The following is a 96,912-nucleotide window of genomic DNA, read 5'->3' on the forward strand; positions in this document are numbered from 1 at the left end:
TATCACGCCGTGATGGTTTCGTGGTGGGGTGGGCGCGGTGAAGAAGGTCCTGGTCCTAGCAATCCGGTGCCACCGCGCCCACGACGGAAACGGGGCGCTTGCAACTTCGTGGCCGTCCGCGCCGCGAGCGACAGACGGCCTGAAATTCGTGGTGGCCGCTACCGGGGGGACCACCACGAATCCCTGGGCATTGGCTGGGGCGTGGTGCTCCGAACCGGTGACGGCACGAGGCTAATAGAACCCGGGGCCTGACGACGAATCCATTGGGCTGCGCAACCCCGACACGCCAGCCTCCTGCAAGGATCGCTTTCTTTTGGTTACTTTTCTTTACGAGTAAAGAAAAGTGACACCTCCGTGTGCGTAAACGGCCAACCCCGTACAGCCGCGCCAGCAGCTAGAAGCGCCAAAACTCAGCCCCCCGCCGCCCGACCAGCAGCCCACCTCCCCCAAATCCCCCTCAATCCTTATTCGGATGCGTCATTTCAATCGGCACAATCCACCGCGCATATTCCTCCTCCGTCAGATAACCAAGCGCCAGCGCCGCCCCCTTGAGCGTCAGCCCTTCCTTATGCGCCTTCTTGGCAATCGCCGCCGCCTTGTCATACCCGATATGGCGATTCAGCGCCGTCACCAGCATCAGGTTCTTGTCGAGGTTCTCCGCGATCTTCGGCAGGTTCGGCTCGATGCCGATCGCGCAGTGATCGTTGAACGCGAGGCAGGAGTCGGCGATCAGCTCGATGCTTTCCAGCACGTTGTGGACCATCACCGGCTTGTACACGTTGAGCTGGAAATTGCCCTGGCTGCCGGCGAAGGCCACCGTCGCATCGTTGCCGAACACTTGCGCGCACACCATGGTCATCGCTTCGCACTGGGTCGGATTGACCTTGCCCGGCATGATCGAGGAGCCCGGTTCGTTTTCCGGGATGTTGAGTTCACCAATGCCGCAGCGCGGGCCGGAGGCCAGCCAGCGTACGTCGTTCGCCATCTTCATCAGGCCGCCGGAGAGCGTGCGCAGCGCGGCGGAGGTTTGCACCAGCGCATCGTGCGCGGAGAGGGCGAAGAATTTGTTCGGCGCGTCGACAAACGGATGGCCGGTGAGCGTGGCAATGTGGGCCGCGGCGCGCGCGCCGAATTGCGGATGCGCGTTCAGCCCGGTGCCGACCGCCGTGCCGCCGATGGCCAGTTCCAGCAGGCCCGGCTGCGCTGTCTTGACGGCGTTCAGGCCAAAATCGATCTGCGCGACCCAGGCGCTGATTTCCTGCCCCAGCGTAATCGGCGTGGCGTCCTGCAAATGCGTGCGGCCCGTCTTGACGATGTCCTGGTAGGCCTGCGCCTTGGCGGCCAGCGTATCGCGCAGGGCGCTCACCGCCGGGAACAGCTTGGTGTGGATCTGCTCGACCACGGCGATGTGCATGGCGGTCGGGAACGTGTCGTTGGAGCTCTGGCCGCGGTTCACGTGGTCGTTCGAATGCACCGGCTTCTTGCTGCCGAGTTCGCCGCCGGCAAGCTCGATGGCCCGGTTGGAAATCACCTCGTTGGCGTTCATGTTCGATTGCGTGCCGGACCCCGTCTGGAACACCACCAGCGGGAAATGATCGTCCAGCTTGCCGGCGATGACCTCGTCGGCCGCCTGCACGATCAGGCGGGCCAGGTCGTCAGGCAGCTCGCCCAGCTCGGCGTTCGCCTCGGCCGCCGCGCGCTTGAGGATGCCCAGCGCGCGAATGACCGGCCGCTGCCAGCGGAAGCGGCTGACGCCGATCGGGAAATTGATGGTGGAGCGCTGCGTCTGCGCGCCCCAGTAGCGATCCGCGGGTACGTCGATGGCGCCCATCGAGTCGGTTTCGGAACGGAATGCGGGCATGGGGATCACTCTCCAAACAAGACTACGTCAATGATGGCCCCGGCGCGGTGCCTGCGGCAGGCACCTTGCATCGGGTCGCGATAAACGCCAGCGCTGTCCTGCCGAGGGATCGTCCGCTCTTGGGTGTCCATGGCGAACTCCGGCCCGGCGTGCGGTGGCTGAAGTACGGGAGGCCGTGAGCCGTAATGGTCTCCCCTTTTGTGGAGGCGGCCCCGGCGCATACGTTGCCGCACCCGCCGCGAGCCAGGCTGAACGATATCCCAGCCGCCGGCCGCGGGCAATGAATCCCGACTAACCGGAGGGGTTCGTGCCGGGGGCCGCCCGGCAGGCCGGCGCGCTCATGCCGGCGCCGGCGCGGTATCGTGCACGGCAATCCCCTCGATGGGATCCATGACCCCGCGCCAGGGCGCGAGCCCGATGGCCCGCCTGGCATCCGCATGGCCTACGCTCCAGCGCGCTTCGATACCGCTCGCGGTGAAATCGATGTCCTTGGAAAGATCCTGGCCCCCGAACGGCGGCGCATTCAGTTCCACCACGTGCATGGTGGTATGGCAGCCCCAGCCCAGCAACTCCTTGACCGCGGCCGATTGCCGTTCGGGCTCCGGAATGTACTTGGCCAGCTCGCGAATCACATGGCGCAGCCGGTGCAGTTGCCTCTGCCGCGCCAGTTGGGTCTCCGCCCGGCTCGCATACTGGATGTCCCGTTGCCGGCCCATGGCGTCCCACAGCGTCTGCGGTTCCGGCCCTCGCACCGGCCATAGCTGCACGGTAAAGATGACTGAACTGCGGCGCGGATAATCATCGAGCACGGCTTCAAGCGGCGTGTTCGAGCAGATACCGCCGTCCCAATAGGCCTCGCCTTCGATACACACGGCCGGGAACCCTGGCGGGAATGCCGCGGATGCCATCACGTGCTCAAGGCTGACGGCGATATCGCGGTTGGTGAAGTAATGCATCTGCCCGCTGCACACATTGACCGTGCCCACGGTCAGCCGCGTGTGCTTCTGGTTCAGGTAAGGAAAATCCACGAGCGAAAGGAGCGTCTCGCGCAACGGGTCGGTCGAATAGAATCCGGCCCGTTCGACGCCAAGCTGCGCATGCAGGCCGAACCACGCGCCGGGATTGGGCACGAAAAAGTTGGGGATGCCCTGCATGACCGTGGCGAGGTCCGCGAGCTTGTTGTCGGCTCCGGGTAAGAGACTGGTCATCTCGAACGGACCACGCCGGGCAACCTGCTCCCAGAACTGCCGCAGCCGGGAAAGCCGGTCCGCGGCCTTGTTGCCGGCGATGATCGAGCCATTGATCGCCCCGATCGACGTGCCAATGACCCAGTCCGGTTCGATGCCCGCCTCGTGCAGCGCCTGGTAGACGCCGCCCTGGTAGGCACCAAGCGCTCCACCGCCTTGCAGCACAAGCACTACCTGTCCCGGCAATGCCGGGCCGGATGGCTCCGGGATGCCTTGCCCGCCTTCATCGGCCCGCGCCTCGGTATCCATGGCTTTCCCCTTTTGACAGGCCACTTCGTGATGGCATCGGACAGGGTACTGGCGATCTCGCACGGCCCGTTGCCGTGCCTGGCTGACTATGAAGCCTAGCACTTTGCCTCGATCTTTCCAGCGACAACTTCCCGGGCCGTCCGGGTGTTCACGGGTGCTCCCCGGGCCAGGTTCACCGGCCCGGGACATTGCACGTGATTGGACCGGTACAATCGGCACGCCCGCCGAGCGCAGCGAGAATCCCAGGGAACCACCGGATGGCCCTGGCCGACGCCAGAAAAAGTGAACTTCAAGTCCCCGCGTCTTTCGCGGCCGGCCGCTGCGCGGCGGTATTTTCTTTTCTTGAGTACTGAGTCAGGGGATAGCAATGGAAGAGTCGAAACCGGCAGACCAGGTTGAACAGTCGGCACAACTGCATGACATCTACACGGAACCCTCCGATCTGGATGTCGACACGCTAAGCAATCTCGGGCCGCTGACAGGCATGGCCGGTATCTGGCAAGGCACGCGTGGGCTGGACGTCAAGCCCAAGGTGGATGGACCGCGAAAGCAGGCGTTCGTCGAGCGAATCGAGCTTCAGCCGGTCGACCCCCAGACCAACGGGCCACAACTGTTCTATGGTTTGCGCTATCACACGCATATCACCAAGCCGGATCAGGTGAAGACGTATCACGAACAAGTGGGTTACTGGCTTTGGGAGCCTGCTACCGGGAACATCATCCACACGCTTACGATTCCACGCGGCCAGACCGTCATGGCCATGGGCAAGGCATCCGCCGACGCGAAGGCGTTCGAACTGGTTGCAACGAAGGGATCCAGCACCGCCGGCATCAGCTCCAATCCCTTTCTCGAACTCGCGTTCGACACGGTCGAGTTCCGTATCAAAGTGACCATCAACGAGAACGGAACGTGGTCCTACGACGAGGACACGGTTCTCATGATCCGCGGCAAGACGGAACCGTTCCACCACACCGACCGCAATACGCTGACCAAGATCGGAGAACCCACGCCGAATCCGTTAGCCCGCAAATAGTTTGCTGGCGACAAGCCCGCCCTGACAGGCGCCCAGGCGCGGGACAAGGTTGCCTTGCCGCGCACGCTGGGCGGCGGCGTCATGGCTGCGGCACCGCGCGCATGACCTGGCCGAGCAGTCCGAGCAGTTCCCGCGCTATGCCGGCAACGATGGCTTCCATCGCCTCCCCCGGCCCGAACACGGCGCGCACGCCAATGTCCCGCAGTTGCCTGACGTGGCCGGCGGGGATCACGCCGCCGGCAAACACCGGGGCGCGCAGCCCGCGCTGGCGCAGCGCGTCGACCAGGCGGGGCAGCAGGTCCAGGTGGGCGCCGGCGAGCGTGGAGACGCCCAAGGCGTCGAAGCCGCCCTGCGCGGCCACCGCGGCGGCTTCCTCCGGCGCCTGGAACAGCGGGCCCAGCGTGACGGCAAAACCGGCGTCGGCGAGCGCCGCCGCCACCGCCTTCGCGCCACGGTCGTGGCCGTCCTGTCCCAGCTTGGCAAGCAGCATCCTTGGCGGGCGGCCCAGGCACGCGTGCAGCTTGTGGACCTGCGCGCAGGCGGCTTCCCAGGCCGGCGCCGCGTCGCGCGCGGCGGCGTAGGCCCCCGCCGCGTAGGCCGGGACCATCGTGTAGCGCGGCCACGCCTGCTCCAGCGCGCGCGTGCACTCGCCAACTGTCGCCCGGCAGCGGACGGCGTCCATGGTCAGGGCCAGCAGGTTGCCCTGCCCGCTGCGCGCCGCCTTCGTCAGCGCGTACAGGGCCTGTGCCACGGCCTCGCCGTCACGCCCCGCCCTCAGCGCCGCCAGCCGCTCGCGCTGATGCGCCCGCACCTGCCGTCCGTCAATCTCCAGGCAGGCCGGCGCCTCCCCGGCCGCCGCCTGGTAGCGGTTGACGCCAACGATGACGCGCTTGCCGCCATCGATATCCGCCTGCGTCCGCAGGGCGGCGCGATGGATCAGCCCATGCACCCAGCCGGACTCGATGGCCGCCAGCACGCCGCCACACGCGGCAATCTCCGCCATCAGCGCGCGCACCTGCCCGGCAACCTGCGCGGTCAGCGACTCCATCATGTAGGAACCGGCCCAGGGGTCGGCGATATCGCACAGGCCCATCTCGTGCTGCAGGATCCGTTGCGTGTCCCGCGCCAGCCTGGCCGAATCGGCACTGGGCAGCGCCAGCGCTTCATCGTACGCATTGGTGTGCAGCGACTGCGTGCCGCCGAACACCGCCGCCATCGCCTCCACGGTGGTGCGAACGATGTTGTTCTCGGGCTGCTTCGCCGTCAGCGACCATCCCGAAGTCTGGCAGTGCGTGCGCAGCGTGGTGGCCCGGTCCGTAGTGCCGCCGAGGCCACGGACGATTTCGCACCACAGCAGACGCGCGGCGCGCAGCTTGGCAATCTCGGTGAAGAAGTCCGTGCCCACGCCGAAGAAGAAACTCAGCCGTCCGCAGAAATCATCCACATCCAGCCCGCGCGCGCGGATCTGCCTGACGTACTCCTCGCCGTTGGCCAGCGTCAGCGCCAGTTCCAGCACCGGGTCCGCCCCGGCCTCCTGAAAGTGGTAGCCGGAGATCGACATGCCGTTGAACCTGGGCACATGCCGCACCAGGTAGGCCACCACATCCGCGCAGATCCGCATCGACGGCCCGGGCGCGAAGATCCAGGTGTTGCGGACCATGTACTCCTTGAGGATGTCGTTCTGGATGGTTCCGCTCAGTTGCCCGAGGGGGATGCCAGCCTCTTCCGCCGTCACCAGGAAAGCCGCCAGCACCGGCAGCACGGCCCCGCTCATCGTCATCGACACCGAGACACGGTCCAGCGCGATGCCGTCGAACAGGCGCTTCATGTCCTCCACCGAATCGATCGCCACGCCGGCCATGCCGACGTCCGCCTGTGCCAGCGCATGGTCCGAGTCGTAGCCGCGATGGGTCGGCAGGTCGAAGGCGACCGACAAACCCTGCGCGCCCTGCTCCAGCGCCTGGCGAAACGCCAGGTTGGAGGCGGTGGCATCGGCAAAGCCCGCGTACTGCCGGATGGTCCACGGCTTGCCCGCATACATCGAACGATGGGGCCCGCGCACGAACGGCGCCTCACCCGGCAGGCTGCCGAGGTGCGCCAGCCCCTCCAGGTCGGCGGCGGTATAAACGGTCTTGCGCGGCACCGCGCGTGCCGTGTCCGGCGGCTCTGCGCCAATGCTCATCGCACTCTCCATCGCTTGCGCGTCACCACGTCGGCAATCTTCTCGCCATCGCTGCCGCGCCGGATCTCGCACCAGTGCGCAAGACCGTCCGGCCGGATATCCACCGCGGAGAACGACAACTCCAGCGCTTCGCCGAGGTTGACGTTGCCGTGGAAGAACAGGTCCCGCGCCGCTACCGTCGGCGGCTCCTCGAAACGCTGCCATTGCCACTCGGCACGATCGACAATGGCCTGGAAGTTGGCGAAGTAAAGCAGGTCCGCGCCGTTGAAGTCGCCATAGGGGCAAGGCAGGTACTCGGCCGTGTACCGGCCATGGTGCCGGGCCTGCTCCAGGCCAAGATGCCCGCACCAGTCTCCCGCGCGAAAGCGCTTGGCCAGCGCGGCCATTTCCACCGCCGCTGCCGGCGGCGGCCCATCCACAGGCATGTTGAACGCGGCCCTGACCACCGAGCGGTTGTCCCGCTCGCGCTGGCGCCGGATAAAGGTGGATACCATCGATACCTGCGCGCGCCTGGCGCCAGAGCCATCGCCTTCCAGCATCAGTTCGTGCGAGCTGAAATGCCGTGCGCCGGCCACCCGCATCAACCGCGTGTCCACGGAGAATGCCGCGTTCTCGCCAAGCGCTTCGAGCGAGGCCTCCCGCAACCGGATCGCGGTGAAGGCCGCGTAAGCCTTGTTGCCTTCCGCGTCCCTGAACTCCGGCAGCGCCTGGCCGGACAGCTCCGCCAGGCCCTGCCAGTGCAGGTCGCCGCACGCCTTGAGCAGCCAGTTCTCCGACAGGCCGGTATAGGACAGGTTCGGCATGCCGGCGACATAGCTTGTGCGCGCGTCAAACATGTCAGGCCGCCAGTGCTTGCGCGCCGAGCTTTTCGCTGACTATTGCCGCCAGGTATTCGGCATCGCGGGCGATGCCGGAAAAGCGCCCGGAGCCCCAGGTGTGCAGCCACGGCAAGCCAAGGAAGTACAGGCCATCCTGCGCCGTCACGCCGCGCACGTGGCCAGGATAGCCGCGCCCATTGAAGACAGGTGCCTCCAGCCAGCTGAAATCCGGGCGGAAGCCGATGCACCAGACAATGGCGCCGATGCCGGCCTCGGCCAGGTCCAGTGCCCAGCGTTCCTCGCCCGGCGTCCATACCGGCGCATACGTGCTGGCGGCCGGCGCGGCGATGCCGTGCTTGTCGATGAACTTGTCGATGCTGGCGTTGATGCGGTTGTACGTGTCGTCCGCATCGTCGAGGTTGGCTTTCAGGTTCGGCGTGAAGCGCAGCTTGCCGTCATGGAAGTCTTCCAGCGCGCCAAACAGTTCCATGCCTTCGGTGGCGAACTTGCGCAGGTCGATATCGCGCCCGCCATCGCGGCCGGTCACGTAGTGATTGGTGTTGTCGCGCACGCCTTCGCGCAGCGGATGCTCCTGCACCGGCATGTCGTAGTACTGCATGTCGGCCAGCCAGTCCACCACGTCCCGGCCACGGTAGAAGCGCGCGCAGCGCGGGGCCTGGCCGACAGCCAGGAACACCTTGCGGCCCGCCAGGTGCAGGTCCTCCGCGATCTGCGCGCCGGACTGGCCGGAGCCCACCACCAGCACGCCGCCTTCCGGCAAGGCCTGCGGGCTACGGTACTCGGAGGACTGGAGCTGCCGGATGCCGGCGGGCAGGCGCTCCGCCATGCGCGGCACGATCGGCGTGTGATAGCCGCCCGAGGCCACCACCACCTGCCCGGCGGTGAAGTCGCCCTGCGAAGTGGAGACAAGGTAGCCACCCCGCTCCAGCGGCTTCACGCGACGGACCTCGGTATGCTCCAGCACCGGTGCGTTCACCATGCCGATAAAGCCATCGAGATAGGCGGTGATCTCGTCCTTCTTCATGAAGCCGTGCGGGTCATCGCCCTGGTAGGGATAGCCCGGCAAGGCGCACTGCCAGTTCGGCGTGACCAGGCAAAAGGCATCCCAGCGCTGGCTGCGCCAGGTGTGGGTGACGGTGTGCTTCTCCAGCACGAGATGGTCGATGCCGGCCTGCTTGAGGTAGTAGCTCATGGACAGGCCGGCCTGGCCGCCGCCCACCACGATGACGCTGTAGTGTTTGGGGGAGGTAGCCATGGATTCGCTGTGGGTGTCAGACATGATGCGTCCTTCGTTGATTGCTGTGAGATGCGTTAAGGCTTTCGGATGCGTGCTAACGGCCGAAGCCAAGCACGCGCACGGTGGCGTCCATCTGCGCGCTGAAACGCGTTGCCGTGTTCTCGATCTGTTCAAGCTGATCCATCGCGGACGAGCAGGCATAGCCATACTTCGCCCTGACGCGCTCCGAAGCGCTCGTCAGCGCCAGCCTGGCAAGCCGCATGAATTCCTCCAGCGCGTAGTCCTGCCCCGCGACAAAGAATTCGCTGACCACCGACGACGGTGAATAACAGGTGACCTCGCTCTGATCGGGCCAACGTACCCGGAAATGTGTCACTGGCATGGCCTCTCCTCAGGCATCGATCGGGTGGCGTCCCGCGCCGGGCAACCGGCCCGCGGGACGATAAATGCATCGCGCGCGAAGTCCCACAACAGCGCGGTTTCGCCGGCGCCGCTGACCGAGACCTGCCGCGAATCGTCGATGACGCCGATCTCCGCGCAGGCAATATCCCGCGCCCGGAATCGCTCGCTCACGCGCTCCGCGTCCTGCTCGCGCACGGCCAGCAGGAAGCCATAGCTCGGGAACGCCGTCAGCCAGCGCTGCAGCGGCACGCCCGCCGGCGCCGGAATGCGGTGCAGGTCGATCCGGGCGCCAACGCCGGAGCACTCCAGCAGCATCAGCGCCGTGCCCAGCGTGCCGGCCATGCTGATGTCTTTCGCCGCGGCGCACAGGCCGTCCTCGGCCAGCACGGGCAGCAGTTCAAGATCGGCCCGCAACCGCCCGGCGGGCGCCCCGGTGGAGGCATTCCAGTAGGGATACGGCTCGGCAAAGGCGCCGCGCAGGTCGACCGCCATCAGCAGCCGGTCGCCCGGACGCGCCGCGAAGCTGGAGAGCAGGCTGCGCGCCCGGCCGACGATGGCCACCGCAAGCTGGCCGTGATCGCTGCGGGCGTTGCTGTGGCCACCCACGATGGGCACGCCATACGCGGCCGAAGCCGCCGCCATGCCCTTGAGCACTTCGGCGGCTTCGGCCACGCCCGCGCTCCAGATGGCGTCCACCACCGCCAGCGGGCGGCCGCCCATCGCATAGATATCGCTGACATTGACCATCACCGCGCTGTAGCCCGCGAACCACGGCTTGGCATGGATAAAGTCGCTGACCATGCCCTCGATGGCGAACAGGAGGTAGCCGTCATGGTCCGCAATGGCGGCGCAGTCGTCACCCACGGCAACGGCCTGGCCGAGATCGCGCACCCCGCCCGGCAGCGCGCTGCCGAGCGACGCCAGCACCCCGGCGATATCGGTCTTGTGGCCGAAGCCGCGGCTGGCGCGCAGGCTTTCCACGATCTGCGCGACGTTCATGCTCCGCTCCTTCCCATTGCCGGCATGCCGATGCGCGGCGTCAGGCAAGCCGGGTAGTAGTCCAGGTCGGCCTGCATCAGGTGGTGCGGGCGGCCAAGCAACGTTTCCTCCGCCAGCACGTTCCAATGCAGACGGCGGAACAGCGGCACGTTCTGGCTCTGCACATGCGCGAGGAACTTCGTGCAGCCAAGCCCGTGCGCGCTGCTCACCGCCAGCCTGATCAGCGTGGCGCCGATCTTGCCGTGGCTGCGATATGCGGCGTGCACCGCGAGGCGGGAGCCAAACCAGACACCAGGTTCATCCTCGTGAATACGCACGGTGCCGACCACCATCTCCGGCGCATCCGCCTCGCACTTCACCGCCACCAGCAGTTGCGCACGCGCGTCGGTCTCGTCGCGGTCGTCGCCAGTGAAGATGCCCTGCTCGTGGCAGAACACCGCCCGGCGCAGCGTCATGGCCTGCTCCGCCTCCCACTGCGCCCCGGCCCAGCGGATGCGGAACGTGGTCGCGGCAGGCACCTCCACGCAAAGGTCGTCGCTCATGCCGCCACCTCTTCATAGGAAGACAGGGAGGAACACGCGCCGCACTTGCCGCAGCCCGCCTTGATATCCGCCGAGCGCATGCCCGCCGCGCCGATCATGGCGCCGAGCGGCTTGAGGATGGACTTCATGAATTCCGGCGGCGGCGCCGGATGGTCTTCCAGCGGCGTGCCCGTGATCGGCACGAAGGGCACCACGAAGGGATAGACGCCAAGCGCAACCAGTTCCCGCGAGATCGACAGGATGGTCTCCGCGCTGTCGCCAAGCCCCGCGAGGATATAAGTGCTCACCTGCCCCCGGCCGAACACGGCCACCGCGGCCTTGAACGCCTCCATATAGCGGCTGACGGGCACCGCGGCCTTGCCGGGCATGATGCGTTCGCGCAGGGCCGGCGTCACCACTTCCAGGTGCATGCCGAGCGTATCGATGCCGGACGCCTTCATGCGGTCGAACCAGCGGTCGTCGTCGGGCGGCTCGCATTGCGCCTGGATGGGCAGGTCGACGGCCGCCTTGATCGCAAACGCGCTTTCACAAAGAATGGCGGCGCCCCGGTCCGGCGTGGGCGGCGTGCCGGTGGTCAGCACCATATGCCTGACGCCATCCAGCAGCACCGCGGCACGCGCCACTTCGGCCAGTTGTTCCGGCGTCTTGCGCGCGATGGTGCGCCCCGCCGCGAGCGATTGCCCGATCGCGCAGAACTTGCAGGTCTTGCGGCGGCTCTCGTAGCGGATGCAGGTCTGCAGCACCGTGGTGGCCAGTACATCCGCGCTGTGCAGCGTGGCGATATGGGAGTAAGGCACGCCATCCAGCGTCTGCAGGCCGTAGAAGCGCGGCGCCTTCGGAAAGCTGATATTGGCAATCGGAATCGTGCCGCGCATCAGCGCGCTGGTGCCCTTGCCATCGGGCGACGACGCCACGAAGGGCGAGTGCCACGCGGTATTGGTATGCACAGGCACCATGATGGTCACGCCGTCGATGGTCACGGCCTTGTGGTCCGACGGCCCCGCGCCGCCGCGCCGGCTGGCGGCACCGGCCGCCGGGTCCAGCAGGCGCAGCCCTACCGATTGCAGCTCGGTCCGAAGTTCAGTTACCGACAGCCGGCTCGAGGCCGTCGTCATCTCGCTGGAGTTCATGTTGGGTGCTCCCGTGGAAGTTGGAGAAGGCGGCGGCCATGGGCGAGGCAGTCGCCGCCGGCCGGTCGTTGATCGCGAGGCTGAGCAGTTCCGGCCGGGCGTAGTGCCCCACCGAATCCATCATTCGCTTGCGCTTGGTGATGAGCGACATATCCAGGTCGGCGATCACCATGCCCTCGCCCTCGCGCAGCGGCGGCGCCAGGTGCTGGCCCTCCGGGGACACGATGGCGGTGTTGCAGCCGCCCCGCAGTGCCTTTTGCAGGCCGGGGTCGGTGGTCACGGAGGCGATCTGCTCGTCGGTCAGCCAGCCGGTGGCATTTACCACGAAGCAGCCGGATTCCAGCGCGTGATGGCGGATCGTGACTTCGATCTGCTCGGCAAAAATGGGACCCACCAGCGAGCCGGGGAACTGGCTGCAGTGGATTTCCTCGTGCTGGGTCATCAGCGCGTAGCGGGCCAGCGGGTTGTAGTGCTCCCAGCAGGCCAGCGCGCCCACGCGGCCGATCGCGGTATCTGCCACTTTCAGGCCGGCCGCGTCGCCCTGGCCCCAGATCATCCGTTCATGGAAGGTCGGCGTGATCTTGCGGCGCTTGAGCGCCAGGCGGCCATCGGTATCGAAGATGAGTTGCGTGTTGTAAAGACTGCCGTGGTCGCGCTCGTTGACGCCGAGCACCACCACCATGCCGTGCCGGCGCGCGCGCTCGGACACGGCATGGGTGACGGGGCCGGGCACCACCACCGCCTGCTCGTACAGGCGCATATGGTCGCTGCCGGATTGCACGGGCGGCCGCACGAAGGAGAAGTACGGGTAGTACGGCAGGAAGGTTTCCGGAAAGACGATCAGCTGCACGCCTTCCCGCGCGGCCTTGTCGATGGCCTCGCAGACTTTGCCGAGGGTGCCTTCGCCGTGCTCGAGGTCCGGGGAAATCTGGACCGCGGCCGCGCGCACAATGCGTTTCTGTGACATGGTGGTGCCCGCCTTTTCTATCTCTATCTGTCTCTATCTGTCTCTCAAACCGTCCAGGTATCCAGGATCAGCGCGTTCTCTTTGCGGTGGATAAGCTTCAGGTCCAGCACGTCGAGCGGGCTGATCGGGCGGATGCCTTCGATCAGCGAGGCTTCGCCGTGGCCGTAGAGCGCTTGCAGCGCGAAGCGGCAGGCGTAGACCTTGCCGCCCTCTTCCATGAACTTGGTGATCTGCTTGTTGAAGTTGAGATGGCCGGCGAAGGCCTCGTCGCCCAGCGTGGGAAAGCCGCGTTGCAGGCCCAGCGTGACGCCCGGGCCGTACAGCAGGATGGAAGTCTCGAAGCCCTTGCGTTGCAGGCGCGTGGCCTGCAACAGGTTGACGAAGCCGATCGAGCCCTCGAAGGCGACGGTGTGGAAGGTGACCAGCGCCTTCTCGCCCGGCTCCGCCTTCACGTCCTCGAAGACCTTCTCTTCGTAGTCGACCAGGAAATCGCCTTTCTTGTGGGCCGGTTTGTTGACTGCGGGCATGCTGTGCTCCATAGGGTGGGTGGGTCTGTCGATCGCCCGCGCATTTCGTTCGCGTATTCGTTCGATCGATCGGCCGGGGGGCCGACACCACTCCATGAGCACGGGCTATGCCATCTACCCCGCCGATCAATGCAATCAATTAGCGATCAAGCAGGGAATCGTTCATTGATCGCATGGATGATTTTCCGGATGGTGGAAGCGGCGGAAATCGACTGTGCACAGACCGGTACAGGCCAATATGGGGCATGCACTGGGGCGGAACGCGCCGGCCCCGCGCGGACGCCCGGAAGCGGTGCAAGCCTGCGATCACGCACCATCATCGAGCACTAAAAAATGCAATCACTTAAGGCATATAAAGCGATCAATGTGATAGCCTGATGCCTCGGTACCTTGTACGCATGAATCGCCTGGAGCCCACCTTGTCCGGTCTTGCCAGCCACTGGCTGAAACGCCTCTCCGAGAGCGCCAAACCCGCCTACCTGACGATCCCCGACCTGATCGAGGAAGACCTGGCGAGCGGCCGCCTGCAGGCCCGCGACCGGCTGCCGGCGCTGCGCGACCTGGCCGAGGCGCTGCGGCTCAACTACACCACCGTGGCGCGCGCCTACGCGGAAGCGCGCAAGCGCGGGCTGATCGATGCCAAGGCCGGCAGCGGCACGTTTGTGCGGGGGCGCGCCCCGGCGTTGCCGCTGCGCGCGGGCACCGGTGCCGAGATGACCATGAACATGCCGCCCGAGCCGCCGGTGCTGACGGCGCGGCTGCGCGAGTCGGCCGGGCGCCTGATGGGTGCCAACGATCCGTACAGCCTGCTGCGCTACCAGGATTTCGGCGGCACGCCGGCCGACCGCGCCGTGGCCACGGAATGGCTCAAGCGCTACGTGCCCGCCTGCCGCGCGGATACCGTGCTGATCTGCCCCGGCATCCACAGCGCCCTGGTGGCGCTGGTATCGCTGCTGGCCCGCCCGGGACAGACCATCTGCCTGGATACGCTGGCCTACCCCGGCATCAAGGCCATCGCCACGCAACTCGGCGTGCAGTTGCAGGCCCTGCCCAGCGACGAGGAAGGGCCGCTTGGCCCGGCGTTCGAAACCCTGTGCAAGACGCAGAAGCCCAGCGCGCTGTACTGCAACCCGACGCTGCAGAACCCCAGCACCCGAACCATGCCGCAAGGACGGCGCGAGATCCTCGCGGATATCGCCCTGCGCTACAGCGTGCCGATCATCGAGGACGACGCCTACGGCATGCTGCCGCAGCGCACGCCCGACGCCATGGCCACGCTCGCGCCCGAACTCACCTACTACGTAACCGGCCTGTCGAAGTGCTTTGGCGCGGGATTGCGCATTGCCTTTATCAACAGCCCCACCGCGCGCCAGACCCAGCGCCTGGCCGGCACCCTGCGCGCCACCACCGTCATGGCGAGCCCGTTTAACACCTTGCTGGCCACGTCATGGATCAAGGATGGCACGGCGGAAGACATGCTCAAGGCCATTCGCGCCGAGAGCGTGGCCCGGCAACTGGTGGCCCGCGAGGTCTTCGCCGGGCGGCCCTATGATGCCGACCCCGAAGGCTTCCATCTCTGGCTGCCGGTACCGCAGGACAGCGGCTGGCGTCCGTCCGAGCTGGCGCTGCACCTGCGCTCGCGCGGCATTGGCGCGGTCTCGAGCGCGGCCTTCTCTACGGACGGCAACCCGCCGGACGCGATCCGCCTCTGCCTGGGCGGACCGGGCGACCGCGACGAGATGGAAGAGTCGCTGCAGATCGTGGCGGATACGCTGGACGATCCGCATCACCTGCATACGGCGATGCTGTAGCACCCGGCTATGGCTGGCGCCCGCAGGTAATCACCTGCCCCGCCCGCGCCCCGGTGTGGCCGCCCTGCTCCCATGTGACGGTGCCGTTGACGATCACGCAGCCGATGCCTTCCGCCGGCAGCCTACTTCACCGGCATGTAGATCCGCGTCTGCAATTGCGCGGGCGGCGTGATGCGAGGATCGTTCACATACTGCTCGAACATGGGAAAGTCCGCCGGCACCGCCCCGCTGTTCGGCAGCCACTCCGAGAACATCCAGTTATAGGCCTTGTTCATCTCGTTGTAGGGGCCCGTATAGGTCAGTATCGCGCAACGGCACGCCGGGATTTCGAAGCGCACCAGTTCCTCTCCCAGGTCCGCATCCGGCGCAACCGACATGCCGGCCAGCGAACGCAACTGGTCAACCGGCACCTGCTCGGGATCGTCGAAGTACACACCGAAACCGGCGGTTTCCTGGCTGGCAACGCCGCGGCTGGCCGCCAGCATGAAGACGCGGGCGAACACCGGGCCGATTTCCTGATAGCTGCCGTGATGGCGCAGCGCGGCCAGCATGGTGCCAGGAAAGGTTTCGATCGTGATGGGATACATGGATAGCTCCTGAGGGTCGAAGGGACGGGAGCGGGCTGCGCGATACCGTCCCGGCGGCATGCCGAAGGTCGCGCCAAAGGCCCGGATGAACGCTGCGTCCGACTCATATCCGGCACGCAGCGCCACATCACGCAATGAAGCTTCCGGACCCGCCAGCGCAACGGCCGCACGGTGCATGCGGATGCGTTGCACCGTGGCCTTCACCGTTTCTCCCATCATCGCGCGATAGACGCGATGGAAGTGATACGGGGACAGGCAGGCCAGGTCCGCCAGCCGGTACAGGTCCGGGTCAGCGTCGGGATGGCTTGCCAGCCAGCGCAGGACGGGGTCCAGGCGCTGGGCGTACTGGTTTCGGGTTTCGGGCTTCATGTGGTCTCCATGGCGCGCAATGTACCGGAGGGAGCCTTGCAGATTTTGCGGTTTTTTGAGTTCATCCGACTTTCGTGTGGGTCGATTCGCCGCCGGGCTGGTTCCAGCACTGCCGTAGCTCCCCTGTCCCCCGGTTGTTCTCCCATTTCATGGGAGAGGGGAGCAAACCAGCGTTTTGCCTGCGGCCACCCGCACCCGCATGTAGTACCCGCACGAAAGCATCCCCGTGGGCGCGTGCCTGCCTAATGCCAGCCGATCACCGTCTCGGTGCCGTGGCAGCCGGCGTAATTGTCGCAGCCGGCGCAAGCCGGTTCAGGACAGGGATGCAGGTCCAGCCGCAGACATAGCTCGCGGTAGAAGAATTTCTTCCACTTCATGTCCGTGGTGTTGGCTGCATGGAGCGAGGGAAAGTAGTCCCGCAGCAAGCGCGAAACGTCGTGCCTGCCGGCCAGGCCCATGTCGTGCCAGAGATGGGACCCGCCAAAGCAGCCGCTGGCCAGCGCATGGGCGGCCCAGCGCGTTTCCGGGCGGGCCGGATCGCCCGAGGAGACCAGCATCTCCACCAGGTCGGCAAACTCGCAAGGCAGCGCGGCGGCATCGACAGGCGCCGACTCGGGCGCCCACCCCGCCGCCCTGGCGCCGGGGAAGCAATGATCGAGCATTTGCCAGAACTCGGGCTCAGCCAGGCCGAGCCACTGCGCGAACCGAGGCAGCCTGCCGGCGTTGGCGCTTTCCAGCACGCCGGCCAGCGCGCGGCATGCCGGCTCGCCAGGCGACAGCGAAAACGCATCAAGGATCAGCAACGACTGGTTCACGGCAATGCCTTGTGGAGTTGGACACGCCAGCCATGCCGGCTCTGGCGGTGGCCGTGCGGTAGCCGGCCATTGCCCAATTTCCGAAATATAGCGATGTATATAACGGTAGTCAACGCGAGGCCATGGAAGGCTCTACAGGGCGCAGGGGTGCCCCGTGGCCCGGCGGCTCGCTCAAAGCACCAGCCTCTCGAACGGCACCGGCGGCGAAATGGCATATCCCTGCAGCAAGTCCGCGCCAAGCGATCTTGCCAGGACCATATCGTCCGGACTCTCCACGCCTTCGGCCACGGTCTGCAGTTCCAGCGAGCGTGCCAGGTCCATCGACGAAGAGAACAGCCGCCTGGCGCGTTCGGCATGCCGCGCCCGGTGCAACAAGGTCTTGTCGACCTTGACCTGCGTGAAAGGCAGCAGGCCAAGGGCTTGCAGCGATGCGTAGCCGGAACCGAAATCGTCCTGCGAGATCACCATGCCGCGCGCCGAGAGCGCGTTGAGGTTCTCCAGCAGGCGAGCCTCGCCCTCGCGGGAGATCCGGGTCTGTTCGGTCAGCTCGAGCACCACCCGCGAAACATCCAGTCCATGCGAGATGCTGGCATGCACAAAGCCCTGGACAAACCCCGCGGCGGCGGCGGTCCTCGGGTTGACGTTAAGGGCGAACCGGCCCGCATAGCGGGGAAAACGAGTCTGCACGCGCCCGCAAGCACCCAGGAAATGATCCAGCAGCAGGGTTTCCACCCCATGGCTAGTGATACTGCCGATGAACGTCTCCGGCGCATGATGCCGGCCTTTGTCGGACCAGCGCGCCAGCACTTCCAGCCCGACGATGCCGCCATGCTGCGCACTGATCTGCGGCTGGAACACCGGGTAGATATGTCCGAGCTCGATGGCGCCGATCAGGTCGTCCCTGGTGAGCACAAGCAGTTCCTCGCTATCCAGGCTGCGATCCATGGCGCCCGATGGCCGCGACATCAACCGCCGCAGCCGCGCCATGCGCGCTGCCGCGGCATGGCCCTCGCCCTCCGGCCCGGCGCTGGCCACGTCCGGATGCGAGGCCGCCTGGCGGGCAGACACCTTGCCCCTGATAAACGCGTAATGCAATCTAAGCTCCTGGAAGGCCCTTTCACGGTCGGGCACGACTGCACATTCATCACCTGGGAACCGCAAGCGAACACGCCACATCGCGACAACGTCATGCCGCCCGGCAACACTACTGGCTCCGCTAACGGCGATTTCAAACTACGGCAAACCTGAAAACCGTCCCTTATGCACGCCCGGCCCCATTCTTTCAGCGCCCAGCCATCCACGGCAGACCCCGGTTCCCCTCCTAAGTAGGACCACCTACCAAGGCAGGGTACTGACGCAATACAACCCATAAGACAATCCGTCCCAGCAAGACTGACCCCTTGCTGAACCACTCAAGGGGTGTAGGGGCGCCCTGCACCTACACCCTTCTTTTTCCGGGTCAGGCCGTCCCCTCCAGTCCCGTTGCCATTCACCTCGCCGGCCGCGCATGGCGCGCACGCCGGTCATCTCGCACCTTCAATCCCGGCCGCGCCCCGAAACCCGAATTCCGCGAGCCTTGCCCTAAAAACCCGAGAAGCGGATACCAATCGAGCCATAGCCGTAATAGCGGTCCATCTTGCCCGCGGTGGCGGCATTGTAGAGAAACGGAATGGTGCCCACGAAGTTGTGCAGCGAGCCCTGCCCCCGCAGGAACACTTCGACGTTCTTCACCACCGCATACGACAACTCCAGCCCCAGCGTGTGATTCGACTTGATCGGGGAATTGCCGTACGCGCTGGCACGGCTATCGACGTTACTGCGCAGCAAGTACTGGAACTGGTAGCCCAGCCTGGCAGTGAAATTCTCGTACTTCCAGCGCCACGAGCCGCCTAGGTTCAGGTAGCCGGCGGTGTAGTTGAAATCGTCATTGATATTGAGCCCGTACTGCCCGGCGTCGGTCGAGAAACTCGCGGACTGCAGGTTGACGTTGCCAACGCGGCAAGGCGCGGCCAGGCTGCCGTTGGCGACATTGTCGGAGTTGATGCCGACGTTGAAATTGCACCCACCCTGCTGCAACCGCGTATTGAGCCCGCCGATGGTCACACGGCTGACGCCCAGGCCGATAAACCCCGTCAGTTTGTTGCGCTCGGTCAGGTCACCGGAGAAGATCACATCGGCCTGGCCCTGAATGTCATTGGCATTGTTGACCGTGACGCTGTTGAACGTGGCATTCCTGACCTTCAGGGCGGAAGAGCGGCTCAAGCTACCCGAGTGGTCGCCCCATAGCGAGAAACGCACCAGCAGGCGGTCGCGCGCGCCGGGCTCGGCCAGCGGGTCGTAGTGCAAGGCCAGCATCCAGGTATCGATCTGGTTGTTGTCCGGCCCGTAGTCGATGCCGCGGCGCCAGTACGTGGCGGAGCCCGACCATTTCGGCGAGAACTTGTAGCCCAGCATCAGCTTGCCGCCGCGGTAATTGCCGGCATTGTCCGGCGCGCCGCCATGGCTGTTGAAGATGTCCATGGCGTTGTTGACCATGTCATAGCTGGCCTCCGCGCGAAATGCAGTGAACTCGCCCGTGGTGGGTTCGGCCTGCAAGAACACATCGTCGGGCGCCGCATTGGCAACGCCAGCGCATGACAAGCCCAGCATCAATGCGCCGGCATTGCCGAGCCGGCGCGTGCGATACAACAGCATAGGGAAACTCCGAGGCCAGGAGGCGGACCTCATCCACGGCGTTGGCCGGGTCGTGGTCCGGCAAACTGCACACAAAAAAGAAGCCGGTCACCCGCCATCGCGCCTGCGGGCGCGCGTGACGAATGACCGGGCAGCCCTCCCCGGACCACGGGAAGGGCCGGACTGCGGACCAATCAGGGATTCAGCGTGACAGCGACCTTGATGCCGTTGCCGCTAACCGTCGACGAGTTGGTCTGCACCGTCTGCGTCTGCACCTTCTCCGCGCCGCCGGTGACCACCTTGCCAACGCTGACCGCCTTGCCGCCCTGGCCCGCCACCGCAAACGTCACCGGGAAGGAGCTGGTCGCCTTGGGCGTGAGCGCGTCGATCTGTGCCGCGCTCAACGCACCGGCGCTCTTCAGCTTGCCGAGGAAGACCGTGAAAGGCAGGTTCAGCGAGCCGCTGCTAGCGGAGTCAAACAGGTTGTCGGCCACGCCGCTGCTCAGGCTCGCGCCGGCCGTGATGCTACCACCGACCCGGAACGAATACGTGGTGTTGGCCGGCACGGTGGCAGCCGTCAACTGCGAGCCGTTGAACGTCAGCACGACCTTCTCGATAATGACGTCGACGTTATTGCCGTTGTAGGAATAGCTCAGGCCCGCGCGCACTTCCGGAGCCGCACTGCCGAAGGCGTTGCCGTTCTGCGAGACCGCGACCTTGATGGCGTTCAGCGTGCCACCCCGTACCGTCACGGCATCGGAGACCGGGAACACATCGCCGTTGATGGTCAGGCTGGCCAACTGGATGAAGTTGGTCGGCTTGACGCTGTTTGCCACATCATTGATGGCTCCGGAGTTGACGTTGCCGCCCAGAGCGGTGGCAGCGTCCTGGATTTTGCCTGCGTTGCCAGTTGCCACGGCAGCGCCGAGGCTGGCCAGGTTGCCAGTCAGCGCCGCGTCAGCCAGCGCGGTGGGCGTCACTGCCGCGACCAGCGCATTGCTCGCCGCCGACTTGGCGCTGTCCACCACCGCATTGACCGAACCGCTTTGCTGCAAGGCAGCCAGCGTGGCGGCCGGGTCGGCGCCCAGCACAATGGTGCCCAGGGCCGCGTTCACGTTGGCGACCTGGCTGGTCACGACCGGGCCGGCCAGCGCGGCCACGTTTGCCGCCACTGCGGCGATACTGGACTGCACGCTGGCCGGAAAGCCTGCCTTGGCATTCTGCACGGCCGATGTGATGACCGTGGATACCAGTGCGCCGCTGGTCAGGTCGGCGGTACCGGAACCGGCATTCACCGCGCTGGCCACTGCGCTGGCGGCTGCCGCCGCTGCAGCTTCCGCCGTCAACGTGCCGCCCGTGGTCTTGGACAGGCCAGCAAGCGTCTTGGCGACCTGGTCCACCAGTTGCTGGACCACCACCGAGGCCTTCAGCACGGCGGCGTCATTCATCGGGTCCAGGGTGGAGAGGTCCTTGCCTTGCAGGCCAAGCTTGGTCGCGAGTGCCGCTGCCTGGGCGGAGCCCAGTTGCGCGACCAGGGTCGTCAGCGGCGTGACCACGGGCGTCACACCCGCCTTGTAGGCCACGGCCGGCGCCTGCAGCACGCCGGTGAAAGGCTGATTGGTGCCGATGTCGGTACCGCCCGTCACCTTGAGAGCGCTGGTTGTGCAACCATCCGGGAACGTGAAATCCCCGTTCGCCTTGGTTGTCGCCGTCTTGTTGCTGCAATCGAGAAAAGTCACCGTGGCCTGCGCCAGGTAGAAGTCGACCGCCTTGCCTTGCACAGCGGCCGGCGTGGGCGTAGGCGTGGGCGTGGGCGCCGGTGAATCCGAGCCCCCGCCGCAGGCCACCAGCGTCGCTACCGCGGAAGCCGTAAGGCCGAGGGTAAAGATATTCCTGATATTGGTTTGCACTCTTCTCGCTCCTGAAATCACTACGTCATTACTTCGATACGTCGTCTATGGATCCCGAACCACACCAGGGCAGCGCACCGCCTGTGGTGCCCTTCGCCGCCCCGGCTATTCGCCTCTCATGGATACCCTTGCTGGCTCTTGCAACTGCAATCGGCATGACCACTTCGCCAGTGCCTTTGCCAGCCCAACTAGATAAACAATCGCCACTACCGTGTCACCCCTACTTGGCGGGGGAAAGCGCGGACTTGCGTGTGGGAACGCAAGGCCGGCAACCCCGCACGGCCGTTGACAACGCTGCCGCGCATGTCCCGGTGTTGTTTCGCCGAGTACAGCGAACGCGCCGGATAAGCCCGGAATGCCCGGAATGCCCGATGCGGCTGATGCCGCTAATGGAGAATGGGGAAGTCCTCCCGCACAAGCCAGCGTGCGATATACCGGCCCATTGCCTCCAGCAGGACATCGGAAGTCAGTCCGGTCGCGCCCGCCAGTGCGGGACACACGATCCAGGTGGTACCGTCGTGATCCAGCACACGCAGCGTCTTCGCCAGGTCGGCGGGTTGCAGGACATAACTGCCAGTCCGCGCGCTCTCCAGGCCGAACGCGTGCACGAAATCGCCGAAGTGCCGCTCACCCAGGCATACCACCACCTTGGGCTTCCATTGCCGGCGAATGCCTTCGATAAAGCGGAAACGATTGCCATTGCGGCAAAGATCGACATAGCGCTGCTTGGGCACCAGCGCCGGTTGCCCGCGAAACGCCCTTGACCACGGCGTCTGGCCAATCAGGTGCGCCGGCAGCGGGAAAAGGCTGAGCTTGAATTCGGCGCCGTTCGGTGCATAGAGATGTTGATCGAAGTAATGCTTCCAGTCGCACTCATCCTGGGAACAGGAGAATGTCTGCGCCCGCGCCGCCGCCATGATCCTTGCGATCTTCTGATGGGACTGCCAGCGCTCCATGCTGTCCCTGTGCCGGTCGCGATATGCGTGATCCCAGGCGCCCGGCTGCGTACGCGGCTCCAGTGGCGCCACCAGCGACTCTACCCAGGGATGCGGCGTACTGTCGCAAAACCAGACGGCCCCTGCGGGATTTCCCCCTTCCATTCCAACGTAAGACGCGAAATACGCGTCCAGCTGCTCACGTGAGAATACTGCCTTTTGTTCTATTTCCATGCCCCTACCGCTTGGTGGAATTAAAGATGCCCACGCACCGAGGCAAACTTACCTGTACGACATGACGGGCGTGAGACGCCTCGGATGCATCGGCAACTCTCTAATAGAACGATGGAGACAACCCACTCCACTGAAGGGGGAACGCAATGACCGCTGGCGCTCTCGCGCACCTTCCCCCTTCGTATCGGATGCCGGCCGGCACAATGCCAACGCCAGGCTTCGACGGATTTGACCTGCCCACAACCAGTCTGAATCAGTGCATTGCTTTTGGATATGGCTTTCAGGAACATATATTGTGAAACCCGCGATGTTCCCGATGCCGTCCCAAAGAGCCTGATCTCGTTTGCGCGAAACACTTACTAGGCGGAGCGAGATTTTGCGCGAGATTTGACCGGTCCGCGCCCCCCTTTGGAGGGATTCTCGGTAGTCTTCTTTCCCTTCTTACGAAGGGTACCCATCGCGCAAGACGAAGCGCCATTCGACGCCCCGCCGTCTTCACGACGGCTTTCCATACCCGTGGCATGGAATGTGTATCGCCGATGACAAATGCGGTCTGCAAGCAAATTCATGCGAGACCGCACGCCACCGCGCCTTTGTGGAATACAAATCGCGCACCGGATTAGCGAAAACTCGTTTTAATGCCGGCAATCAGAATTGCGATGTCTTTTCCAAAAGGATCGGTGCGCGCCAGCAATCCGTAGTTCGCTTGCGCGTGGTCGTCGCAACGCAAGGCCACCCCATCCCTCGGTTTCCCTTCTCCCGCAGGGTACCGGTAGCTACCGCTGCGCCGCACTATTCGCACCAATCGCAAGATGAAGGAAGCCTGCCGGGAAGCCAGCCAGCATCGGCTCGTCTCACGTGGCATTCCCTTTTTTTCTCGTCCTGCTGCAGGCCAGGCAGTCATCATTTACCGCACCTGGATCACCGGTGCCGGATTTGCAATGTGGATATGCAAATGACATCCGCGCTTACTCAATGGCTACTCGCTCTACCGCGCCGTGGCAAAGTCGTTCTCATGGTGACGGCAGATATCATGATGCTGCCGCTGTGCTTCTCGCTTGCGCTGCTCCTGCGCAAGGGAGATGCCGACCTGCTCAATCAATACGGCGCGTTCCCACCGCTGGCGATCGCGCTGTTCACCATCCCCGTGTTCTACCTGAGCGGGCTCTACCGCACCGTGCTGCGATTCATCGATCTCAAGGTCTTGTGGATGTCCGGCATCAGCCTGGCCGCGCTGATCGGACTGACTTATCTTTTGTCCCTGCTGATTCAGGACGAATCCCTGCCGCGCACCGGTTTGCTGATCTACTGGTTTATCGCGTTTGCCTATGTCGTCATCTCACGCTTCCTGGCACGCGCGTTGCTGCGCACCTCGCATTACCGCAAGAACCGCAGCAAGGTGGCGCGCCTTGCGATCTTCGGCGCCGGCGAGGCTGGCTTCCAGCTTGCCCTTGCGATGCGTGCCAGCCCCGATCACCAGGTGCTTTGCTTCTTCGATCACGACATCACGCTGAACAACAAGATCGTGGCCGGCCTGCCCGTCTATGACGCCAAGCGGCTGACCGAACAGCTGGGCCGGCTGAATATCGACGAAGTCGTGCTGGCCATTCCGTCGGCTTCGCCCGAGCGCCGCCGTGAAGTGGTGGAAAGCCTGCGCACCCAGGCAGTGGAAGTGCGCACCCTGCCCACGCTGCTGGAACTGGTGGATGGCAAGATCACCACGCAATCCATCCGCGAAATCCGTATCGAGGATCTGCTTGGCCGCGAGCCGGTGCCCCCCAACAAAAGCCTGTTTGCCAAGTGCACGCGCAGCAAGGTTGTGATGGTGACAGGAGCCGGCGGCTCGATCGGCAGCGAACTGTGCAGGCAGATCGCCACGCAGGAACCGCGCAAGCTGGTCCTGTTCGAACACTCCGAGTACGCGCTGTACACGATCGAACAGGAATTGCGGCAGCTCTTTCCGGGGCTGGACATATCGGCGCGCATCGGCTCGGTGTGCGATCCCGAGGCCGTCACGGCCGCGGTACGCCAGAGCCGTGTCGATACCATCTACCATGCCGCCGCGTATAAGCATGTGCCGCTGGTCGAGTCGAACATGCCGGAAGGCATCCGCAACAATGTGCTGGGTTCGCTGACCGTCGCCGATATCGCCCACATGTACGGCGTGGAGACTTGCGTCCTGGTCTCGACCGACAAGGCGGTACGCCCGACCAACGTCATGGGCGCGAGCAAGCGCATGGCCGAACTGGTCTTCCAGGCCGCCGCCGCGCGTCCGCGCACCCGCACCACCTTCTCGATGGTGCGCTTTGGCAACGTGCTGGGTTCATCCGGCTCGGTCGTGCCATTGTTCCGCCGGCAAATCGAATCCGGCGGGCCGATCACGATCACCCACGCCGACGTGGTCCGCTACTTCATGCTGATCCCCGAGGCGGCGCAACTGGTGATCCAGGCAGGCGCAATGGCCAAGGGCGGCGAGGTGTTCGTGCTGGACATGGGAGACCCCGTACGCATCGTGGACCTGGCACGTACCATGATCGATATGTCCGGACTGCAGGAAAAGACCAGGGACAATCCCGGCGGCGATATCGAGATCAAGGTGGTAGGCCTGCGCCCCGGCGAAAAACTCTATGAAGAACTGCTGATTGGCGAGGGCGTCATCCCCAGTTCGCACGAACGCATCATGTGTGCAAAAGAGCACTCCACCGAAGAGGAGACGCTGCACGATCTGCTGGCCGCCCTGTTCGCCGCCTGCGACACGCGCGATCCGCTCAAGATCCAGAGCCTGGTACAAGCGATCGTGCCGGAGTACGCGCCCTACAGCTCCCTGGATGGCAAGAGAAGCAAGGCGCCGCGTCCGCGCGTACTGCTGCCCTTCCCCTTCGGTGCCCGCGTGCGTGGGCCGGAGGAGGTGCTGGCGGATTTCGCGGAACTGAACGCCAAGCAAGCCAAGGCAGGCTGACCTCGCGCAAGCGGGTCTGTACGGAGTCCGGCGGTTTCCTGTACATTGGATCGCGCCGCAGCCTGATTACCGGGCTGCAATTCCAATGCCATGACAGCGTACAGACTTGCCCAGCCGCAACCGCCGCCGGAGCCCGCCTCCGGCATACCGCATACCCGCTTTGAAGTCGGCACCGCAACCGGGACCCGGTCATCCGCCGGCCAGATCCTGGCCTGGCGCGATCGCGTAGGCCATGTCATCGACCTGAACCTGACGAAAGAACAAGTCGCCCGCCCCTTCGCGGCGGCGATCGACAGGTACCTGGTCGAGGACATGGTCTTCACCGACTGCCGCTGCGACGGCGTCAACCTGCACCGCACGGTGGCGCGGATCTCCACCGACGCCATGCGGCACTATGTGTTCCAGGTGTTTATCGGCGGCAATGCGGGCCTGGTCGAAGGCCGGCGGCGCAATCCCACGCCGCGCCACGGCGGCATCCTGCTGACGGATCTGGGCCAGCCCGCGCGCATGGTGCGCGACGCCTCGCACGCCCTCTCGTTCTTTGTGCCGCGCCCGCTGATGGACGCCGTCTTCCCCGATGCCGAGTCGGCGCACGGCCGCATTGTGGAGGCCAACACGCCAATGACGATGCTCGCAGTCGAGCACGTGACCGTGCTGGCCGGCGAACTCCCGCGCATGACACCAGAGCAGGCCACACCGGCCTTGCGCGAAGCCATCCATCTGCTCGTGGCCGCCTTCCGCAAAGCCGCGCGGCTGGAAGGCGACGCCCGTTCCGCCACCCGCAACGCCATGCTCGCGCGAGCCCGCCGCCTGATTGACCACAGCGCCCACCAGCCGGATATATCGCCCACCGGCTTGCTGGCGGCGATGAACATTTCCCGGCCCTCGCTGTATCGGCTGTTCGAGCACGAAGGCGGCGTACACGCGTACATCCGCAAGCGCAAGCTGCGCGCGGCGGCGTCGGAACTGGTGCGGTTTCCCAATCTGCCGGTGATCGAGATTGCTTACGGGCTGGGCTTCTCCAGCGCATCGGATTTCACGCGCGCATTTCGGCGCGCCTACGGCATGTCGCCGAGCGACCTGCGTATCGAGGCCGCCAGCCCGCGCCGCGAAGAGCTGATGCGCGCCGCCCTCAAGGTACAGGGCCAGGACTATGAGCGCTGGCTACGCCGACATCTGACAAGCCATGAGCGGAGCGCCAACGACGGCGTGTACCGCGGACCATGACGCAGGCGCTGGCTTCATGTCGCCGCGCGCGTCCGGCGCGTGCGTATCGACACGCTCCGCAAAATCCTCGTGCGACAGCCAGTGGCTGATGAAGCACCCCAGGGCGTTGAGCAAAACGTCGGAGCTTAGCCCGGCGCTACCGGCAACGGCCGGGCAGACGATAAGCGTGGTGCCCTGCCGCATATAGACCTGCAGAGTCCTGGCCTGGTCAGCCGGCTTGAGCAAGTGCTCGACTGCCGGAATCCCCTGCATGCCGAAGGCCTTCAGAAAATCGTCGGCATGGCGCTCGCCCAGGCACACCACCACCTTGGGACGCATCCGGCGGCACAAGCCACCGATGAACCGGAACCGCCCTCCGTCCCGGCACAGATCGAAATAGCGCTGCTTGGGATTCAATTCCGGCTGGCCCTGATAAAGCTTGGACCAGGGGAGCCTGCCTTCTGGCCGGATCGCCAAGGGGAAGAGGTTCAGCTTGAACTCCCAGCCGCATGGCCGGTAGAGCATCTCCTCCAGGTACTGCCGCCAGTCGCCCCCTCCGGAGCGCCCGTAGAGTATCTTCTCGCGCGCTGCCGCCATGATCCGGGCAATGCGCTGATGCGTCTGCCAGCGCGCCATATCCTGCCGGTGCCGACTGCGAAATGCCTCGTCCCATGCATGAGGCTGCGGTAAAGGCCGCAGCGAATCGCTCAGCGGCGTCTCGACGCCACTGGGTGAAAACTCGCAAAACCATACGGCGGCCGCGGGGTTCCCGCCTTCCATGCCCGCATACGACGCGAAATAGGCGTCGAACTGCTCGCGGGTAAAAGCACTTTGATGAATTTCCATAGGTCCGGCAGGGGCTGGCGTTTGTGGCAATTTCTAAACGGCTTTACTCCTTCGCCCGTTCCCCGCACGGAAGCCCGACACAACTCAACCAGAGGCAGAACCAGTCACGGCCTTCGGCGGCTGCGGCACCAGGCGCGCGAAGCAAAATCCGCACGCAGGATAATCCCCCCGGTCGGAGGGACTTGACCGTGCGTCTCACTTTTTGGCTGCCTGACGCTCTAATCCTGGGTATCGGCCCGGATACATTAAAGACAAATCCGGCACAGGCGTCCGCACGAACAGCGGCATGGCGCGGCCCGATCTCCTTCGCACCGAGGTGGAGCAAGCCAGGTCAAGATGCACCACTCGGACTGGCGATGCTCTGTGGATGCGCAACAAAATGCAGCGTACGGCCTCGAGGCGCTCCGAGAACCCCGCGAGGCCGATTTGCATACGTTATTCACCCAAATGGGTGGCAGCTATCAAACAGAAGTGGATTGATCCGGCACGTCCACAAGCGCCAGTTCACTCAGTGCCGAAATCTGCAATGCAAGATCCGCCGCCAGGGAAAGCAGGCTCTCCTGAATGTTCGCATCCATGCTGACGAATCGCTCAAGGCAGTTGCCATGTGTCATGAGCAACAACGCGTGAAGGTGCGCGGCTTTAGCGGCGGCGAGTTCGGCGGGAGATTCGAGTTTGGCGCAGGTTGTAAGAGAGGTGTTACGCCCCGACCGGCACGCGGTGACACCATATCGTGTGACTTCATGCATGGTCGCGACCTTGTGCTTGCTGTTCAACCTTGCTTGCAAACCACAAATCTGCACCACGTTGCAACTCGCCACGGCTAGACGCGGGCAGGCTGCGCGGCAAATAGGCAACGGCAACCAAAGGACTGACTCGAAGAGGATTGCGGAACATGCACGAACGTGCATCGCAGGCGAGATCCGCCATGAGAGATACCTCCTGTGTACAACGGTTATTGAACCGCTCCCCAACTCCAATCGGGGGGACGGAAGAAAAGCCGCAACTTCGCGGCTGGTCCGCCTGTACTTCGGGACGCCAATCCCGGTCATCGCTGTTTCGACGACGGGGGAGTATAGCCCGAATGGTCATTCCGTTATGTGAGAAATTGAGACCTGCCAGACTCGCGCCAGAACGCTGCCTCGATTGCTCACAAGATACGACTTGGCAGCCCCCAAACCGACTGCCCGCGGCTTCGATACGCTCCGGCCCCAATTGGGGAGCAACATGATTGCGGGCACGTCGATGCAAAGGGACGCCGCCCGCGCGACGTAGCAATGACGCGCCCGGGGTTTAAGAAAGCCTGCGCAGCCGCACAGATACCCGCCGCGTGCCGTTGACCGGATCCGTATAGATCTGCCGCGTATATTGCTCGGTAGCACCGAGCCAGACAGCCGCGCGCTGCCAGAGCGCCGCCTTGGTCGGGTTGACCGTGCCATGCATATCGACCAGCACCACCACGGCAACCGGCAACGCGACAAGCAAGGCCAGATGCGCCGGGCGCAAGACCGGCTGCCAGCGCAGATACGTGCAAACGACCATCGCACCGACTGCCATGCCAGCCAGCGTTTCAGACAGCGTGTGATAGTTGCCGGCCAGCAGCGTTACCGCCATGAACATCGACGCCGCCAACCCCAGCAGGAATCCCCATCGCGCGGCTTGAGGCCCGCCTGCGGAAAAGAGCATCATGAACAGCAGCGGATAGATTGCCGTGGTCTGCATCGCATGGCCGCTGATACTGTAGAAGCCAATCGATGGCAGACACCAGCCGCGCAGATCGAACGCCAGCTTGCCGGCAACAATCAACGCGACGCCGGCGCCAAAACAGGCCAGCCAACGAATGGCCCGCGCCCGATCCCCGCCAAGCAGCAAGGCAACAGCGACAGACGCGGCAAGCGGCAAAGTCCACGTGCTATCGCCGAACGGAATGACATGTGCCCACAGCGTCATGACCGTGCACCCGCATCACCAGGCGCCCGCCCGTCCGGACAAGCCGCGCGCGCCCTTCCCGCCTTCTCGTGCCCCCTGTCAACCACGCGTAGCCCGCTCCACCACCGCGCGAGCCGCCTGTGCGGTCCGCGCAATTTCTGCCTCGGTCAAGGTTGGATGCACCAGGAACAGCAGGCTCGTCTCACCCAGTTCCTTCGCCACAGGCAAACGCTCGGCCGGACGCCATCCGGTACCATCGAACGCCTTTTCCAGATACACCTCGGAGCAGGAACCCGAATAGCACGGAACACCCGCTGCGTTGATCTCCGCCATGATCCGGTCCCGATCCCAGCCATTAGCCAATGCTTCGGGCCGTACGAACGCATAGAACTTGTACCAGCCATGCTCAACGCCTGCCGGCGGCAAGGGAACCCTCAGCGCCTTGCACGGCTTCAGTGCCTCGACCAGCGTCATGGCGTTCGCCGTTCGCCGCGCGGTCCAGTCCGCCATGCGCTTCAGTTGAATACGACCGATAGCCGCCTGGATCTCCAGCATGCGCCAGTTGGTGCCAAACGACTCGTGCAACCAGCGGAAGCCCGGCGGATGCTCTCGCTCATAAACCGCCTCGTAGCTCTTGCCATGATCCTTGTAAGCCCACATGCGCGCCCACAGATCACGGTCGTTCGTCGTCACCATGCCGCCTTCGCCGCCGGTTGTCATGATCTTGTCCTGGCAGAAAGACCAGGCTCCGACATGACCGATTGAGCCTACAGCCCGCCCTTTGTAGAACGCACCATGCGCCTGGGCACAATCTTCGATCACCGCAACACCATGCTCCTTTGCCAACGCCATGATGGGATCCATATCGCACGGCCAGCCCGCAAGATGCACGCAGATGATGGCCTTGGTGCGCGGGCTCAGCACCGCCCGCACGGTCTCGGCGGTAATGTTCTGGTCATCGCGATCCACGTCGGCGAAGACCGGGGTGGCACCGGCCAGTACGATACTGGACACGGACGCCAGGAAGGTACGGGAGGTGACTATCACCTCGTCGCCAGCGCCGATGTCCAGCGCCTTCAGGGCCACGTCCAGAGCCAGGGTGCCGTTGGCCAGTGCGACGGCGTGTTCCACGCCTACCCAGGCGGCGAATTCGCGTTCGAATTCACGGCCTTCGGTGCCGGTCCAGTAGTTGACTTTGTTGGACAACAATACTTCCTGGACTGCAGCGGCCTCTTCAGCGGTGAAGCTGGGCCAGGGCGACAATGATGTATTGAGCATGGGCAATAGAAGTTAGATACGCAGAGATGCTTGAGACCGCATGATGCGGCTGCTAGTCAAGTCGGATTCAGTGGCGCGGCGGGACAACCAACTACAGTGAGTCCATCGGGTACTACGCTGACCACCACAGCACCCGCACCAACCATTACGCCCGCGCCAATGCGGATACCCTGTCGCACACAGGAGCCCACTCCGATCCAGCTACCGGCGCCAACCGACACGTTCCCCGACAGGTTCGCGCCAGGGCCAATGTGTACTCCCGCCGCCAACACGCAATCGTGATCGACGGTAGCGCCGGTGTTAATGATGTTCGCTTCACCCACTACGGAATCGACGTTCACCACGGCGTTGGCCATCACCACGGTGCCAACGCCTAACCGTACAAAAGGACTGACACAAGCGCGAGGATGAACCACCGTAACAAGCTGGGCCCCCGCTGAGTGCAACGTCGTGTGTCTTAGAATGCGTGTAGCCGAGTTGCCGATCGAGACGAGGACACCATCGAAATCGCGTAGCCGATTCAACAAAGCAGCGGTATCCCCGATTACTGACCAGCGGCCATTCAATGACACACCTGGCCAGGCATCGTCAAAAAACACTACAGACTGCCAACCGGCCGCAAGCGCTGCATCCGCAACCACTTTGCCGTGGCCGCCAGCGCCTAACAACGCTAATGCCTTCATTGGCTATTTCCCGTGAACTTTGTCATGGTCGCTTCACCAGCCGCGCTGATGCCCTCACGAACTAGTACCTTGCGCACGGTGAGCCAAAGGATCTTGATGTCTAGCCAGAGCGTGCGGTTTTCTACGTACCAGACATCTAGTTTGAACTTTTCGTCCCAGCTCAGTGCATTACGGCCGTTTACTTGGGCCCAGCCAGTGATACCGGGACGAACGTCGTGGCGGCGGGCTTGTTCAGGTGAGTACAGGGGTAAGTACTCCGTCAGCAAGGGACGCGGGCCAACCAGGCTCATGTCGCCTTTCAGGACATTCCAGAGTTCGGGAAGTTCGTCGAGGCTGGTGGATCGAAGGAAGCGGCCGAAGGGGGTGAGACGGATGGCGTCTGGCAAGAGTTCGCCGTCTGCCCCGCGTGCGTTGCTCATCGTGCGGAACTTGATCATCTGGAACACTCTTCCGTTCAACCCTGGACGAGTTTGACGGAAAAACACGGGACTCCCCAGTTTCTTGCGTACTTGCCAAGTCAATATTAGAAGCGGCAGGCTGAGAAGAAGCAACGCTGCGGCTGCGAGAACAATGTCGAAAATGCGCTTCATCAATCAGATCCCTTCACAGTTCTCATTTGTTAGCCGCGGCCTCAGTATTGCTTGCAAGTGGTAGGACACCCTGTACCCAATCCACCCAACGATCCGCCAAGATCACCCGACTGAACTGCTCTTCCGCAAGTGCACGGCTGCGCTGCCCCATGACTTTCAACTCGGCCCGGTCGCTTGATGCCATCTCCAACGCGTCAGCAAATGCGGCTGGGTCGTCTGGCGGCACAGCAAAGCCACAGCGATACTGTCCAATCAACTCGGCCAGCCAGCCCGGGTAATTGTTCAGTACTGGCAAGCCAGCAGAAATATAGTCAAAAAACTTATTCGGCGACGTACCGTAGTAGAACGCCGGGACATTGGACAATATCTGCAGCCCAACATCGGTAGCGGCCATCAGCCCAGCCAAACGGGCTTTGTTGACAGGATCGTGGAACACCACGTTACTTAGACCCTCCCGCGCGGCTCGCTCCCGCAAGCCAGCCTTCAGCTTTCCCTGACCAATCAGCAGAAGTTTGATATCGTGCCTGCCACGACGCTTGAGTTCGGCCGCAGTATCTAGCACCGCATCCAACCCGTTTGCGATCCCATGGGTTCCTGCAAATACTGCGAGCAAATCACTTGATTTCACGCCAGCCGGCCGCCAAGGCTCGACCGTACCGGCAAAAATACCCAGGTCACAGCCATTCGGCACCAACGCGACACGCTCTGCCGGGACACCACGACGCGAAATGCCCTTTGCAATGCCGGGAGAAAGTCCGACAAGCCGGTGAGCTGAGCGATAGCTGACCCATTCAAGTACCGACATGGCTTGTAACACCAATGGGTTTCGAATCACGCCCATGGCTCGGGGGAGCTCTGGCCAGAGGTCACGCACCTCAAACACAAAAGGCTTCCCCCGCAGCCAGCGTGCAAAAATGCCAGGAATGCCCGCTGTGAGCGGCGTAGTTGTGGCAAACAGCACGTCGTATTTTTCAGTAAGAGCCAAACCAACGCTGCGCGCCGCGAACTTTATGAATGTCAATCCACGCTTGACGAATCCATCGCTATTGGAATACGCCAGGTCGAATTCCACAATATCGATACCGTCTACCATCCCTCGACGGCGCCCTTTGGCGAACGGTACGATAAGGCCGGTCTTTCCCCCACCATAGCTACCACAGACCATGGTGACTTGGTGGCCTCGGCTCACAAGTTGACGCGCCATTTCGTAAGAGCGGATGCCAACCGAGCCTTGAGGTGTAGAAAAATGCTGATGAAAATAGAGAACTCTCATGGCTGAAACTGAAGCTCCGTCGTCAAGGTACCAGGACGATCCAACTCGACCTCCAGCACCGGAATCTGCGTCGTATTCATGTAGTAGCGCGACTCAAGGCCGCTCACAAGTTCGATGCGCTTGATCGGCACGTCCGCACTGATCCGCAATTCATGGCGACCATGGTGACCGCTCACCAGGATGCCATCACGCAGGGACCAGTCACCAGCCTGCAAGCGCCAACGCAATATCGCCTTCTCTCTAAATCCGGCCACCCGATCGATCACCCGCAGACAACCCGCCGACAATGCAACCCCCCGGTGATGCGAACACCCAAGCCAATCCCGATAGCCGGCTGCGCAGGAAGCCCCATGCGGATCGGTCCCCACAGGTTTAACTGCTTTCGCCTTAAGCCAGGCGCCAAACAAGAAGCGGCTGAGCCGTGGCATCTGATCGTGATCATCGAACTGCACCGTGTTATGACTTTCAGTGCCACCAAAGTAACGCAAAAGTTCGGGGGTGGCGCTATAGCTAAAGCTCCCACCGTCACGCAGCACGTTTTCCCCATTCACCCAAAAATCGACATGTAAGGCGTCAGCCTGGCTGGGACGAAAGCGATACCGCGGGATCCTGAAAAGCGCAAAACTTCGATGACCATGCAGTAGACCGTACCCCCCATCTGGCATGAACGATGAATGCCTCGCAGGCATCTGGCGGGACGGAACCGGAACATCAAGCCAACGCAATCCGTCCTCCCAGCTTCCGTTGCTCGCGTACGCCCTCCTTTGCAAGAACAATGCACATGCTAATTGCACAGACGGGCGGAAGTCCCGGTAGTCTGCTGCCGTCAACGGCAACAACCGGGCACCATCGTTGGCTCCAAGGTTTGGCACATCGCCGCTGCCGGGATCAGTCATCTGGTACAGCCAGTTCGCTGCAGCGCCTAACCTCGTTGAGACGTTCTGAGGAAATCCAGGGAGACCGTTTTGCCTGCGCCAAACTTCCACCATGGCGTAGGTGTCAAGCATCACCCTGTGATAGACCGTCGAGTGCTGACTGAAGCTTCCATCGGGAGCGATCAGCCTAAGTGCTCGGTTCCGCAGCCAATGGAAACCCATCCGTTGCCATCGCCGGCCTTCAGCGTGTCCTCGCGCCGCAAGCCAGTTGCCACCAATGTACAACGCGGCAGCCTCCGAAGTGCCGTGGTTGTTATCTTGAGCGATGGCGTAGCCCAGTGTTGGCGCAATGCGGAGCAGATGCACCCGCACAAGTTCCAGCAAGGCCGACTCGGGGGCTCGATGCTGACCAAGCAGCAATGCGGATATAGCAAGATGCATGACGCGAATCGATGCTTCCTGGCCGCATTTCCAGTTTGGGCCGAGATAGGCGGGATTGGAATCAGCCCAGGATGCCAGCCAAGCGTTAAGTTGCTCAAGTGCCGAGGATTGGCCGCCTGCTCCACGTTGGGCTAGCGCCAGCACCCAGTCGAAACGTGACGCCTCCCAGATCGTCTTGATATCACCCAATTCCGGATCAAAATCCGGCAGCCGCCACCAGGGGCGCTCCGGAGCAGTAAAGCCCTTCCCATTGAACGGATTGCAATGCCAATCTGGAATTCCCCCTCGCCCCGAGTGAAACCATCCAAAATAGGGCAGGCTATCAAAGGCGCTCAGCGCAATGCCCGAGTCAACCCCTTCTGGAATCGGCCGCAAAGCATGTGGAGCGAAGAATGGCCCGGGTGGGATCTGCGCTTGAAGCCGGCGTACGGGGTTCAATCCGGTACGAATGCCCACCCGATAACGCAGCGCTCGTGCAAGGCTCGGCATACCCAATGCCAGAGCCGTGCGCGCCTTGATTGCCACATCGCTCATTGCTTGCGCAACTGATCGGCAGCCTGAATGGATACCCGCGCCACCTCGAAAATCTCCTCTACCGGAATTGGTGTCGCTGCGCCGCTCTCGACTGCGCGCAAAAAAGCCGCGGCGCAAGCCTTTTGCCCCTTGTCCTGACGCCATAAGTTCATGCTGCGAAAGCCTGGCCAGCCAAAACCCCTCATCTTGCGGAAATTATCGATCCTCAGAACTCTTCCGGCGCAAAAAACCTCGACCCGTTCCTTCGGAAAGGCACCACTCCCGTTGGCGAAGTAGTGAATTGTTCCGAACGAACCATCGGCAAAGCCAAGCGTGATGCTAGCCTTGTCCTCAGTCACTGGGATCGCGGGGTGCTCGCCCATACGGCGAGCCTGAACAGACACAATTTGGGAGCCGACAAGATAGCGCATTAAGTCGATGAAATGGCACGCTTCGCCAATGATGCGACCGCCGCCGCTGTCGGCATTTTGTGTCCAATGGTCCGGAGGAATCGCCCCGGCATTCATCGTCATGATGAATGCCTTGGGTTCACGGACAGACGTGAGCAGCGCCTTCATCTTGACTACTTGCGGTGCAAACCTACGGTTAAAGCCAACCATCAAATGAGCGCTATGCCCTGAAGCCCGGGCCGCTGTGTAAGCGCTCTCAACATTAGCAACCTCATCGAGCGTAAGTGCCAACGGTTTTTCAACAAAAACGTGCTTGCGCCCCGCCAAGGCCTTCACCGCCAGGCTCGCATGGGAGCCGTGGCGAGTAACAATGGCGGCAACGTTAATTTCGCGGTCGCGAAGCACTTCCTCCGTATCCGTCGATGCGGCAAGGAAGCCTGCCGGTTTGCCGTGAATTACCCCGTTAACCCCGCCGGCAGTCACAATGGTATGCAGTTGTGCGCCAGCCTCCTTGAAAGCAGGAATCAGCACTCGCGACGCATAGTTTCCGGCACCAATGAAAGCGCAAACTGGGCGCGCCGCATCGAAGGCCTGTACGACAGGAGCCAACGCTACACGTCGAGTAAAGACCCCTTCCGTCGTCGACGGGTACTGTAGCAAGATCCCGAGCGCCGACTTGTCGGATGTCAACAAATCATAGGCTTTGGGCGCATCATCGAACGCGAAACGATGCGTGATCAATGGCCTGACATCGATCCGACCATCAGCCATCATATCGAGCACCGCTTCAAAATTGCGTTGTTCGGTCCAGCGCACCAAACCATACGGATAATCCTGACCCTGCTCCTCGTAGCTTGGATCATAACGCCCAGGCCCGTAAGAACAGGAAACTTGGAAATTCAGTTCCTTCTCATAGAAGTCTGCGCGATTAAGCTCAAGACCAGTCACGCCCACTAGCACGACACGTCCCCGCTTCCGACACATACGGGCGGCTTGCGTAACCGGCTCGTTGGATGCAGTAGATGCAGTGATGATCACTCCATCTACACCATTGCCTCGACTAAACGCTAAGCCCGCGGCCACGGGATCCTCGCCCATAGCGGGGTTACAGGTTTCGGCGCCAAAGCGGGCCGCAAGCTCCAGTTTGCGTTCATCGAAGTCGATGGCTAGGACCCGGCAACCGTGAGCCCGCAGCAACTGCACAGTGAGCAGACCGATCAAGCCTGCACCGGTGACGACGAACGCCTCTCCCAGGGTCGGGTGTGCCAACCGGATACCCTGAAGGCCAATCGACGCAACAACCGTGAAAGCCGCAGATTCGTCATCGACTTGATCGGGAATGCGTGCGCAGAGATTCTTTGCAATGCAAACAACATCGGCGTGGGGGCCATTAGAGACAACCCTGTCGCCTACCTTGAATTGCTCTGAGCCTTTCCCCAACGCATGAACAACACCAACATTACAGTAACCCAGCGGGATGGGCTGACTCAGTTTCGAGCGCACAGCGTCGATTGTGGTCGACAACCCGTCTGTGGCGATTTTTTCCAGGACCATCTTGACCTTTTCCGGCTGCATTCTTGCCTTAGTAAGCAAGGAGGACCGTCCGAAATCCACCAGCATCCTCTCCGTTCCAGCAGATATCAGTGTTGTCCGTGTTGCCGCCAACACATGCCCCACCCTGGCAGAGCTACATGGCGAATCCACAATCGATGTTGAACCCGATGCCAAATCTTGAAGAATCTGTCGCATTTCTACTCTCTTACTTTAATTGTTCTGGCTGGCACTCCACCGACCATCGTAAAAGCTGGTACGTCACGAGTCACGACGCTTCCGGCGGCAACGACAGCACCTTCGCCGATCGTCACACCAGGAAGAACGATGCAATTGGCCCCAATCCAGACATCCGCACCAATCACAACCGCCATTCTTTCGTGCCCGGCACCAAATATCCTCCCCCTTCCAGAAGGGATTCGATGATTGCTCGACAGTATCTGCGTGCGATAGCCGATTAAAGTTCTGCTTCCAATCCGTACCCCTCCATCGGTTGTTACAAGTACGTCTAATGCGAAATCAACATCATCACCTACGACGAGATTGCGGCCAGTACAGATCCAGACACCGGGATAGAATACGACCCGGCAACCAATCTTCCCTCCGCAAGCTCTTAGGAATATGGTCTTCAGAAAATTAAAAAACATGAACCTCGGCATTGAAAAAATGATCCTCATAACCATTTCAAACAATACCACGAAGAAATATTTCATCTCTTCCTCATCCATACATTGGGACCTCTGAATACAGAAAGATCCTTTCTTTTTAAAATATCAAAATACTCTTCTGTCTTCTTCTTAGCATCCGGGTAGGTACCAAGAACCTTATCCCCTGACTCAACAACGGATCTATAGACATCATCGTTTCTCGATAACATATCAATGGCATCTACAATCGATCTCGGGTCGCATGGATTAACATAAACCGCACCCTCTCCGCACGAATCCCTTGACCAGTCCGCATCGGTTACGAGAAGCGGCCTTTTAAGCGACCATGCCTCAACGAAGTTGTTGCTAAAACTCTCCAATCTAGCCAAATTGCACATAGCATCACACTGATCGATCAGTTCGCCAACCCGATCAGGAGATATTGGCCCTAAATTCAGAAAATAGTCTGACAAACCAAGATCATTTATTCTAAACAAGATATCCATTACATCCTTAACCCTATCATCCAGAGTTAGAATGAACTTACATCTAATCCTTCCCTCTTCTTTTACAATCCTCGCAACTTCAATCAGCGATTCAATTCGCTTGTTTTTGTGAAATCCAGTCAAATACAGAACATTAAACACATCGCCTTCCAAGCCTATGAATTTAGAGTCGCCCTTCCTATTTATTGCAACTGGACTCGGCGCCATCCTAACCACAAACACCCTATTAGCAGGGAAGGAGAAGACCTCCACGGCGCGCCGGGCCAATACCTCAGTCTCAAAAATCCAGTAATCAGCCTTTCCAATAGACCACCTTCTATACAGATCTATTGCCCCCTTATAAAACCTAGCCACTCGACCAAATCCCCGCCAAAAATCAATTTCTGGGTAAAAAAGATTTGAATATGCGCAACCGACCACATTGATTACTCTTCCCTTGCTAAAAATTGGAGGCGGCCCAAACAATGTGAAGCAAACGATATTGTTGTTCGTCGACTCCCTCCGCAGAGCTACCTCCGATCTAAGCCTGGAAAATAAGGTGTCCCGAGCAGCTTCCGATCTAAATCCAGATCTAGAAATTGATTCCACAATCTTGGAATTATGACGAAACGCAACCATACATCGAGTTCCTACTGGAATAGTTCCAAGCAAGCTGAGTGCATTCTGCAATCCACCACCCTTCCTAACAGGAAGAAGATTAATTATTATCAAAACCTTCTCCCGCTCGTTTCAATGAAGGATTAACAACTATCGTAAGAATTGTTGTCGCAACGTAAGACATCAGAACAGATTTAACAAAAAAAATCGTATCCGATCTCAGCGATGAAACAAATGCGATCATGAGAAGAGGAACCATAGACCTGCCAAATACAGTTCCCGAAACTGCAAATTTGTATATACTGCCGGCAATCCATAGCGAAGCTAAAATGAAGAGGGCGTACCCAAACCAACCAAAATTCCAATACAAATCTGCCAACAGCATGAAATCGTATCCCATATTTGGGTTATCGTTAAACATGCCATCAAATATAAGAGAGCCCCGCTGAACGGATTCTCCCTCCCCCATCATATATAGAAAAACACTTGGAATTACCAGAGTATGCAGCGACGGGAAAATCGTCTGGCCGAGCATGTATCCAGTTGTATTTTCAACATACTCCTTAACTTTCCATAGTATTCCCGGATACCCGATTGACGTGAGTATTGCGCGAGCAGCTCCCTCTCCAGCGCCAAATTCTACACTTGCCCCACTGGACCTGATTGCGTAGGACAAAAAAGAAATAATCGCAAAGGCTGCCGCCCCAACCAGAACCGATTTTGATCTAAAGAAACTCCGCCTGGAATTGCTCTCATAGTGACTGAATATCATCCGCGACAAAATTATCAAGCAGACGTAGACCGCGAGCCTTCTATCGCCCAAACTTATCTGATTCAAGACAAGGCACACCGAATATAATGCAGAAACCACTATGCTTCTACGCGAAAGGCCCAGTGAATTTAGATATACCGAAAGAACAAATAATCCAACAAGAGTAAATCTTGATAGAGCCGTGTCTATCGATCTATTGAACTGATTCACCCCTCTAGATTGGGCAGAAAACCCCCAATCGACACCGGATATCGCCCACAGAGCGAGTCCAATCAATATGACCTCCAACACAACCACACCCAGGCGATTATGCGTCGACTCATACCTGCAATCAGAAAGTTTCTTTGATGATAATTTCGATCCAAATTTAATGAAAATTGACGCACATATCGCCAATACAATCCCCATCTCGATATTTGATGCGACGTAGTAATCATTTGCGGGAACGCCGACCACATCCGCCCCAACAAAAAGCACAGAAAGAATTTGACCGCCAAAGAAGTTTACAACTAGAGCCACGATCAAAATAATATACAGTGCCATCCTCAACCCTCTCTCGATCTTAGAAGCACAATTATTTGCAGAAAAATCAGCACAATATATCCGACGGCCATACCTAAACCTGGCGCCACACTTCCAAAATTAAATTTCAAAAACAAATAGACGCAGAGGACATATACCACCGAATAAACCAGTGTCAATTTAAAGTTTATCCAGAACCGCCCGAACGATGAAATGCGCTGTTGCATAATCATACTGATAGAGCAAAGCACCCCCGCACAAGCGAGCGCGCGTACTGCATGCACAGCATCGAGATAGGAGATTGGATAGAATACTTCTAATAAATTACGGGAAAAAACAAATGTAATGCCGCCAAAAAAAATAGCTATTAATCCTGCAATAACCAGTGTCTGCCGAAATCTGGAACGAGCGGCATCTTTCCAATCATGTCCATCGCGAGCAGACAAAAAAGGCAGCACGAGATTTCCCAATGCCGCAGGAATAAATGTAATTAGCACATACCATTGAAACGAGACGGAAAATAATGCCAGCTCCCTAGCCCCTTCCGCTGTCGCCGCTAGCATTGACATACACATCCAGTGAACCGGGGCGCCGAGAGCAGTAGTCAGTATCGAAGGCACTGCCTTGTTAAGCGCAAGGCGGATCGCCGCTCTATCTATCGTCCACCACCCGATTCCGCGTAGATATCTAAGTCGGAGAAAGCATATCGTGAGAAATGCCCCAGCTGCATTAGCCAATATAAATATCAATAGAGCCACTTCTGGCTCTCTGATTGGCATACAAATCCATATTGCTGCAGCCGAGGTGGCTGCCGGCGCAATGGCGTATGCGGCTGCCAGCCTGTGCTCATGCAGCGCATAAAGAAATCCCTGCGTGCCCTGCAAAACTGCCGCGGCAAACAAGAGACCTGCACCCAACTGGATCTCTATGATTGCCTCAGTGGTACCGAACGCGGACCGAGATATATGACCCGCAAATAGGAAGATAGATAATGCGGCCCCTAAGGAGGTTACGAAGATCGCCACAAGAAAAGCCATCAATTGCCGCGTCAAAGCTTCCTTGTTGGTTACTTTTGGCAGAACATGGCTAGCGGCCTGGGACACTCCAGTTGCAAGAAAAAGACCTAGATTTAGCGCTGTTACATAAGAATAAGAAAATATTCCGTAGTCATGTACTGACAAAGAATGGGCCAGTGCAATATTGATAACAAAGACGGATCCGCGGCTTGTCACCGCAGAGCCCAGTCCCAGCAAGGACGCGCTTAGGAACGATCCCCTGCGTGTCAGAGACAGTAAGAACGCTTTTGACATGATGATGGACTGAGCGACAGACCTTCTACGGCATGCGGCGGTATCAAATTTCCTGCCGTTTGGTAGACCACATGCCACGCGTATCAATCACAATACGTGCCTGCAATCTATCCGTATCCAATTTGCGGAACTGTTGGTGGTCAACTAGGAGCACTACAATGTCGGCGCTATTAAGCGCCCGTTCGGCATCGAGCAGTTCGGCGCCAGCGAGCAATTCCGGAAGCTTCTTTACGTGCGGTTCTACTACAAAGATCGAGCCTGCCTTGGCGGTGAGCAGTTCCGCAACGATGTCAACGGCCGGACTCTCTCGCAAATCATCGATATTTGCCTTGAAGGCCAGTCCAAAGCAAGCGATCACTGGATCCTTGAAGCGGCTCGCTGCTTTCTTGACTCGCTCTACGACGAAGTGGGGCTTGGCATCATTTACCTCTCGTGCAGTGCGTATGATCCTGGCGCGCTCGGGCGCTGCGTCGACAATGAACCAGGGATCAACGGCGATGCAGTGCCCACCGACTCCCGGTCCGGGTTGGAGGATGCTGACTCGCGGATGGCGATTTGCCAGGCTGATTAGTTCCCACACGTTGACCCCAACCTTGTCGCAAATCATCGAGAGTTCATTGGCGAAGGCGATGTTGACGTCGCGAAACGCGTTCTCGGTTAGCTTGCACATTTCCGCGGTACGGGCATCCGTCACTATGCAGCGGCCTCGTACAAACAGTTCGTAGAGCGACTGCGCAGCCTCGCTGCATTTCGAGGTCATGCCGCCGATGATGCGATCGTTCTCTACTAGTTCGCGCAACACGTGTCCTGGCAGCACGCGCTCCGGGCAATGTGCTACGCGAATATCGGAGAGTTCACCCTGCTGTTGGGGGAAAGACAGATCTGGTCGGGCTTCAGCGAGCCATGCCGCCAGTTGCTCCGTTGCCCCCACGGGCGAGGTAGACTCCAGCACCACTAGATTGCCCTTTTGGAGCACTGGCGCAATTGCCTCGGCTGCCGCCTGGATGTAGGAGAGATCCGGCCGCTTCTCCTCCTTGAACGGAGTCGGCACCGCAATCAGGAAAGCATCGGCGGGCTCGGGTTTAGTGGTTGCCCGCAGGAAGCCTTGCGACACAGCTGCGTGCACGAGCATATCGAGATCTGGCTCGACAATATGGATCTTTCCCTGGTTGATGGTGTCTACCGCGTGTTGGTTGACGTCCACGCCGACGACCTTTCGTTGGCGTGCAGCAAAGACGGTCGCGGTGGGTAGACCAATATAGCCCAAGCCGATGACGGAAATGGTTTGAAATTCCATTTTTGTTGCTCTCGATTACGAAAAATATGATTGAATTGCCCGACTAATACGAGCGCAGGCGGCACCATCGCCATATGGGTTATGCGAGCGGCTCATCGCCACGTAGGCGTTTTCGTCTTCGAGCAACTCCGAGGTGCTGGCGACCAGTTGTTCAACGGATGTCCCTACCAGCCTTACCGTGCCCGCTTCGACCGCTTCTGGCCTCTCTGTTGTATCGCGCATCACCAGTACTGGTTTGCCTAGCGAAGGTGCTTCCTCTTGGATGCCCCCGGAATCGGTCAGAATCAGGTGGGCGCTATCCATCAGATGGACGAAAGGTAGATATTCGAGAGGCTCGATCAGATGGACGTTTTCAATGCCCTTGAGAAGTCTGCCTACAGGCTCGCGCACATTGGGGTTTAGATGTACGGGGTAGATGACATCAACGTCTCGGTGCATCCGTGCGATCTGCGCAAGCGCAGCACAGATGCGCTCGAAACCATCTCCAAAGCTCTCCCGGCGATGGCCAGTCACCAGCACGATGCGGCGCCCACGGATGTCATATGGAATCTGTCGAGCGGCGTGTTCCCGCAGCAACGCATCTGACTGCAAGCGAGTTCTAATGGAGAGCAGCGCGTCGATCACCGTGTTTCCCGTTACCACGACGGTTTCTTCTCGCACCCCCTCGTTCAGCAGATTCTGTCGCGAGCGCTGAGTCGGTGCGAAATGCAACGACGCTAGCGAGCCAGTGACCTTCCGATTGGCCTCCTCGGGCCACGGCGAGTAGAGGTTGCCCGTGCGCAGGCCGGCCTCGACATGGCCGACCGGGATCTGCTTGTAGTAAGCGGCAAGTGTGGTCGCCAGGGTCGTGCTAGTGTCGCCATGCACCAGCACAAGGTCGGGAGCAAACGAATTAAGCACCGGCTTCATTCCCCCCAAGATGTTGCCGGTCAACTCAAACAGATCCTGTCCCGGCTTCATCACGTTGAGGTCGTAGTCGGGACGGATATCGAACAGTCGCAGGACTTGGTCCAGCATTTCGCGATGTTGCGCCGTAACGCAAACGCCACAATGCACACCATCTTCTTCCATTAGTAACTTGACAAGCGGTGCCATCTTGATGGCTTCCGGACGTGTCCCGAAGACGACTAATACCTTCTTCATTTTGAGGATTCCAGATCCATTTTCTGCATTTTCCAAATCGCGTGCCGACGACTCGCAATGCAATCGCACGCGCGAATGTATTCCTGCCCTGTATTCAAACAAGCATGCTGGTGACACGATTGCGTACAAGTAATTCGCGCGAAGCTTTCCGGCGCGGGCCATTCTGCGATGGCACAACGAAGCGCAGGAGCTGACGCCACCGGTGCTTCGGATAAGCCGCTGGCTGACCAGAGCCGCGGCATTTCAAGGACTTTGTTAATGTAAGCAGTCAAGCGGCTGTTTACAGTCTGATCGGGGCTAGTTACTCGCTAGTGCTATCGAGCAGTGCCGGTGTCCTCCATATGTTTGGCAGGGGCCGTCACTTCACTCGTATACCCGTAATACGCATACCGATAGCGCCCATACTTCGACCCATACCCATAGCGATAGGCACTGGCATCCAATCCATTGAAGACGACCCCATTCACTTCAGCGTTGGATTGACGAAGCTGCTTGGCCGATTCGGTGACCTCACCAATCGTCGTTTTCTCAAACCGGGTGACGAGAAACACGGTGCCGCAGCGCGCCGCCAGGATCGCCGTGTCCGATACCGCGAGTACCGGCGGGGTGTCGATCAGGACCAGGTCATACCCCTCGCTGATCTCCTGCAGCAGACTCACCATACGTTCGTTGAGCAGCAGTTCCGCCGGATTCGGTGGCAATACGCCGGTGCTCAGAAAGTCCAGATTCTCGAAGACGCCCCGGTGTACGGCTTCGTCGAAGCTGACCTGGCCAATCAACACGTCGGAGAGCCCGCGCTGCCGCTCCTTGCCAAAGTACTGGTTGAGATAGCCCTTGCGCAAATCCGCGTCTACGAGCAAGACGCGCTTGCCGCCGGTGGCCATGACCAGCGCCAGGTTTGCGGAAACGAACGACTTGCCTACACCTGGTGTGGGGCCAGTCAGCAGAACACGGTTGTTGTCGGCGTCCAGCATCGCAAACTGCAGCGCGGTACGCAGGCTGCGCAGGCTTTCGATTGAGGGATCGTTGGGATAGCGGTCTGCCAGCAGGAACCGGCCGCGCTTGCGCAGGCGGATCTCCTCACTGAGCATGCCTTGCTGCGTCGACAGCGGCACAGTGGCATAGACGTTCAGCCCGCTGTGCTGCTCGATATCCTGGGAGTCGGTAATGCCGCCGTAGAGTGCGTTGCGCGCAAAGGCTGCTACCACGCCGATCAGCACGCCAAGGATAGCGGCCAGGGCGATGGTAAGGCCCTTCTTGGGCTTGATGGGTTCTTCGGGAACGGGGGCATTGTCCAGCAAGCGGACGTTACCAACCTTGCCGGCCTTGACCAGCTTGAGCTGCTGCATATTGTTGAGCAGCCCAACGTAGAGGTCATTATTGACCTGGACGTCGCGCATTAGACGCAGGGTGTCCTGCTCGACGTTGGGGAACGTCTTCAACTTGGCAGCCATGCCGCCCACCTTGGCGCTCAGCGTAGCGATCTGCTGGTCGAGGGCTTGAATGCTGGGGTGCGTTGCCGTGAACCGGGTAAGCAGTTCCGTACGCTTCTGCTTCAGCTCAAGCAGGCTTGTTTCCGCCGTTACGCTTTCCTGCAGGAAGGCCTTGCCTTCTTCACTGAGGTTGAAGGTGTTGCGCTTGTTGCGCATTTCGTTGTATTTGACTTCCGCGCGCTCAAGCTCGGTTTTTAGCTGAGGCACCAAGTCGCCGAGGAAGACCAAGGACTTTTCGGCTTCGGCAGCTTTGCGCTTGATGTTCTGGGCGACATATTCGTCGCCGATCTCATTGAGGATGCTTGCGGTGAGCTTGGGATCGGTACCGTCAAGCGAGGCACCGATAATGCCGCTCTGCTTGCCTTTCTCAGCGATCTTGAGCTGGTCTTGCAGCTTTTCCAGCGTCTGCAAACGTGAACTACGTACCAGATTGAAGACAATTCCGGGCTTGGCTTTGAGATCCTTCACCAACAGGGTAAAGCTGCCAACGTTTTGATTGGCTTGCAGCAACTCTCCTACGCGGCCTTCCAACGGCTTGTCCAGACTGTCTTGCTCCACGCGGTAGCGGCCTTCACCCAACGCGACCAGTTTGAACTTCTCGCCTTCCAGGGATTCGGGCACATCGAATTGATCGACATCGATGGATTCCTTCGCCCACGCAAACCCGCCGAACCCGAGCAAACCCGGTTCGGATAGGCCTTTCGCCCGGCTGGCAATCCATGCACCGAAGAATGGCAAGTAGTTGGGCTTGGCGTAAATGTATAGATGCAGGTTGTCGACGGCCTTGCCCACCACCATGCGCGAGCGAAGAATCTCGATCTCGGCGGTCGCTTCAGCCTTTACGTCGAACAGGCTGGACACATCCCCCAGCAGGCTCTTCGCACTATTGGGGTTGTCTTCCACCTGCACCAAGATGTCTGCCTGGTACACCGGCCGGGCCAGGAAAGCATAAGCAACACCAAGTGCCAGGACTACGGCGGCGATCGTCGCGATCAGCACTCGGCTGGCGAGCAATACATCCAGATACCGTACGAGATCAATCTCGTCGTCCGGCGGACCAGCAACAGCAACGGGAAGAGGATTCTGGTTCATTGGCTCTACTACAAATACTGTTAACGGAGCGCCTGGATGCGCGGCACCCAAACTTCCACGCCACGCTGGATCAACTGCAGCGCGTTTTCAAAGGCGGGGAGCGCCTCGCGATATGGGTCCGGCACATCGAACCTGGCAAGTTCGCCAAGCCGGAATACCCGCCCCGTCGTCGCCGGATACTGTCGCTGGATCTCCTGCTTTTGCGGGTTGTCCATCACCAGGATCAAATCGGCTTGCGTGGCGATTGCGCGATTGAGCTGGCGCGCACGGTGGCCGGTAATGTCCAGGCCCAGGCCACTCATCAATGCAACCGCGTGCGGATCGGCCGGTTGGCCAACCAGCGCGCCCAACCCGGCCGACACGACATTCGCCTCGGGCAGCGCTTGCTTAAGCAGTGCTTCCGCCATCGGACTGCGGCAAATGTTGCCTATGCACACTACGAGCACGGTCTTGATCATTTGATCGTGTTCGCGGTGGAGTTGAAGAAGTTGCCGCTCGGGAGCAACTGGTTGATCACGCGGCTCCAGCGGACTACACCGGCTGCGTCGACATACACGACGTCCTTGGGTTTCAGTTCGAACGATTCCGCCAGCGCCAGCGACACGGGCGACTTTCCGTCAAGGTGGAAGACTTCAGCTTCGCCGTCCACGTTCTTGCGAATCACATAGAGTTCCTTCGCATCGGCGGAAACGGGATTGACGCCGCCGGCTTCGCCAATCGCTTCATTCAGCGTGAGGCGGCCATTGCGCGGCAAAATCGTGGATGGCCGCACCACTTCGCCGGTGACAAACACCTTGCTGTCTTCGCGCTGTTCCACACGAACGATGTCACCATTGCGCAGCATGACGCGTGCCGGGTCGATGCCTTGTTGCAGTAGCGCGGGCAGGTTGACAAAGTAGTTCTTGCCGCTACGGGCAATGCGAATGCGGCTGTTGTCGCCGGTGGTGACATTGACGCCACCGGCGCGATTGAGTGCTTCAACCAGCGTCATCGGCACGTCGTCGATGTTTTGCGGGCCGGGGGTCTTCACTTCGCCATCCAGGTACACGCGCTTGCTACGGAAGGCGAGTACGCGCACGGTGACCTGGGGCATGTTGACGACGCCCTTCAATTGCGTACTGAGCTCGCCGCGAATCTGGTCCGGCGTTCTGCCGAGAACAGTGAGTACGCCTGCGTACGGAAACTGGATGGTGCCGGCGGGGCTGACCACGTATCCCGGTACGTTGGCTGCGCCACTGTAGTTGGGAATCTCGTACGCGGAGCCGATGGAGTAGGTCTGGGTGGGGAACACGAGTTCGGGGTGGTCCCACACGACGATGGAGAGGATGTCGCCAACGCCTACCGTATAGGGCTCCGGCGTGCCAAACAGTTCGCTTACATCTGCGTTCGCCGGCGCGGCGGCGGCCTTCATCGCGCGCACCAGGGCGGGGGTGATGGGGGTGACTTTGGGTACGGTATTCGGATCTTCCGGATCAAGCGGGCGCTGCGGATCGAAGCGCATCCCCGGCGCCAATGCGCAGGATGCCAGCAACGGAATCATCCCCAGCAACAGTACCGCTCTACGGTAAGACAGAAGGCTTGAAAGCTTGAACACGTCTTGATAATTCCCTTGAAACCCGAAAGGTCCGCACTCCCGCCCGTCTCCTGGCCGGGGATTGCTGCGACGAAGCCGCTTGTCCAACATGGCACACGTCGGTGCCTTTCCACTACCTGGGCGTGCCGGGCGGAGATGAACTTTGCGGCGATGACTTTGTGATGCGTGCGCTATTTCCTTGCACTGCATCACAGCGTTGAGCCCGGCGAAGTGTATGGCTCATGGGGGTCGCTCTTCAAGGCGGCGCGGGCGTTTTTGCCCTGTTTTCTATCCCCACTGAAGAGTGGACCCGACAAAGGGAGGGATGTCATCAGAGGCGGTGATGCAGAAGAATTCAGCTTGTTTTCATAGTGGAAAATTCCGTCATTTCCTGGGGTTTTGGTTCGCTTTTTTCGCTTCGGCTTTTCATTGCATATTTGCTGCGTTGTCCGGAATCTTCTTTGCGGGTGCGAAGAGATTTCTTGCGTTGCGGCGAATTCTTCCGCCATCCCTTTGCATGTTCGGAAAGTCAGGCAATACGAATATTCCGGTACCCCCACAAGGGAGGGAAAGCGCGTAGCCGCAAGGACTGCCATGCTGACTCAATTCCGTGCGTGAAGGCGATCGCGTAAAGCGGGCAATTACCGATAGAGCCAGCGCTTTGCTTGCGGCCACTTGCACACGCATGCGGTACCTCACGAAAGTCGGAAGCACCATAAAAAAAAAGGGTGTAGGCGCGGGGAGTGCCTACACCCTATCGGGAATTAGCAAGGGGTCACGCTTGCTGATCTGGATTATTGAGGCGCGCGGTACCCGCTGTTACCCCGCTTAGGTAGGCCCCACGCTTAGGTGGGGAATGCACGGCGTCCAGGCCGCCCGAAGTGTCCGCGGATGGTCGATTCGGCAAGCCTGCGCGAGTGATTCCTACCAAGGCAGGGTACCGGTGCGGCGCTGTCGAAATCAGAATTCACCGGTGATTCATCACGGGTCAGGCATCTGTCCATCCGCGCTGGCCAATGCACGATTTTTTGCGTGGGCGCGCGTTGGAGATGACTGACGCAAACTCGAAGGGCAGAGGCGGATGCTGGATTTAACCGAGAAGCATATGGAGGCCGGGGCTACAGCATTCGGAGCGCGGGAGGCCTGGGTCGAGGCGCACCTGACGCCGTCGGGCTGGACATATGGCAGCTATAAGGATGAGGACGCACCCCCGGTCCTGGTCTCGACGCCCAGCGAGGCGGTGCTGACGGTCAGGCGACACTATATTGTTGGTGGCGGCGCCGCTCCCCGGAGGCTCAGCGAGGTCCGCACAACGCGCACGGACTCCACGCGAGAAATCATCCGCTTGCTGGAAACCTTCGGTGAGCCACATTTCAACTTCAGGACGCTTCAGGTGCCCAGGGTACCCAACGTTGCGTTGTGACAGGATTTTGACTCCAGCGCCGTGGGCAGTACACAGTCCGAGGCTGGAGCGCCGTTCATGCCACCTCGGGCGGACACGGATCGTTCCTTGTATCTGCCCTGTTTTCCGCACCGCGCCGGAACGGCAGCCTGGCCGCCATGCCACCGCTGACCGCCTGGTGACAACGCGCCCGCCTCTAGCCCCGAAGGATGACAGGCTAGGTCAAACGGCGCATTGACAGTGCGCCGCCAGGGCCTAACATCGGCTTATTCCCACTCAATTGCCTCGCTGCCGCAAGATCCTGCCGAAAGCCGCAATGCAAGCGCCTTAACCGGCATACGTATACACTGCCGTTTTTTCGCTGGATACAGGCTCGGCAAAGCCGTGCCGAGGGCGGTGCCCGAACGGCCGATAGCAACGAGACAATAGCTGATAGAACAATGAAAGTTTCGACTACCAACGTCCTCAACATCCTGGAGCAGGACGAAATCGCCGCGGTCCGTGATCTGGCGCGCATGGTTTCGCACCCTCGCGCCTTCGTCCTGCTGCGGGCCGCCTTCGTGCTGATGGCCGTGGTGGCCGTGCTGTGTTTCGCGGCCGGTAGCTTTCAGCTGTCCGGCTTTGAGAACGTGGGGATCGGTGCGGCGATACTGGCCGCGCTGCTGTTCCTCGCCGAGCGCCGCTGGTTTGGCAACCGCGACGAGGTAGTGGTGCCGGCGGCGCAAGTCGATGCGCTGCGCACGCAGCTTCGCCCGGAGATGTTTGGCAAGCTGGAGGAAGTCGCAAAGCGCCTGACGCATGATGGTCCGGGAGACGGGATTATCCGGGTTCGCACTTTGTGGCAGTTCTTGTCGGAGTCCGTGGCAAGCGATACGCTCAAGCGCCGCAATGCGCGGCGCTCCCCCACCAAGGAATCGCGGACGGGCTGAGTCGCCTTACGCGCGCGGAGCGGCAAGGCCGCCCTCCCTTCGAGTCACCCTTTCCGCTCATACTGCCGGGATGCCGCCCCCCCCACGCGGCATCCCTTGACTTCCGGCCACTCGTTCTGTAATTTCTGTTTACACAGAAATTACAGAAACAACAGGTGACACGATGCGGATTTTGGTGGCGGGGGCTAGCGGGCTGGTGGGATCGGTTTTGGTGATCCGTTTGCTGGCCCAAGGGCATCACGTGGTGGCGCTGGCGCGGCGGCCCGGTGCGCTTGCGCGCCATCCCCGGCTGCACTGCATCGCGGGCGACCTGACTGCCTGGACCACGCCGGCGCATTGGCGCGCTGCCTTGCACGGCGTCGATGCCGTCCTCAATGCGGCAGGGATCTTCCGGGAAAGCGGGCGGCAACGCTTCCAGGCACTGCACGTGGATATGCCGCGCGCCCTGATGCTGGCTTGCGAGCAGGCTGGCGTGCGCCGCATGGTTCAGCTTTCCGCGCTCGGCGCGGCTCGCAATGCCGCTACCGCTTACTGGCGCAGCAAGGGCATGGCCGACCATGCCTTGCGGGCCAGCAAGCTGGACTGGTTGATCGTGCAGCCGTCGCTGGTATATGCGCCATCGGGCCGCAGCGCCACTTTGTTCCGGCGGCTGGCGGCACTACCCGTGCTGCCGGTGCCGGCGGGTGCCGGGCATGTACAGCCCATCCATATCGACGACCTGGTGGCGCTGCTGGCCAATGCGCTCAGCGGGAACTGCGCGGGCCGGCGCACCGTGCCAGCGGTCGGCCCCGCCCGGCTCGGGGTTGCCGGCTGGCTTGGCGCCCTCAGGGCCGGCATGGGCCTGCGCCCGGCACGGTGGCTGCGCGTGCCGGGCTGGCTCGCCGGCCTGTGCGCGGCGGGCCTGGCGAGACTTCCGGGCGGCCTTGTCGACCGCGACAGCCTGCTCATGCTGCGCACCGACAACAGCGCCAGCCCGCGCGCTGCCGCCGCGCTGGCCGGGCGGCCCTTGCGCGCGCCGGCCACCTTTGCCTCACCCGCCGAGCGGCTGCCCTCCTTGCTGTACTGGTACTTGCGCCTCGCCAGGCTCGCCATTGCCGCTGTCTGGCTGGGCACCGCCTATGCCTGCTTCGCGGATCCGGCGGCCGGCGCGGCCTTGCTGCGCGATGCGGGCCTGCCGCCCGGCTGGCGCTTGCCGCTTGTCTGGTTCGGCGCCGGCCTGGACCTGGCGCTAGGTTTGCTGGTGCTGTGGCGGCCCACGCGCGCCGTGTGGGCGGCGCAACTGGCGCTGGTGCTTGGCTATACCGCGCTGATCACCTGGCTGGTGCCGGCGTGGTGGGCTCATCCCTTCGGGCCGGTCCTGAAGAACCTGCCGATGCTGGCCTGGTTCGTTTTCTTCTCCCAGATAGACCCCGATGCGCAGACCGAGGAGCAAGCATGACCTACCTGATCGTCAAGTGGCTGCACATCTTGTCCGCCACCTTTATGTTTGGCACGGGCTTTGGCACCGCCTTCTATATGTTCTTTGTCAATCGCAGCCGCAATGTGCAGGCCATGGCCGTGGTGACTCGCTGGGTGGTGCGCGCCGACACCTGGATCACCGCGCCCGCGGTGGTCTTCCAGCCGTTGAGCGGGCTTTACATGATGCACGCGGCGGGATACGCGCCATCGGCCTCCTGGTTGTGGATTTCCCTGTCGCTCTATGCGCTCGCGGGTGCTTGCTGGCTGCCGGTGCTGTGGCTGCAATGGCGGATGCGCGATATGGCCGGGCAGGCCGCGCTGGCATCGCACGGCGCGGCGGACACCCGCGCGCTTGCGGCGCGCTACTGGTTATATGAGCGGATCTGGGTAGCGCTGGGCTTTCCGGCCTTCGGCGGCCTGCTGGTGGTGTACTGGCTGATGGTAAGCAAGCCGGCCTGAGCATCGGGGCCATGGCGGCATTTGGCATGGACATGAACATAAACATGAACATGGGCAGGGTTGACCCCCAACCTCCGGCTGTCAGTCTTTGGTAGGATTACCGATCGTCACTGACGGACCATGCGCGCTGCCAATGCCCCAGATCGATCTGAGAACGACGGTCTTCCTTTCATCGGTCATGTCGGCCCTGATGTCGGTTGTCCTGCTATCGGCCTATTACAGTTTTCCGCGGACCATCAAGGGGATCGGGTACTGGGTGGCAGGCTCGCTGATCCTGGTCGTCACACCGGTGCTGTTCTGGTTGCGGGGTATCGTCCCGGACTGGCTCTCGATCGTGGTGGGCAACGCGCTGTTGCTCGGCGCCGTTGGCCTGTGGACGCTGGCGATACAGGCGTTCTACGGTCGGCCGCAAACGCGCAGCCTCGCGGCCGGGCTCACGGCGGTGGCGACCCTGCTGCTGGCCTGGTTCGCGCTTGCGGCCCCGAATTATGTGGCCCGGGTGATCATCGCGACTTTCTTCGTGTCGATCTTCTACGCGATGCAGTGTGTCCTGATCCTGCGCCATGGCGAGCGGCATTTCAGTACCTACTTCTTTGGCGGCCTGATGGCCGCCCAGACGCTGGTGGTGATGGTGCGATTCGCGACCAGCCTGTTCGCCGGCCTGGCCGAGCAGACGCTCTTCGCCCCCGGCGACATCGTCCAGATCCTCTATCTCAGCGCCAACACGTTCATGGTCCTGGCGTTGTCGGTCGCCTTCATGCTGGTGATCACGCGGCGCCTGCATGTGGAACTCGACATCCTCTCCAGGACCGATCCACTGACGCAGTTGCTCAATCGCCGCGCGCTGTACGATGCCGGCAAGCGTGAGCTGGACCGGATGCAGGTGGATGGCGGAGAGATGGCCTTGCTGCTGATCGACCTGGACCACTTCAAGCGCGTCAACGACAGCCTGGGACATGCCGAAGGCGACCGGGTGCTGAAGGAATTTTCGGCCATGCTCAAGCGCGAGTTGCCGGCCCATGCCTATCCCGGCCGCTTCGGCGGCGAGGAGTTCCTGGTGTTGCTGCCACGCACCGGCATGGACGGCGCGCTGGCCCTGGCCGAGCGCCTGAGGTCGATGTCCGCCCGGTTTTTCGGCAGGCGCATTGCCGAACTCACCATCAGCATCGGCGTGGCCTGCCTGGATAAGACGGAAACGCGCCTCGATGGCGCCATTGGCCGTGCCGACCTGGCACTCTACCGCGCCAAGAGCGCGGGCAGGAACCGGGTCGAGGCGGTGATGGAAGCCGCTTGAGCCGTTGCCTCCGGGGCGGGTCCGCTGGCCCCGCGCGTTAGTCCGGGATCATGCCGCAAGGCAGGTTGGCCACCGCGCCCGGGACCGGGGTGCCCGGAAGGCGACCCCGCGCGAAATCAGGCGAGCAGCCGGCCCAGCGTTGCCACCGCGATGGTTAGCGCGCCGAGCAGCAGGTTCAGGCCCACGGCCTGCCGGATGCGACCCAGCGCGGCGCCGCCGGCTTTCCAGTCCTGCGCGTCGACGGCGCGGCGGAGTGCGCCATACGGGCCGAAGTACACATAGGCAAAGATCGCGATCATGACCAGCCCAATGCCGGACATGGCATGCCAGTGCCTGGGCGCCGCGGCGAACCCGACCCCGGCAAGCATGGATATGCCGCTGATGGCGATCAGCGCGACCGCCACCCAGACCCAGGCCAGGAAGCGTGCGAATACCGCACGCCACAGGCGCAACCGCTGCGGCGGCTCGAGCAAGGTGCCCGCGGCCGGGCGCAGGCAGACATAGGCGAAGAACATGCCGCCCACCCACAGCGTGACGCCGGCGATATGCAGGAAATGGAGTACGGGATCGAGGGTCATTGGGGGAGGATTTCCTGCTGGCGGGCTGCGGCCGGGCTGGTGACTGTTGGGGGAATGCCGCATTTTAGCCTCCGAAGGCCACTTACGCCGGCGAAAGCCACCGACAAGGCACGTAAGTCCGAGCATCCCTGTCGGCAACGCGGGATTAACACCCCGCTTCTGCTAACCTACGAACCGGGTCAGTAGCCCGCGGTGGAGGACGGGCAGCCGGAACGGAAAGTGCCGGCAATCGGGCTAATCCGAAAACTCCAATAATAAGATACTCATGCGGCACTCCCTAAAGTACCGGGTGGCCTTGGCTACCGCAGTCGTGGTGACGTTCATCATCCTGGCGCGTGCGCTGTTCGCCCAGTATTACGCGTTCCAGAGCCTCAAGGCATTGCGGCAGGCGCAGCAAGAGACGTTGGTCAAGCTCGTCGCCGAACAGCTCGATGAAAAGTTCGAGTCGCGGGCTAACGCCTTGCGCCGCCTGGCTCGCCAGCTGGCGCCCATGCTGGGGCGCTCGCCCGCGGAGATGAAGCACTTCGCTGCCCAGGCCGTCTCCATCCCGGAAACCCTCAATGCCGTGTTCCTGGCGTGGCCCGACGGGAACATGGCGTTCAGCACCGCCGTTCCCGCCGGGCAACGCATCCACCTTTCGGACCGCGACTATTTCCGGGAAGTCGTCCGCGGTTCGGAGTTTGCCGTGTCCGACCTGCTGCGCGGGCGGATGAGCGATTCGCCCGGCGTCGTGCTGGCTGTCCCCTTGCTCGGCCCGGACGGGAAGTTGCTCGCGGTGGTTGGCGGGGCGTTGAATTTCACGGAAAGCAACTTCCTCGGCCAGCTGGCGCACAGCCGGGTTGGCCTGACCGGGAGCTATTGCCTGGTTTCCACCGGCGCCAACCCGCGTTACGCGATGCACCCGGACCCGTCGAAGGTGATGACCCCGGCCAAGGCGCTCGGCGAGACCTGCGGCCTTGAAGCACCGCGTTCCGACTGGGAAGTCCTCAGCCCGACCCAGCCTGTCGTGGCGCGTTACCTGCTCGAATCCAATGGCTGGGAGGTGGTGTCCGTCCTGCCTGCCAGCGAAGCCTACGCGCCCATCATCGAGGCCCGCCGCAAGACGATCATAGCCGCGGGACTCTCCCTCGTGATGGCCGCCCTGATGATGTGGGTTGTAATACGGCGCATGCTGGCGCCCCTGGAGCTGCTGCACCGCGTGGTGAGCGAGGTGCCCAAGGATCCGGCCGCACTGGCCTCGCTGCCCACCAGCCGCAATGACGAGATCGGCGAACTGGCCACCACGTTCGGCGCGGTCATGCGGCAGTTATCCGAACGCGAGGCCGCGCTCTCCGCCGCCAAGGATCGCGCCGCCGAGAGCGAGAAACGCATCGAGGCCATTGCCAACCACGTGCCCGACTTCATCTCGTTCATCGACATGAACGAGCGCTACATCTTCGTTAACGAGGCCTATGCGCAGCGGTTTGGCCTGCCGGTGCGGCAGATCGTCGGCCTGACGGTGCGCGAGCTGTGGGGCACCCCGGCCTATATGGCATCGAAACCTTACCTGGAGCAGGCCTACCAGGGCACGTCGGTCACCTTCAGCCTGGAAGGCAAGGACGGCGCCGAGTATGTGGAAGTCACGTACCAGCCTGCATGGAATGACGGCCAGGACACGGTCCAGGGACTGTATATGTTCGCGCGGAACGTGACCATCGAGCGCCAGAAATTGCGCAGCCTGGAAGCGCAGACGCTGACGGATCACCTGACTGGCCTGCTCAACCGCAAGGGTTTCGACCGCCGCATGGCCGAGGCCATGACCCGCGCCAGCGCCGACCACATCAACGCAGCGCTCCTGCTGGTGGATGTCGACGATTTCAAGGCCATCAACGACACCTATGGCCATGCCGTTGGCGACCGGTTGCTGGCTGCGTTCGGCGAGCGCCTGACCGCGTGCGTGCGCACGGGCGATGCGGTGGCCCGGATCGGCGGCGACGAATTCGGCATCGTGCTGGACGAGGCGTTCAGTACGGCGACGCTGGAACGCATCGCCCAGGCCATCGTGCAAGCGGCAACGCGCGCGCATTTCATCGAAGGCCATACCATCGTGGCGACGGCCAGCGTGGGCATTGCCATTCATTACCCCGATGACGGCCAGACCACGAACGAGCTCTTCATGCGCGCCGACATGGCGCTCTACGAAGCCAAGCGCGGCGGCAAGGCCCGGTATACACCGCCTACGTCGAGCAGCCGGGCTTAGTCCGGCCTGGCATGGGTTGCCCCGGACGGCCGTCCCCGGCCACAATGCAGGCTGGCGGTGCAAGCGTGCCCGCCTTCAAGCCCGTATATCGAACCCGAGGATGACACCGTGACCGACCCGATCCTGATCCGCCCAGCCGAGCCAGGCGATTTTGAAGCATGGAAGGTGCTATGGGATGGCTACAACGCCTTCTATGGCCGCAAGGACGAAACAGCGCTGCCGGCCGAGATCACCCGCATGACCTGGTCGCGTTTCTTCGATGCCTACGAGCCCATGCACGCCCTGGTGGCGGAGCGCTCCGGGCAGTTGCTCGGGCTGGTGCATTACCTCTTTCATCGCAGCACCATCCAGATCGGCCCGAGCTGCTACCTGCAAGACCTCTTCACCACCGAGGCGGCGCGCGGCGCTGGCGTGGGCCGCGCGCTGATCGAAGCGGTCTACCAGCGCGCGGAGGCCGCCGGCGCCAGGCGAGTCTACTGGCAGACGCACGAAACCAATACGACGGCGATGAAACTCTACGACAAGGTCGCGGAGAAATCCGGATTCGTCGTTTATCGCAAGCCTGCCTGAGGCGGCAAGGGGTTGCTGGATGTCCGCGCGGGTCGGGCCGTCGCATTGATGCGTTGTTACCACGCCGCCGGACGCCTGGACCGCTCAGCACGGTTCCTTGCGGCACAGGCAGTAGATGAACTTCTGAACCGTCCCGAACGGCGTGTGGTGCTCCTCACGCTCCTGCCGGAGCAGCGTGAATGGCGCACCAAACTCGGCATGTAGCGCGTCAGCGCTGTAGCGCATGACAGGAAGACCGCTGCACTGCTCTGGCCCGTCCTCCGCGAAGGTCGCGACGATGACGCTGCCCCCGGGCTTGACTGCGCGCAACACGGCCCGGACGTAGGCTTCACGCTCCTCAAGCGTGGTCAGAAAGTGAAAGACCGCCCTGTCGTGCCAGACGTCGTAGGCGTGGATGGAAAGCTCCAGTTGCGTAACGTCGCCAACCAGCCACGAGACACGATTTGCACGCTCACCCAGGCGGGCCTTGGCCGCCGACAGCGCGGCGTCAGACAGGTCCAGTACGGTGAGGTTCGTATAGCCCTCGCCGACCAGGTCATCGACCAACGTGGAGGCGCCCCCGCCCACATCGATAATCGCCGCGTCCGGCGCCACACCCGTTTGCCGGATCAGTTCGACGGACTGGCGAGCATGCTCCTGGAACCAGCTCACGCTGGTCGGACCCTTCGCCGTGTAGACCCGCTCCCAGTGTTCCTTGGATTGCATACGCCCCCTCACAGATGAAACATCGCTAAGTTGCAACCGTCGCAACTCCAACTTTCACTTTACACAAGGTGACTGGAACCAGGGTCACGGTCGGCGCGGAGACCGGGATCGGTTGCGTGCAAATTTCCGGGAATCTGCACCCAGAACCGCGATGACAGCCCATATAGCCGCTCGTCATAAGCCGGATAACAAAACTGTCTGCTGCAATGCGCAAACGCCGCGTTTGCAGGCCTGCTGCGGGCCTATCCTTTGGAGGCGGCTCGCTCGCACAGGAACAACCACCAACAGGAGGTGCAGCATGCTAAAGACAGTTATCTTGCTCGCAGTGGCCAGCGCGGCCCTCGGCTCGGCCGTGGCCTACGGGGGTGTGGGTCCGCGGGACAAATACACGGATGGTGCAAATACCATGGGACCTCGGGATCCCTATGGGGACGGCGCCCGGGTGATGGATCGCCGCGACGTGTTCTCCGATGGAGCCTGCACGGAGAGTGGCGCAACGCGGTGACTGGCCACCCATTATTGAGCATGATTGGGTAGGCATGGGCGCCTGAGGATGTGTGCCCATCTGTGTGCCTGTCTGTGTGCCTATCGCACCGTGCAGCCTTTGATAGCAAGAGCCCCTCGTTGACAGGGGCTCTCTCTTTGCACTCCTTGCTTCTGCCAGCCGCCGTCCTGGGTGTGCTGTTAGACGTTCCCGTTGTTTCAGGCCACGCCTGCCGGCCTGTCAGCGAGCCGGCACCGGCGCGAGGGATTCGTGCGTCGTGGCCGTGCGCTGCGCTGCCTTGTGCACCATGGTGTAGGCATAGTCCACGCCCATGCCGTAGGCGCCCGAGTGTTCCTTGACCAGCTTCATCACGGCATCGTAGGTGTCGCGGTGGGCCCAGTCGCGCTGCCATTCGAGCAGCACCTGCTGCCAGGTCACCGGCACCACGCCGGCCTGCACCATGCGCTGCATGGCGTAGTCGTGCGCTTCCTTGCTGGTGCCGCCCGAGGCGTCGGCCACCATGTAGATCTCGTAGTCGCTGTCGTGCATCGCGGACAAGGCGAAGGTGGTGTTGCAGACCTCGGTCCACAGGCCCGCGACGATGATTTTCTTGCGGCCGTTGGCGGCCAGCGCGTCGCGCACCTTCTGGTCGTCCCACGAGTTCATCGAGGTGCGCTCCAGCGTCTTCTGGTTGGGGAATACATCCAGCAGCTCGGGGTAGGTGAAGCCCGAGAACGACTCGCTCTCCACGGTGGTGATGGTGGTGGGGATGTTGAAGATCCTGGCGGCCTTGGCCAGCCCAACGGCATTGTTCTTCATCGCCTGGCGGTCCATCGACTGCACGCCGAAGGCCATCTGCGGCTGGTGGTCGATGAAGATCAGTTGGCTGTTCTGCGGGGTCAGCACTTCGAGCTTGGCGTTGGTCATGATCTCTTCCCTTTCTAGTCCACATGGTTGAATTATTTAGAACGTCGCGCTTTGCGGTGTTGCGCCGTCCATGGGTTGAACTTTAAGTGAGCGAAGAGGGTCGATGTGCTGAATTGGCAGGATAAGTTGTTCAATTTTATTGATGAATAATTGGCGTGCGCCGCGTCACTCCGGCTCAATGCCCGCCGCCTTGATCACCTTCGCCCATTTCTGCGTCTCGCTGCGGACGAAGGCTGCAAGTTCATCCGGCGTGGTGGGTGCAGGCTCGCCACCTGTGCGGCTGAAATACTCGGCGGCCCTGGAATCGGTAAGCCCCTTGCGCACCATCTGATTCATGCGTTCCACCACCGGCTTCGGGGTCGCGGCAGGAAAGAATGCCGCCGACCACGCCACCATTTCATATCCGGGTAGGCCGCTCTCCGCCATGGTCGGCACGTCCTTCAGCACGGGATGGCGCTGCGTTGTGGTCACGGCGACGGCACGCAGCTTTCCGCTCTGGATCAACGTCATCGCGGGCGATATGTCGGAGATCATGAAATCGACCTGATGCCCCATCAAGTCCGTCAGCGCCACGGGCACGCCCTTGTACGGTACGTGCAGCGCCTGTACGCCGGCCATCATCTTGTATAGCTCGCTGGCGATGCGGGTGGAGGAACTGCCGCTGGCGAAGGTGAGCTTGCCCGGCTTTGCCCTGGCCAGCGCGGTCAGGTCCGCCACCGTGTGCACAGGGCTGTCGGACGGCACCACCAGCACCAGTCCGCTGCGGGCGATCAGCGAGACCGGCGCGAAATCCCTGATCGGATCGTAGGGCAGCTTCTTGAACAGGGAAGCGTTTGCCGCGTGCGTGGTGTTGGTGGTCACGAGCATGGTGTAGCCATCGGCGGGCGCCGTGGCGACAGCCTGGGCCGCGATAAAGCCGTTGGCGCCGGGCCGGTTATCCACCACGACGGATTTGCTGGTCTGGCCCGTAACGGCTTCGGCCACGAAGCGTGCGCTGCTGTCGGTGCCGCTTCCGGCCGGGAACGGGACGACCACGCGCACTGGCTTGGCGGGATAATCGCCGGCGTCCGCCGCACGCGCCGGGGTTGCAGGACCCGCGGCCAGCACCAGCATTGGCAGCAACCGGGCGATCGCCCGCCGTTTGAATGGGTGAGTCATGTTGTCTCCTCATGTGCCTTCGGCATCTGTCGGATGGTAAGAATCACGGGTGGCTGGCCCGAAATGAAAAGCGCCTCAGCTACGGCTATCCGGCACCGCCAGCGCCGGGTAGCGCGCGGTCAGGTGGGCCGGCAATTCCACGTCGAGGATGAAGCGATCGCCGCGATACCAGAAGCATCCCGCCGTCAGCACCTTGCCGTCGACATCGAGCGTGGTGCGGACAATCTTGGCGATGGGCGCGGCGAATCCATACGCAAGGTCGCGCGCCAGCGCGTAGTCGGCGGGCTCCACCGTCATGGTCTGGTGCATCATGCCGAGCCGCTCTCCCACCGCCTCGCGCAGCAGGCTGGCGATCTTGCGATGCTTCTCGCTGCCGCGCGGGAACTGGCTGAAGACGGATGCCGCCACGTATAGCTCGATCAGGCAGAACGGCTCGCCATCGTGCAGGTGCAGCTTGCGCAGGCGAACATAGCGGTCCAGCGGTTCGCCGCGCGTGGGCAATCCGGGCGGCAGGCTGACATCCTTGCGCTTGTCCAGGATGCGGATTTCCAGCTCGCTGCCGCCGACGAGTTCGTCGTTGATCACCGACCGCATGCCTTCGCTCGGGCCCGGCGGCAAGGCGGTCACATGCGTGCCGCGCCCCCGCTGGCTGCTGACCAGGCCTTCCTCGGCCAGCACTGCAAAGGCTTGCCTGACCGTGACGCGGGCGATGCCGTAGGTCTGCGCCAGCCGCTCGACCGTTGGCAACTGGTGCCCGACCGGCCATTCGCCGGACGCGATCCGGTGGCGCAGCACGCTGGCCAGTTGCCGATAGCGTGCCACCCCGCCGGTGCCGTCTTCGGGCAGCGCTTGCGGCCCGGCATCCGTGAGTGAGGTGGGAGCGGTACGCTTCGCCTCGCTCATGGCAGCAGGCCTCTTGGCACCCGCACGGGCATTGCCAGCAGGATCTGCGCCATACCCTTGCCCAGCGGGTCGTTGCGCAGCGAAGCCATGCCACCGCCGTCGAGCGCCGCTTCGCAGACCAGGTTGATCGCGTCGATGCCCGGCAGGTCGTAGCGCGTGACCGGGCCCTTCACCAGGTGGCCGAGCCACTGCGCCACGCGCGCCGTGGTCACCTCGGCGCGCAGCAGCGGCAGGTACTCCGGCCGGCGGGCGATCAGGCCGATGTTGGAGATATCGCCCTTGTCGCCGCTGCGGCCATAGGCAAGGCGGATCAGCGGGACTTCGACGAGGTCGCCGCCGGGATGGCCGGGCGCGGATTCGGACGCCGTGGAGCGCGGTGGCAGCGCGGCGTCCCCTGCCGCGCGCGCTCGCGCCGGCGGCATCGCCACTGGCGTGCGCTCCCCGTCCATCAGCACCGTGGGCGCCAGCGCGTCCTTGTCGAGCAGGAAGGCGTACTGCCGGATCGACGGCGACGGGCTGGGCCGGCCACTGCCGGACCCGGTGGTGCCCGGAGACCAGCTCGTTCCCGCAGCCGATATCTCGCGGGCGAACAGTTCCAGGGCGGCCTTCTCGGGATGCATGACCGCCAGCCGCATGATCGCCTCGCGGGTGTGGCGCGTCTGCGCGTGCGGGCCGAAACAGGACTCCGCGCCCAGCACGTCGATATGCGTGCGGGTGTAGTCGGCCCAGCCGTGTTCGGCAAACAGCCGGCGCGTGCGCGCGAGGATGGCCTGCGCGGTACGCTCGGCCTTGGCCACCGCGTCGAACCCGACGATGGTGAGCTGCGCATTGCAGCGAAACCCGTCGGCATAGGTTGCCGACACTTTGTAGGTACCGGTGGGGGCGCGGCCACGTGCGCCGCGCACTTCCACCAGGCCGGGACCGGCCTGCGCCAGCGTGACCTGCGTGAAATCGCAGGTCACGTCGGGCAACAGGTAAGCGGCGGGGTCGCCGATTTCATAGAGGATCTGCTCACCGACCGTGGCGGTGCTGACCAGCCCGCCGGTGCCGGGCGGCTTGCCAACGAGGAAGCTGCCGTCGGCGCGGCATTCCACGACCGGATAGCCGATGTTGGGCCAGTCCGGCACGCTCTCCCAATCGGTATGCAGCCCGCCGGTGGCCTGGCAGCCGCACTCGATGATATGGCCGGCCAGGCTGCCCTGCGCGAGATGGCCGTAGTCGTCCGCCCGCCAGCCGAACTCGTGCATCAACACGCCGAGCGTGACCGCGCTGTCGACGCAGCGGCCGGTAATGACGATCTGCGCGCCCTGGTCCAGCGCCTGCCGGATCGGCAGCGCGCCGAGATAGGCGTTGGCGCTCAGCAGCTTCTCCGGCAGGGGCCTGCCATTTTGCGCATCCATGTCCTTCACGCCGGCTTCGCGCAATGCGGGCAGCAGCGGCATGACATCGTCCCCCTCCACCACCGCTATGCGCACGGCGATGCCTTGCTCGGCGGCGATGGCGGCCAGCGCCTGCGCGCAGCCTTGCGGGTTGATGCCGCCGGCGTTGCTGACCACGCGGATATTGCGGTCGACGATTTCCCCGAGCAGGCTTTTCATCGTCACCGTCACGAAATCGGTGGCGTAGCCGAGTTCCGGCTTGCGCAGGCGCGCTGCGGCGAGGACCGACATGGTGAGTTCGGCGAGATAGTCGAACACCAGGTAATCGATCCCGCCCTGGCGCACCAGTTGCGGTGCGCCCACGCTGCTGTCGCCCCAGAAGCCGGAGGCGCCGCCGATGCGGACCGTCCTGGCGCTGCTGTCGTCTTTTACGTTCACGTTTGCACGCATGCTCTCTGTCTCCACCTATGCCTTCACCGGTCCGCGCGTCGCACCCGCAGCCATCATCCTGTCGATCTCCGCATCGTCATAGCCGGCCTCGCGCAACACCTCGCGGCTATGCTCCCCCAGCCCCGGCGCGTGGCGCCGGTTGACAGGCGGCGTGCCCGACCACTCGCTCGGCACCGCCATCTCCCGGATGCGGCCGACGCCGGGGTGGTCCGTCTCGCGGAAGAAGCCGATATCGCGCAGATGCGGATCGTCGAGCAGCGTCTCGAACGTGTGCATGGGAAACACCGGGATATCGGCTTCCTTTAGCAACGCGCGCCACTCCTGCGTGGTCCGTTTCACCATCTCGTCGCTGACCATCGCGTAGAGCTCGGTGATGTGCGCCGTGCGCGTGGTGATACTGGCGAAACGGGGATCGGCTTCGAACAGCTCCGCCTTGCCGATCGCCTTGAGGAAGGTGCGCCAGTGATGGTCGTGGTAGATCAGGCAGCACACATGGCCGTCGCGCGTCCGGTACGGCCGCCGCTCCGGCGACAACAGGCGCGGATAGCCGAAGCCGCCCCTGGCCGGCACGAAAGTCTCGCCGTACAGGTGGTCGCCCAGCACATAGGGCACCATGGTCTCGAACATCGGTACATCCACGCGCTGGCCCTTGCCCGTGCGAGCCTGCGCATGGAGCGCGGCGCAGATCACCCCGAAGGCGTAGAGGCCCACCGAGCGGTCGGCGATGGTGATCGGGAGATAGCGCGGGATGTCGCCGCTGCCCATCGCCACCGCCTGCGGCAAACCGCTGGCGGCCTGGATCAGGTCGTCGAACGCGGCCTGCGGCGCGTAGCGCCCGCGTTGCGAAAAGCCGAACATGCCGACATAGACCAGCCGCGGATTCAGCGCCGACAGGGTTTCATAGTCCAGCCCCAGCCGCTGCATGGCCTGCGGCCGGACGTTATAGGCCAGCACATCGGCGTCCTTCACCAACCGCAGCAAGGCTTCACGCCCGTCCGCCGATTTCAGGTTCAGCACGATGCTGCGCTTGTTGCGGTTCAGGCCCAGGTAGTGCGGCCCCATCTTCTCGTCGCCGCAAGGCCCGATGCCGCGCGTGACATCGCCCTCGGGCGGCTCCACCTTGATCACATCGGCGCCCAGGTCGCCCAGCATCTGGGTGGCCGAGGGGCCCATGAAAACCGCCGTGATGTCCACCACCTTGACCCCGGACAGGGCGCCTGCCGTCATTGCCATCGTCTCCTCCAACCCGCCGTATTAGTTCTATTAATAGAACTATAGGGCAACGCAATGGACCGGACAAGGACGAAGCGGGTGCGCCGACCATGACGGCGACCGCAACGGCGGCCCGATGGATGCCATGCAATGCCGCCCGATCATTGACGCAAAGGCACCCAGGGCAGCCAACCGAGGAAAACCTCTAGATGCTTGACAACACAATCAGTCCTGTGCTGGAACCCGCCTTTTTTTGGGTCGTGTTATCCACAAATACTGTGGATAACAGGGGGTTCGCTTCCCGCTAACCGGCATGCTGCCGCCAATCCGTTCGGACTGCCTAATGTTTCAGCAACTTGAAGAATTTGTGGCATATTCGTGGCTGCGACGCCGGCACCCACCCTTGCGGTGTTCGACGGTAGAACATTCACGCTTCCTTTTTTCCGCTTTTCTTCCCTTCCTTTTCGCTTCCGCTCTGCCTCGCGCGCGCGCCCGGGACTCCTGCCCCGGCCTCCGGGACCGCGCCCGGCCCCTTTGGACCCTGACCGGGACTCTCGCCTCATGGTTTGCGCACGATCCGCGGCCGACAATACCTGCTCGCCTTACGCTTGCACCGCCGCACCGTGCGATGCCGTTGAAGGAGGAGTCGGAGTCATGGATCACTTGCGGTTTCGGGACGCCCACCGGCCATACACCCACTGCACGGCGCACGCCCGGCTGTCTGTGCGCCTGCCGGGCGGCCTGACGGCAGATGGCGCGGCCGCCGCATCGCTCGTGCTGGGCGGAACTGTCCTGGTGTTCTATGCGCTGTACTGCGAGGCCGGCACCTGGGACACGCTGCTCGCGGCGGCGAGCCGGGTGGTCCGCGACCATGACATGCCGGTTCGGGACCTGGGCCGGGCGCTGTCGCTGGCGCGTTCCCTGCGCGGGCAGGCAGCGGTGGAGCCGGCGCCGTGGCCCCTGGCCGCGCAGGCCCTGTGGCACGACGTCAAGGCACGCGCGGATGCGTTGCCCGGCATCGGCTCTGGGTACGCGCAGCGGCTTGTCCTGCTCCTGGCCTGCCTGCACTGAAGCTGCCCGGGACAAGCGAGGGGGCAAAAGGAAAGCGGAAAGGAACATGGGAATCTGTCATGCGCAGCGCGCCGAGCCAGGGATGGGATGGCTGCCGGTTCACCTCGCGCATATCGCCGTTGCACGGTCAGGGCGGTCACGTGCAGCCAGGTGCCACCGAGGAGATTGCCCATAGGAAGGACTTGCCGGATATGGCAACGCCAGGACCGGCACGCCTGATGGAGACCGATATGCATTTGTATCTTGCCAAGACCCTGCTCACCGGTGCCGCGTTGGCTGCCGGCCTTCTCACCACAGCCCAGGCCAACGCGGGCGTGCGTGACCTGGCTCCGGGCACCGCACCCGCGCACACCGGCCAGCGAGACGCCTTTACCGACGGGGCGCGCATGGGCCAGCGAGACGCCTTCACCGACGGGGCGCGCTCCGGGCAAGCCGGGGGCACTCCCCTGGCAACGCTCGGCCGCCAGGGATTTTCAGCGTGCGCGTCCCGCCCCTTCGATCCCTACCAGGACGGCATGCGCAGCGGGCCTCGCGACCCCTACTCCGATGGCGGGCGCAGCGGCCCGCGCGACGCATTCAGCGACGGTGCGCGCACGGGCCAGGCCGATCCGTACGCTAGCGGCACGGAATGCCTGTCCGCCCTGCAACCCATGGGCGCGGCATGACGGCGCACCATCGCCATAGCCCGAGATAAACGCTGGCGACAAGGCCGGCTCGCAACCAGGAGTGGACGTCATGCGTGGCCCCCAAAAGCCCCAAGGCATCAAGCTGCGCATGACACCACCGGTGGAAAAGGCGTGCCCGGCACCTGCCGGCAAACACGGTACCCACGGTACCTTCACGCAGGATTTCCTTTGCTAAGCTAGGTGAAGCACGCGGTGCACCGTACGCGGCAGCCGTGCTTTGGCCTGTCGCGCCGGCTACTCCCGCCCGCGTGAACGCCCATGCCCACGCGCAAGCAACAGATTCGCCTTTGCACCAGCCCGGATGGCGTGCGCCTCGCTTACGCCATCAGCGGCCAGGGACCGCCGCTGGTCAAGGCGGCGAACTGGATGAGCCACCTGGAGTTCGATGTCGAGAGCCCTGTGTGGAGCCACCTTCTCAACGAACTATCGCATTGCCACACGCTGGTGCGCTATGACGAGCGCGGCTGCGGCTTGTCCGACCGCGATGTCGAGTTGTCTTTCGACGCCTGGCTGCAGGACCTGGAGACCATTGTCGAAGCCACCGGCGTCGATCACTTCCCGCTGCTGGGCATCTCGCAAGGCGCATCGATCGCGGTCGCCTACGCGGTGGCGCATCCCGGGCGGGTCAGCCACCTGATCCTGCATGGCGGCTATGCGCGCGGCAGGCTCAAGCGGGCGCTCGACCCTCGCCTGCGGGAAGAGGCCGAGCTGATGAACCGGCTCGCCGAGATCGGCTGGGGCCAGGAGAACCCCGCCTTTCGCCAGTTCTTCACGACGCAGTTCATCCCCGGCGGCAGCGCCGAGCAGCATCGCTGGTTCAACGAACTGGAGCGCGTGTCGACCTCGCCCGCCAACGCGGCGCGCTTTATGCGCATCTTCAATGAAATCGATGTGGTGTCCCAACTAAGCCAGGTATCCTGCCCCACCCTGGTGCTGCACGCCGTGCGCGATGCGCGCGTGCCCTTCGACGAGGGCCGGCTGATTGCCAGCCTGATTCCCGGCGCGCGCTTCGTCCCGCTGGAAAGCGATAACCACCTGCTGCTGGAAACCGAGCCGGCATGGCAGCGCTGGCTCGACGAGGTGCATGCGTTCCTGCCCGCCACCCCGCCCAGCGCGGACCTTGTCTTCACCGTGCTGACCCGGCGCGAGCGGGACATCGTGGAGTTGATCGCGCAAGGCCGCGACAATGCGCAGATCGCGGCGCATCTTGGCCTGAGCGAGAAGACGGTGCGCAACCACATCACCAGTGTGTTCTCCAAGCTTGAAGTGGAAAATCGCGCGCAGGCGATCGTGCTGGCCCGCACGTCGGGCTTTGGCCAGCCAGGCGCATAGCGTGGCCTCCGGCGGGTTATGCGGATGCGCGAGCCATGCGTTCCGGCATGGCGATCCGGCAAACCGATCTACTCGAGATAGCTGCCGAAGCGTGCACGGATCTCGTCAAGATTGGCGAGCGTGCCGGACAGGTGCCGGCGCAGGCTGGCCTGCGCCTCGTCGGCGTCGCCCCTGGCGATCGCATCGACAATGGCGGTGTGATCCGCCACCACGGCGTTCGCCTTGCCGGCGATCGGCAGGTGCAGGCGGCGCAGCCGATCCAGGTGGCCGCTCTGGCGGCGCACCAGCATCCACAGGTCCGGCACCCGCGCGGCTTCGTACATCTGGCGGTGGAAAGCCTGATCGAACAGGGAGAACTCGGCGAAATCCTGCGCCGCGAGCATCGCCTGCTGCCGCGCCACGCTCAGGCGCAGCCGCTCGACCAGCGCCGGGTCGGGTTCTTGCGCCAGGGTGCGCACGATTTCCACTTCCACCGAACGCCGCAGGAAATGCGCTTGCTGCGCCAGGGCAACGCTGATGGGGCTGACCACGGTGGCGTGCTGCGGGAAGATATCGACCAGCCCTTCCTCGCTCAGCCGCATCAGCGCATCGCGCACCGGCGTCTGGCTGATGCCGTATTGCGCGGCCAGCTCGGTACGCGACAGCACCGTGCCGGGGGTCAGCGTCATCGAGATGATCATGTCCCGCATATGCTCGAACACCTGCGGCGCGGCGTGCCGGGTGCGGTCGAACTGGAAATGCATCTGGGGAGGGGACAGGGTGGCTTCCATCTGGTGGTCTGGTTTCAGGACATTGATGCGCCTTATCGCGCATAAGGACGCTGCTTCGCGTCCCCTGCAGGCATTCTAATAGAAAGTTTTCCCGTTTGACACACTAATATATTAGTGCTTTAATGGCTCACATGAGATCAGTTGTCGTACCTCCAAGGGAGGGCGATCCCGATGACAACACCCATGGAAGAGACAATGACGTCCCGAAAGAAGACGCCCGAAACGCTGCGCAGCGCGCGCTGGTTTGCTCCCGACGACCTGCGCTCCTCCGGGCACCGCTCGCGCATCATGCAGATGGGCTACTCGCCCGACGAATGGCTGGACCGCCCGATCATCGCGATCATCAACACGTGGTCCGACATCAACCCCTGCCACTCCCATTTCAAGCAGCGCGTCGACGACGTCAAGCGCGGCATCCTGCAGGCCGGCGGCTTCCCCATCGAGTTGCCCGCCATCTCCCTGTCGGAGAGCGCGGTCAAGCCGACCACCATGCTGTACCGGAACATGCTGGCGATGGAGGCGGAGGAGCTGATCCGCTCCCATCCCATCGACGGCGCGGTCCTGATGGGCGGCTGCGACAAGACCACGCCCGGCTTGCTGATGGGGGCGTCGAGCGCGGGCGTGCCGGCCATCTATGTGCCGGCCGGCCCGATGCTGCGCGGCAACTGGAAGGGCAACGTGCTGGGCTCCGGTTCGGACGCCTGGAAATTCTGGGACGAGCGCCGCGCCGGCAATATCAGCAAGACCGAGTGGATCGGCATCGAGGGCGGCATCGCCCGCAGCCACGGCACTTGCATGACGATGGGCACCGCCAGCACCATGACGGCGATTGCCGAGGCCATTGGCATGACGCTGCCGGGCGCCTCGTCCATCCCGGCCGCCGACGCCAATCACATCCGCATGTGCTCCGAAGCCGGACGGCGCATCGTGGACATGGTGTGGGAGGACCTCACCCCGCAACGGATCCAGACACGCGCCTCTTTTGAGAACGCGATTGCGGTGGCCATGGCGATGGGCTGCTCCACCAACGCCATCATCCACGTGATCGCGATGGCGCGCCGCGCCGGGCACGACATCGGGCTGGGAGATTTCGACGCGGCCAGCCGGCGCGTGCCGGTGATCGCCAATATCCGGCCCAGCGGCGACAAGTATCTGATGGAGGATTTCTTCTACGCGGGCGGCCTGCCGGCGCTGATGAACCGCATCGGCGACAAACTCCACCTGGATGCCATGACCGTCACCGGCCGCACCCTGGGCGAGAACATCGCGGGCGCGGAGGTCTACAACGACGACGTGATCCGCACCCCGGAAAACGCGCTCTACCAGGAAGGCGCGCTGGCCGTGCTCAAAGGCAATATCGCGCCGGACGGCTGCGTGATCAAGCCCAGCGCCTGCGAGAAACGCTTCTTCAAACACACTGGCCCTGCGCTGGTGTTCGACGACTATCCGTCGATGAAGGAAGCGGTGGAGCGCGACGACCTCGACGTCACCGCCGACCACATCCTGATCCTGCGCAACGCCGGCCCGCAAGGCGGCCCCGGCATGCCGGAATGGGGCATGCTGCCCATCCCCAAGAAACTGGTGAAACAAGGCGTGCGGGACATGCTGCGCATGTCGGATGCGCGCATGAGCGGCACCAGCTACGGCGCCTGCATCCTGCATGTCTCGCCCGAGTCCTATATCGGCGGCCCGTTCGCGCTGGTGCGCACCGGCGACATGATCTCGGTCGACATCGACCGCCGCAGCATCCACCTGGAAGTGTCCGACGAGGAACTGGCTCGCCGCAAGGCCGCATGGATGCCGCCGCCACCGCGCTTCGGGCGTGGCTATGGCTGGATGTTCTCCCAGCACATCCGGCAGGCCAACGACGGCTGCGACTTCGACTTCCTGCAAACCGACTTCGGCGCGCCCACGGGCGAGCCCAGCATCTACTGATCACCGAATCCGCTCACCGACTCCGGACCCGCCATGACCCAAGCCAGCAAGCTCAGCCAGCCAATCATCGACCAGCTCAAGACCGTCAGCACGGCCACCCTGTGCACCGCGCTGTTCAAGCGCGGCCTGCGCAACCAGTTCATCCAGGACGTGCATCCGCTCAATCCCGAGCGCGGCAATATGGTCGGCGAGGCCTTTACGCTGCGCTATATCCCGGCGCGGGAAGACCTGAACCCGATCACGGTGTTCCAGGACCCGAACCACCCGCAGCGGCAAGCGGTAGAACAATGCCCGCCGGGCGCGGTGCTGGTGATCGACAGCCGCAAGGACGCGCGCGCCGCCTCCGCCGGCTCGATCCTGATCACCCGCCTGATGCAGCGCGGCGCGGCCGGCATCGTCACCGACGGCGGCTTTCGCGATTCGCCGGAGATTGCCCGGCTCGCCATGCCGGCCTATCACCACCGCCCTTCCGCCCCCACCAACCTGACGCTGCACCAGGCGATCGAGATCAACGGGCCGATCGGCTGCGGCGACGTCGCGGTGTTCCCCGGCGACGTGGTGGTTGGCGATGCGGAAGGCGTGATCGTCATCCCGCGGCACCTGGCCGAAGACATCGCGGCGGAAGCCGTGGAGATGACCGCCTTCGAGGACTTCGTCACGGAGGAAGTGATGAAGGGCCGCTCGATCATCGGCTTGTATCCGCCGACCCAGGAGCAAAGCCGGCTGGACTTCGCCGCATGGCGGCAGGCCACGGGCCGCTGAGCACCCACCTTGCGCGCGGCGCAAACCAGCACATGAGACAGCCGGCCCCGAATCGCGGGGCAAGGCCGCCACGGATGGAGACAAGATGAATCACAGTAAGCGAGGCGCGCTGCGCCACGTTGCCGCCCTCGGCATGCTGGCTACCGCCGGCGCCATCGGGCTCTTCGGCGCGGGCGCCCACGCCCAGGACAAATGGCCGTCGCGCCCGGTCACCTGGGTAGTGCCGTTCGCGGCGGGCGGCTCGACCGACATCGTCGCCCGCACCATCGGGCAGGAAATCTCGAAGTCGCTGGGCCAGCCGGTCGTGGTCGAGAACCGCCCCGGCGCGGCCGGCGCGGTGGGCGCGGGCTACGTTGCGCGCGCGAAGGCGGATGGCTACACGCTGTTCGGCGGCACCATCAGCACGCATGCCATCAATGCCAGCCTGTACAAGAACCTCACCTACGACCCGGTGAAGGATTTCGAGCCGGTCTGCCTGATCGCCTACGTGCCCAATGTGCTGATGGTCGATGCCAAGCTGCCGATCCATAACGTGAAGGAGCTGATCGCCTATGCGAAGCAGCATCCGGGCCTGAGCTTCGCATCCTCCGGCGCGGGTACCTCGACCCACCTGGCCGGCGAGCTGTTCGCCGACATGATCAAGGTGCCGATGACCCACGTGCCCTACAAAGGCAGCCCGCAGGCGATACAGGACGTGGCTGCCGGCCTCGTCCCCTTTCTCTTCGATCAGCTGACGGCGGGCGACGCGATGATCAAGGCCGGCAAGCTGCGCGCGCTGGCCGTGACCTCGCCCAAGCGCTCGGCGCTGGCCCCCGATGTGCCGACCATGGCGGAGGCCGGCGTGCCGGGCTTTGAAATGGTGTCGTGGCAGGCTCTCTACGCGCCGCGCGACACGCCGAAGGACGTGGTGCAGCGGCTGAACGCCGAAGTGGTGCGCGCGCTGAAGCAGCCCGCCGTGCAGCAACGGATGACGCAGCAGCTTGGCATGGAAGTGGTGGGCAGCAGCCCTGCCGAACTGGCGGCCTTCATGGGCAAGGAGATTCCGCGCTGGGCGGAGCTGGTGAAGAAGTCGGGCGCAACGGCGAATTGATCGCGTAATCGATTGCGTAATCGATTGCGTAGTTGATCACGTTAGCGCCGGGAACTACTCACTGAACAAAACCAATAAGCGCGAACTGAATCGCGCAGGAGACGACATGCACATCAACACCAAACCCATCGTCCAGGCGCTGGCCGGCATCGCCGCCGCCCTGGCCCTAGCCACGCCTGGCGCCCATGCCGCCGACGCAGCCTACCCCGCCAAGAGCATCACCATCGTCGTGCCCGCCTCACCCGGCGGCGCCATCGACCTTGTGGCAAGGCTGGTGGGCCAGAAGATGACCGAGGCCTGGGGCCAGCCGGTGGTGGTGGACAACCGCCCCGGCGCCACCGGCATCATCGGCACCGACCTGGTCGCCAAGAGCCCGCCGGATGGCTACATGCTGGCGCTGGTGGCCAGCAGCCACGCGATCAATCCGAGCATGGTGAAGAAGCTGCCCTTCGACACCATCAAGAGTTTCGAGCCGGTGGTGCTGACCCACGTGGTGCCGCTGATGCTGGTGGTGTCCCCTTCCCTGCCGGTGAAATCCGTCAAGGAACTGATCGCCTATGGCAAGGCCAACCCGGGCAAGCTGTCGTTCGCGTCCAGCGGCTCGGGCGGCGCGCCGCACTTCTCGGGCGAGCTGTTCAAGAGCATGGCCGGCATCGACATGGTCCACATTCCCTACAAGGGCAGCACGCTGGCGCATCCGGACCTTACCAGCGGCCGCGTGTCGCTGATGTTCGACACGGTTGCCGCGATCGGCCCGCAGGTCAAGGGGGGCAAGGTGCGCCCGCTCGCCGTGACCACGGCCAGGCGCTCGTCGACCGCGCCGCAGGTCCCGACCATGGCGGAAGCCGGCCTGCCCGGCTATGAAACCAGCACCTGGGGCGGCGTGCTCGCGCCGGCCGGTACGCCCAGGGCGGTGGTGGACAAGCTCAACGCGGAGATCAACAAAGCGCTCGCATCGCCCGATGTGCGCGAGCGCCTGCAGAACGCCGGCATCGAACCCGCGGGCGGCACCCCCGCGCAATTCGCCAGTTTCCTTCAGGTGGAAATGGGCAAGTGGGCCAAGGTTGCCAAGGACGCCGGCATCCAGCCCGAATGAGCGGCGCGCCGGCAGCCGCTACCCCACACATGCCGCCGGGCCATCGCACCCGGCACTCAAGCAGTACTCCTGGAGACAGAACATGCGCTTGCTCACCCCCCTGAAACCGCGCCGTCGCGCGGCACTCGTCGCCCTGGCTATCGGCGCGTGGCTGCCCGCCGCGCACGCCCAGCCCGGCGTGGCCTGGCCGGCCAAGCCCGTGACCATCATCCTGCCGTTCGCCCCTGGCGGCGGCACCGATGTGGGCACCCGCCTGGTAGCGCTGCGGCTGTCGCAACTGTGGGGCCAGCCGGTGCTGGTGGACAACCGGCCCGGCGCGGCCGGCAACGTCGGGCTGGACATCGTGTCCCGCGCCAGGCCGGATGGCTACACGCTGGTCGCGGGCAATGTCGGCACGCAATCCATCAATCCCACGCTCTACAAGAAGCTCAGCTACAACCCGGCCGCCTTCGTGCCGGTGAGCCTGATGGCGGAGCTGCCGTTCGCGCTGGTCGTCACGCCCAAGCTGCCGGCCAGGACGCCGAAAGAACTGGTGGCGCTGGCCAAGGCGCAGCCCGGCAAGCTGACCTACGCCAGCTCGGGCAGCGGCGGCTCGCCGCATTTGTCGGCGGAGATCTTCAAGGCTGCCACCGGCATCGATCTGCTGCACGTGCCCTACAAGGGCGGCGGCGCCGCCATGAGCGACCTGATGGCGGGCAATGTCGACATGCTGTTCGCCTCCATCCTGGAAACCGCCGGCCATGTGAAATCGGGCAAGCTGCGCGCGCTGGCCGTGACCAGCAAGGTCCGCTCCCCCGCGCTGCCGGACGTGCCGACCCTGGCGGAAGCCGGTATTGCCGGCGCCGAATCGGGATCGTGGGTCGGCCTGCTGGCGCCGGCGGGCACGCCCAGGGAAATCGTCGACAAGATCGCCGCCGGCGTCAAGGAAGTGGTGGCGATGCCCGCCGTGCGCGAACAGCTGATTGCACAGGGCGCCATTCCCGTCGGCGGCACGCCGGCCCAGTTCGCGGACCTGATCGCCACCGATCGCAAGCGCTACGCCAGGATCATCCTGGACAACAAACTCAGCGCGGACTGACATCGCCAGCCTCGCGCAATCATCGCGCTCACCAACCGGATCTCTTCTCATGAAACAACGCCTGCTCCAGCATGGACGCTTGCCGGCCGCACTCGAAGCCAGCCTGGCCGAACACTATGACGTCCACCCCCTGTGGGCCGAAACCGATCCCGCCGCCTTCCTCGCCAGCCACGGCGCCGAGTTTGCCGCGCTGACCACACGCGCCGCGATCGGCGTCGACGCGGCCATAATCGCGGCCATGCCGGCGCTGAAGGTCATCTCCAGCTTTGGCGTGGGCCTCGACAAGATCGACCTCGAAGCCGCGCGCGCGCGCGGCATCGCAGTTGGCTATACCCCCGACGTGCTCAACGATTGCGTGGCCGACACGGCCTTTGGCCTGCTGATGGACGTGGCGCGCGGCTTCAGCGCGGCAGATCGCTTTGTCAGGCGCGGCGAATGGCCCAAGGCGCAGTTCCCGCTCAGCACGCGCGTCAGCGGCAAGCGCCTGGGCATCATCGGCATGGGCCGCATCGGCCGCGTGATCGCCCGGCGCGGCTCCGGCTTCGACATGGAGGTACGCTACAACAGCCGGCGCCCCGCGGCGGATGCGCCCTACCGTCACGAGCCCTCGCTGATCGAGATGGCCAGGTGGGCGGATTTCCTGGTCATTGCCACCGCGGGCGGGCCGGAGACCCGGCACCTGGTTTCCGCCGCCGTGCTCGAAGCGCTCGGCCCCGAAGGCTTCCTGATCAATATCGCGCGCGGCACCGTGGTTGACGAGGTGGCGCTGGTGGATGCGCTGGTGCACCGGCGCATCGCCGGCGCCGGCCTGGATGTGTTCGAGAACGAGCCGCACGTCCCTGAAGCCCTGTTCGCGCTGGACAACGTCGTGCTGCTGCCGCATATCGCGAGTGCCACGCACGAAACGCGCAATGCGATGGCGGACCTGGTCTTCGACAACCTGCGGAGCTTCTTCGCCAGCGGTGCCGTGAAGGCTGCGGCGGCATAGGGCAACCAGGATGCCGGGCGATAGCGCGGGGGAGCGATCGCCCCCCTTTTGTCTTATGCCTTGTCTATTGCCGCAATGCCCCGCGGTTGTACCCCAAACGAGGTAAATTTCCCCCCGATTTCCTCCTCACCCCCCTCCGCCGAGTGGTAGCGGACTGGTCTTTATCTTGCGCATACTGATTGCCTAACCAAGAAGAATAACCACACAAAAGCAGAGGGGTCAGCCATGGAAGGAGCACTCACTTTCGGGGCGTATATCGTGGTTTTTATCGGGGCGCTGTTGTTCGGTGCAAGAAGCGTGAGCCGGCATCATCCCGCGCTGCGGCAGGACACGCCGCAAACCGCCAAGAGCCCGCAGCAATAATCCGGGCCGGTTGCCGCACCGCTGCGCATTTCAGGGTTCGGCGATGGCCGGCGCATCATCCGCAGCCATCTGCGCGAGGGCCCTTAGCCGCGCCATGGAATTCCGGATATGCAAGCGGGCCAGGTCTTCCGCCTGGCCGGCATCCCCGCGCTCGATCGCCGCGACGATCTGCTCGTGCTCCCCGATGGCGGCCTGCGCGCGGTCCCGCGCAAACAGGATCCGTGGCGCGAACACCTGCGACGTCATATGCACGATGGGTACCTGCCTCGCCAGGTACTCGTTCGCTGCCAGGCCGATGATGGCAGTATGGAACTCGACATTGGCCGCTGTATAAACCTCAGGCAGCCAGGGCTCGAGGCTCCCCTGCTGGGTTTCGATGATGGCGCGCAAAGGCGCTCCGGCCAGTTCGCTCGCGCGTGACGCCGCCAGGCGAGCGGCGAGGCCGTCGATTACCTCGCGCAGTTCATAGGCATCCATCAACTGACGGAAATCCGCGCTGACCACGGTGACGCCGCGCGCAGTCTCGGCGCTGACCAGGCCTTCCCGTTCGAGAATGCGCAGGGCTTCCCGCAGCGGCGTGCGGCTGATCTTCAGGTCCTCCGAAATCTCGACCTGCCGCAGCGGCTTGCCCGGCGGGTAGACGCCCCGGTAGATGCGCTGGCGCAGCACCTGCGCGACTTCCTCGACCAGCCGCACCCGGCCTTGCCACTCGAATGTTTCCGACATTTCCGACATTTGCCCCCTCTTGGCGCAGCGCATTTCCGCATATTCCGGCGCATATCCGCACCGGGTGATCCAGACAGGTTGGCGCAGTTTACAAGGGCTGCCCACGGGTCTACTATAGCCTCAAACACTGGATTCTGGATCCAAAAACCAAAGCCCTGCATAGCATGGCGTGGCGTCCAGGCCACCCGAGACGTTTCTGGAGACCCCCGCCGATGAGCGATGCGCTTTGCTTTTTGTCCGCCACCGAACTCCAGGGCCGCATCGCCCGCAAGGAAATATCGCCGGTCGAACTCACGCAGGCCGTGCTCGACCGCGCTGCCCGGCTGCAGCCCGAACTGAACTGCTTCATCACGCTATGCGCCGATGAAGCCATGACCGCGGCCCGCGAGGCGGAGCAGGCGGTCATCGCGGGCAAGCCACTGGGGCTGCTGCACGGCATCCCGTTCACCGCGAAGGACCTCGTCAACACCAAGGGCGTGCGCACCACGTTTGGCGTGGCGCCATACCGGGACAACGTGCCCGACCAGGATGCGGTAGCCATCGCGCGCCTGCGCGAGCAGGGCGCCATCCTGATTGGCAAGACCACCACGCCCGAGTTCGGCTCCAAATGCCTGACCGATTCGCCCCTGTTCGGCCGCACGCGCAATGCATGGAGCGGCGAGCGCACCAGCGGCGGATCCAGCGGCGGCGCGGCGGTTGCCGTGGCCAGCGGCATCGCGCCGCTTGCGGTCGCCACCGACGGCGGCGGCTCCACGCGGATTCCGGCGGCGTGCAACGGCGTGGTCGGCATCAAGCAGAGCAACGGCGTGATCCCGCACAGCCAGGCGCAGGACCTCTTCGGCAACCAGACCTATGTCACGCCCACCACGCGCACGGTCGCGGACACCGGGCTGATGATGCAGGTCATGGCCGGCGAAGATGCCTGCGATCCGTGGTCGATCGGCGTGCCGAAGCCGGACTACGCCGGCGCCGCCCGCCCGCAAGGGGATTTGCGCGGCCGCCGGATTCTTTACTGCCTGGCGCCGCCGGGGCGTCCGGTATCGGCGGAGGTTGCGCGGGCATTCGAGGCGAGCCTGTCGAAGCTGGCCGGGCTAGGCGCGGAACTGGAAGCCTTCTCCGGTGATGGCTTTGACGTGGAACCCATCTGGCGCGCGATCAACCATACGGTCTGGCGCGCGCGCTTTGCCGCCATCGCGGCGGAGCACGGCGACCAACTCAGCGCCACGTTCCTGAAGCAGGTGGCCTCCGCCGCGCAGGTCAGCGGCGTGGAGTACCAGCAGGCGATGTTCGATCGCTCGAAACTGTTCCTGCGCGTGCAGGCGCTGCTGCAGCGCGGCGACTTCCTCGCCATGCCGACGCTCACACGCACGGCGCTACCCATCGAACAAGACCTGTTCGGCACCATCGACATCGACGGCCAGGCATTCGAAAACGTCCGCGCGCACTGGTTCCCGTGGACGATGCCGTTCAACATGACCGGCCATCCCGCCATCAGCCTGCCCTGCGGCTTCGGCAGCGACGGGCTGCCGATCGGCTTCCAGCTGGTGGGACAGTTCCGCGGCGACGCCGAGCTGCTCCGCGTGTCCGCGCTGTTCGAAGCCGCGCACGGGCTGCTGGGCCAGTGGCCGCAGCTATAACACGCCACGCCTCGTTTATTCATCGATTCAAACCGCACCCGCCATGACCCACGCTTTCCGCCGCAATTTTGTGATCAACGCCCTGGCGCTTCCGGCATGTGCCGTTGCTGTCCTCGCCCTGCCCCGGCCGGCCTTCGCGGCAGAGGATGCGGCGGCCCCGATGCATATCATCGTCGGCTACGCGCCCGGCGGCGCGGCCGACAGCCTGGCCCGGATCTACGCCGAACAACTGCGCCAGGATGGGCACGGCACCATCATCGTCGAGAACAAACCCGGCGCGTCGGCGCGCCTGGCGCTCGACTACGTCAAGCGCTCCAGGCCCGATGGCAAGACCATCTTCATCGGCCCCTCGCCGCTGTTCACCATCTTCCCGCTGACCTACAAGAAGCTGGGATATGACGCGGACAAAGACCTGGTACCGGCCGCCGTGCTGACCGACGTGCCCACCGTGATTGCCGCCGGTGTCCAGCAGCCGTACAAGAACATGAAGGAATACGTCGAGTGGGCCAGGCGCAATCCCGGCAGCGCCAGCCTGGGCCTGGCGACCATCGGCAGCGCCGGCCACCTCGGCACGGTGGCACTGGGCAAGAAGCTCGGCATTTCCGTTACGCCCGCCGCCTACCGTGGCGCGTCTCCGATGCTGGTGGACGTGATCAGCGGTACGGTGTCGATCGGCTGGGATGCCGTCGCCAGCATGATGCCGTTGTACAAGGGCGGCAAGCTGCAATTCCTGGGGGTGAGCGGCACGCGGCGCGCCAAGGCCTTGCCGGAAGTGCCCACGCTGAAGGAACAGGGCTTCAGCCAGTTCGAATACGCGACCAGCTGGTACGGCGCCTTCCTGCCGGCCGGCACGCAAGCGGATGTGGTCGCCAAGGTGGAGAAAATGTTCATTGCCGCCTCGGCCAATGCCGCGACCGCGGCCAAGCTGGAGGCCCTGGGGCTGGAAGTGGCCGCCGGGCCGGGACAAGAAGCGCGGCACCGCATCCAGCTGGAGCGTGCTGCCTGGAAGCCGATCGTGGAGGCTACCGGCTTCGTCGCCGAGGACTGACCCGGACCGGAGCAAACGGGCGGATGGCTCTGACCCTTCGTCCCGCTCTAACGCGCCGCGGCATCTCCTAGCGCCTCGCGCGCAGCCATCAGCGCGAATCCGAGCAGGTTGGGCCCGCGCCACTGATCGGGATTGGCCGCGCGCGGATCGTCGGCAGCCAGGCCGATGCCCCAGATGCGATCGACCGGGCTGGCCTCCACCAGCACGCGCCGCCCGGTGCCGAGCAGGTAGCCGGCGAGGTCCGGATTCTGGCGGAATTTCTCGATATTGCCCTGCGTCACCAGCGCCTGGCACGCGGCATTCCAGCGCCCTTCGTCAAAGCCGCACACCTCGCGGCCAAGCCGCTTGGCCGCGGCGGGCGAAGGCGCCGCCAGTATCCGCGCCAGGGCAGGCTCGTCGCCGAACAGGCGCGCCTTGCCAGCCATCATGAAATGCTCCGCGCTGGCGAACACCTGGCCATCCACGCTGAACCGGGCGGGCCACCACTGCGACAGGCACTCCTTGCCCACCGCGGCCCCCGGCCTGGCGCTGTGGCCCCAGAAAAACAGGTAGGCGGGGCGGTGGCCGCGCCGGAAGGCACTGATCAGGGAGGCGTGGTCGTGGATATCGGGCTGGGTCATCGCGAATCGGTAGCGTCGGTAGCGTCGGTAGCGTCGGTATGGTCTGGCATGGCTGGAGCCTGGGTGACCCCAAAGCCCTATAGTATTGTTCGCGGCAAGGCTGTGCGTCAAAGGGCACCAGGCAGGGCACCAGGCGCCGATGCCAGCCGTGACAAACCTTTGATCGCCCGGCGCACCGGATCCCCGCCAGCACAGGCTTGTGCTATCATCTGCGCCGTCTTAGGGGAGTAGCTAGCCTCCAGTCCCCCTGGAGGAGCCGACGTCAACATACTTGGTACAAAAAACCATGGCGCCGGCAGCCTGATTGGCTCTGCGAGACCTTTGACTTTTCTGTCCACCAGCTGGGGCTGGCACTGGGCAGCGAAGTCATTGGTTCGTGTGTTGCCAGCCCCTTTGGATATCTCATGGAAGCACTCATTGCTTCATTCGGCATGGTCGCCCTGGCGGAAATGGGCGACAAGACTCAGCTCCTGTCCTTTCTCCTGGCGTCCCGGTTTCCCGGCAAGCAGTGGAGCATCATTGCGGGCATTTTCGTCGCAACCATCTTCAACCACCTCTTTGCCGCCGCGCTGGGCGACTGGGCTGCCTCGCACGTCAGCCCGGATGTGACGCGCTGGGTGCTGGGCATCGCTTTCCTCGGATTCGCCGCCTGGGCCCTGATCCCCGACAAGCTCGACGACGAAGGGAAAAACGGCAAGCAGGCCGGCGCCTTCGCCACCACCGTGGTGGCCTTCTTCCTCGCCGAAATGGGCGACAAGACCCAGTTCGCCACCATTGCGCTGGGTGCGCAGTACGCGAACCTGGGCATGGTCGTGGTCGGCACCACGCTGGGCATGATGGCGGCCAATGTGCCCGCGGTCCTGCTGGGCGATCGCCTGACCCGCATTATCCCGCTGAGCAAGATGCGCTTCGTCGCCGCGGCGCTGTTCGCCGTGTTCGGGATCCTGATCCTGTTCAAGGTGAACTTCGGCTTGAACCTGGGTACCTGAGCGGCAAACGCGCATCACCGGCCTGCACAAGACCGCGAACGCCGCAGAGCGGCCCGGGTTATCGGCCTCCCGCCGACCTTGGCGGCGCTGGCGGGCGGTGCCGGCAGCTTCGCCCTGCGGCTGCTGGCTGTGTGGCAAGATTGGCATCTGCCCAAGGTGCCGGTCTGGTGATCCCGCCGGGATGCCAGCGCCAGGGCAACCGCGAGGGATGAACCGACATGCGCATGAAAGACACACCCAGGGACTGGGTACTTCGCGCGCCGCAGCAAGGCCGGCTGGAGCGCATCGAAGCGTTCTTCTCGGGGCACGGCTACGATATGCATCGCCACGATACCTACGCCATCGGGCGCACGCTCTCCGGCGTGCAGCGCTTCCAGTATCGGGGCGGGCAGCGCAACAGCCTGCCCGGCGGGACCGTCGTGCTGCATCCCGATGAGCCCCATGACGGCGAGGCCGGTTCGGACGCTGGCTTCAAGTACCGGATCATGTATATCGAACCCGCGCTGATCCAGCAGGTGCTGGGCGGCAAGCCGCTCCCGTTCATCAAGGATGGCATATCCAGGGACCCGCGGCTGCGCGCGGCAACCGGTATCCTGCTCCAGGGCATGGACAGCCCAATCGATCCGCTGGAGGAAGACGACGCCTTGTTCGATCTTGCGCATGCGCTGGAAGCGGTATCCGGTGCGCCTGCCCGCCGCCAGGGCTACGACTACCAGGCCGCCGAGCGGGCGCGCGAGTATATCCACGGCGCGCTGCACCGCACGGTCACGCTGGGCGAACTGGAAGCGCACAGCGGACGAGACCGCTGGAGCCTGTCGCGCGATTTCCGCTTGCTGTACGGCACCAGCCCGTACCGCTACCTGACCATGCGCCGGCTCGACCAGGTCCGGTCGCTGCTGGTACGGGGCCAGTCGCTGGCCGATGCCGCCCTGGCCGCGGGATTCACGGACCAGAGCCATATGACGCGCCACTTCGGCAAGGCCTACGGCCTGTCGCCTGCGCGCTGGATGAACATGCAGGGCGTGGCCGCGCCCGCGGCTCGCTGAGGCTTGCACGATCATACAAGATTCCCCCCGTACGCCTTGCTAAGGTGAGCCCCCATGACAAGGCAAGGAGAGCAACGCCATGGACAACGATCTGGCAACCGCCACCGGTAAGTACCAAAGCCTGAATTTCGCGCAGAAACTCGGCCTGATCCACGAGCAGTGGACGCCGAAGGTGATCGCCGAGATGAACGACTACCAGTTCAAGCTGGTCAGGATCGAGGGCGATTTCATCTGGCACAGCCATGCCGATACCGATGAGACGTTCATCGTGCTGGAAGGGCAACTGCGCATCGATTTCCGCGATGGACAGGTACGGCTATCGGCAGGCGAGATGTTCGTGGTGCCCAGGGGCGTCGAGCACAAGCCCTTTGCCGAAACGGAGGTGAAGCTGCTGCTGATCGAACCCCGGGGCGTGGTGAATACCGGCGGCGAGGGCGGTGAGCGGACGGCGGTCAACGACGCCTGGATCTGACCGCCGCCGGACTCAGGCCTTGCGATACCGCGCGATGCCGTCCGGGCCCACTTCCATCACGGCCTCCCCCCGATGCACGAGGTAGTTCAGGTGGGCAATGCTCTCGCCAGTCGCCATGCCCAGCAATCCGGGCTCCCCGCCAATGGGGCGGGAGAACAGCTCGGCGAAGACATCCACCGCGCGCTTTGGCTCGGACAGCGCCTGGCGCAGCCGGTCGAGCGCCTGGCGCTGGCTGCGCTCCAGGTAATCGATGCGCGCATGCAGGCCGCGGAAAGGCTCGTTGTGCGCCGGCAGCACCAGTACATCGTCCGGGACTTCCCGGCGCAGCCTGGCAAGTGAGGCAAGCCAGTCGCCCATCGGGTCCGCGTCGGGCTCGGTGGGGAATACCGACACGTTGGAGGAGATGCGCGGCAGGATCTGGTCGCCGCTGATCAGGATCTTCAGCGTCTCGCTATAGAGGCAGGCGTGTTCGGGCGAGTGGCCGTTGCCGACGACAACCCGCCACTGGTGATCGCCAATCGCCAGGCTCTCACCGTCGCGCAGGCGCCGGTAGCTGTCGGGCAAGGCATGGACGTACTTGCCGAAGCCGCCGAAGCGCACACGGTATGCCTCGATGGCATTGTCGTCCCAGCCCGCGCGGCGATAGAAGCGCACGCCGTCCTCCGGCGCCTCGCGCCCCGTGTCCGCGGCGAGAACGCGGCAGTTCAGGTATTCCAGCCGGGTCATCCACAGGCGGCAACCGTGCTTGCGGGTCAGCCAGCCGGCCATGCCGATATGGTCCGGATGCATGTGCGTGACGAACAGCCGGGTCAGCCCGTCCGCCAGCGCCCCGCCCTGCGCGAAGAGATCGCGCCAGGCAGCGGCGGTCTCGCTGGTTTGCAATCCCGCGTCCACCCCCGCCCAGCCCGCGCCGTCGCGCACCGCCCAGAGGTTGATATGGCTCAGCGCGAATGGCATCGGCATGCGGATCCACAGCACGCCCGGTACGATTTCCCGCACGCTGCCCGGCGCCGGCGCGTCTCCGCATGGGTATTCGAGCACAGGCTTGCTCTCGGCCGAGGGGGTTAAACTCGCATCGCTCATGGGGTCTGATTCCTTGGTTCCGTGCGGACATGCGGGGCGTGCCGAGCGTTGTTGCACCTGCATGGGGCAAATAAGGGCCGTGCTTCTCGCATTCGACGTCGTGAGCGATTCTACCGAGGTCCGGCTGTTCGCGCAGCAGCACCGGCCGGCTGCGCAAACAGGCGTTCAGACGATGTGCTGCGGCGAACTGACCATGTTGTCCGTGCTGTCCGTGCCATCCGTGCCATCCGTGGTATTGGCATTGCCGTGCGCGTACATCGCCCGGATGGCCTTCTTGTCGAGCTTGCTGACGGCGGTCAGCGGCAGATTGGCTTCGAACACCACGGTCTTCGGCGCATTGACCACGCCCTTGCGCTCCGCCACAAAGGCAATCAGCTCCTGCGCGTTGGCGCTGCATCCCGGTTTCAGCACCACCACCGCCGTGACGGCTTCGCCCCACTTGGGATGGGGCAGGCCGATCACTGCCGACAGCGATACCGCGGGGTGCTGCGCCAGGCAGTTCTCGACCTCGCTGGAATAGACGTTGAAACCGCCCGAGATAATCATGTCCTTGGCGCGATCGACGATATACAGGTAGCCGTCGGCATCTTGCCTCGCCATGTCGCCGGTATGCAGCCAGTCGCCGGCAAGGGCTTTTTCGGTTTCCTCCGGCCGGTTCAGGTATTCATGCATGATCAGCGGCCCGCGCACGCATAGCTCGCCAACCTCGCCAGGGCCGACTTCCCGAAGGTTGGCATCGAGCAGCTTGACCTGGTTGCCGGGCAGCGGCCTTCCGCAGGAGCGCAACAGCTGGGGCCGCCGCGGGTCGTGCTCATGCCGCCGCAGATAGCTGATCGTCATCGGCGCCTCGGCTTGCCCGTAGATCTGGCAGAACACCGGACCCAGGCGCTGCACTGCCTGCGCGAGCCGTGCCTCGGCGATGGGCGCCGCGCCGTAGAGCACCATCTGCAGTGGCGAGAGATCGTATTGGTCCAGGGTCTCGCAATCGAGCAGACCGTAGATCTGGGTGGGCACCAGGAAGGTCGAACTGATGCGCTCCGCCACCACGGTTTGCAGGAAATCCTCCGGGCTGAACTTGCTCATGAAGAACAAGGTGCCCCCGCGCAGCAACACCGGCAGCATGATGGCGCCCGAAGCATGAGAGATCGGCGTCGCCGCCAGGAAGCGCGTTTCCGCCGGCCACTCCCAGCAAGCCAGCTGCTGCAGTGTCATGGTCACAGTAGTGCGCTGCCGGTGGATCACGCCCTTGGACTTGCCCGTGGTGCCGCCCGTATAGGAGATCTTGGAAATATCCTCGGGCTGGACGCGCAAGGGGAAATCGGCTCCATCGAACGCAGGCAGCGCAGCGTTGACATCGGCGCCGAACGAAGCCGGCCCCAGCGTCAGCACATGCTCGACCACGCCCAGCGCCGCCAGCGCGGCGCCGCGCTCGGCGAAGCGCGGCACGTCCACGATCAGGGCCTTGATGCCCGCGTCGCGCAAGGCAAACACGTGGTCGTCCTGCGCGGCGAGCGGATGCAGCGCGGTGTAGCGCAAGCCCATCAATTGCGCCGCGATGATCGCCACCACGGCGTCCGCCCGGTTGCCCGACAGCAGGCTGATGCCATCCTGGCGGCGCAGCCCGATCGACTCGAAGTACCGGACCATGCGATGGCACTGCGCTTCCAGCGCCTGATAGCTCAGGCGTACCCCGTCCCCCACGATCGCTTCGCGCTGCGCGAAGGATTTGAACGCCGAGCGGTAGAGCTCCGCCACCGTCGATCCCGCGTAGAGCGGCTCCCTGCCCTGCTGCATATCCTGCATCCCCTCACCCCTCGTCATTGCTTTTCTATCCCGGCCTGCGCGCCGATGGCCACCATCTTCCCGGAATCGGACTTCATCTCCTGGAGGAATGCCTCGGGCGTGCCGGTCTCCACACTGAACCCCATGGCTTCGAGTTTGGCCTTTATCTCCGGATTCTCCACGGCCTGCCTCAGCGCGCCGTTCAATCTGGCGATGACCGCATTCGGCGTACCCCTGGGTACCAGCATGCCGACATAGGGCTGGTCCTCGAAGCCCTTCAAACCCAGTTCGGTGAGCGTGGGCACCTCGGGCAGCGCGGCAAGCCGCTTGCGCCCGAATACCGCCAGCGGCTTGGTGGTACCACTATCAAGGAAGGGCTTTTGCGCCGCCAGGGTGTCCATCAGCATGTCGACACGGTTGCCGTTCAGGTCGTTCATCGCGGCCGGCACGCCGGCATAAGGCACCTTCAAGGTGTCGATCCGCGCCAGCTTGTTGATCCGTGCGTAGTAGAACTCATACGTGGAAGCCGTCACCGCCATGGATGTGCTGCCAGGCTTCTTGCTCTCCATCGCCACGACCTGCTCGAACTTGTCCGCGGCAAACCCCTTGCGCGCCACCAGCACCAGGTTCAGGTTCACCGCCTTGCCGACCGGCGCCAGGTCCCGCTCGAAATCCACGGCCGGGTTCTTGTACATGGCCCGGGCCACCACCAGGGGCATCCCGCCCATCAGCACCGTGTAGCCGTCGGCCGGGCTGCTCGCCACGGATTGCGCGCCGATGGCGCCATTTGCGCCCGGTTTGTTGACCACCATGACCGGCTGGCCCAGGGTCCCGCTCATGCGCTCGGCCAGGATCCGGGCCACGATGTCGTTGGCACCGCCCGATTGATAGACCACGACAAGTTTGATCGGCCGTTCGGGATAAGCCGCTGCCTTGGCATCGGCGTGGGCCGTACCGGACCACGGCAGCACGGCGGCGCACAGGGTGGCCAGTGCTTTGGCAATACGCATGTCTCCTCCTTCGTCTCACGCGTCAGCTTGACGCTGCTTCGCTCTGATTTATTGGTTGAACCATTCTACAAATCGCCATAGCATTGAACATACTGGAAAACCCGGAGCGGGATCGGCAAGGGTTTCGCGCCGCCGGCCTTCTACAATGCGGACTTCCTCCCGACGCCATCGAATATGACCAACGAGATTGACGCGCAAAGCCCCGCGACCCTGGCCGAAGCACCGGGCCCGCAGTTCAAGCCTGTCCAGGTACTGCGCGCGGCCGACGACATTGCGCGCCAGATCCGCCAGGAGATCACTTCCGGCCGCCTGCTGCCCGGGGCGAAACTGCCTGCGGAGCGCGCCCTGGCGGCGGAGCTGGGCGTTTCGCGCAACACCTTGCGCGAAGCGGTGCGCTCGCTGGAACAGGCCGGCCTGGTGCAACTCAAGAAGGGGGCTCACGGCGGCATCTTCATCACAGGCAACAATGGCGCGTCGGTCGCCATCGTAAGCGGCCTGCTCGACCTCTACCGCCTGGGCGGCATCGCGCCGCGGCACCTCACGCAGGCGCGCATCTGGGTGGAAGCCATTGTGATCCGGGAAGCCTGCCAGCGCGCCACGGCCAGTGACATCGCGGCCCTGAATGCCAACATCGACGCCGCGGTCGCGGCGGCCGAGTCAGGGGAGTTCGAGACCAAGGTCGCGCTTAACCACGAGTTCCATCGCATCCTGGCGCGCATGACCGACAACCCGATCATGATTGCCTTCATCAACGGCTTGATCGAGGTCCTGGTGGAATTCGTGATCCGGATCGGGCCGCACGACACCAGCTACATCTTTCCTTCGCGCCGCCGCTTCATGGCGCATTTCGAACGGGGCGATGCGGAGGCGGCGGTACAGGAGATGACCAGCGTGCTGGAGCAGTTCCAGGAAGCGTATTTTCCGAAGGAAATGGGCGGCTGAGGGTACCGCCGGGCCGTTGCGGCTATGCCAGTCCCGAGCGCTCGGCCGCGGGGACTGGCGCCGCCCCCTTTCCGCGGCACCGTCGCCAGCCTGCCGGCGGCTGGCCGAATTCGCGCTTGAACGCCCTATTGAAAGCCGCTTCCGACTCATAGCCGACGTGCTCCGCCACCGCGGCAACCGACTTGCCTCCGGTGAGGAGTTCCTGCGCCGCGATCTGCAGGCGCCAGTGCGCCAGATACTGCATCGGCGGTTGTCCCAGCAGGTCGGTGAAACGCTGCGCCAGCGCCGAGCGTGACAGCCCCGCGCTGCGCGCGAGCTCATCCACGGTCCAGTCATGGGCGGGCTGCGCGTGCATCATCGATAACGCCCGTCCGACGAAACGGTCGCGCACGCCGGCAAGCCATCCCTTCTTGTCCGCCGGCAATCCGTCGATACAGCGGCGCACCGCTTCGACAAAGAGCAGTTCCGACAACCTGGCAAGGACGATCTCGCTGCCGGCCCGCCAGTCCGCCGCCTCGGCCGTCGCGAACTGCAGCGAAGAGTCCAGCCAGGCGGAGCGTGGATCGTTGCGCATATCGACCTTGAAGATGCGTGGCAGCGCGGAAATCAGCGGATTGCTCAAGAGGTCGTTGCAAGCCAGGAATCCGCACACGAGACGCGTGCCGGTTCCGCCGCCGCCGTATGACAGCCTCATCACCTGGCGCGGCGCCGTCTCCAGTTGCATGGCCAGCAAAGGCCCCACCTGCACCGGGGACAGGTCGAGCACGCTGGCCATGATGTGCGACTCGCCTTGCGGCACCACCAGCAGTTCGCCGGCAGTGAGATGAATGGCCGACATGGGATCGTCCGCGAGGCGTGCCCAGCAGCTCCCTTCAGTGACCAGGTGGAACGACACGACACGCTCGGTGCGCGGCAGGAAGGCTTCGCACAGCGCCGCATCCGCTTCGCCAAGCACGCACCACGGCGCGGTGAATTCTCCGTTGAGATAGACCGCACCGCTCAGGCGGACAACGCGAAGTACGTCGGAAACGGCATCCATGAACAGGGTCCGTCAATTGGGTCCGTCAATTCCGGCGTCCCGCGCAAGAACGCTGGACGCCAGAGCATTCATCGAGACAGGCAACGTGGAGATACTACACCCACGCCCATCCGCGACAACACCTGTCTGGAGGGCATTCGCATGGATACCGCCGGGCAACCCCGCACCGGCAGGACGAGTGCAATCCATCCAGGAGACGCGATATGAGCGACGAGAAAACCCATGAGGGCGCCTGCTTTTGCGGTGCGGTGCGGTTCCGGTCAGCGGCGAGCCCGCCGGCATGGGCTATTGCCATTGCGAGTCCTGCCGGCGCTGGTCCGCAGGCCCCGTCAATGCGTTCACGCTATGGCATCCCGGCATGAGACTCACCGACGTGCACGCAGCCGTCATTCCCGGCTTTCCCTTCCGTCCCGGCATTCATGTGCACTATCAGGAAACGCACCTGCGCATCCAGGACGGCTTGCCGAAAATGAAGGACGTCCCCAAGGAAATGGGCGGCTCCGGCGTCGGCATGGCGGAGTAACGCGCCCGGCACGGCAAGCCCCGGCTCCCTGAATCCCAATCGCAAGACCATAAGGAGAACTGCCATGTCCGCAGTCCTTTCCAATCCCGCCCCCGTCATCGATCTCGCCGCGGTCAAGACCCGCCAGCAAGCCGCCTGGTCCGCTGGCAACTACGCGGTCGTGGGCACCACGCTGCAGATCGTCGGCGAGAACCTGTGCGAGGCGCTCGACCTGCGCTCCGGCGCGCGCGTGCTCGACGTCGCCGCCGGCAACGGCAATGCCACGCTGGCGGCCGCGCGCCGCTGGTGCGAAGTCACCTCCACCGACTATGTGCCCGCGCTGCTGGAAGCCGGCCGCGTGCGCGCACAGGCCGAGGGCCATACGATCAAATTCCAGGAAGCGGACGCCGAAAACCTACCGTTTCCCGACGCATCGTTCGACGTGGTGATGTCCACCTTTGGCGTGATGTTCACCCCCAACCAGGAACAGGCCGCGAGCGAGCTTGCCCGCGTCTGCAAACCCCGCGGCAAGATCGGACTGGCCAACTGGACGCCAGAGAGCTTCATCGGGCAGGTGTTCAAGACGATCGGCAAGTACATTCCGCCCGCGCCGGGCGTCAAATCGCCCGCGTTGTGGGGCACGACTGCGGCGCTCGATACCCTCTTCGGCGACACCGCGCGCGCGATCCACACGGCTACCCGCGAGTTCACTTTCCGCTATCACTCGCCAGCGCACTTTCTTGAGATCTTCCGTACCTACTACGGGCCGATGAACAAGGCCTTTGGTGCGCTCGACGCTGAAAAACAGGCTGCCTTTGAGCAGGATCTGCTGGCGTTGATAGGCAGCCGGAACCGTTCGGGGGATGGGACGCTGGTGCTGCCCAGCGAGTATCTTGAGGTGGTGATTGAACGGAATTGAGATCGCAAGACGAGGTCGCATCGCGAAGCGAAAGAGCCGCAGCCTTGAGGCTGCGGCCCGGCGTGCCGGCCAAGCCGGCACGGATCTGCGCGGCCGTCCCTACGCGCCGATCGGCTTGCCGTCCTTGTGACGGACCACGATGGTCGAAGACCTGGCAGGCTTGCTGGCGTCCGGCCATTTGTCGGTGGGATGCTGGATGTTGATAAAGAACGTGGTCAGGTCCGGCGTGTACGCAATGCCGGTGATCTCGCATCCGTGCGGGCCGACCAGGAAACGTTTGCACTCGCGGGTGTCCTGGTCGACGTAGTGCATGGAGTTGGCACCGAAGATGTTGGTGGTGCTTGCGCCGGTGCCGGCGTCGGTCTGCACCCAAAGGCGTCCCTTGGGATCCACGCGGATGCCGTCCGGGCTGGAGAAGGTGTTGCCGTTGATCGTGCCCTTCAGGTTATACGCGGCGATGGAGGGATCTCCCGCCAGCAGGAAAATCTCCCAGGTGAAGCTCGTGGCCAGCGGGGAATCGCCGGCTTCCTTCCATCGGATGATGTGCCCATGCGAGTTGTTCATGCGGGGGTTGGCCGCATCGGGCACCTTGCGGCCGCCGTTGTTGGTCAGCGTGCAGAACAGGGTTTTATCCGGCCCTACCGTGATCCACTCCGGCCGGTCCATCAGCGTGCCGCCAGCCACGCGCGCGGCAGCCTTGGTGTTGACCAGCACATCGGCCTGCGTGGTGAAATTGACAACCACCGGCGTCTGCGGGCCTTGCGTGGTATTGCCCGGATCGGTTGCGCCGGCCAGCAGGTTGTTCTTGCCCTGGGTCAGTTCGATCCATTGGCCGCCGCCGTCGGCATTGAACCTGGCGACATACAGCGTGCCCTCGTCGAGCAGGTTGAAATTGGCCTTGCGGTCGTTCGGATCGAAGGGTTTCGTAGGGACGAACTTGTAGATGCAGCCCGGCGTGCTGTCGTCGCCCATGTAGAACGCGACGCGATTGCCGGCGCCGGTCATGAACGCGGTGTTCTCGTGGTCGAAGCGGCCCATCGCGGTGCGCTTGGTCGGCGCGGCGAGCTGGTTCAGCGGATCGATCTCCACCACCCAGCCGTAGCCGATTTCCGGCTGGGTCGGGTCCAGGTAGTTGTCGGTGGTCTCCTCGCACGTCAGGTAAGTACCCCAGGGCGTATGGCCGCTCGAGCAATTGTTGAGCGTGCCGACTACGGTGCCACCCACGGCGCTTGCGGCGGGGCCGCTGACCTTGTACACCGTGTTGCCCGTATAGCGCTTGTTGTAGGCGGAGCCCTTCCTGACCTGCCACTTGCCGCCGGACAGTGCGATTTCGATGACCGACACGCCGACCGAGGACAGGGCGATCTTCTTCTGTTCGGCCGTTGCGGTCGCGGCATTGTAGGTGCCGCCGGGGAACAGGATGGCCGCGTCGAGCGTCTCGTGGTTGATCGCCAGCAGGCCGCCTTGCTGCGGGTCGACGCCCGGCAACGGGAAGAAGTGCATGCCGTCGTGGTTGCCACCGGCTTGCAACTCGGTCTCGGCCGACGTCTGGAAGGATCCGCTGTACCCCGGCGCACCGGCGACGACCGGGTCGCCGGCCGAGAACAGGACGTCATAGGCGTAGTTGGCCGGCAACGTCACGGTATCCGCTGTCACCTTGTCCGCCACCGGGGTAAAGCCGATCTTGTAGTCGAGCGGCTGCGCTGGCGTGGGTACCGGTGCCGGCGCGGGTGCCGGCGCGGGGGACGGCGTTGCTGCCGCGTCATCGCCGCCGCAGGCGGCAAGCAGGCCGCTCGTGCCGAATACGGACAGCAGCGACACGCTCAGGCCACCGCGCAACACAGTGCGGCGCGCCGGATTGGCGGCAACGATGTCTTCGAGCATCTGGCCCGGAACAGTGACTACGCCTTCGGCATCACGGCGCGGCGCGCGGGCCTTATCGGTAAGGTACGACATGCGTGGGGATCCTCTCGTCTGTGCGAAGCCGGCGAACCGGGGGATTTCGGTGCGCACGGGTTCGCGGTGCGCCGCCGATAGTAGAGAGGGAATATGACGTTGGCGTTACTGGATGTACCAACAAAGAGTCATTAAGCGTGCGAAAGTGGCCGACTCATGCGAACATCTCCGGTTTTTGGGATCCCTGCCCATGAAACGCCCGACGCTGCTCGCCTCGCTCGCCCTCCTCTCGCTGGCCCTGGGCCAGCCAGCCATCGCCGACACGCTCAAGAAGCCCGACCTCGACACCCTCGTCGCGGCCGTGCAGGCGAAGCCGCCGGCGAATTTCAACGCTTTCCTGGATGAAGCGGTCAGGGCCAATCCCAAGCTGGCGGGCAGTGTCGCCGCGTATCGCAAGCAGGCCGTGCTGAGCGGCGACGACCTGACCAATATCGGCCGCCTGCTCGGCGTGTACAACCGGCTCCACAACCAGCGAGCCGTGATCTCCGCCATCGAGCGCATGGTGGCCTTGCGCACCGTGCGCGACGACAAGATTCCCCAGCACGAGAACCCCGCCATCGTCTCGTTCGGCAAGCTGGTGGAAGGCATGGCAAAGGACTTCGGCCTGACCTTCCGCAACGTGGACAATCGCGTGTTCGAGGTCACGCTGCCGGGCCGGGGCAAGGAAGAATTCGGCTTGCTGACCCACGCCGACGTGGTGCCCGTGGTGGCGGACGAATGGGTGCTGGACGACGGCACCAGGCTCGACCCGTTCAAGGTCACGCGCGTTGGCGACTATCTCTACGGCCGCGGCACCATCGATGACAAGGGCTCGATCGCCACGGTGCTGTACGCGATGAAGACCGTGAAGGAGAGCGGCCTGAAGCTCGACCGCACCATCCGCCTGATGATCGAGACCACCGAGGAAACCGGCGGCGACGGCATGAAATACTACCGCGAGCACACCTCGCTGCCCGAGTACAACATCGTGCTCGACAGCAAATACCCCGCCGTTGTGGCGGAGAAGGGATCGGGCAGCCTGAAAGTGTTCTTCCCCGTGCAGGCCACCGATGGCAAGACCACCGCCATCGTCGCCATGAGCGGCGCGGCGGCCGCCAACGCCGTGCCGCAGACCGCCAGCGCGCAGCTCAAGGGCGGCGATCTCGGCGCAGCCCGTGCGCGGCTTGAAGCGGCGCGCGCCGGCTTTATCGGAAAGTACGCGGCGCAGGGCAAGTTCACGATCGATATCAGCCAGGGCGCCGACAGCGTGGACGTCAAGGTCACCGGTACTTCCGCCCATGGCTCGCGCCCCGAGGAAGGCGTGAACCCCCTGCCCCGCCTGACACTGTTCCTGCAGGAATCCGGGATCGCGCTGGCCGACAACCACTACGCCAGGGCGGCAAAGTACCTCAACGACCTGTACGGCACCGGCTACCTGGGCGAGAAAATGGGCGTGGCCTACAAGGACGATTTCATGGGGCCGCTCACGATGTCGCCCAACCTGGTCCGCGAGAAGGACGGCCAGCTGGAAGTCACCGCCAACGTGCGCATGCCGCGCGGCAACACGCCGCAGGCGCTGTCCAGGGCGGTGGCCGACAAGATCAACGCCTGGGCCGGTGCCAACCACGAGAAGGTGACGATCAGCCACGAGCAAGGCGACTGGATGGCGCGCGACCCCAAGGGCGCGTGGCTGGCCACCCTGCTCAATATCTTCGGCGATACCACGGGGCTCGAATCCAGACCCGTGCCCACCGCCGGCAGCACCACGGCCAAGCTGATGCCGAACGCCATCAACTTCGGCCCGGCCATGCCCGGCAAGAAGTACACCGCGCACAACGCCAAGGAGTACAAGGAAGTCTCCGACCTCGACCTGGATATGCAGATGTTTACCGAAATGCTGATCCGGATCGGCGACCTGAAGACGATGCAGTAAGGTGTGACGTGGTTATGAGGGAGGGAAGGCGTTATGGATAGCGAGGCGCTTTCTCTCCCGTCTTTCACTCCCCGCGCCCGCCCCGCCCGCTTTAGTACTGATAAACAAGCTGCAACCCCGCCGCCACTCCCGCCGTATGGAACGCCGCCGGCTTATAGACCGGCGTGCCCAGGAACAAGTCATACGACACCGCGCCCAGCGTGGAACCCAACCCACCGCGCATCCCGATCACCGCACCAGCCAGCTGTGTACCAATCAGCCCCTCGGTGGCAGGCCCAAACACCCGTCCATAGTCCAGCCCCGCATACAGCGCCTGCCCGCTCCCGCCCAGTGGCGCCTGCAGTTCGTTACGCCAATAAAAGCCACGCTCACCCGCCAGCAGGCTTTCGCCGTCGAAGCCGCGCACGGTGTAGCGGCTGCCGATGGTCAGTGCGTCGATGTAGTACAGACGGTCGTTGGTGAATTGCCCGCGAACGGTGGTGACGTAGCGCAGCGCCTGCCCGGCCACCTTGAACGGCACCGACAGATTGGCATCCAGCACCGCCATGCGGTAGCGCCAGGTGGGGCCACCGAACGCAGCCAGCGTATCAGGCTGCGCACCAAGGCCCGCCGCGCCCTGCCGGTAGACCAGGCTGCCGTCGAACTGCGCCGCGCCGAAGTAGTGGCGATCGGTAATGCCCACCTCCACCACCGTGTTGTTGCGCCGCTGCTGCTCGATCTCGGTATCTTCGATAAAGCTCTTGCCGAAGCGCTTCGACAGACGGAACTGCACGCCGAGCACATCGTTCTGGCTGCGGCTGATTACCCGCTGCAACTTGAAATCCACCGTCTGCGAATTGCCGCTGGAGACAAAGGTCTGGTTGACCCCTGCAATCTGCTGGTAGTAGGTGCTCGAATACGCCGACACCGTGCCGGTCCAGTAGCCCCACGGCACCGAATAGAAACCGTTCCAGCCGTGGGTACCGTGGCTCCGGTCGCCAAAGCCCAGATCCTGGCTGTAGCCCACATTGAACAGATCGTTCAGGCCCAGCGGATTGTCAATGCCCACGCTCAGGTTGCCCTGCAGCTTGCCGGTGGATTGCGTGCCCGAGTTGTCCATCGACGCCACCACCGTCCACGGCCTGGTCCGCCTGACCGCGATCACCACATCGCTCTGACCCGGTACGCTGGTGGGCACAACCTGCATGTCCACATCCTGGCTGGTCACGCGCTTCATCTGTTCCAGGCCTTGCTCCAGGTCGCGCAGGTTCAGCAGATCGCCGGGGCGTGTGGGGAACGCGCTCTTCCAGGTGCCCCAGAGATCCGGCTGGGCAAAGCGCAACTGCCCGATCACGCCGGGGATCAGCGCCATGCGCAGCGTGCCGGTGCTCAGGTCCTGCTCGGGGAGCAATACGCGTGTGGTGACATAGCCTTGGCCAAGGATGACTTGCAATATGCCCTTGGCGAGCAAGTCCACACCTTGCTTGCCGATGCAGGCGCCCTGGTAGTGATCGAGCCAGGCGCGGGCGAAGGCGAACGGGTCCTGCGGCAACGCCGACGCGCCGCGCGCGTGCAGTGCCGGTGGCAACTCCGCCGGCACTTCGAGTACAAAGCGCTCAATGCGGAAACAGGGTTGCTCGGCCGGGAGTTCGGGAAACCCCTCTGCTGACGGCTGCGCTGCCCGCACGCTCGGCGCCTGGACGGCCTGGGCGCGTTCGCGGGCTTCCTGCTGCTGGCGTACGCGTTGTTGTTGTTCGGCGCCGGAGAGGATGGCGGCCTGAGCTGGATTTGCGGGGGTGACCTGGGCACGCAAGGACGTGTCGGTGTAACCCGCGCCACCTGCCAGTGTGAGCATGGTGGCGACCATTTTTCTTCTGATCTGCATAAAAGCGCTTATGGCGTGAGCGGGGCTCACGCTGTGTCGGTTTTTGCTCGCGTCCGCGGCCTCTCCATGAATGCCACAGCCGCCTCACGATCTTGCCCAACTATTCGAGCAACATCTCCCGATAGGTTTTTTGAAAATTTTTCTTCATGATTGGCGTGATGGCTCATCCTTTTCCAGGATGTGAAGCTCAAATTTCTGAGCCTCAATGGCAATAGATACAGATGAAGGAAATCCGTGCAAACTTCCTTCAAAATCGTACTTTATTGCCCCCTCATTTCCAGATCCCTCATAATGAAAAATGACAGGTTCACGCCATACTGTTTTGCCATTTTCCAACTCCCATTGCTTAACACTAAATTTAAAAATCTTTACCCCATAAAAAGCAAGAATGCAATGCCCAACAAAACCATCATCATTTCTTCTAGAAAAAAACCCTCCAATTTCCGGATCAACATCTAGCCAATGGTTGACATAAATTTTCGCAGTCGAGTTCTCAAATACATGCGCCCCATACTGGCAGTTATATGTCTCAATCTGAGGCCAGCAATTTTCTATTATTTTCATAATTAAATTATTTTTTTCAAAAATAATTGATTGCATCGAATCAGTTGCAAATAGATCTTTGCAAACATCAGCCTCATTCCTAATATCACCACCCGACACTGACATCCCACCCCGATCAATTCCCAGCCGTTACTCGATGGACGACAGCCCACGCCAACCATTTGCAATGAATATCGAATGAATTACCAAATTATAACGAACGCACATTTCAAATATTATGAATTTATTGCCAGCAAGTGCTCTGCTTCCTGGTTGTATATCACTTCCACCACCTCATTTGCATGGCGATAGAATTCATCGCCTCCTATCGAGATTAAAGATCACTCTTTCCTCAGCATAACTTCAGACAGACGCCTCGAAGTTGCCAATCGTCACAAATACCTCCTCCATTTCCCGGTCAACCACTACCTTAGCCAGTCTAAAACTCTTTCCAAATTCGATCTCAAGCTTGCTATTCCATATAGCAACAATCAGATCAGCAATCTGCTGTGCAGCGTCAACTTTGACCCCATAAAATATCGATGTAATCTCAATTTGATTTACCCAAGGTTGAGCTTTCTCTGCGGAATATCCGCGACTCACATATTCATCGTAAGCTGATTTATTGAATTCCTCCGAGATGAATATGACCTCCCCTATCTTAAAAAACGACGGCCAAAGCAGCCCAGCCATACAAAGATAAAAATCGTCAGGCAATTTCGTAAACTTGCTTATGGCGTGAATGTAATCAGCGGGAGTAAAACCCTTTTCTGGGTTGACCGCAACAAACTGCTCATAGGTCCATTTACTTTTCGTCATTTCTGCTTTCCTCCGGGAATTTCGTCCGGTCTTGCCGGGCGCACTCGCCCCTTGTCAATGAAGACGGTTCCGTCAGGCGCCACATTGGCACCCGCTTCCTTGACGTTTGGTCGCGGGATACCGCCATGGTCCTGACCCGAACCGCGATACTGCTTCCATGTGCCATCGTCATTGTATGACGTGTATTGACCGTCAATCCCCGGTCTTTCAATAATGGAATGGGGCCGGCCGTCAGTTTCCTGTAGTGGAGCGGGTGGCTTATTTCGCGACTTGTCTCCGCCAGACATGGGCAGGATGGAGTCGGCGATATTATTTGCGCCTTCCAGTACCGGCGTGAAAATCGGCTTTGCAACCCCGGTAACGATGCAATCCACCCAAGATAAGCCGCCAAATAAAATCGCATTTTGCGCCGAGGACACTTGACAGGTGACGAGGTTCGAGCGGCCGCCGCCCTGCTTGCGCTGGCTGTTTAGCGCAAGCAGGGCGGCGGCCAATAGAGGATCATTTCTCGATCTTCGCTTGGCTCTGATGCCCCTGTCCGATCTGTTCGCTACGCTTACCCAATATCTGCACACCCAGGTCTTTCGCGATCTGGCCCGTCATCCCGAACATCCGGCCGCATTCACCCGT

General features: G+C 63.1%; 87 protein-coding genes and 1 riboswitch. Of the genes, 31 read left to right on the plus strand and 56 right to left on the minus strand.

The genetic code is table 11. The features are described from left to right. Positions 1 to 457: 457 nt before the first annotated feature. Together fumC and AC1DS6_RS25210 are read right to left on the minus strand one after the other, a co-directional pair. A complete protein-coding gene (fumC, locus tag AC1DS6_RS25205; protein ID WP_441625692.1) occupies positions 458 to 1,861 on the minus strand; it encodes a class II fumarate hydratase in 1,404 nt (467 codons plus the stop codon). 338 nt (positions 1,862 to 2,199) lie between these two features. Next, positions 2,200 to 3,357, minus strand: a complete 1,158-nt coding sequence (locus AC1DS6_RS25210; protein WP_477103386.1) for a patatin-like phospholipase family protein — start codon at positions 3,355 to 3,357, stop codon at positions 2,200 to 2,202. 367 nt (positions 3,358 to 3,724) lie between these two features. On the opposite strand from AC1DS6_RS25210, the gene AC1DS6_RS25215 reads away from it, so the two are divergent. Next, complete coding sequence (locus AC1DS6_RS25215; RefSeq protein ID WP_441625696.1) at positions 3,725 to 4,390, plus strand: FABP family protein; 666 nt, start codon at positions 3,725 to 3,727, stop codon at positions 4,388 to 4,390. Positions 4,391 to 4,469: 79 nt separating this feature from the next. Here AC1DS6_RS25215 and scpA read toward each other — a convergent pair whose 3' ends face one another. Genes scpA through AC1DS6_RS25260 form a run of 9 tightly spaced genes read right to left on the minus strand, consistent with a single transcriptional unit; the run spans position 4,470 to position 13,215 of the window. Continuing rightward, on the minus strand, positions 4,470 to 6,572 hold the full coding sequence (scpA, locus tag AC1DS6_RS25220) for a methylmalonyl-CoA mutase (protein ID WP_477103387.1): 2,103 nt from the start codon (positions 6,570 to 6,572) through the stop codon (positions 4,470 to 4,472). After that, positions 6,569 to 7,408, minus strand: a complete 840-nt coding sequence (locus AC1DS6_RS25225) for a Pnap_2097 family protein (RefSeq protein ID WP_477103388.1) — start codon at positions 7,406 to 7,408, stop codon at positions 6,569 to 6,571. Before AC1DS6_RS25225 ends, scpA begins: the two co-directional genes overlap by 4 nt. 1 nt (position 7,409) lies before the next feature. After that, positions 7,410 to 8,690 carry an MSMEG_0569 family flavin-dependent oxidoreductase gene (locus AC1DS6_RS25230; RefSeq protein ID WP_477103389.1) on the minus strand — a complete coding sequence of 427 codons (1,281 nt, stop codon included), beginning with the start codon at positions 8,688 to 8,690 and terminating at the stop codon, positions 7,410 to 7,412. 52 nt (positions 8,691 to 8,742) lie between these two features. Beyond that, on the minus strand, positions 8,743 to 9,030 hold the full coding sequence (locus AC1DS6_RS25235; RefSeq protein WP_477103390.1) for an MSMEG_0570 family nitrogen starvation response protein: 288 nt from the start codon (positions 9,028 to 9,030) through the stop codon (positions 8,743 to 8,745). Continuing rightward, positions 9,021 to 10,049: a sll0787 family AIR synthase-like protein gene (locus AC1DS6_RS25240; protein ID WP_477103391.1), complete on the minus strand. Its 1,029-nt coding sequence runs from the start codon at positions 10,047 to 10,049 to the stop codon at positions 9,021 to 9,023. The genes AC1DS6_RS25235 and AC1DS6_RS25240 overlap by 10 nt, the downstream gene beginning before the upstream one ends. Next, on the minus strand, positions 10,046 to 10,591 hold the full coding sequence (locus AC1DS6_RS25245) for an MSMEG_0567/Sll0786 family nitrogen starvation N-acetyltransferase (protein WP_477103392.1): 546 nt from the start codon (positions 10,589 to 10,591) through the stop codon (positions 10,046 to 10,048). Before AC1DS6_RS25245 ends, AC1DS6_RS25240 begins: the two co-directional genes overlap by 4 nt. Then, positions 10,588 to 11,721 (minus strand): MSMEG_0568 family radical SAM protein, encoded by a 1,134-nt coding sequence (locus AC1DS6_RS25250; protein ID WP_477103393.1) that lies wholly within the window; start codon positions 11,719 to 11,721, stop codon positions 10,588 to 10,590. Before AC1DS6_RS25250 ends, AC1DS6_RS25245 begins: the two co-directional genes overlap by 4 nt. After that, the gene (locus tag AC1DS6_RS25255; protein ID WP_441625712.1) at positions 11,672 to 12,688 is read right to left on the minus strand and encodes a Nit6803 family nitrilase; all 1,017 of its coding nucleotides are present in this window, start codon (positions 12,686 to 12,688) and stop codon (positions 11,672 to 11,674) included. Before AC1DS6_RS25255 ends, AC1DS6_RS25250 begins: the two co-directional genes overlap by 50 nt. A gap of 44 nt (positions 12,689 to 12,732) precedes the next feature. After that, positions 12,733 to 13,215: an MSMEG_0572/Sll0783 family nitrogen starvation response protein gene (locus AC1DS6_RS25260; RefSeq protein ID WP_035811662.1), complete on the minus strand. Its 483-nt coding sequence runs from the start codon at positions 13,213 to 13,215 to the stop codon at positions 12,733 to 12,735. Positions 13,216 to 13,634: 419 nt separating this feature from the next. Here AC1DS6_RS25260 and AC1DS6_RS25265 point away from each other — a divergent pair, with 419 nt between their 5' ends. After that, complete coding sequence (locus tag AC1DS6_RS25265) at positions 13,635 to 15,026, plus strand: aminotransferase-like domain-containing protein (protein WP_477103447.1); 1,392 nt, start codon at positions 13,635 to 13,637, stop codon at positions 15,024 to 15,026. A gap of 122 nt (positions 15,027 to 15,148) precedes the next feature. On the opposite strand, the gene AC1DS6_RS25270 is transcribed toward AC1DS6_RS25265, so the two are convergent. The 7 genes from AC1DS6_RS25270 to AC1DS6_RS25300 all read right to left on the minus strand — a co-directional run bounded on the left by AC1DS6_RS25270 (position 15,149) and on the right by AC1DS6_RS25300 (position 23,456). Beyond that, positions 15,149 to 15,982 carry an AraC family transcriptional regulator gene (locus AC1DS6_RS25270; RefSeq protein ID WP_477103394.1) on the minus strand — a complete coding sequence of 278 codons (834 nt, stop codon included), beginning with the start codon at positions 15,980 to 15,982 and terminating at the stop codon, positions 15,149 to 15,151. Between the two features lie 242 nt (positions 15,983 to 16,224). Next, entirely contained in the window at positions 16,225 to 16,797 is a 573-nt protein-coding gene (locus tag AC1DS6_RS25275; protein WP_477103395.1) for a nitrogen fixation protein NifQ, read from the minus strand. Positions 16,798 to 16,968: 171 nt separating this feature from the next. Continuing rightward, positions 16,969 to 17,892, minus strand: a complete 924-nt coding sequence (locus AC1DS6_RS25280) for an EAL domain-containing protein (protein ID WP_441625720.1) — start codon at positions 17,890 to 17,892, stop codon at positions 16,969 to 16,971. Positions 17,893 to 18,378: 486 nt separating this feature from the next. After that, positions 18,379 to 19,491: a hypothetical protein gene (locus AC1DS6_RS25285; protein ID WP_477103396.1), complete on the minus strand. Its 1,113-nt coding sequence runs from the start codon at positions 19,489 to 19,491 to the stop codon at positions 18,379 to 18,381. 173 nt (positions 19,492 to 19,664) lie between these two features. Beyond that, entirely contained in the window at positions 19,665 to 21,380 is a 1,716-nt protein-coding gene (locus AC1DS6_RS25290) for a hypothetical protein (RefSeq protein ID WP_477103397.1), read from the minus strand. Between the two features lie 386 nt (positions 21,381 to 21,766). Continuing rightward, the gene (locus AC1DS6_RS25295; RefSeq protein ID WP_477103448.1) at positions 21,767 to 22,543 is read right to left on the minus strand and encodes an XpsR family transcriptional regulator; all 777 of its coding nucleotides are present in this window, start codon (positions 22,541 to 22,543) and stop codon (positions 21,767 to 21,769) included. A gap of 625 nt (positions 22,544 to 23,168) precedes the next feature. Beyond that, on the minus strand, positions 23,169 to 23,456 hold the full coding sequence (locus AC1DS6_RS25300; RefSeq protein WP_477103398.1) for a hypothetical protein: 288 nt from the start codon (positions 23,454 to 23,456) through the stop codon (positions 23,169 to 23,171). Positions 23,457 to 23,504: 48 nt separating this feature from the next. On the opposite strand from AC1DS6_RS25300, the gene AC1DS6_RS25305 reads away from it, so the two are divergent. Continuing rightward, the gene (locus AC1DS6_RS25305; protein WP_477103399.1) at positions 23,505 to 25,508 is read left to right on the plus strand and encodes a polysaccharide biosynthesis protein; all 2,004 of its coding nucleotides are present in this window, start codon (positions 23,505 to 23,507) and stop codon (positions 25,506 to 25,508) included. Between the two features lie 90 nt (positions 25,509 to 25,598). Next, entirely contained in the window at positions 25,599 to 26,735 is a 1,137-nt protein-coding gene (locus tag AC1DS6_RS25310) for a helix-turn-helix domain-containing protein (protein ID WP_477103400.1), read from the plus strand. On the opposite strand, the gene AC1DS6_RS25315 is transcribed toward AC1DS6_RS25310, so the two are convergent. The 19 genes from AC1DS6_RS25315 to AC1DS6_RS25405 all read right to left on the minus strand — a co-directional run bounded on the left by AC1DS6_RS25315 (position 26,673) and on the right by AC1DS6_RS25405 (position 48,076). Then, positions 26,673 to 27,560, minus strand: a complete 888-nt coding sequence (locus AC1DS6_RS25315) for a transcriptional regulator (protein WP_477103401.1) — start codon at positions 27,558 to 27,560, stop codon at positions 26,673 to 26,675. The genes AC1DS6_RS25310 and AC1DS6_RS25315 overlap by 63 nt on opposite strands. A gap of 461 nt (positions 27,561 to 28,021) precedes the next feature. Next, positions 28,022 to 28,309, minus strand: coding sequence for a hypothetical protein (locus tag AC1DS6_RS25320; RefSeq protein WP_477103402.1), 288 nt, complete (start codon positions 28,307 to 28,309; stop codon positions 28,022 to 28,024). Continuing rightward, complete coding sequence (locus tag AC1DS6_RS25325; RefSeq protein ID WP_477103403.1) at positions 28,302 to 28,490, minus strand: hypothetical protein; 189 nt, start codon at positions 28,488 to 28,490, stop codon at positions 28,302 to 28,304. Before AC1DS6_RS25325 ends, AC1DS6_RS25320 begins: the two co-directional genes overlap by 8 nt. A 363-nt stretch (positions 28,491 to 28,853) precedes the next feature. Next, positions 28,854 to 29,510 carry a phosphatase PAP2 family protein gene (locus AC1DS6_RS25330; RefSeq protein WP_477103404.1) on the minus strand — a complete coding sequence of 219 codons (657 nt, stop codon included), beginning with the start codon at positions 29,508 to 29,510 and terminating at the stop codon, positions 28,854 to 28,856. A 78-nt stretch (positions 29,511 to 29,588) separates the two neighbouring features. Continuing rightward, the gene (locus tag AC1DS6_RS25335) at positions 29,589 to 30,767 is read right to left on the minus strand and encodes a DegT/DnrJ/EryC1/StrS family aminotransferase (RefSeq protein WP_477103405.1); all 1,179 of its coding nucleotides are present in this window, start codon (positions 30,765 to 30,767) and stop codon (positions 29,589 to 29,591) included. A 56-nt stretch (positions 30,768 to 30,823) separates the two neighbouring features. Beyond that, positions 30,824 to 31,450: an acetyltransferase gene (locus tag AC1DS6_RS25340; protein ID WP_477103406.1), complete on the minus strand. Its 627-nt coding sequence runs from the start codon at positions 31,448 to 31,450 to the stop codon at positions 30,824 to 30,826. After that, entirely contained in the window at positions 31,447 to 32,040 is a 594-nt protein-coding gene (locus AC1DS6_RS25345; RefSeq protein WP_477103407.1) for a sugar transferase, read from the minus strand. Before AC1DS6_RS25345 ends, AC1DS6_RS25340 begins: the two co-directional genes overlap by 4 nt. Before the next feature lie 22 nt (positions 32,041 to 32,062). Then, positions 32,063 to 33,313 carry a glycosyltransferase family 4 protein gene (locus tag AC1DS6_RS25350; RefSeq protein WP_477103408.1) on the minus strand — a complete coding sequence of 417 codons (1,251 nt, stop codon included), beginning with the start codon at positions 33,311 to 33,313 and terminating at the stop codon, positions 32,063 to 32,065. Beyond that, positions 33,310 to 35,163, minus strand: a complete 1,854-nt coding sequence (locus AC1DS6_RS25355) for a heparinase II/III family protein (RefSeq protein ID WP_477103409.1) — start codon at positions 35,161 to 35,163, stop codon at positions 33,310 to 33,312. The genes AC1DS6_RS25350 and AC1DS6_RS25355 overlap by 4 nt, the downstream gene beginning before the upstream one ends. After that, entirely contained in the window at positions 35,160 to 37,172 is a 2,013-nt protein-coding gene (locus tag AC1DS6_RS25360) for a bi-domain-containing oxidoreductase (RefSeq protein WP_477103410.1), read from the minus strand. Before AC1DS6_RS25360 ends, AC1DS6_RS25355 begins: the two co-directional genes overlap by 4 nt. A 131-nt stretch (positions 37,173 to 37,303) precedes the next feature. Continuing rightward, positions 37,304 to 37,816, minus strand: coding sequence for an acyltransferase (locus tag AC1DS6_RS25365; RefSeq protein WP_477103411.1), 513 nt, complete (start codon positions 37,814 to 37,816; stop codon positions 37,304 to 37,306). Beyond that, entirely contained in the window at positions 37,813 to 38,967 is a 1,155-nt protein-coding gene (locus AC1DS6_RS25370) for a glycosyltransferase family 4 protein (protein ID WP_477103412.1), read from the minus strand. The genes AC1DS6_RS25365 and AC1DS6_RS25370 overlap by 4 nt, the downstream gene beginning before the upstream one ends. Beyond that, on the minus strand, positions 38,954 to 40,168 hold the full coding sequence (locus AC1DS6_RS25375; protein ID WP_477103413.1) for a hypothetical protein: 1,215 nt from the start codon (positions 40,166 to 40,168) through the stop codon (positions 38,954 to 38,956). Before AC1DS6_RS25375 ends, AC1DS6_RS25370 begins: the two co-directional genes overlap by 14 nt. Positions 40,169 to 40,170: 2 nt before the next feature. After that, positions 40,171 to 41,457, minus strand: coding sequence for an MATE family efflux transporter (locus AC1DS6_RS25380; RefSeq protein ID WP_477103414.1), 1,287 nt, complete (start codon positions 41,455 to 41,457; stop codon positions 40,171 to 40,173). 43 nt (positions 41,458 to 41,500) lie between these two features. Further along, positions 41,501 to 42,754: a UDP-N-acetyl-D-mannosamine dehydrogenase gene (gene wecC / locus AC1DS6_RS25385; RefSeq protein WP_477103415.1), complete on the minus strand. Its 1,254-nt coding sequence runs from the start codon at positions 42,752 to 42,754 to the stop codon at positions 41,501 to 41,503. A 15-nt stretch (positions 42,755 to 42,769) separates the two neighbouring features. Continuing rightward, positions 42,770 to 43,897, minus strand: a complete 1,128-nt coding sequence (gene wecB, locus AC1DS6_RS25390) for a non-hydrolyzing UDP-N-acetylglucosamine 2-epimerase (RefSeq protein WP_477103449.1) — start codon at positions 43,895 to 43,897, stop codon at positions 42,770 to 42,772. A gap of 314 nt (positions 43,898 to 44,211) precedes the next feature. Beyond that, positions 44,212 to 46,482 (minus strand): polysaccharide biosynthesis tyrosine autokinase, encoded by a 2,271-nt coding sequence (locus AC1DS6_RS25395; RefSeq protein WP_477103416.1) that lies wholly within the window; start codon positions 46,480 to 46,482, stop codon positions 44,212 to 44,214. A gap of 20 nt (positions 46,483 to 46,502) precedes the next feature. Then, positions 46,503 to 46,940, minus strand: coding sequence for a low molecular weight protein-tyrosine-phosphatase (locus AC1DS6_RS25400; protein WP_441625764.1), 438 nt, complete (start codon positions 46,938 to 46,940; stop codon positions 46,503 to 46,505). Next, a complete protein-coding gene (locus AC1DS6_RS25405; protein WP_477103450.1) occupies positions 46,937 to 48,076 on the minus strand; it encodes a polysaccharide biosynthesis/export family protein in 1,140 nt (379 codons plus the stop codon). Before AC1DS6_RS25405 ends, AC1DS6_RS25400 begins: the two co-directional genes overlap by 4 nt. A 1,060-nt stretch (positions 48,077 to 49,136) precedes the next feature. On the opposite strand from AC1DS6_RS25405, the gene AC1DS6_RS25410 reads away from it, so the two are divergent. From AC1DS6_RS25410 to AC1DS6_RS25430, 5 genes are all read left to right on the plus strand, one after another. Beyond that, complete coding sequence (locus AC1DS6_RS25410; RefSeq protein WP_477103417.1) at positions 49,137 to 49,478, plus strand: hypothetical protein; 342 nt, start codon at positions 49,137 to 49,139, stop codon at positions 49,476 to 49,478. Between the two features lie 419 nt (positions 49,479 to 49,897). Further along, the gene (locus AC1DS6_RS25415) at positions 49,898 to 50,386 is read left to right on the plus strand and encodes a hypothetical protein (RefSeq protein ID WP_477103418.1); all 489 of its coding nucleotides are present in this window, start codon (positions 49,898 to 49,900) and stop codon (positions 50,384 to 50,386) included. Between the two features lie 163 nt (positions 50,387 to 50,549). Continuing rightward, entirely contained in the window at positions 50,550 to 51,824 is a 1,275-nt protein-coding gene (locus AC1DS6_RS25420; RefSeq protein WP_477103419.1) for an SDR family oxidoreductase, read from the plus strand. Next, positions 51,821 to 52,303, plus strand: a complete 483-nt coding sequence (locus tag AC1DS6_RS25425; protein WP_441625774.1) for a DUF2269 family protein — start codon at positions 51,821 to 51,823, stop codon at positions 52,301 to 52,303. Before AC1DS6_RS25420 ends, AC1DS6_RS25425 begins: the two co-directional genes overlap by 4 nt. Positions 52,304 to 52,436: 133 nt before the next feature. Further along, positions 52,437 to 53,597, plus strand: coding sequence for a GGDEF domain-containing protein (locus AC1DS6_RS25430; protein WP_477103420.1), 1,161 nt, complete (start codon positions 52,437 to 52,439; stop codon positions 53,595 to 53,597). Between the two features lie 116 nt (positions 53,598 to 53,713). On the opposite strand, the gene AC1DS6_RS25435 is transcribed toward AC1DS6_RS25430, so the two are convergent. After that, positions 53,714 to 54,175, minus strand: coding sequence for a CopD family protein (locus AC1DS6_RS25435; RefSeq protein ID WP_441625778.1), 462 nt, complete (start codon positions 54,173 to 54,175; stop codon positions 53,714 to 53,716). Positions 54,176 to 54,440: 265 nt separating this feature from the next. On the opposite strand from AC1DS6_RS25435, the gene AC1DS6_RS25440 reads away from it, so the two are divergent. Continuing rightward, positions 54,441 to 56,414, plus strand: a complete 1,974-nt coding sequence (locus AC1DS6_RS25440; RefSeq protein ID WP_477103421.1) for a sensor domain-containing diguanylate cyclase — start codon at positions 54,441 to 54,443, stop codon at positions 56,412 to 56,414. A gap of 108 nt (positions 56,415 to 56,522) precedes the next feature. Further along, positions 56,523 to 56,984: a GNAT family N-acetyltransferase gene (locus tag AC1DS6_RS25445; RefSeq protein WP_441625782.1), complete on the plus strand. Its 462-nt coding sequence runs from the start codon at positions 56,523 to 56,525 to the stop codon at positions 56,982 to 56,984. An 84-nt stretch (positions 56,985 to 57,068) separates the two neighbouring features. Here the strand turns inward: AC1DS6_RS25445 and AC1DS6_RS25450 are convergent, their stop codons facing one another. The 6 genes from AC1DS6_RS25450 to AC1DS6_RS25475 form a co-directional block, all read right to left on the minus strand. Then, entirely contained in the window at positions 57,069 to 57,689 is a 621-nt protein-coding gene (locus AC1DS6_RS25450; RefSeq protein WP_477103422.1) for a class I SAM-dependent methyltransferase, read from the minus strand. 724 nt (positions 57,690 to 58,413) lie between these two features. Then, complete coding sequence (locus tag AC1DS6_RS25455) at positions 58,414 to 59,100, minus strand: hydrolase (protein ID WP_441625786.1); 687 nt, start codon at positions 59,098 to 59,100, stop codon at positions 58,414 to 58,416. Positions 59,101 to 59,265: 165 nt separating this feature from the next. Next, a complete protein-coding gene (locus tag AC1DS6_RS25460) occupies positions 59,266 to 60,258 on the minus strand; it encodes a Bug family tripartite tricarboxylate transporter substrate binding protein (RefSeq protein ID WP_477103423.1) in 993 nt (330 codons plus the stop codon). 75 nt (positions 60,259 to 60,333) lie between these two features. Next, positions 60,334 to 61,161, minus strand: coding sequence for a GntR family transcriptional regulator (locus tag AC1DS6_RS25465; RefSeq protein ID WP_477103424.1), 828 nt, complete (start codon positions 61,159 to 61,161; stop codon positions 60,334 to 60,336). Continuing rightward, the gene (locus tag AC1DS6_RS25470; RefSeq protein ID WP_477103425.1) at positions 61,158 to 62,990 is read right to left on the minus strand and encodes an acyclic terpene utilization AtuA family protein; all 1,833 of its coding nucleotides are present in this window, start codon (positions 62,988 to 62,990) and stop codon (positions 61,158 to 61,160) included. Before AC1DS6_RS25470 ends, AC1DS6_RS25465 begins: the two co-directional genes overlap by 4 nt. A 15-nt stretch (positions 62,991 to 63,005) precedes the next feature. Further along, entirely contained in the window at positions 63,006 to 64,223 is a 1,218-nt protein-coding gene (locus AC1DS6_RS25475) for a CaiB/BaiF CoA transferase family protein (RefSeq protein ID WP_477103426.1), read from the minus strand. A gap of 633 nt (positions 64,224 to 64,856) precedes the next feature. Here AC1DS6_RS25475 and AC1DS6_RS25480 point away from each other — a divergent pair. From AC1DS6_RS25480 to AC1DS6_RS25495, 4 genes are all read left to right on the plus strand, one after another. Continuing rightward, on the plus strand, positions 64,857 to 65,273 hold the full coding sequence (locus AC1DS6_RS25480; RefSeq protein WP_477103427.1) for a hypothetical protein: 417 nt from the start codon (positions 64,857 to 64,859) through the stop codon (positions 65,271 to 65,273). Positions 65,274 to 65,503: 230 nt separating this feature from the next. Then, positions 65,504 to 65,938: a hypothetical protein gene (locus AC1DS6_RS25485; RefSeq protein ID WP_477103428.1), complete on the plus strand. Its 435-nt coding sequence runs from the start codon at positions 65,504 to 65,506 to the stop codon at positions 65,936 to 65,938. Between the two features lie 70 nt (positions 65,939 to 66,008). After that, positions 66,009 to 66,134 (plus strand): hypothetical protein, encoded by a 126-nt coding sequence (locus AC1DS6_RS25490; protein ID WP_477103429.1) that lies wholly within the window; start codon positions 66,009 to 66,011, stop codon positions 66,132 to 66,134. A gap of 83 nt (positions 66,135 to 66,217) precedes the next feature. Further along, positions 66,218 to 67,291, plus strand: a complete 1,074-nt coding sequence (locus AC1DS6_RS25495; RefSeq protein WP_477103430.1) for an alpha/beta fold hydrolase — start codon at positions 66,218 to 66,220, stop codon at positions 67,289 to 67,291. A gap of 68 nt (positions 67,292 to 67,359) precedes the next feature. On the opposite strand, the gene AC1DS6_RS25500 is transcribed toward AC1DS6_RS25495, so the two are convergent. After that, positions 67,360 to 68,061 (minus strand): GntR family transcriptional regulator, encoded by a 702-nt coding sequence (locus AC1DS6_RS25500; RefSeq protein WP_441625802.1) that lies wholly within the window; start codon positions 68,059 to 68,061, stop codon positions 67,360 to 67,362. A 195-nt stretch (positions 68,062 to 68,256) separates the two neighbouring features. Between AC1DS6_RS25500 and araD the strand changes: the two genes are divergently transcribed. From araD to AC1DS6_RS25535, 7 genes are all read left to right on the plus strand, one after another. Next, positions 68,257 to 69,996 carry an L-arabinonate dehydratase gene (gene araD / locus AC1DS6_RS25505; RefSeq protein WP_477103431.1) on the plus strand — a complete coding sequence of 580 codons (1,740 nt, stop codon included), beginning with the start codon at positions 68,257 to 68,259 and terminating at the stop codon, positions 69,994 to 69,996. Positions 69,997 to 70,029: 33 nt separating this feature from the next. After that, positions 70,030 to 70,758 (plus strand): ribonuclease activity regulator RraA, encoded by a 729-nt coding sequence (locus AC1DS6_RS25510; protein WP_441625806.1) that lies wholly within the window; start codon positions 70,030 to 70,032, stop codon positions 70,756 to 70,758. An 85-nt stretch (positions 70,759 to 70,843) separates the two neighbouring features. Next, positions 70,844 to 71,848 carry a Bug family tripartite tricarboxylate transporter substrate binding protein gene (locus tag AC1DS6_RS25515; RefSeq protein ID WP_477103432.1) on the plus strand — a complete coding sequence of 335 codons (1,005 nt, stop codon included), beginning with the start codon at positions 70,844 to 70,846 and terminating at the stop codon, positions 71,846 to 71,848. Positions 71,849 to 71,954: 106 nt separating this feature from the next. Next, positions 71,955 to 72,944, plus strand: a complete 990-nt coding sequence (locus AC1DS6_RS25520) for a tripartite tricarboxylate transporter substrate binding protein (RefSeq protein WP_477103433.1) — start codon at positions 71,955 to 71,957, stop codon at positions 72,942 to 72,944. Between the two features lie 82 nt (positions 72,945 to 73,026). Continuing rightward, on the plus strand, positions 73,027 to 74,022 hold the full coding sequence (locus AC1DS6_RS25525) for a Bug family tripartite tricarboxylate transporter substrate binding protein (RefSeq protein ID WP_477103434.1): 996 nt from the start codon (positions 73,027 to 73,029) through the stop codon (positions 74,020 to 74,022). 49 nt (positions 74,023 to 74,071) lie between these two features. Continuing rightward, entirely contained in the window at positions 74,072 to 75,010 is a 939-nt protein-coding gene (locus AC1DS6_RS25530; protein ID WP_441625812.1) for a 2-hydroxyacid dehydrogenase, read from the plus strand. A gap of 225 nt (positions 75,011 to 75,235) precedes the next feature. Beyond that, the gene (locus tag AC1DS6_RS25535) at positions 75,236 to 75,373 is read left to right on the plus strand and encodes a hypothetical protein (RefSeq protein ID WP_441625813.1); all 138 of its coding nucleotides are present in this window, start codon (positions 75,236 to 75,238) and stop codon (positions 75,371 to 75,373) included. A 30-nt stretch (positions 75,374 to 75,403) separates the two neighbouring features. Here AC1DS6_RS25535 and AC1DS6_RS25540 read toward each other — a convergent pair whose 3' ends face one another. Further along, positions 75,404 to 76,108, minus strand: coding sequence for a GntR family transcriptional regulator (locus AC1DS6_RS25540; RefSeq protein ID WP_477103435.1), 705 nt, complete (start codon positions 76,106 to 76,108; stop codon positions 75,404 to 75,406). Between the two features lie 203 nt (positions 76,109 to 76,311). Here AC1DS6_RS25540 and AC1DS6_RS25545 point away from each other — a divergent pair, with 203 nt between their 5' ends. Together AC1DS6_RS25545 and AC1DS6_RS25550 are read left to right on the plus strand one after the other, a co-directional pair. Beyond that, on the plus strand, positions 76,312 to 77,736 hold the full coding sequence (locus tag AC1DS6_RS25545) for an amidase (RefSeq protein WP_441625817.1): 1,425 nt from the start codon (positions 76,312 to 76,314) through the stop codon (positions 77,734 to 77,736). A gap of 43 nt (positions 77,737 to 77,779) precedes the next feature. Beyond that, a complete protein-coding gene (locus tag AC1DS6_RS25550; protein WP_477103436.1) occupies positions 77,780 to 78,784 on the plus strand; it encodes a tripartite tricarboxylate transporter substrate-binding protein in 1,005 nt (334 codons plus the stop codon). A gap of 47 nt (positions 78,785 to 78,831) precedes the next feature. Here the strand turns inward: AC1DS6_RS25550 and AC1DS6_RS25555 are convergent, their stop codons facing one another. After that, entirely contained in the window at positions 78,832 to 79,404 is a 573-nt protein-coding gene (locus AC1DS6_RS25555) for an NADAR family protein (RefSeq protein WP_477103437.1), read from the minus strand. 208 nt (positions 79,405 to 79,612) lie between these two features. Continuing rightward, positions 79,613 to 79,803: riboswitch (yybP-ykoY riboswitch) on the plus strand. 5 nt (positions 79,804 to 79,808) lie between these two features. On the opposite strand from AC1DS6_RS25555, the gene AC1DS6_RS25560 reads away from it, so the two are divergent. From AC1DS6_RS25560 to AC1DS6_RS25570, 3 genes are all read left to right on the plus strand, one after another. Continuing rightward, positions 79,809 to 80,393 (plus strand): TMEM165/GDT1 family protein, encoded by a 585-nt coding sequence (locus AC1DS6_RS25560; RefSeq protein WP_441625822.1) that lies wholly within the window; start codon positions 79,809 to 79,811, stop codon positions 80,391 to 80,393. A gap of 218 nt (positions 80,394 to 80,611) precedes the next feature. Next, entirely contained in the window at positions 80,612 to 81,439 is an 828-nt protein-coding gene (locus AC1DS6_RS25565; protein ID WP_477103438.1) for an AraC family transcriptional regulator, read from the plus strand. A gap of 79 nt (positions 81,440 to 81,518) precedes the next feature. Beyond that, the gene (locus AC1DS6_RS25570) at positions 81,519 to 81,911 is read left to right on the plus strand and encodes a cupin domain-containing protein (RefSeq protein ID WP_441625826.1); all 393 of its coding nucleotides are present in this window, start codon (positions 81,519 to 81,521) and stop codon (positions 81,909 to 81,911) included. Positions 81,912 to 81,923: 12 nt separating this feature from the next. Here AC1DS6_RS25570 and AC1DS6_RS25575 read toward each other — a convergent pair whose 3' ends face one another. From AC1DS6_RS25575 to AC1DS6_RS25585, 3 genes are all read right to left on the minus strand, one after another. Further along, positions 81,924 to 82,994: an MBL fold metallo-hydrolase gene (locus AC1DS6_RS25575; RefSeq protein WP_441625828.1), complete on the minus strand. Its 1,071-nt coding sequence runs from the start codon at positions 82,992 to 82,994 to the stop codon at positions 81,924 to 81,926. Between the two features lie 165 nt (positions 82,995 to 83,159). Continuing rightward, positions 83,160 to 84,815 carry an AMP-binding protein gene (locus AC1DS6_RS25580; RefSeq protein WP_477103439.1) on the minus strand — a complete coding sequence of 552 codons (1,656 nt, stop codon included), beginning with the start codon at positions 84,813 to 84,815 and terminating at the stop codon, positions 83,160 to 83,162. After that, complete coding sequence (locus AC1DS6_RS25585) at positions 84,812 to 85,786, minus strand: Bug family tripartite tricarboxylate transporter substrate binding protein (protein WP_441625832.1); 975 nt, start codon at positions 85,784 to 85,786, stop codon at positions 84,812 to 84,814. The genes AC1DS6_RS25580 and AC1DS6_RS25585 overlap by 4 nt, the downstream gene beginning before the upstream one ends. A gap of 174 nt (positions 85,787 to 85,960) precedes the next feature. Here AC1DS6_RS25585 and AC1DS6_RS25590 point away from each other — a divergent pair, with 174 nt between their 5' ends. After that, on the plus strand, positions 85,961 to 86,728 hold the full coding sequence (locus AC1DS6_RS25590) for a FadR/GntR family transcriptional regulator (RefSeq protein ID WP_045242159.1): 768 nt from the start codon (positions 85,961 to 85,963) through the stop codon (positions 86,726 to 86,728). Positions 86,729 to 86,750: 22 nt separating this feature from the next. On the opposite strand, the gene AC1DS6_RS25595 is transcribed toward AC1DS6_RS25590, so the two are convergent. Continuing rightward, complete coding sequence (locus AC1DS6_RS25595; protein WP_441625835.1) at positions 86,751 to 87,767, minus strand: AraC family transcriptional regulator; 1,017 nt, start codon at positions 87,765 to 87,767, stop codon at positions 86,751 to 86,753. Between the two features lie 358 nt (positions 87,768 to 88,125). Between AC1DS6_RS25595 and AC1DS6_RS25600 the strand changes: the two genes are divergently transcribed. Beyond that, complete coding sequence (locus AC1DS6_RS25600; RefSeq protein WP_477103440.1) at positions 88,126 to 88,290, plus strand: hypothetical protein; 165 nt, start codon at positions 88,126 to 88,128, stop codon at positions 88,288 to 88,290. Positions 88,291 to 88,354: 64 nt separating this feature from the next. Continuing rightward, entirely contained in the window at positions 88,355 to 89,188 is an 834-nt protein-coding gene (locus tag AC1DS6_RS25605) for a class I SAM-dependent methyltransferase (RefSeq protein ID WP_477103441.1), read from the plus strand. A 99-nt stretch (positions 89,189 to 89,287) separates the two neighbouring features. Here AC1DS6_RS25605 and AC1DS6_RS25610 read toward each other — a convergent pair whose 3' ends face one another. Continuing rightward, positions 89,288 to 91,144 carry a PhoX family protein gene (locus tag AC1DS6_RS25610; protein ID WP_477103442.1) on the minus strand — a complete coding sequence of 619 codons (1,857 nt, stop codon included), beginning with the start codon at positions 91,142 to 91,144 and terminating at the stop codon, positions 89,288 to 89,290. Positions 91,145 to 91,334: 190 nt separating this feature from the next. On the opposite strand from AC1DS6_RS25610, the gene AC1DS6_RS25615 reads away from it, so the two are divergent. Next, the gene (locus tag AC1DS6_RS25615) at positions 91,335 to 93,056 is read left to right on the plus strand and encodes a dipeptidase (RefSeq protein ID WP_477103443.1); all 1,722 of its coding nucleotides are present in this window, start codon (positions 91,335 to 91,337) and stop codon (positions 93,054 to 93,056) included. A gap of 91 nt (positions 93,057 to 93,147) precedes the next feature. Here AC1DS6_RS25615 and AC1DS6_RS25620 read toward each other — a convergent pair whose 3' ends face one another. The 4 genes from AC1DS6_RS25620 to AC1DS6_RS25635 all read right to left on the minus strand — a co-directional run bounded on the left by AC1DS6_RS25620 (position 93,148) and on the right by AC1DS6_RS25635 (position 96,776). Beyond that, positions 93,148 to 94,902 (minus strand): ShlB/FhaC/HecB family hemolysin secretion/activation protein, encoded by a 1,755-nt coding sequence (locus AC1DS6_RS25620; RefSeq protein ID WP_441625845.1) that lies wholly within the window; start codon positions 94,900 to 94,902, stop codon positions 93,148 to 93,150. A gap of 162 nt (positions 94,903 to 95,064) precedes the next feature. After that, positions 95,065 to 95,520: a hypothetical protein gene (locus AC1DS6_RS25625; protein WP_477103444.1), complete on the minus strand. Its 456-nt coding sequence runs from the start codon at positions 95,518 to 95,520 to the stop codon at positions 95,065 to 95,067. Between the two features lie 306 nt (positions 95,521 to 95,826). After that, positions 95,827 to 96,282 carry a hypothetical protein gene (locus AC1DS6_RS25630; RefSeq protein WP_477103445.1) on the minus strand — a complete coding sequence of 152 codons (456 nt, stop codon included), beginning with the start codon at positions 96,280 to 96,282 and terminating at the stop codon, positions 95,827 to 95,829. Further along, positions 96,279 to 96,776, minus strand: a complete 498-nt coding sequence (locus tag AC1DS6_RS25635) for a hypothetical protein (RefSeq protein WP_477103446.1) — start codon at positions 96,774 to 96,776, stop codon at positions 96,279 to 96,281. The genes AC1DS6_RS25630 and AC1DS6_RS25635 overlap by 4 nt, the downstream gene beginning before the upstream one ends. Between the last annotated feature and the right edge of the window lie 136 nt (positions 96,777 to 96,912).

The organism is Cupriavidus sp. 05L310, assembly GCF_056398185.1.

Bases quoted from the DNA above. Each gene is read 5' to 3' on its own strand.
- AC1DS6_RS25575 (WP_441625828.1), bottom strand. From the start codon at position 82,994: ATGAGCGATGCGAGTTTAACCCCCTCGGCCGAGAGCAAGCCTGTGCTC.
- AC1DS6_RS25230 (WP_477103389.1), bottom strand. From the start codon at position 8,690: ATGTCTGACACCCACAGCGAATCCATGGCTACCTCCCCCAAACACTAC.
- AC1DS6_RS25435 (WP_441625778.1), bottom strand. From the start codon at position 54,175: ATGACCCTCGATCCCGTACTCCATTTCCTGCATATCGCCGGCGTCACG.
- AC1DS6_RS25510 (WP_441625806.1), top strand. From the start codon at position 70,030: ATGACCCAAGCCAGCAAGCTCAGCCAGCCAATCATCGACCAGCTCAAG.
- AC1DS6_RS25380 (WP_477103414.1), bottom strand. From the start codon at position 41,457: ATGTCAAAAGCGTTCTTACTGTCTCTGACACGCAGGGGATCGTTCCTA.
- AC1DS6_RS25565 (WP_477103438.1), top strand. From the start codon at position 80,612: ATGCGCATGAAAGACACACCCAGGGACTGGGTACTTCGCGCGCCGCAG.
- AC1DS6_RS25340 (WP_477103406.1), bottom strand. From the start codon at position 31,450: ATGAAGGCATTAGCGTTGTTAGGCGCTGGCGGCCACGGCAAAGTGGTT.
- AC1DS6_RS25320 (WP_477103402.1), bottom strand. From the start codon at position 28,309: ATGCATGAAGTCACACGATATGGTGTCACCGCGTGCCGGTCGGGGCGT.
- AC1DS6_RS25620 (WP_441625845.1), bottom strand. From the start codon at position 94,902: ATGGTCGCCACCATGCTCACACTGGCAGGTGGCGCGGGTTACACCGAC.
- AC1DS6_RS25375 (WP_477103413.1), bottom strand. From the start codon at position 40,168: ATGGCACTGTATATTATTTTGATCGTGGCTCTAGTTGTAAACTTCTTT.
- AC1DS6_RS25235 (WP_477103390.1), bottom strand. From the start codon at position 9,030: ATGCCAGTGACACATTTCCGGGTACGTTGGCCCGATCAGAGCGAGGTC.
- AC1DS6_RS25555 (WP_477103437.1), bottom strand. From the start codon at position 79,404: ATGACCCAGCCCGATATCCACGACCACGCCTCCCTGATCAGTGCCTTC.
- AC1DS6_RS25420 (WP_477103419.1), top strand. From the start codon at position 50,550: ATGCGGATTTTGGTGGCGGGGGCTAGCGGGCTGGTGGGATCGGTTTTG.
- AC1DS6_RS25335 (WP_477103405.1), bottom strand. From the start codon at position 30,767: ATGCTCAATACATCATTGTCGCCCTGGCCCAGCTTCACCGCTGAAGAG.
- AC1DS6_RS25410 (WP_477103417.1), top strand. From the start codon at position 49,137: ATGCTGGATTTAACCGAGAAGCATATGGAGGCCGGGGCTACAGCATTC.
- AC1DS6_RS25500 (WP_441625802.1), bottom strand. From the start codon at position 68,061: ATGGAAGCCACCCTGTCCCCTCCCCAGATGCATTTCCAGTTCGACCGC.
- AC1DS6_RS25215 (WP_441625696.1), top strand. From the start codon at position 3,725: ATGGAAGAGTCGAAACCGGCAGACCAGGTTGAACAGTCGGCACAACTG.
- AC1DS6_RS25480 (WP_477103427.1), top strand. From the start codon at position 64,857: ATGGATCACTTGCGGTTTCGGGACGCCCACCGGCCATACACCCACTGC.
- scpA (WP_477103387.1), bottom strand. From the start codon at position 6,572: ATGAGCATTGGCGCAGAGCCGCCGGACACGGCACGCGCGGTGCCGCGC.
- wecC (WP_477103415.1), bottom strand. From the start codon at position 42,754: ATGGAATTTCAAACCATTTCCGTCATCGGCTTGGGCTATATTGGTCTA.
- AC1DS6_RS25330 (WP_477103404.1), bottom strand. From the start codon at position 29,510: ATGACGCTGTGGGCACATGTCATTCCGTTCGGCGATAGCACGTGGACT.
- AC1DS6_RS25300 (WP_477103398.1), bottom strand. From the start codon at position 23,456: ATGATGACTGCCTGGCCTGCAGCAGGACGAGAAAAAAAGGGAATGCCA.
- AC1DS6_RS25355 (WP_477103409.1), bottom strand. From the start codon at position 35,163: ATGAGCGATGTGGCAATCAAGGCGCGCACGGCTCTGGCATTGGGTATG.
- AC1DS6_RS25490 (WP_477103429.1), top strand. From the start codon at position 66,009: ATGCGTGGCCCCCAAAAGCCCCAAGGCATCAAGCTGCGCATGACACCA.
- AC1DS6_RS25250 (WP_477103393.1), bottom strand. From the start codon at position 11,721: ATGAACTCCAGCGAGATGACGACGGCCTCGAGCCGGCTGTCGGTAACT.
- AC1DS6_RS25310 (WP_477103400.1), top strand. From the start codon at position 25,599: ATGACAGCGTACAGACTTGCCCAGCCGCAACCGCCGCCGGAGCCCGCC.
- AC1DS6_RS25535 (WP_441625813.1), top strand. From the start codon at position 75,236: ATGGAAGGAGCACTCACTTTCGGGGCGTATATCGTGGTTTTTATCGGG.
- AC1DS6_RS25610 (WP_477103442.1), bottom strand. From the start codon at position 91,144: ATGTCGTACCTTACCGATAAGGCCCGCGCGCCGCGCCGTGATGCCGAA.
- AC1DS6_RS25615 (WP_477103443.1), top strand. From the start codon at position 91,335: ATGAAACGCCCGACGCTGCTCGCCTCGCTCGCCCTCCTCTCGCTGGCC.
- AC1DS6_RS25425 (WP_441625774.1), top strand. From the start codon at position 51,821: ATGACCTACCTGATCGTCAAGTGGCTGCACATCTTGTCCGCCACCTTT.
- AC1DS6_RS25415 (WP_477103418.1), top strand. From the start codon at position 49,898: ATGAAAGTTTCGACTACCAACGTCCTCAACATCCTGGAGCAGGACGAA.
- AC1DS6_RS25455 (WP_441625786.1), bottom strand. From the start codon at position 59,100: ATGACCAACGCCAAGCTCGAAGTGCTGACCCCGCAGAACAGCCAACTG.
- AC1DS6_RS25580 (WP_477103439.1), bottom strand. From the start codon at position 84,815: ATGACGAGGGGTGAGGGGATGCAGGATATGCAGCAGGGCAGGGAGCCG.
- AC1DS6_RS25350 (WP_477103408.1), bottom strand. From the start codon at position 33,313: ATGAGAGTTCTCTATTTTCATCAGCATTTTTCTACACCTCAAGGCTCG.
- AC1DS6_RS25525 (WP_477103434.1), top strand. From the start codon at position 73,027: ATGCGCTTGCTCACCCCCCTGAAACCGCGCCGTCGCGCGGCACTCGTC.
- AC1DS6_RS25315 (WP_477103401.1), bottom strand. From the start codon at position 27,560: ATGGAAATTCATCAAAGTGCTTTTACCCGCGAGCAGTTCGACGCCTAT.
- AC1DS6_RS25570 (WP_441625826.1), top strand. From the start codon at position 81,519: ATGGACAACGATCTGGCAACCGCCACCGGTAAGTACCAAAGCCTGAAT.
- AC1DS6_RS25470 (WP_477103425.1), bottom strand. From the start codon at position 62,990: ATGCGTGCAAACGTGAACGTAAAAGACGACAGCAGCGCCAGGACGGTC.
- araD (WP_477103431.1), top strand. From the start codon at position 68,257: ATGACGTCCCGAAAGAAGACGCCCGAAACGCTGCGCAGCGCGCGCTGG.
- AC1DS6_RS25530 (WP_441625812.1), top strand. From the start codon at position 74,072: ATGAAACAACGCCTGCTCCAGCATGGACGCTTGCCGGCCGCACTCGAA.
- AC1DS6_RS25285 (WP_477103396.1), bottom strand. From the start codon at position 19,491: ATGCTGTTGTATCGCACGCGCCGGCTCGGCAATGCCGGCGCATTGATG.
- AC1DS6_RS25560 (WP_441625822.1), top strand. From the start codon at position 79,809: ATGGAAGCACTCATTGCTTCATTCGGCATGGTCGCCCTGGCGGAAATG.
- AC1DS6_RS25600 (WP_477103440.1), top strand. From the start codon at position 88,126: ATGAGACTCACCGACGTGCACGCAGCCGTCATTCCCGGCTTTCCCTTC.
- AC1DS6_RS25225 (WP_477103388.1), bottom strand. From the start codon at position 7,408: ATGTTTGACGCGCGCACAAGCTATGTCGCCGGCATGCCGAACCTGTCC.
- AC1DS6_RS25210 (WP_477103386.1), bottom strand. From the start codon at position 3,357: ATGGATACCGAGGCGCGGGCCGATGAAGGCGGGCAAGGCATCCCGGAG.
- AC1DS6_RS25475 (WP_477103426.1), bottom strand. From the start codon at position 64,223: ATGGCAATGACGGCAGGCGCCCTGTCCGGGGTCAAGGTGGTGGACATC.
- AC1DS6_RS25605 (WP_477103441.1), top strand. From the start codon at position 88,355: ATGTCCGCAGTCCTTTCCAATCCCGCCCCCGTCATCGATCTCGCCGCG.
- AC1DS6_RS25240 (WP_477103391.1), bottom strand. From the start codon at position 10,049: ATGAACGTCGCGCAGATCGTGGAAAGCCTGCGCGCCAGCCGCGGCTTC.
- AC1DS6_RS25430 (WP_477103420.1), top strand. From the start codon at position 52,437: ATGCCCCAGATCGATCTGAGAACGACGGTCTTCCTTTCATCGGTCATG.
- AC1DS6_RS25395 (WP_477103416.1), bottom strand. From the start codon at position 46,482: ATGAACCAGAATCCTCTTCCCGTTGCTGTTGCTGGTCCGCCGGACGAC.
- AC1DS6_RS25495 (WP_477103430.1), top strand. From the start codon at position 66,218: ATGCCCACGCGCAAGCAACAGATTCGCCTTTGCACCAGCCCGGATGGC.
- AC1DS6_RS25590 (WP_045242159.1), top strand. From the start codon at position 85,961: ATGACCAACGAGATTGACGCGCAAAGCCCCGCGACCCTGGCCGAAGCA.
- AC1DS6_RS25260 (WP_035811662.1), bottom strand. From the start codon at position 13,215: ATGCCCGCAGTCAACAAACCGGCCCACAAGAAAGGCGATTTCCTGGTC.
- wecB (WP_477103449.1), bottom strand. From the start codon at position 43,897: ATGAAGAAGGTATTAGTCGTCTTCGGGACACGTCCGGAAGCCATCAAG.
- AC1DS6_RS25460 (WP_477103423.1), bottom strand. From the start codon at position 60,258: ATGACTCACCCATTCAAACGGCGGGCGATCGCCCGGTTGCTGCCAATG.
- AC1DS6_RS25450 (WP_477103422.1), bottom strand. From the start codon at position 57,689: ATGCAATCCAAGGAACACTGGGAGCGGGTCTACACGGCGAAGGGTCCG.
- AC1DS6_RS25545 (WP_441625817.1), top strand. From the start codon at position 76,312: ATGAGCGATGCGCTTTGCTTTTTGTCCGCCACCGAACTCCAGGGCCGC.
- fumC (WP_441625692.1), bottom strand. From the start codon at position 1,861: ATGCCCGCATTCCGTTCCGAAACCGACTCGATGGGCGCCATCGACGTA.
- AC1DS6_RS25270 (WP_477103394.1), bottom strand. From the start codon at position 15,982: ATGAAGCCCGAAACCCGAAACCAGTACGCCCAGCGCCTGGACCCCGTC.
- AC1DS6_RS25520 (WP_477103433.1), top strand. From the start codon at position 71,955: ATGCACATCAACACCAAACCCATCGTCCAGGCGCTGGCCGGCATCGCC.
- AC1DS6_RS25440 (WP_477103421.1), top strand. From the start codon at position 54,441: ATGCGGCACTCCCTAAAGTACCGGGTGGCCTTGGCTACCGCAGTCGTG.
- AC1DS6_RS25550 (WP_477103436.1), top strand. From the start codon at position 77,780: ATGACCCACGCTTTCCGCCGCAATTTTGTGATCAACGCCCTGGCGCTT.
- AC1DS6_RS25345 (WP_477103407.1), bottom strand. From the start codon at position 32,040: ATGAAGCGCATTTTCGACATTGTTCTCGCAGCCGCAGCGTTGCTTCTT.
- AC1DS6_RS25365 (WP_477103411.1), bottom strand. From the start codon at position 37,816: ATGAAATATTTCTTCGTGGTATTGTTTGAAATGGTTATGAGGATCATT.
- AC1DS6_RS25400 (WP_441625764.1), bottom strand. From the start codon at position 46,940: ATGATCAAGACCGTGCTCGTAGTGTGCATAGGCAACATTTGCCGCAGT.
- AC1DS6_RS25305 (WP_477103399.1), top strand. From the start codon at position 23,505: ATGACATCCGCGCTTACTCAATGGCTACTCGCTCTACCGCGCCGTGGC.
- AC1DS6_RS25255 (WP_441625712.1), bottom strand. From the start codon at position 12,688: ATGTCACAGAAACGCATTGTGCGCGCGGCCGCGGTCCAGATTTCCCCG.
- AC1DS6_RS25630 (WP_477103445.1), bottom strand. From the start codon at position 96,282: ATGACGAAAAGTAAATGGACCTATGAGCAGTTTGTTGCGGTCAACCCA.
- AC1DS6_RS25585 (WP_441625832.1), bottom strand. From the start codon at position 85,786: ATGCGTATTGCCAAAGCACTGGCCACCCTGTGCGCCGCCGTGCTGCCG.
- AC1DS6_RS25625 (WP_477103444.1), bottom strand. From the start codon at position 95,520: ATGCAATCAATTATTTTTGAAAAAAATAATTTAATTATGAAAATAATA.
- AC1DS6_RS25540 (WP_477103435.1), bottom strand. From the start codon at position 76,108: ATGTCGGAAATGTCGGAAACATTCGAGTGGCAAGGCCGGGTGCGGCTG.
- AC1DS6_RS25595 (WP_441625835.1), bottom strand. From the start codon at position 87,767: ATGGATGCCGTTTCCGACGTACTTCGCGTTGTCCGCCTGAGCGGTGCG.
- AC1DS6_RS25485 (WP_477103428.1), top strand. From the start codon at position 65,504: ATGCATTTGTATCTTGCCAAGACCCTGCTCACCGGTGCCGCGTTGGCT.
- AC1DS6_RS25360 (WP_477103410.1), bottom strand. From the start codon at position 37,172: ATGCTGGTGGATTTCGGACGGTCCTCCTTGCTTACTAAGGCAAGAATG.
- AC1DS6_RS25325 (WP_477103403.1), bottom strand. From the start codon at position 28,490: ATGGCGGATCTCGCCTGCGATGCACGTTCGTGCATGTTCCGCAATCCT.
- AC1DS6_RS25465 (WP_477103424.1), bottom strand. From the start codon at position 61,161: ATGAGCGAGGCGAAGCGTACCGCTCCCACCTCACTCACGGATGCCGGG.
- AC1DS6_RS25245 (WP_477103392.1), bottom strand. From the start codon at position 10,591: ATGAGCGACGACCTTTGCGTGGAGGTGCCTGCCGCGACCACGTTCCGC.
- AC1DS6_RS25515 (WP_477103432.1), top strand. From the start codon at position 70,844: ATGAATCACAGTAAGCGAGGCGCGCTGCGCCACGTTGCCGCCCTCGGC.